This window comes from Curtobacterium citri, assembly GCF_030362955.1.
Classification (GTDB): Bacteria; Actinomycetota; Actinomycetes; order Actinomycetales; family Microbacteriaceae; genus Curtobacterium; species Curtobacterium citri.
This window is the reverse complement of the sequence record NZ_JAUCML010000001.1, coordinates 1-115087: the sequence shown is the minus strand read 5'-3', so window position 1 is coordinate 115087 and position 115087 is coordinate 1. Positions and strand designations below refer to the sequence as shown.

Here is a 115087-nt window from a genome sequence, read left to right as displayed (position 1 = left end):
GAGGACTTCGGCAAGCCGGACGCCACCGCGGTCTGGTCGGACGCCGGCGTCTGGGTGCCGTGGACCCTGTACCAGGCGTACGGCGACACGACCGTGCTCGCGGAGCAGTTCGACTCGATGGTCGCCCACGTCCGGCGGGTCCGCGACCACCTGTCCCCGCAGGACGTCTGGGACACGGTGTTCCAGTTCGGCGACTGGCTCGACCCGGACGCGCCGCCGGAGGCCCCGGCCGACGCGAAGGCGGACAAGGGCGTGGTCGCCACGATCTGCGCGTTCCGGTCGGCGTCGATCGTGGCCGAGGTGGCGGAGCTGCTCGGCCGGGACGCGAGCGAGTTCCGGGATCTGGCCGCGCGCCTCCAGGCCGGGTTCCGGACCACCTACCTGCAGGAGGACGGCAGGATCACGTCGGACGCGACCACCGTGTACACGCTCGCGATCGTGTTCGGGATCCTGACGCCGGAGCAGGAGGCCGTGGCCGGAGATCGTCTGGCGGAGCTCGCCGCGGCCGCCGGGTACCGGATCTCGACGGGCTTCGCGGGGACGCCGTTCATCACCGACGCGCTGACGCAGACCGGGCACCTCGAGGACGCCTACCGGCTCCTCCTGCAGACCGAGTGCCCGTCGTGGCTGTACCCGGTGACGATGGGCGCGACCACGGTGTGGGAGCGCTGGGACTCGATGCTGCCGGACGGGTCGATCAACCCCGGGCAGATGACGTCGTTCAACCACTACGCGCTCGGTGCCGTCGCGGACTGGATGCACCGCGTGGTCGGCGGCCTGACAGCGACCGCGCCGGGCTACGCGTCGGTGCGGATCGCACCGCAGCCGGGCGGCGGCCTGACCTGGGCGGCGACCGCGTACGAGAGCGTGCACGGGCGGATCGCGGTCCGGTGGGAGCTCGTCGACGGGGAGCTCGTCGTCGAGGCCACGGTGCCGGAGGGCGTCGACGCGGTGGTGGTGCTCCCGGGGGCCGAGGAGCGGCCGGTCGGTGCCGGCACGCACACGTTCCGGGCGCCGGCGGGCGTACCTGCGTAGCGGCGTCGCGGTGTGGCGGGGCACCGGCGGGGAGCCGGCGGGGAGCCGGCGGGGAGCCTGGCCTGTGACGAACCACGGAAGCGACGTCGAACCAGCTCCGGTGCCTGGTTCGACGTCGGATCCCTGGTTCGGATCACCAGGTTGCTCCGCCACCAGGCCGCACCGCTTGCGCGCCGACGCTGCGAGGCGTACCGTATGAAACGATTCAATCGACCACGAGGAAGTGCACGATGACATCAACCCCGAGCTTCGCGGGGATCGCCGGACAACTGGCGGCCCAGCAGATCGAACTCCCGAGCTGGGCCTTCGGCAACTCGGGCACCCGCTTCAAGGTGTTCTCCACGCCGGGCACGCCACGCGACCCGTACGAGAAGATCGCCGACGCCGCGCAGGTGCACCGGTACACGGGCCTCGCCCCGACCGTCGCGCTGCACATCCCCTGGGACCTCGTCGACGACTTCGCGGACCTCGAGCGGCACGCCGAGGAGCACGGCGTCCGGCTCGGCACGGTCAACTCGAACACGTTCCAGGACGACGACTACAAGTTCGGTGCCCTCACCCACGTGGACGAACGGATCCGGCAGAAGGCGATCGACCACCACCTGCAGTGCATCGACGTCATGCACGCCACCGGCAGCCGCGACCTGAAGATCTGGCTCGCGGAGGGGTCGAACTACCCGGGACAGGAGGACATGCGCTCCCGCCAGGACCGCCTGCACGAGTCCCTGAGCACGATCTACGACCGGCTCGGCGACGACCAGCGCCTGGTGCTCGAGTACAAGTTCTTCGAGCCGTCGTTCTACCACACGGACGTCCCGGACTGGGGCACGAGCTACGTGCAGACCGCGGCGCTCGGGCCGAAGGCGATGGTCTGCCTCGACACCGGCCACCACGCGCCGGGCACGAACATCGAGTTCATCGTGATGCAGCTCCTGCGCCTCGGGAAGCTCGGCAGCTTCGACTTCAACTCGCGCTTCTACGCCGACGACGACCTCATCGTGGGCGCCGCCGACCCGTTCCAGTTGTTCCGGATCCTGGTCGAGGTGATCCGCGGTGGCGGCTACGACGACCCGGACGTGGCGTTCATGCTCGACCAGTGCCACAACGTCGAGGACAAGATCCCCGGCCAGATCCGCTCGGTGCTCAACGTGCAGGAGATGACCGCCCGAGCACTGCTCCTCGACCGGGTCGCGCTGACCGCCGCGCAGGAGGCACACGACGTGCTCGGCGCGAACGAGCTGTTCATGGACGCCTTCCAGACCGACGTCCGAAAGGACCTCGCCGAGTGGCGGGAGTCCCGCGGTCTGCCCGCGGACCCGATGCGGGCCTACCTCGACTCCGGCTACCAGCGCCGGATCGCCGAGGACCGCGTCGGCGGCGTGCAGGCCGGTTGGGGCGCGTAGGCACATGACGATCGACAGCCTGGAGGCACGGGTGGACCCCGCAACGCACGACACCACCGCGGACGACACGGTCAGGGCCCTCGTCGCCCGTTCGAACGCGCTCGGCTCGGACCCACGGATCACGAACTACGCGGGCGGCAACACGTCCGCCAAGGGCACCGACACCGACCCGGTCACCGGCGAGCCCGTCGAGCTGCTCTGGGTGAAGGGTTCCGGGGGCGACCTCGGCACCCTGACTCCGTCGGGCCTCGCCGTGCTCCGAGTGGACCGGGTACGGGCCCTGCGGCACGTCTACCCGGGCGTCGAACGCGAGGACGAGATGGTCGCCGCGTTCGACCACACCCTGTTCGGCAAGGGCGGTGCGGCGCCGTCGATCGACACCGCCATGCACGCCCTCGTCGACGCCGCACACGTCGACCACCTGCACCCGGACGCCGGCATCGCGATCGCGACCGCCGCCGACGGCCCGGAGCTCACCGAGCGGATCTTCGGCGACCGGGTCGTCTGGGTGCCGTGGCGTCGTCCGGGGTTCCAGCTCGGGCTCGACATCGCCGCGATCGAGGACCAGCACCCCGAGGCGATCGGCACGGTCCTCGGCGGTCACGGCATCACCGCGTGGGGTGCCACCAGCGCCGAGGCCGAGGCCAACTCCCGGTGGATCATCGACACCGCCGAGCGGTACATCGCGGAGCACGGGAAGGACCAGCCGTTCGGCGCCGTGCGTCCCGGCTTCGAGGCGCTGCCCGAGTCCGACCGCCGTGCCCGGGCAGCCGCACTCGCGCCGACGATCCGCGGCATCGCCGGCCACGACGCGCCCGTCGTCGGCCACTTCACCGACAGCGACGTCGTCCTGGACTTCCTGGCGTCAGCGCGCGCCGAGGAGCTCGCGGCGCTCGGCACGAGCTGCCCGGACCACTTCCTCCGCACCAAGGTGCAGCCGCTCGTCCTCGACCTCCCCGTCACGGCGAGCGTCGAGGAGCAGCGCGCACGCCTCCGCGAACTGCACGAGCAGTACCGCGTCGACTACCAGGCCTACTACGACCGCCACGCGACGGCGGACAGCCCGGCCATCCGGGGCGCGGATCCGCTCATCGTGCTCGTCCCCGGCGTCGGCATGTTCTCCTACGGCAAGGACGCGCAGACCGCGCGCGTCGCCGGCGAGTTCTTCGTCAACGCGATCAACGTCATGCGCGGCGCCGAGGCACTCTCCACCTACGCCCCCATCGACGAGGCCGAGAAGTTCCGCATCGAGTACTGGACGCTGGAGGAGGCCAAGCTGCAGCGCATGCCGGCGCCGAAGCAGCTCGCGACGCGGATCGCCCTCGTGACCGGCGCCGCGAGCGGCATCGGCAAGGCGATCGCGAAGCGCCTCGCCGCCGAGGGTGCCGCCGTCGTCATCGCGGACCTCGACCTCGCCAAGGCGCAGGCGGCCGCGGCCGAGATCGGCGGCCCGGACCAGGCGATCGGCGTGGCTGCGAACGTCACGAGCGCCGTCGAGATCGAGCAGGCGATCCAGGCGACGCTGCTGCACTTCGGCGGCCTCGACCTCGTGGTGAACAACGCCGGACTCTCCCTCAGCAAGAGCCTGCTCGAGACCACCGAGCAGGACTGGGACCTGCAGCACGACGTCATGGCGAAGGGCTCGTTCCTGGTGTCGAAGGCCGCAGCGACGGTCCTCATCGAGCAGGGCCTCGGCGGCGACATCGTGTACATCTCGAGCAAGAACTCAGTGTTCGCTGGCCCGAACAACATCGCCTACTCCGCGACGAAGGCCGACCAGGCCCACCAGGTGCGACTGCTCGCGGCCGAGCTCGGCGAGCACGGCATCCGGGTCAACGGCATCAACCCTGACGGCGTCGTCCGCGGCTCCGGCATCTTCGCCTCCGGTTGGGGTGCGAGCCGGGCGAAGACCTACGGCGTCGACGAGGAGGACCTCGGGAAGTTCTACGCGCAGCGCACGATCCTGAAGCGCGAGGTCGTCCCCGAGAACGTCGCGAACGCGGTGTACGCGATCTGCACGTCGGACTTCTCGCACACGACCGGCCTGCACGTCCCGGTGGACGCCGGCGTCGCCGCGGCCTTCCTGCGGTAGCGCGATGCACACCGACGGCAGCGTCGCCGCGGTCGACCTCGGTGCCACGAGCGGCCGGGTCCTCCTCGCCCACGTGGACCGGGACGGCATCCGCACCGAGCAGGTCGCCCGCTTCCCGAACGGTCCCGTGGCGCTGTACGAGGACGGCCGCGAGGCCCTGCACTGGGACGTCGTCGGCCTGCTCGGGCAGGTCGTCGCCGGGCTCCGTGACACGCTCCGACGCGCCCCCGACCTGACGAGCATCGGCGTCGACTCGTGGGCGGTCGACTACGCGCTCCTGCGGGAGGGACGCCTGCTCGGGCTGCCGTGCCACTACCGCGACGCCCGACACGAGGCGGGTGTCGCCCCCGTGCACGAGCGGATCACCGCCGCTGCGCTGTACGCCCGGAACGGCCTGCAGCACCTACCGTTCAACACCGTGTTCCAGCTCGCCGCCGACCCGGACGCACACCTGGCGGACCGAGCGCTCCTCGTGCCGGACCTGCTCGGGTACTGGCTCACCGGCGTCACGGCGACGGAACGGACCAACGCGTCGACCACCGGGCTCGTCGACGCGACCACGCGCGGTTGGGACCCGACCCTGGTGGCCGCCACGGGCCTCCAGACCGGGCTGTTCCCCGACCTGCGCGATCCGGGCGACCGACTCGGCACGCTCCTGCCGTCCCTCGGCGGCGGCGTCCCGGTGACGCTCGTCGGGTCGCACGACACGGCGTCCGCGGTGGTCGCGGTCCCCGCGACCGACGACGACGTCGCCTACGTCTCGTCCGGCACCTGGTCGCTCGTCGGGGTCGAGCTCGACGCACCCGTCCTGACGGACGCGGCGCGCGCTGCGAACTGCACGAACGAGGGCGGGGTGGACGGCCGTGTCCGCTTCCTCAAGAACGTGTCGGGGCTGTGGCTGCTCTCCGAGAGCGTCCGCACCTGGGAGCGTGGCGGCGACCGCGTCGACCTGGAGGCGCTGCTCGCCGCCGCCGCGGAGGTCACCGAGCCGGTGGCCGTCTTCGACGTCGCCGACGACGTCTTCACCGCCCCCGGCGACCTCCCTGCACGCATCGCGACCTGGTGCACCGAGCGGGGCCTGGCGGTTCCGGGCTCGCGCGCCGAGGTCGTACGGTCGATCCTGGAGTCCCTCGCCGTCGCGTACGCCGAGACCCTGCGGACCATCACCGAGGTGACCGGCAAGGACGTCCGGGTCGTGCACGTCGTCGGCGGCGGGTCCCAGAACCGGCTGCTCTGCCAGCTCACCGCCGACCGGACCGGCCTGCCCGTCCTGGCCGGTCCGGTCGAGGCGACGGCCCTCGGCAACGTGCTCGTGCAGGCCCGCGCGAACGGGCTCGCCGGACTCGGAGGAGCATCGCTGGCAGCGCTGCGCGACCTCGTCGCCCGGACCGTCGAGCCGGTCCGCTACACCCCCGCTCCGGGCTCGGACGCCCGCGGCCACCGCACCACCATCAGGAGCCACGCATGACCACCACCGACGACCAGCACCGCGTCGACCCCGCGACCGGCGCGCCCGCCGCCGCGACCGGCCCGGCCTCGAACGCCCGCGTCCGGGTGCAGCGGCAGCTGCCGAGCGTCCGCGACCTCGCCCCGCTGATGCAGTTCAGGAAGCCGTCGCTGCCGGGTCGGCGGCAGCGGCTCGAGTCCGCGTTGACGATCTGGGACCTGCGTCGGATCGCTGCGCGCCGGACCCCGAAGGCGGCGTTCGACTACACCGAGGGTGCTGCGGAGGCGGAGATCTCACTCGCACGTGCCCGGCAGGCGTTCGAGGACATCGAGTTCTCGCCGGCGATCCTGCGCGACGTGTCGCAGGTGGACACCTCGCGCGAGGTGCTCGGCGCCCCGGTGTCCCGCCCGTTCGGCATCGCCCCGACCGGCTTCACCCGGATGATGCAGACCGAGGGCGAGCGCGCCGGGGCGAGGGCCGCCGGACGGGCGGGCATCCCGTTCTCGCTGTCGACGATGGGGACCACCGCGATCGAGGACGTCCGCGACGCCAACCCGCACGGGCGCAACTGGTTCCAGCTCTACATGTGGAAGGACCGCGACAAGAGCATGGCGTTGGTCGAGCGGGCCGCTCGGGCCGGGTTCGACACGCTGCTCGTCACCGTCGACGTCCCCGTCGCCGGTGCCCGGCTCCGCGACAAGCGCAACGGGTTCTCCATCCCCCCGCAGCTCGGCGTGAAGACCGTCGTGAACGCGATCCCGCGGCCGTGGTGGTGGTTCGACTTCCTCACCACCGAGCCGCTCGCGTTCGCGTCCCTCGACCGCTGGTCCGGCACGGTCGGCGAACTGCTCGACCACATGTTCGACCCGACCGTCACGTACGAGGACCTGGAGTGGATCCGCGACCAGTGGCCGGGCAGGGTCGTGGTGAAGGGCGTGCAGTCCCTGGCGGACGCGAAGCGCCTGGCGGACCTGGGCGTGGACGGCATCACGCTGTCGAACCACGGCGGCCGGCAGCTCGACCGCGCCCCCGTGCCGTTCCACCTGCTGCCCACCGTGGTGCGGGAGGTCGGGAAGGACACCGAGGTGCACCTCGACACCGGCATCATGTCCGGCGCGGACATCGTCGCCGCGGTGGCACTCGGCGCGCGGTTCACGATGGTCGGCCGCGCCTACCTGTACGGGTTGATGGCGGGCGGCGAGGCCGGGGTCGACCGGATGATCCAGATCCTGTCCGAGCAGATCGAGCGGACCATGCGGCTGCTCGGGGTCGCCTCCCTCGACGAGCTCGAACCCGGGCACGTCACCCAGCTGCAGCGCCTCGTGCCGGTCCCCCGGTAGCCCGCGTCGCTGGTCGACGGCAGCGGGACCGACGGTCAGGTCGCCAGGACGGGGGCCTCCGCGGGCAGCGGGAACGCCAGGGGGTCCGCGCGCACCACGTCGAGCGCCCGGGCGACGGCCCCGAGCGCGACGACGTCGCCGCCGAGGCGGGAGGCCACGACCTCGGGCGTCGGGTCGAGGTCCCACGCCGCCAGGTGCTCACGGGCACGGTCGATCACGGGGCCGGCCGCATCGGCGATCGCCCCGGCGACCACGACCCGGTCGATGTCGAGCAGGCTCGCGAGCAGCACGCACACCCGGGCGAGCCGGTCGCCGAGCCCGTCCACGACCTCGAGCGCGAGCGGTTCCCCGAGTGCCGCGGCGGCGAGGACCACGGCGGCGTCCGGTTCGTCGTCCCCGCCGAGCAGGGAGTCCACGGGGACCCGTCCCTCGGCGCGGGCCTGCCGCACGAGCGTCCGCGCCGTGCGCCCGATACCGTCCGACGACGAGACGCCGTCCACCAGGTCGAGCACGCGGAGCTCCCCCGCGCCACCACGGGCGCCACGGAGCAGCGCGCCGTCCACCACCAGACCGGCACCGAAGCGCTCGCCCGACAGCAGGGCGGCGAAGGAGGCGTCGCCGGAGGACGGGCGCTCGGCGAGGGCCGCCGCGTTCGCGTCGTTCTCCACGACGACGACGCCGTGCGGCACGACCGCCGCGAAGCCGGGGTTCATGCTGTCCCAGAACCCGCCGTCGTCGGGCGACTCCCCCGCCGCGTCCACGGGCGCCGGGATGCCGAGGACCGTCGCGAGCACGCGGTCCGGGGCCACCCCGGCCGCGGCGAGCGCCGACGCCACGGTCTCCTCGACGACGCGCAGACGGACGGGCACCTCGAGTCCCGACTCGCCGAGGGACCCCTCGGCGCGGGCCAGGACGGTGCCGCGGAGATCGGCGACGAGGGCCGTCACCCGGTGCTGTCCCGCGTCGACACCGACGACGACCCCGGCGGTCTCGTCGAGCTCGGAGCGCCGGGCGGGGCGCCCCTTGCGGTACTCGCCGGCGGCTCGGGCGTCGTCGAGGTCGCGGAGCCACCCGAGCCGCACGAGCTCGGTGCACGCGGCGAGCACGGTCGAGCGGGTGAGCCCGGTGGCGTCGATCGCCTCGGACGCGGTGAACGCCCCGGTGCCGAACGCCCAGGCCAGGACCGCTTCGGCGCTGGTCGCGCGGGTGGTCTCACGGCGCTGTGGCATGCACAGACCCTAGCGCGCGAAGATTTGGTTGCGCGATTAGATTTTCTGGGTACATTTAGTCCGGCGAGCCGACACCGACGTCGGGGCGCAGACCGGAACGGCAGGGCTGCCGGGTCCGGACGGACGGAGACGACGTGCAAGCACACGCCACCACCAGGGGCACGGCCGGGGTCACCCGCCGTGGCTTCCTGCTCGGTGCGGGCGGCATCGGCGCGGGCCTGGCTCTCGCCGGGTGCGCCCCGCTCGGAGGATCGAGCAGCCGCCCCGAGACGATCACGTTCTACGTGTCGAAGCCCGAGGTCATCGGGTACTTCGACGACGTCATCGCGAAGTTCCACGACAGCCAGTCGAAGATCCGGGTCGTCCGCGACTCGACGTCGAACATGTCCGCGAACTTCGTGCGGAACCGGCCGCCGGACCTCGGGTGCCTGAACTACAACTACGCGATGGTCTCGTTCGTCGAGCACGGCGCGCTGACCGACCTCTCGGACACGCGGGAGCGGGACACGATCAACCCGGACCTCTGGCCGCTCATGCAGCAGACCGCCGACTACCCGGGGCGCACGAGCGTCCTGCCCTACTCGGTCACCGCCGCGTCCGTGATCTACGACAAGGCGCTCTTCGCGCAGCAGGGCCTCGAGGTACCGACGACCTGGAGCGCGTTCACGGACGTGTGCGAGCGGCTCGTGCGGGCCGGCATCACGCCGATGTACGGCACGTACAAGGACAACTGGACGATCGCGCAGGGCATGTTCGACTACTCGGTCGGCGGCATGCTCGACGTGCCGGCGACCTTCGCGGCGCTCGACCGCGAGGGCACCTCGGTCGGCAAGGGGTCGGGGGTGTCGTTCGAGAAGGACTTCGCCGCTCCGGTCGGCCGCATGGTGGACCTGCTGCAGTGGCACCAGGCGGGTGCGGCCAGCCGGGGCTACGGCGACGGCAACCTGGCGTTCGCGCAGGGGAAGGCCGCGATGTACCTGCAGGGCCCGTGGGCACTCGGTGAGATCGCGAAGACGAACCCGGACATGGACCTCGGCACGTTCCCGTTCCCCGCGACCGACGACCCGGCCGACAACAAGGTGCGCGTCAACGTCGACCTCGGGCTCTGGATCCCGGAGGCATCCCGGAAGCAGGAGGCCGCCCGCGAGTTCCTGTCGTTCCTGATGAGCCCGGCGGTCAGCGACGAGTACAACGCCGACAACAACGGCTTCGGGGTCCGGAAGGACTCGCCGCCGGTGTCGAACCCCGCGCTCCGCGGCATGCAGGACTCGTACGACGACGCGCGCTTCTACCTCGGCGCCTCGCAGCTCATCCCCGCCGAGATCCCGGTGGCGAACTACCTGCAGTCCATCGCCTTCGGCGGTGCGCCCGAACCGCAACTCCGCACCCTCGACGGCGACTGGGCGCGGCTCGCGCTCCGGTCGGCCGCGTAAGGAGACGACCTTGGCCACCACGACCACCCGATCGATCACGACGGCGGACCGCCGCCGACGGGGCGGAGCCGCACCGCGCCTCCAGGCCGGCAGCCGCGGACGCGGGAAGCGCGTCGACCCGCTCTTCCTCGTGTTCCTCGTCCCCACGCTCGTGCTCTTCACGCTCGCGATCACGCTCCCGGCGGTGATGGGGATCGTGCTGAGCTTCACGAACTCCGTCGGCTTCGGCGAGTTCCGGTTCACCGGGCTCACGAACTACGTCGCCGTGTTCTCCGACCCCGCGATCCTGCAGGCGTACCTGTTCACCATCGGGTTCTCGCTCGTCACCGTGCTCGTCGTGAACGCGGTCGCGTTCCTGCTGGCGATCGCGCTGACGTCGAAGATCCGCGGCAAGATCGCGCTCCGCGGGGTCTTCGTCCTGCCGATGGTGATCTCGGGCATCGTCATCGCGTACGTGTTCTCGTTCCTGTTCGCGAACTCGCTGCCGGCGTTCGCGACCGCGCTCGGCTTCGCGCCGCTCGAGCAGAGCATCCTCGCGAACCCCGACCTCGCCTGGGTCGCGATCGTCGTGGTCACGGCCTGGCAGGCGATCCCGTCGACGCTCCTCATCTACATCGCCGGGGTCCTGTCGATCCCGGGCGAGGTGTACGAGGCCTCGGCGCTCGACGGTGCGAGCTCGTGGCGGCAGCTCGTCTCGATCACCGCCCCGCTGACGGCGGGCTACATCCTCATCAACCTCGTCATCGGGTTCAAGAACTTCCTGAACTCGTACGACATCATCGTCGGCCTGACCGACGGCGGCCCGGGCACCTCGACCACCAGCGTGGCGATGAGCATCTTCAAGGGCTTCAGCGGCGGCGACTACGCGTACCAGATGGCGAACGCGACGATCTTCTTCCTGATCGCCGTCGTGATCGCCGTGATCCAGCTGCGGGCCACCCGCGGGAAGGCAGCGCTCTGATGTCCCTGCAAGCTCCCCTCCGCCCCGGCACCACCGCGACCGGCAGCGTCCGGTCCGTCGACGCCGACCGCACCGCCGGCGGCCGCGGCGCCGGCCGACGCGACCGGGCGAACTGGCCCGTCACGATCGTCCTGGCCCTCTGCGCCCTGTCGGTCCTCGTCCCGCTCTACGTCACCGTCACGATGGCGTTCAAGACGACCGCGCAGGCCGTCGACGGCAACGCGTTCTCGCTGCCCGCGCCGTTCAGCGTTGACGGCTTCGTGCAGGCCTGGGAGCTGACGGACTTCCCCCGCGCCTTCGGGGTCTCGGTGTTCATCGCCGCGATCACCGTCGTCGGCACGATCCTGCTCGCCTCGTTCACCGCCTACGCGATCGCGCGCAACTGGGAGCGCCGGCTGTTCCGCTGGTCGTTCTTCTACCTGCTCGCGGCGATGTTCCTGCCGTTCCCCGTGCTCGCCCTGTCGCAGGTGAAGCTCACCGGGCTCGCGGGGCTCGACAACCCGATCGGTGTCGCGATCCTGCACGTCATGTTCCAGCTGTCCTTCAGCGTGCTGCTCTTCACCGCGTTCCTGCGGTCGATCCCGGCCGAGCTGGAGGAGAGTGCACGCATCGACGGTGCGAGCACGGGGCAGGTGTTCTGGCGACTGGTGTTCCCGCTCCTCGCACCGATGAGCGCCACCGTCGGCATCTTCGCGTTCCTCGCCTCGTGGAACGACTTCGTGATGCCCTCGCTGATCACCTCGAACCCGGCCCTGCAGACGCTGCCGGTGCTGCAGCAGATGTTCCAGACCCAGTTCAGCAACAACTACAACGTGTCCTTCGCCTCGTACCTGATGGCGATGGCGCCGGCGATCATCGTCTACCTGGTCACCCAGCGATGGGTGATGGCCGGTGTGACCCAGGGCGCGATCAAGTGACGACCGCGAACCCGACCACCACCCACAACGAGAGGCCAGTCGTGACCGACACCGCCGTCCAGCCCGCAGCGACCACCACCGACGAGACCTGGTGGCGTCAGGCGAGCGTCTACCAGGTCTACCCGCGCTCCTTCGCGGACGCGGACGGCGACGGGATCGGCGACCTGCCCGGCGTGACCGCGCGGGTCCCCTACCTGGCGTCGCTCGGCATCGAGGCGGTCTGGCTCAGCCCCTTCTACCCGTCCGCCCTCGCCGACGGCGGCTACGACGTCGACGACTACCGCGACGTCGACCCGCGGCTCGGCACGCTCGACGACTTCGACGAGATGGTCGCCGCCCTGCACGGCGCCGGCATCCGGGTGATCGTCGACGTCGTGCCCAACCACACGAGCGACCGGCACGCGTGGTTCCGCGAGGCACTCGCGTCGCCGGCGGGCAGCCCCGCACGCGACCGGTACGTGTTCCGCGACGGCAGCGGCCCCGACGGGTCGGAGGCGCCGGCCGACTGGGTGTCGATCTTCGGCGGCCCGGCGTGGACCGCCGTCGGCGACGGCCAGTGGTACCTGCACAACTTCGCGGCGGAGCAGCCCGACCTGAACTGGGCGAACCGCGAGGTCCGCGACGACTTCCTGCACACGCTGCGGTTCTGGTCCGACCGCGGGGTCGACGGCTTCCGCATCGACGTCGCACACGGCCTGGCGAAGGACCTGCCGTCCGGGCCCCTGCCGTCGTGGGCCGAGGTCCTCGCGGCACCGAAGGACGGTCAGCACATCCTCTGGGACCGTGACGACGTGCACGAGATCTACGCCGAGTGGCGGAAGGTCTTCGACGAGTACACGCCGGCGCGCACCGCGGTGGCCGAGGCCTGGGTCGCCGCCGACCGTCGTGCGCGGTACGCCAGCGCCGAGGGGCTCGGACAGGCGTTCAACTTCGACCTGCTCGAGGCCGACTTCGACGCGCAGCAGTTCCGCACGATCATCGAGTTCAACCTCGGGCTGGCCGAGCAGTCCGGCTCGTCGACCACGTGGGTGTTCTCGAACCACGACGTCGTCCGGCACGCCACCCGGTACGCGCTCCCCGCCCGCGACGGCTCCGAGCAGAAGCAGGGCGCCGCATGGCTGCTCGCCGGCGGGTCGCAGGCCGACCTCGACCGCGCGCTCGGGCTCCGTCGTGCGCAGGCGGCGACGCTGCTCGAGCTCGCGCTGCCCGGTTCGGCCTACCTGTACCAGGGCGAGGAGCTCGGGCTGCACGAGGTGGGCGACATCCCGGACGCCGAGCGACAGGACCCGGCGTTCTTCCGCAACCCCGGCGTCGACGTGGGCCGCGACGGATGCCGCGTGCCGATCCCGTGGACGCGACAGGGGTCGTCCTTCGGGTTCGGCGAGGGTGGCTCGCACCTGCCGCAGCCGGCGTGGTTCGCAGACGTCTCGGTCGAGGCCGAGGACGCCGACCCCGACTCGACGCTGAACCTGTACCGGAAGGCGCTGGGCCTGCGCGGCCAGCTGCAGTCCGAGGAGCACCTCGAGTGGCTCGAGACCGGTCGCGACGACGTGCTCGCCTTCCGCCGGCCGAACGGCTGGACGAGCGTCACGGTGTTCGGCGACGAGCCGTACGCGCTGCCCGCCGGCGAGCTCCTGCTCGCCTCCGCGCCGGTGGCGGACGGCGCACTGTCGGGCGTGGGGACCGCCTGGTTGCGGTCCTGACGGAACGGGTCGCGTCCGGGCCCTGAGCAGCAGCCGGACGCGACCAGGAGACGGCCGGGAGGCGCGGTGCCAACAGGCACCGCGCCTCCCGTCCGCCGTGTGGTCGCGGCTGTCGCCTGCCGGGCGCGGACGGGCGGGCGGAACTCGCGGCGTCCGTCGGTAGGGTCGGCCCCATGAGCGGTGCCAGCATCAGCGTGCGGGACTTCGTGATGCGCTTCGGCGACCGCGACGTCGTCGACGGCCTGTCCTTCGACGTCGCACCGGGCGAGACGTTCGGGCTCCTCGGCAGCAACGGGTCCGGCAAGACGACCACCATCCGGGCCCTGCTCGGCATCACGACACCGACCGCCGGCTCCCTGACGATCGACGGCGCTCCGTACCGACCGGCGACCGGCGGCATCGGGTACCTGCCCGAGGAGCGCGGGCTCTACCGCAAGGAGTCCGTCATCGACGTGATGACGTACTTCGGGATGCTCCGTGGACTCCGGCGTCCCGAGGCCGTGCGGTGGAGCACCGGGTACCTCGAGCGGATCGGGCTCGCCGACCGCGCGAAGCTCCGCGTCGACAAGCTCTCCGGCGGCCAGCAGCAGAAGGTGCAGCTCGGCATCACGATCATGGACCGGCCGCGCCTGCTCATCCTCGACGAGCCGACGAAGGGCCTCGACCCGGTGAACCGCCGGCTCCTGCTCGACCTGGTCGACGAACGGAAGGCCGACGGCGCGACGGTGATCCTGGTCACGCACCACATGGACGAGGTCGAACGGCTGTGCGACCGGATCCTCCTGCTCAAGGACGGTCGAGCGGCCGCCTACGGCACCATCCCGGACGTGCAGGACGCCTTCGGCGGTGCCGTCGCCCGGGTGCTGCTCGACGGGAGCGTGCCGCCCTCGCCCCTGTACCGGCTCGCCCGGCACGAGGGCCACGTCGCCTACCTGGTCCCCCGCGCCGCGGCGGCACCGGACGGGTCGGACATCCTCGCGTCGCTCGTGACCGCCGGCGTGCACGTCACCGGGTTCGAGATGCGACGCATCCCGCTCGACGAGATCTTCGTGCAGGTGTACGGCCACGACGCCGGTGCCGACGACGCACACCCGCCGGGCCGTGCGCCGCTCGGCACCCCGGCACGGACCGGGGCCGCCGCGTGAGCCGGCTCGGGACGGTCGTCCGCTTCGAGTTCGTCCGCGCCGTCAAGAAGCCCGCGTTCTGGATCGGCACCCTCGCCCTGCCGATCGTGGTCGTCGTCGTCTCGCTGCTCGTGGGGGTCGGCCAGGCCGCCGGCACCGACTCGGTGTCGTCGAGCAGCTCGGCGACGCGGACCCCGTTCCACTACGTCGACCACTCGGGTCTCGTGTCCGCCTCGGTCGCCGCGCAGTGGGGCGGCACACCGTCCGAGGACCCCGCCGCCGATCGGGCGGCCGTCCGCGCCGGGACGCTGGAGCTGTTCGTCGAGTACCCCGCGAAGCCTTCGACGGAGCCGATCCGGCTCGACGCGGCCGACCGCGGTCTGTTCGAGAACGGCGGGTACTCCTCGCTCGCGGAGCGGGTGCTCGAGCGCAGCGTCGCGACCTCGGTGGACGACGACGAGGCCGTCGCGCTCCTCCGCGCCCCGCCGGCCACCGAGCTCACCGCCTACGCCGACGGCCGCGTGGCACCCGGCTGGCTGTCGATCGTGCCGCCGTTCCTCTACGTGGCGGCGTTCTTCGGCATCGTCATCCTGCTCGCGACGCGGATGGTGACCGTGGTCGTCGAGGAGAAGGAGAACCGGATCTCCGAGATGATCCTGACGACCGTGACGGCGGGCGACCTCATCCGCGGCAAGGTCCTCGCGATGCTGCTCGTCGGGCTCGTGCAGGTCGGCGTCGTCCTGGTACCGGGACTCGTCGTCGCCCTGGCCGCGCTGCCGTTCGTGGCGTCGCGGCTCGGTGGTCTGAGCGTCGACCCGTGGCGGATGGTCGTGGGCGCGCTCCTGCTCGTGGGCGGCGTCCTGCTGGGGTGCGGGCTCTTCGTCGCGGTGGGTGCGGCGGTGCCGTCGATCAAGGACGCCTCGACGCTGCAGTCGGCGGCGATCTTCGCGCTGATCATCCCGCTGTACGCCGCGTTCTTCGTGATGACGACGCCGTCGTCGCCGGTGGCCGCGTTCTTCACGTACTTCCCGACGTTCACCCCGATCACCGCGATGGTGCGCAACGCCGTGGGCACCCTCAGCGTGGTGGAGTCCGTGGTGTGCATCGTCGAGGTCTTCGCCACCGCGGCGGTGCTGCTCTGGTTCGCCGAGTACCTGTTCCGGCACTCCGTCGCGCAGTACGGCTCGAAGGTCACCCTGCGGCAGATCGCCGGCTGGCGCCGCGGCCGACCCGGGACGCGCTGACCGCGGGCGGCCTGATCCGGCCCGGTCGTGGCCGACCTGGTCGTGGTCGGTCGGGTCGCGGCTCCGTCAGATGCTGGCGAGCGCGGAGTCGAGGTCCCACGCCACGGGCTCCGGCGCGCGCCACCCCTGGCGCAGCGTACGGACGGCGCGGTCGAACTCGACCAGTGCGTCGAGGTACGGCCGGACGAGCATCTGCACCTGCAGCCCCTCGTGGACGGCGAGCAGCTGCGTCGCAGCCTGGTGCGTCGGGATGCCGATGTGCTCGGCACCGGATGCGACGTCCCGCTCGAGCCCCGCGGTGAGCTGCTCGACGTGCTCCTCGAACCGCTTGCGGAAGAGCTCGGCGAAGTCGCGTTCCGACGCGGCGATGGACACGACTCCGGCCAGGAGCCTCACGAGTCCCGGGTCGGCGACGTCCTCGGCGAGGGTCAGGCGGACGTGGTCGACGGTCGAGGCCGGCTCGACCGAGCGCCGGGTCCCGCGCAACTGCGTCCAGCGGTCGTAGGTCACGAGCAGCAGCGCGTCCCAGATCGGGAAGACCCGTTCGACGACCGCGGTGTCGAGCCCGGACGTCTCGGCGACGACGCTCGCGTCGACGTCGTGGTACGGGTGCAGACGGAACGCACGGATCGCGCCACGCACGATGCGTTCGGCCAGGACCGCCTCGTCGTCGTACGTCACGTCGCAGGAGTCTGCCATCTCCACAGTCCACAGGATGCGCCGTCGCGTGTCTCCACCCCGTGTGGGGGGCACGGGGACGTCCGACGGTCGGCTCAACCGACGGTGACGGGCGCCGCGGAGGGCTTCCGTCCCTGCGACATCCACACGAAGAACCCGGTCAGCGTGAAGGCACCGTAGAAGACGTACATGAGCCCGGAGGCGTAGTACCCGGCCGAGAACAGCAGCGGGACACCGACCAGGTCGACGGCGACCCAGACGAGCCAGAACTCGACCCAGCCCTTCGCCATGCCGTAGGTCGCGAGCACCGACCCGACGAAGATCCAGGCGTCGCTCCACATCGGCTCGTAGGAGCCGAGCGCGCGGAACAGCGGGGTCAGCAGGGCGGTGCCGCCCACCATGACGAGGACCATCAGCCCGCGGGTCGGCCAGGAGGCCCACCTCGGCTCGACGACGGTCGTCGCCTCGTCCGCGCGGTGCGTCCACCGGTACCAGCCGTAGACGCTGACGACGATGAACATGACCTGTCGGCCGGCCTGCCCGAGCAGGTTGACCGGGTTCGGGGTGTCGAAGAGCGCGCCCATGAAGACGGTGAAGAGCAGGGCGTTGCCGAGGATGCCGACCGGCCAGGCCCACACCCGACGACGCATCCCGCCGAGCGCGCTGAGCAGTCCGAACACGTTGCCGATCACCTCACGCCAGAGCACGGTCTGGTCGCCGATGACGAGCTGCGCGTCGAACAACCACCTGACGATGCCCATCGACCCTCCTCGTTGCCGGGCCTCGCGACGGCCCGGACACTCCAACGGTAGGACCGACCTCGGCATTCCGCGGACTCCGCGACCCCGCGTGACACCGCGGTCTAGGCTCGGGGGTCGTGACGGACGAGGGCGCGGCGGACGCGGTGCGGCGCGCACGGGACCTGCTCGCCGACGCCGGCAACCGCCTGCGCGAGGCCGCCGTCCGCGACGAGGCGCTCGGCGAGTACGTCGAGCCACGTGCCGTCCTCGGCATCCGCCGCGAGCCGACGATCCGGTCGCTCGGGCGGGTGTGGCGCGTCGGCGCCCTGCTGCTCGGCTCCTCCCCCGAGACCGCGGGGCGGGTGTGGGCGACCGGACGGATCACCCGGGTCACGGACCCCGGTCGCCAGCAGTTCGTCTCGGTGTCCGCCGAGGTGCGGCGCGCGTACCGTGCGGCGGCGGCCAAGGGGCACTTCGCCGAGGGCGACACCGTCAACCACGGCGCGGTGCCGGTCCCGCTCGACGACACGCTCGTGGGTGCCGCGGGGGTCCTCGCGGTCGTCGACGACGAGCCGGTGGTCCGCTGGTCGGCGACCGCCGGTGCCGCGGTGCCACTCGCCGACTACCTGCGCGACCGCGTCGCCCTGCTGGTCGATCCGCCGCGGGGCGCGACCGACTGACGGCCGGTCAGGCGCCGCCGTCCGACGCGTCCGCTCCCCCGTCGGTCCCGTCGACCACGCGGTCGAGCCACTCCGCGAGGACGGCCCGCTCGGCCGGCGACAGCGCGTCGAGTCCGTCGACGCCGGCGCGCAGGGTGAGTGCGGCGGTGCGCAGCGCGCGGTCCGGTCCGGCCGGCACGTCGTCCTCGGCCACCAGGACCTGCGACGCGACCGCGGCCCACGCCCGGTCGGCGAGGTCGCTGCGCCGGTCGTCCTCGGCCTCCCCGGCCTCCTCGAGGATCGCGAGCACCGTCCCGGTCCCGGCCGCGTGGACGAGCCGCACGGCGTCGGCCTCGCGCACGAGCAACCGCCCGACCGCTGCGACGCGACGCAACCGTTCCTCGAGCGCCCGCAGTCCGGCGGCGACGGCGGGTGATCCCCGGCCGCGGCGCGGGTCGCTCATGATGACGAAGAGGTCGGGGTTCGCGAGGCCGAAGGCGATCGTCGCGTCCCACCCTGAGCGGAGTGCCGCGACGGGGTCGGTCCCCTCGGCAGCGCCGTCGGCGACGAGCGCGGCCTTCTCGGCGGCGAAGACCGTCATCGCGTGCTCGGCGACGGCGTCGAGCAGGCCGTCCTTGTCGCCGAACAGCCGGTAGATCGTGGGCGCCTGCACCCCGGCGCGTACGGCGACCGCACGTGTCGTGACCGCGTCGGCCCCGTCCTCGTGGAGCAGCTCGGCCGCAGCTGCGACGATCCGCTCGCGGACGTTCCGGCGCGGGTCGGCGTCGGGTGCGGGAACGGGGGCCGAGGTCGACGACATGGACCAACGCTAACAGGGTCTTGCTATCGCCGGAATCAGCGCGTACGGTCGTCGCTGTTACCACCGCTAACAGGAACGAGCATCCAATGATCACCATCACCGGAGCGACCGGCGCCCTCAACGGCGCGACCGCCGACCACCTCCTCCGTCATCTGCCGGCCTCCGACCTGACGGTCGTCACCCGCGACCCCGCGAAGGCGGCGGGGTTCGCCGACCGCGGCGTGGCGGTCCGACCGGGCGACTACGACGACCCCGCGACGCTCCGCACCGCCTTCGCGGGCGCGGACCGGCTGCTCCTCGTGTCGTCGAACGACCCGGCGGGCGACACCGTCGCGCAGCACCGCAACGCGGTCGACGCCGCGGTGGCAGCGGGCGTCGGGCACGTCTTCTACACGAGCCACCAGGGAGCGGGTGCGGACTCACCGTTCGTCCCCGCGCGGCACCACGCGGCGACCGAGGACCTGCTCGCGGCCTCCGGCCTCCGGTGGACCTCGCTCCGGAACGGCTTCTACGCGCACAGCCTGCAGTGGCTGCTCGGTCCCTGGGCCGCGACGGGGACGGTCTCCGTGCCCGCGGACGGTCCGGTCTCGTGGACCGCGCGCGAGGACGCCGCCGAGGCCGCCGCCGCGCTCCTGCTGCAGGACGCCCCCGCCGAGGGGCCCGTGACCATCACCGCGACCGGGGCGCCGACGTTCGCCGACCTCGCCCGGCGGCTGTCCGACCGCGTCGGTGACGAGGTCGGCTTCGAGCTCGTCGACCCCGAGCGGTGGGTCGAGCGCGCCGTGGCCGCCGGCCAGGACGAACGCATGGTCCGGTTCCTGCTCGGCATGTACGAGGCGGCGGGCGCGGGGTGGTTCGCCGGCACCGACCCGACCCTCCGGGCGCTCCTCGGGCGCGAACCGCGGTCCGCGGACGACGCGCTCGACGACGTGGTCGCCGCCGCCCGGTGACCCGGAGCGTCAGTCGGCGAGCCGATCCGTGACCGCCGCACGGGCCATGGCGTCCCGACCGTCGCCGAGCGCACCACGGCTGACGGACCACAGCGCCGACTCGACGGCCCGCGCCGTGCACCAGGCCGCGATCCGTCCGACGGGCTCCCCGGTCACGTCGGCGAGCAGCGCGGTGCGCGCACGCACGGTGGCGGTCGGGTCGGCGGTCCGGAACGGGTCGTCGACCTGCGCCAGGAGCGGCCCGAGGTCGTAGGCGGGGTCACCGACCATCGGCTTCGGGTCGATGACGAGCCACGGCGAGCGCCCGGCCGCGAGGACGTTCCCCGGGTTCGCGTCGCCGTGCACCACCACGGTGCGTCGTGCACCGACGGGCAGGGCGCGGAGGAGCTCGGCGCCGCGGCGGACGAGCCCGGGGTCGAACGGCGGGGCGACGGCCCGCATCCGCTCCTCGAGCAGGTCCGCCCACCCGGCGGCCGCGTCCGTCAGGCGTTCGAAGGGGTCGGTGTCCGGCACCCCGGCCGCCCACAGGCCGCCGAGCAGCTCGGCGGCGGTCCGCAGCCGTTCGGCCGCCGGCAGGTCGACGCGATCGGACAGGCGCGTCCCCGGATCGCAGCGCTCGAGCAGGAACACGAACGGGTCGTCGGGGTCCACCGCGAGGAGCCGCACCGCGCCGTCGCCGTCCCACCGGGCGAGGGCGGCCGCCTCGTGCTCGGCCTCGCGGTGCGGGAAGGAGAGCTTGAGGACCGCGTCGCGCCCGTCGGGGGTCGTGACGGGCAGCACGTGCGAGATGCTGCCGCCGCCGAAGGGTGCGCCGACCCGCAGGTCCCACCGCGCGACGGCGTCGCGGAGCAGCCGCGGGACGGACGCCCGCCAGTCCTGCTCGGTCGGCCACATGCGGTGAGCGTACCGACGACGGGCCGCGACGGGCGGGGCGGGGCAGCTCCGTGCCTCCCGGCCGACGTGACCCCCGTTCGGGGTACGCGCTTGTCCGCCGCAGCACCGACTGCCGCGCCCCGCGGGCGGGTCTACCGTCTGTTGCGGGCGGCAACGGGGCCGCCCGACGACGAATCGAGCATCATGCAACGACGGATGAGCACGCTCCTCGCGACGATCACGGCGGTCGGCCTGGTCGGCGCCCTGACGCCGGCCCTGCAGGCACAGGCAGCGGTCCCGACCAGCGACACCCCGGACTTCGGGAGCAACGTCAAGGTCTACAGCCCGTCGACACCGACCTCGACCATCCAGGCCGACGTGGACGCGGCGTTCAACGCGCAGCTGCGGAGCACCACCGCGCAGTTCGGGTCGCAGCGGTACGCGTTCCTGTTCAAGCCGGGCAGCTACGGCCGGGTCTGGGCGAACCTGGGCTTCTACACGTCCGTGGCGGGTCTCGGCAGGAACCCCGACGACGTCACGATCAACGGGGCGGTCAACGTCGACTCCGGGTGGAACGCCGGCGACGAGAAGAACGCCACGCAGAACTTCTGGCGGTCGGTCGAGAACCTGGCGATCGTGCCCGAGGGCGGCACCGACCGGTGGGCCGTGTCGCAGGCCGCGCCGATGCGCCGCGTGCACGTGAAGGGCAACCTGACGATGGGGCCGTCCAACCAGGACGGCGGCCAGGGCTACTCGTCCGGCGGGTACATCGCCGACTCGAAGGTCGACGGCACCGTGACGAGCGGCTCGCAGCAGCAGTGGTACACCCGCAACTCCACGCTCGGGTCGTGGCAGGGCGGCAACTGGAACATGACCTTCTCGGGTGTCCAGGGTGCGCCCGCGAACGACTTCGCGAAGAGCTACACCACCCTGGCGACGACGCCGGTCACCCGCGAGAAGCCGTACCTGTACGTCGACTCGTCGAACAAGTACCACGTGTTCGTGCCGTCGCTGCGGACGAACTCCTCCGGCGTCACGTGGCCGGACACCGCCGGGACCGACATCCCGATGCGGAACTTCTACGTCGCGCACCCGGGCGACTCCGCGGCGACGATCAACAGCGCGCTCGCGCAGGGGCTGAACCTGTTCTTCACCCCCGGCACGTACCAGCTGAACGCCGCACTGAACGTCACGCGTGCCGACACCGTCGTGACGGGCATCGGCTTCCCGACGCTCGTGCCGACGGCCGGCAACGCGGTCATCACCTCGAACGACGTCTCCGGCGTCAACGTCTCGAACCTCGTCGTCGACGCGGGCACGCAGAACAGCGCGCAGCTCGTCCGCCTCGGCACCAGCGGCTCGCACGTCGACCACGCCGCCGACCCGCAGAGCATCCAGGACGTCTTCTTCCGCGTCGGCTCGAGCATCCAGGGCAAGGCCACGACGACGCTGCAGGTCAACGCCGACGACACGCTGGTCGACCACATCTGGGCCTGGCGAGCCGACCACGGCGGCGCGGCCACCGGCTGGAACGTCAACACCGGCGCGACCGGCGTCGAGGTGAACGGCGACGACGTGCTCGCCACCGGGCTGTTCGTCGAGCACTACCAGAAGTACGAGGTGCTCTGGAACGGCAACCGCGGTCGCACGATCTTCTTCCAGAACGAGATGCCCTACGACGTGCCGGACAACGCCTCGTGGCAGAGCCCCACGGGCGCCGGGTACGCGGCCTACAAGGTCGCCTCCGGGGTGACGAACCACGAGATCTGGGGCGGCGGTGTGTACTGCTTCTTCAACACGAACCCGTCGGTGCACGCGGACCGCGCGTTCGAGACCCCGACCACCTCGGGCATCCGGGCGCACGGGCTCGTGACGGTCTCGCTCGGTGACACCGGGACGATCTCGAGCGTCATCAACGGCGTCGGTGGATCGGTGCCGACGCCCGCGGGCAACACCGCGCCGAACCGCGTCGCGTCGTACAACTGAGCCGAGGCACGGGCAAGCGACCACCACGGTCGAGCGGGGTCGTCGGCGCGAGCCGGCGGCCCCGCTGCCGTGCCGGACAGCACGCACGACCGCTCGACGGACGGGGCACACGCGCCGTCAGCCGGACGTCACACGTCGCCGGTAGCGTCCGGGCATGGCACCCGAGCGCGGCAGCACCGAAGCCGGCAGCACCGACCGCAGCAGCACCGATCGCCGTCGCCTCGTCCTGCCCGGGCAGTACGGACCCCTGTTCGACGACGGCGGCCCCGCCCTGGTCGTCGAGGCCCGCGAGTTCTTCACCGCGCGCCCGGTGCACCGCGCCAAGGCACACCTCTGGCTGAGCGCCCTGCGGCACCGCGTCCGCGAGCTCGGCGACCGCGCCGAGCACGTGCAGGTCGACACCCTCCGGGAGGCGCTGGTCGGCCGCGACGACCTCGACGTGGTCGACCCGCCCTCCCGGACCCTCCGCGCCCAGGTCCGGCACTGGGGCCGCGGGACCGAGGTCCTGCCGAGCCGCGGGTTCGTCACCGACGAGGCCGAGTTCGCCGAGTGGGCGGCGCAGGGCACCGGACGGTTCCGGATGGAGACCCACTACGAGCGGGTCCGCCGGCGCGAGGGCTGGCTGATGCAGTCCGACGGGCCGATCGGCGGGAAGTTCAGCCTCGACGACCAGAACCGCGAGCCGCCGCCCCGGGGCGCGACGACGCTCGGGCTGCCGGACCCCTGGTGGCCGACCGAGGACGACATCGACGACGAGGTCCGGCACGACCTCGACCGCTGGGAGCGCGACGGGGTGGCGAGGTTCGTCGGCCGCGACGACACCCGCCGCTTCGCCGTCACCGCGGACGAGGCCCGACAGGCCCTCGACGACTTCGTGCAGGTGCGCCTCGGTGACTTCGGCCCCTTCGAGGACGCCACGCTCACGAACGACTGGACGATGGCGCACTCGCTGCTCAGCGTCCCGATGAACCTCGGGGTGCTCGACCCGTTCGAGGTCGTCGAGGCCGCACTCGTCGCGCACCGCGACCACGACGCCCCGCTCGCGAGCGTGGAGGGCTTCGTCCGCCAGGTCGCCGGCTGGCGCGACTACGTCTGGCACCTCTACTGGTGGTTCGGCGACGACTACGGCGCCGAGGAGAACGCCCTCGGCGCGCACGAGCGGATCCCCCGCTGGTGGCAGGAGCTCGACGCGTCGGCGATCGACGCCGTCTGCCTGTCCACCGCGATGGAGGGCCTGCACGACCACGGCTGGCTCCACCACATCCAGCGGCTCATGGTGCTCGGCAACTGGGCCCTGCAGCGCGGGTACGACCCGGTGCACCTGACCGAGTGGTTCACCGACGTGTTCGTCGACGGCACCGACTGGGTGATGCCCGCGAACATCATCGGCATGTCACAGCACGCCGACGGCGGGATGGTCGCGACGAAGCCCTACGCGTCCGGCGGGCGGTACATCGACCGGATGTCGGACCACTGCGGCGGCTGCCGGTACGACCCCACGAAGCGGCTCGGCGAGGACGCCTGCCCGTTCACCGCCGGCTACTGGGCGTTCCTGTCGCGCACGGAACCGGCGCTGCAGGACAACCCGCGGATGATGCGGCCGCTCCAGCAGATGCGGCGACTCACGGACCTCGACGAGGTGGTGGCCCAGGAGACGCGACGCGGCACGCCCTGACCGGCTGTCCAGTCCGTCGGGACCGTGTGACGGACTGGAGGCGCGGTGCGGCGCCGCCCCGCGCCTCCCGTCCGACGTCCGCTCACCGCCCGGACGGGGCACACCGGTAGGGTCGGCTCGTGGCCAGCAACGACGCATTCGACGACCGCTACGACCTGCGCGAGTTCGCGCCGACGACCGACGACCAGGGGGCGCCGACGCCGGAGACCGAGGCGTGGATGCGCGCCGTCGGGCTCGGGTTCCACGAGCCGCACCCCGACGCCGAGGGCGCTGCCCGCATGGCGTCGCACTTCCTCGAGGACCAGGAGACCTTCCTCGGCGCGTACCTGCGGGACCCCCTCCCCGGGTCCGTCGACGAGACGTGGCCGGCCGGCACGTTCACGTGGTTCCGCAAGCGGCTCAGCTGGGGCGACGGCGCCTCGATCGACACGCAGGCGATCTCCGCCGTGACCGTCCGACCCACCGAGCGTCGGCGCGGGATCCTCCGCCGGATGATGACCCACGCCCTCGAGCGCGGCGTCGCCGAGGGGTACGCCGTCGCCTCGCTCACCGCGTCCGAGGGCACGATCTACCGCCGGTTCGGGTTCGGCAGCGCGATTCGCGAGCGCGCCGTCCGCGTCCGCCGCGAGCGCGCGCTCCCCCTGCTCGCCCCGACGACCGGCACCGTCGCCGTCGTCACGCCGGAGTGGCTCGCGGGCGGCGTCGGCCGCGCCGTCTTCGACCGGTTCGACGCCCGCACCCCGGGGTCCATGGTGCGCAACGCCGGCACGTGGCCGATCGTGTTCGGGCTGCGTGACGGCGAGGGCAAGCCCGCGACCGACGTCCGCGCCGCGGTGCACCGTCCCGCCGGCGCGACCGCCGCCTCGGACGTCGACGGCTACGTGACGTGGCGCGTCAAGGAGGGTCGCGGCGGCACCGACACCGTGCTCGAGGTCGTCGACCTGGTGTACGCCACCGACGCCGCGTACCTGTCGCTGTGGGAGTTCCTGCTGTCGATCGACCTCAACGACGTCGTCCGGTACACCCGCTCGCGGCTCGACGACCCGGTCGTCGCGGCGCTCGGGGACAACCGCGCCTACGACGTCGAGCACGAGGAGGACCACGTCTGGCTGCGGGTGCTCGACGTGCCCGCCGTGCTGACCTCGCGTCCGTACGCGGTCGACGGGTCGATCTCGCTCGCGGTGTCCGACGCGATGGGCTTCGCCGCCGGCACCTACCGTCTCGACGTCGTCGACGGACGGGGCACCGTGACCCGGACGGCCGACGACGACGGTGGCGAGGCGGACCTGCGGCTCGACGTGGCGGACCTCGGCGCGGTGCTCATCGGGTCGGTGTCGCCGGTGACGCTCGCGGCGGCGGGGCTCGTGCACGCGGACGACCCGGCGGCACCGGCGGTGTTCCGAGCGATGCTCGTGCCGCCGCGGGTGCCGCACGGGATCACGTACTTCTAGGCGCCCCGGGAGGCGCGAGGACTCCGCGGGAGCGGTCCTCGCGCCTCCGGCGACGTCACTCCAGCAACGACTGGACGGCGTTCCACAGGTCGAACTGCTTGCCGCCCGTGAAGAACGCTCCGGCGCGCTTGAACCGGTACTCCGTGGCCCCGGGCATGCCTGCGCCCTGCAGCCGGACGTGGCCGACCGGGCGACCGTCGTCGGCGCTCGTCACGGTCCAGTCGGACGGGGCACCGACCGGTGGGCCGTCGCAGGTCACGACGTACCGGTGCCCCGTGTCGGTCTCGACGTCGAACCGCGGTAGGTGGTCGAGGTCGGCGTCGCGGTCCTGGGGTCGACCCTGCACCGTGACCGTGCTGATGTTCGCCTGCACCACCCTGGTCTCCTCCTGATCGTTCGCCCTCGGCCGGTGTCAGGCCGGGTTCGCCTTGAGCAGCCGCTGCACGGCGATCATGGCGCCGCCCACCACCGCCGGGATGCCACCGCCGGGGTGCACCGACGCGCCGACGCGCCACAGCCAGGGCTTCCACGGGTTGTTGTACGACGGGCGGTGGAAGGGTCCGCTCAGCCACGGCGGCCGCGCTGCCCCGTAGAGCGCGCCGTGGGGTTCGCCCCCGCCGCCGTAGTACTGCGGGTCGAGCACGACCTGCTCGTCGAGCAGGTCGGTGAGGGGCCGGTCGAGGCCCATCGCGCTCGAGACCCGGTCGACCTCGCGTCGGACGAAGGGGTGCTCCACCGTATACCGCCCGCCGTCCGCGGGGGCGGTGAGCAGGATGCCGAGGGTGCTGCGCGGGTTCGGGTACACCTCGCCGGCGCGGTACTGGTTGACGAACACCATGGTGTCCGCCGGCTCGTCGCCCGCCTCGAGGCTCCGGTGGAGCGCAGCGGGCTTCGTGGGCAGCACGACGCTGTGCGTCGCGAGGGCGTCCGGCAGCTCCTCCCGCAGCACGCCGTACACCGCGACGGCCGAGCAGGACAGGGCGCGGGGGCGTCGACGGGGCAGGGTCGGGATCCGCGACGGACCCGTCAGCGTGGTCAGCCGGTCGGCGTCGAGTGCGCTGACGACCAGGTCGGCGCGGTGGTGCCCGACGTCGGTGGTGACGGAGCCGCGCTCGATGCGGGTGACGGCCTCGCCGGTGCGGACCTCGACCCCGGCCGCCTCGGCCAGCCGACCCAGCGCGAGCACGATCTCGTACACCCCGCCGCGCGGCACCCAGGCCCCGGTCTCCGCCATGATCGCGGGCATGCTCGCGTAGAGGGCGGGGGTGCGCGACGGCGAGACGCCCGCGTTGAGGGTGTGGATCGCGATGATCTCGCGCAGCCCGTCCGGCAGCCACGGCAGGCTGTCGAGGTAGGCGCGTGTGGTGAGCCGTGAACCGTACACGGCCAGCAGCCTGCGGAGCGCGGGCAGCGCGGCCCGGTCGAGCGGGTCGGCGAGCAGCAGCTCGGTCACGTCGTCGGCGAGCGGCGCATGCAGGTCGGCGAAGCGTCGCCAGGCGGGGTACCAGGGGTGGTCGGGTGCCACCGGCAGGGAGGTCTCCTCGCCGTCGTGGTAGTACCGGCCGACCTCGGGCATCCGCACCAGGTCGAGGCCGCCGACGTCACTCGTCCGGTCGGCGGGACGCCCGCCGTCGCCGAGTCGGCGCAGCAGCTCGTCCCACACCGCGGGGAAGGTCACCAGCGACGGCCCGGTGTCGATGCGGTCCGCCCCGAGCTGGATGCGGCGACTCTTGCCGCCGAGCTCGGCGGAGGCCTCGAGCAGGGTGACCCGGTGCCCCGCGTGCGCGAGCAACGCGGCGGCGGTCAGTCCGCCGATCCCGCCGCCGACCACGACGATCCGACTCATGCGCGGCCTCCCAGGACGATCGAGACCAGGAGCAGCACCCCGGCGAACGAACCCGCGATGTAGGGGAACGCGACCGACAGGCGGTAGAGGCGGTGCCCGGTCTCCGGCGTCGGGTCGCGCAGCAGGGACACCACGAGGATGCCGGCGATCAGGAGGTTGACGGCGGCCACGGGCATGCTCACCACGGCGAACAGCGCCGTGGAGACGAGCCACCACACCCCGCTCCAGACCGCGGTCCCGCGCGCGCCGAGCCGCACGGCGGTGGTGGTGATGCCCGCGTCACGGTCCTCGACGATGTCCTGGACCGCGTCGAAGGCGTGCTTCGCCACGCTCCACGCCATCAGCCCGAGGGCGGCGGGCCAGACCGGCGTCACCTCGAGGGCAGCGGGCACGATGACGAGCGGCAGCGCGTAGGCCGCGTTGCTCAGCGAGTCGAGGAAGGGCCGTGCCTTGAAGCGCAGCGGCGGTGCCGAGTAGAAGACGAAGACACCCACGTAGAGCAGGATCGCGACGTTCGCGAGCGGCGGCAGCGTGAGGGCGAAGAGGACGAGGAACGGGACGTTGACGGCCGCCACGGCCCAGGCGATGAGGCGGACCTCGGACTGACGGATCCGCGCACCCTCGATGGAGCCCTTGCGCGGGTTGGCCGCGTCGGTGTCCTGGTCGTAGATGTCGTTGACGCCGTAGATGAGCAGGTTGAACGGCAGGGTCAACCACAGGATCACCGGGAGTGCCCGGAGGTCGAACAGCGAGCCGGTCAGCCAGACGGCGACGAGCCCGGACCCGATCGTGTTGATCCAGAGCACCGGTCGCGAGATGTGGACGAGGCGGCGCACGGCGAGACCGAGCCCCGACGGTGCGGTACTCGACATCGTTCCACCACCGTCTGTCACGAGGTCGAGCGTACGCGCCGCCGGTCGGCACCGCGTGACGGTGCCCGGGCCACACTGGTCGGATGCGCATGATGCTGCTCACCGCAGGCACCCGAGGCGACGTGGAGCCGTTCACTGCGCTGGCACGGCACGCCGCCGCCCGCGGTCACGAGGTCCGGCTGGCACTGCCCGACGACGCCGTCGCACCCGCGGACGTGGACACCGTGCCCCTCGGTCTGGACGCCCGTCGGGTGCTCGCGCCCGCCGGACGCTCCCCGTTCGCGATCGCACACCACGTGCGCTCCGAGGTGCGGCCCGCGATGCGGCGCATGTTCGCCGCCGCGGTGCGGGAGACCGTCGCCTTCGACCCCGACGTGGTGGTGCACCACCCGCTGATCCTCAGTGCCCCGATGGTGGCGGACACGCTCGGCGTGCCCCGCGTGCTGGCGGAGTTCGCGCCCGTGGCGACCCCGAGCGCGCGCTTCCCCGCCGCCGGCGGTCCGACGGCCACCCGTGACCTCGGCTCGGGCAACCGGACCAGCTACGCCGTGCCGCGCGCCGCCGCACGCCTGTTCGACGCCGACGTCGCGCGTGCCGCCGACGGGTTGCCGGGAGGTCGTGGTCCCGCCCGGCGGTCGTCCTCGCGGGCGACCCTGATGGCGGTCAGCCCCGCGCTGCTGCCGCGTCCGGACGACTGGCCGGAGCGTGTCCACCAGACGGGTGCCTGGTACGAGGACGGACCGGCCGCCGACCCCGCCGTCGCCGCGTTCCTCGACGCCGGCCCGTTCGTCGTGGCGTCGCTCGGTTCGATGGCCTCGCTCGGTCCGTCGGGCGCGGAGGACGCATCTGCGCGCGGACGTGCGGTCGTCACGGCCGCCCGGTTCCACGGTCTCCGCGTGTTGCTCGTCACCGGGTGGGGCGGCCTCGCGCTGCCGCCGGAGTGCCGCGGTCCGGACGTGCTCGCGGTGCGGTCCGCACCGTTCGACGCGGTGTTGCCGGGTGCGGCCCTCGCGGTGCACCACGGCGGGGCCGGCACCTCCCACGCGGTCGCGCGGGCCGGCGTGCCCGCCGTCGTCGTGCCCGTGACGGCCGACCAGCCGTTCTGGGCCGCGCAGCTGCACCGGCAGGGGATCGCCGCGGCGGCGGTCCCGCTGCGGCGCCTGTCGGCCTGGACGCTCGCTTCGGCGATGGGCGATGCCCTGTCCCGCCGCGAGCGGGCGGCAGAGGTGGGTCGGCTCGTGCGGCGGGAGCACGGCGTGCGGCGGGCGGTCGACGTGCTCGAGTCCCTCTGAGACCCCGTCCCACCGTCCGTCCCCCGACAGCGGAGGGGTCAGCGGTCGAACAGGCCGCCGAGGAAGTCGTTGCCGATGTTCGACGCCTGCTCGCCCAGGCCGGATGCCTGCTCGCCCAGGCCGGATGCCTGCTCGCCCAGCCCGCTCGCCTGCTCGCCCAGGCCGCCGAGGAACTGCTCGCCCTCGGCCGCGAAGCCCTCGACCCCGCCGCCGAGATCGGCCAGGCCGAGGTCGCCGATCCCGGACGCGATGCCCTCGAAGTCGACGCCGAGGTCCGCAGCACCGGCGAGCACCGGCGCGGCGGCCGCACTGACGACGGCGCCACCGGCGACCGCCACGGCCAGGCCGCCGACCGCCATCGCACCGGCTCCGACCGCGGCGCCGCCGGCGAAGGCACCACCGCGCCCGCCCGTCGACCGGCCGGACCCGCCGAGCACGCGACGGATGAGCCCGGGGCGGGACATCTCCCCGCGGGTCATCGCGCGCGCCATGCCGCCCGACGAGTCGTCGCGCAGGTGCTCGTGCGGCGGCAGCTCGGAGTTGAGTCGGTCACGGACCTGCTGCCGCTGCGCCGGTGTGAGGCGTGCGAACGCGTCGTGGTGGACCTGCTCGAGCTGGTCGGGGTTCGACGTGCGCAGCAGGTAGTCGTACTTCGCCAGTGCCACCTTGTCGGGGTCGGCCTGGCCGTGCTGCTGCGGTCGGCCACCGTGCTGCGGCTGCCCGTACTGCTGCTGGCGGGGTTGCTGCTGGCCGTACTGCTGCTGCTGGGGCTGCCCGTACTGCTGCTGCTGCTGCTGTCCGTGCGGGCGCTGCTGCCGCGAGCGGTCGTCGCCCGTCAGCTTGTCCGCGGCCGTGCGGACGATGTCACGCCAGTCGCTCCCGCCCGAGGACGGCTGCTGGTTGCCAGCGGCGGCGTTCCCCTGACCGCGCTGCTTCTGCATCTGCTTGTCGATGACCTTCGAGGCCATGCCGAGGATCCGGTTGAGGTTCGCCATGCACCAACCTTTGTGATCACACATGTGAGCACTCAGCGACCCACCCGTGCCCGAGCCGTCGAACTCCTGCACATCTGCTGATCCCGCCCGCTCGTGGGTCAGGACAGCACGCGCGCCAGGAACGCGTTCCGGAAGCGCCCGGCCGGGTCGAGGTCGCGCGCGAGGGCCGCGAAGTCGTCGAGCCGCGGGTACACCTCGTGCAGCCGTTCCACGCCCGCCGCCGACACCTTGCCCCAGTGCGGCCGCGGGTCGAACGGCGCGAGGACCGCCTCGATCCGCTCGACCGCCGACGCGACTGCCGCCGGGTCGCGACGGAAGGTGAAGTGCAGTCCGACCGACTGCCGGCCGGTCGAGGGCGCGAGCCACGCGGTGTCCGCCGCGATCGTCCGGACCTCCGCGGCGATGAGCAGCGGGGCGAACACCGGCTCGAGCGGGCGGAGGGCGTCGAGCGCCGCGACGGCGTGCGCCGCGGGGATCAGGTACTCCGCCTGGATCTCCGCTCCGGTGGACGGCGTGAAGGTCGACCGGAAGTGCGGCAGCCGCTCGGCCCAGGAGCCGGGGACGCCGCCCTGCTCGGTGACGCTCGCGGCGTCGTTCTCACCCGGGTGCACCGGTCCGTCGGCGCGGCGGGCACCGAGGGCGACGAGGTCGACCGCGGGCCCGGGCTCGTCGACGCGGTGCTTCGTCCACACCTGCCGGGCGCCGCGGTCGTCGAACGAGGTGAACATCGACACTGAGTAGGCATCGGACATCACGTCGTCGAAGTGGGCCGACACGGCGTCCCAGGGCAGGTCGAGGTGCACGGTCGTGGCGACCTGGAACGTCGGCTCGATCGCGAGCTCGACCGCGGTGACGACACCGAGCGCCCCGAGGGCCACCCGGTGCGCGTCGAGGGTGTCGTCGGGCGACGAGGCGTCGACCCGGTCGACCGCGCCGGAGGCGCGGACGACGTCGAGGCCGACCACGGCCTGCGCGAGCGAGGGGTTGCGGACGCCCGAGCCGTGCGTGCCCGTCGCGACCGCACCGGCGACCGAGATGTGCGGCAGGGAGGCGAGGTTCGCGAGGGCCCAGCCACGGGCCTCCAGTCCGGACGCCACCTGGCTGTGCGTCATCCCGGCCGCGACGCGCACGACCCGGCGCGTCTCGTCGATCTCGAGCAGCGGCGGGAGCCCGGCGAGCGTGACCTGCACGGCGTCGGTGTCGGCGATCTCGTTGAACGAGTGCGTCGACCCGAGCGCCGTCAGGCGCGGCGTGGCCGCGACGAGCTGCTGGAGCTCCGCCACCGAGGTGGGGCGTTCCAGCGCGGAAGCACGGTAGGTGACGTTCCCCGCCCAGTTGGTGCGCGTCGTCGCGGCCACGGTCACGGTCCTAGAACCCGCGGTCGAGACGGTGCCACGCCTGCTGGAGGCGCAGCTCGTCGCGGAAGCCGCGGGCCGTGGTGTGCTCGTCGATGACGAGGAACTCGGTGCCGACCATGGTCGCGAGGTCCTCGACGACCTGCAGGCCGACGGCCGTCGTCATCACGGTGTGGTGCGCGGCGCCGGCGGTGAGCCAGGCCTCCGCGGCGACGGGGAACGACGGACGCGGTTCCCAGACGGCGCGGCCGACGGGGAGCTTCGGCAGCGCCTCGGTCGGGGGCACGACGTCGACGACGTTCGCGGTCAGGCGGAAGCCGTCGCGGGTGTCGGAGAGCGCGACCACCACGGCCTCGCCGGCGTCGGCCGTGAAGACCAGGCGCACCGGGTCGTCCTTGCCGCCGATGCCGAGCGGGTGGATCTCGAGCGTCGGCGTCGAGGTGGTGAGCGTCGGCGAGACCTCGAGCATGTGCGCGCCGAGGATCTTCTCGGCGCCCGGGGTGAGGTCGTACGTGTAGTCCTCCATCAGGGAGGCCCCACCGGGCAGACCCGCGCCGGCGACGTTCATCGCGCGGACGAGGACGGCGGTCTTCCAGTCGCCCTCGGCACCGAAGCCGTAGCCGTCGGCCATGAGCCGCTGGACCGCGAGGCCGGGCAGCTGCTTCAGCGTGCCGAGGTCCTCGAAGTTCGTGGTGAAGGCGGCAGAACCGTTCTGCGACAGGAGCGCGCGGAGGCCGAGCTCGATCGCCGCTCCGTCGCGGAGCGCCTGGCGACGAGCGCCACCGTCCTGCAGTTCGGGCACCAGGTCGTAGGAGGCGTCGTAGGTCGCGACCAGGGCGTCGATGTCCTGCTCGCTCGCTGCCTCGACCGCTGCCGCGAGCTCGTTCACGGCCCAGGTGTTCACCTGCACGCCGAGCTCGATCTCCGCCTCGGTCTTGTCGCCCTCGGTGACGGCGACGTAGCGCATGTTGTCACCGAAGCGCGTGAGCTTGAGCTCCCGGACGGCGGCCGCACCGGCCGCGGCGCGGGTCCAGTTCGCCACCCGCTGCTGCACGCGGGGGTCGGAGACGTGCCCGACGGCCGTGGCGTGCCGGACCCCGAGACGCGCCAGGGCGTACCCGAACTCGCGGTCGCCGTGCGCGGCCTGGTTGAGGTTCATGAAGTCGAAGTCGATGTCGCCCCACGGCAGCGCGACGTTCGCCTGCGTGTGCAGGTGCAGCAGCGGCTTCGTCAGCGCCTGCAGGCCACCGATCCACATCTTCGCCGGGCTGAACGTGTGCATCCACGTGGTGACGCCGATCACCCGGTCGTCCGCACTGGCCTCGATGAGGGCGCGGCGGATGCCGTCGGCGTCCTTGAGGACCGGCTTCCACACGAGCTTGACCGGCAGTGCGCCTGCGAGCTGCGCGTGCACGGCCTTGCTCTGCTCCTCGACCTGGCGGAGGGTCTCCTCGCCGTACAGGCCCTGGGAGCCGGTGAGGAACCAGACCTCGTAGCTGTCGAGGGTGGCCTGGGGGTTCACCTGCGTCATCGCATGGCTCCTTCGGGGTTCTGTCCGTAGACGTTCTGGTAGCGGTCGAAGAGTCGATCGACGTCGTTGGGCGCGATGGCCTTCGGTTCGCCGAGTTGGCGGGAGACGTGCACCGTCCGGGCGACGTCCTCGCACATCACGGCGGCCTTCACGGCGTCCTTCGCGTCCTTGCCGATCGTGAACACGCCGTGGTTCTGCATCAGCACCGCGCGGGAGCGGTGGCCGCTGAGCGTGTCGACGATGCCGCGGCCGATCGAGTCGTCGCCGATGATCGCGAAGGGGCCGACCGGGATCGGTCCGCCGAACTCGTCCGCCATCGCCGTGATGACGCACGGGATCTCCTCGGCGCGGGCCGCCCACGCCGTCGCGTAGGTCGAGTGCGTGTGCACGACGCCGCCGACCTCGGGCATGTTCCGGTACACGAAGGCGTGCGCGGCGGTGTCGGAGGACGGGCCGTGCGCGTTGCCCCAGCCGTCCGCCGGGACGCCGTCGAGGGTGCAGACCACCTGGTTCTCCGGGGTCAGGTCGTCGCTCGACACCCCGCTCGGCTTGATGACGAACAGGTCGGTCCCGGGCACGCGCTGCGAGACGTTCCCGCCGGTCCAGATCACCAGGCCGTAGCGGACGAGCTCGCCGTGCAGGGCGGCGACGCGCTCGCGGGCCGCGGCGACGGCCGCCTTCGTCTCGTCGGTGGGCGCTTCGGTCATCGGATCGGCTCCTTCTGCTCGGTCGCTGCTGTCTGCTCGGCCGGGAGGCGCGGCTCGGCCCCGTCGGTCGGCTCGCCCTGGTCGGCGGGCGCGTCCGGGTCGGTCGGCTCGCCCTGGTCCGTCGGTGCGCTGGTGCGGGTCGCCGCTGCCGCCACGTCCTGCACGGGCAGGGCCGCGCGGTACCGGCCGAGGTAGTCCTGGAACCCCTCGACGTCCCGCTGGTCGGGCTCGGCGACGTGGACGGCGTCCCCGCCGAACACCGTGTCGGCGAGGAAGTCCGCCAGCGACCGGTCGGTGTGCTCGAGGTACGCGGCCAGGACGGCGATGCCCCAGGCACCGCCCTCACCGGCGGTCTCCTCGAGGGCGACCGGCACGCGCAACGCCGCGGCGAGCAGGCGCTGCGGTGCCCCGGGCGTGCGGAAGAGACCGCCGTGCGCGGTCATCCGGTCGACGGCGACGTGCTCGCCGTGCAGGACCTCCATGCCGATCGCGAGGGTGGCGAAGGCGCCGTGGACCTCGGAGCGGACCAGGTTGCCGAGGGTGAACCGGGCGCCCGGTGTGCGGAGCAGCAGCGGTCGGCCGTCTTCGACACCGGTCACGGGCTCGCCGGCCAGGTAGTTGAACGACAGCAGACCACCGGCGTCGGGGTCGGCGTCGGCCGCCTCGGCCAGGAGCGTCGCGTAGACGTCGTCGATGCTCGGTGCCGTGGTGCCGGCGCGCTCCCCCGCCGCCTCGGCGAACCGACCGAACACGCGTGCCCACGCCGCGATCTCGCTCGCACCGTTGTTGCAGTGCACCATCGCGACGGCGTCACCCGTGGGGGTCGTGACGACGTCGAGCTCCTCGTGCGGGGTGGACAGCGCCCGCTCGAGCACGACCATCGCGAAGATGCTCGTCCCGACGCTGACGTTGCCGGTCCGGGGCGCCACCGCGTTCGTCGCGACCATGCCCGTGCCCGCGTCTCCCTCGGGCGGGCAGAACGCCACGCCGGGCTGCAGGGTTCCGGTCGGGTCGAGCCAGGCGGCACCCTCGGGGGTCAGCGCACCCGCGTCCTCGCCGGCGACGAGCACGTCGGGCAGCAGTGCGCGGAGGTCGGGGACGCGCTCGCCGAGCAGGTCCTGCGTGGTCGCGAGCATGCCGGCGTCGTAGTCGCGGCGGCCGGGCTCCCCCGGGGCGCTGTCGACCGGTCCGGACTCGATCGGGAACATCCCGCTCGCGTCGCCGACGCCCAGGACGTCCTGGCCGGTGAGCATCCGGTGCACGTACCCGGCGAGGGTCGTGATGCCGGCGAGCTGGGCGACGTGGGGCTCCTCGTCCAGCACCGCCTGCACCAGGTGTGCGATCGACCAGCGCTGCGGCACGTTGAAGTCGAGCGCGTCGCTGAGGCGCTCGGCCGCGGGGCCGGTCGAGGTGTTGCGCCAGGTCCGGAACGGGACGAGCAGCTCGCCGTCCTCGTCGAACGCCAGGTAGCCGTGCATCATCGCGGAGACACCGGCGGCGCGGAAGGTCGTGGGGCGGACGCGGAACTGCCGCTCGACGTCGGCGACCAGGTCGGCGTAGGCCGCGCGGACCCCGGTCTCGACGGCGACGAGGGGGTAGGTCCACCGGCCGTCGACGTACTCGTTCTCCCACTCGTGGGAGCCGCTCGCGATCGGCCGGAGGTCCTCGTCGACCAGGACCGCCTTGATCCGGGTGGAGCCGAGCTCGATGCCGAGGGTCGTGCGGCCGTGTTCGACCTGCTGTCGGCGGTCGTCGCTCATGTGTCCTCCCGAGACCTCGTCGTCCTGCGTGAGCGCTCACATCCTGGCACGTGAGCGCTCACGCCTGCAACGCGACGGCGCGCCGCCCTGCTCGCGCGCGCCGGACCCACCCGCCGCCCGCCCGCCGAACGCCCACCGCCCGCTCGCCGAACGCCCTCCGCCCGCCCGCCGGACGGGCCGTTCCCGTCACCCTCGACGCCGCCCGGCGACGCCCGCTCGACGATCCTCACGCGGCGTGTCCTGCCCGCTCGGCGCCGTCCCACTCCACCCGCCTCGCCCGCACACCCGCACCCGCCCGGAACCGTGGGGCGCCGGCCGCCCTCCCGCTGAGCGGGCCGTTCCCGTCACACCCGACGCCGCCCGGCGACCGATTTCGCCCGCTCGACGATCCACGCGCGGCATGTCCTGCCCGCTCGGTGCCGGACCCACTCCGGCCGACTCGTCCGTGCCGACCCGCCCGTGTCGTGCTCGCCGAGGTCCCACGACTCGCCGCTCGCGTGCCGTCGAGGTCCCGAGGAGCAGGGCGCACGCCGCCGAGATGCCGCAATCGCGGAACCCGGGGAACCAGCGCGACGCCGAGCGCGACGCCGGGCCGCCCGGCCTAGGCGCCGACCGTGCTCTCGCGCACCACCAGGGACGGCGTCACCGACACCGACGCGGGCCGGCCACCGGCGACGAGCTCGAGCAGCGACCGCCCGGCGATCCGCCCGAGCTCGTCCAGCCGCATGTCCACGGTCGTCAGCGGCGGACGGCTCGCCAGCGCCACCACGTCCCAGTCGTCGTAGCCGGTCACCGCGACGTCGCCGGGGACGCTCCGGCCGGTCTCGCGCAGCCGGTCGCACACCCCGCGGGCGATCTGGTCGTTGCCGCACACCACCGCGTCCACGTCGGCCTGGGCACGGTCGAGCAGGTCCACGGCCTGCCGCCCCCACCGCTCCGACCACTCGCCGTGCATCGGCTCCCCCACCATGCGGTCCCCGAGCACCGACCGGGCTCCGGCCGCGCGGCTGACGGCGGAACGGGCGTCGGCCGGGCCGGAGACCACGGCCACCCGGCGCCGCCCGAGTGCCAGCACGTGCGCCGCGGCGTCGGCCGCGCCCCCGGCGTCGTCGAGGGTGACCGACACGTCCGACGCCGAGGTGGACGGGGTCAGCGCGTAGACGACCGGCACGGGGACGGGGACGTCGATCGGGGGGCGGGCGTCGGCGGAGCGGCCGGTGACGATGATGCCGTCGACCCCGCGGGCGACGAGCGAGCGGAGGTAGTGGGCCTCGCGGACGTGGTCGTCGCGGGTGTCGGCGAGCAGGACCATGACCTCGCCGGCGGACAGGGCGTCCTCGGCCCCGAGCAGCACCGGCATCGTGAACCGTCCGAACGAGTCCGTCGTGACCATGCCCACGGTGTACGTGCGACCGGACGACAGCGCACGAGCCCGGGCGTCGCCGACGAACCCGAGCTTCTCGGCGGCGTCCTTCACCCGCGCTCGGGTCTCGTCGCGCAGCTGCCCCGTGTCGTTGAGGGCCTTCGAGGCGGTGCCGATCGACACCCCGGCGAGCGCGGCGACGTCGGTGATGCGGGCGGGGCGGCCACTGCGGTCCTGGGGCACGGCAACGTCCTTTCCGGTCGGTGGTCGCGGTCCGAGCATACGCACAGCGGGTCTTGTGCAGCCGCGCGGCCTGCCGTAGCGTCAGCTACGGAAAGCGCTTTCCGCTCGGATCGCCGCTCGCCGGACGCAAGGAGGCGCCATGACCACCACGACCGCGACCGCCAGTGGTGCGCACACCGCGACCCCGGCCCTCCCGACCGACGGCGCACACCTCGCACTCCGCCCGCTGCCCGCCGGGCAGGCCCGCATCACCGGCGGCTTCTGGGCACTCCGTCAGGAGCGCAACGGGCGGGACGCGATCCGCAGCGGGTACCGGCAGCTCGAGGCCGCGGGCAACTTCCGCAACCTCCGCATTGCCGCCGGCGACGAGCAGGGCGAGGCGGTCGGCCCGATCTTCATGGACTCGGACGTCACGAAGTGGCTCGAGGCGGTGGCGTGGGAGTACGGCCGCGCCCCGGCCGACGACCTGCTCGAGCTGCAGCGCGAGGTCACCGCCCTGTACGGCCGGGCACAGGCCGAGGACGGCTACCTCGACTCGGTGCAGCAGGTCCGCGGCGGGGGCGAGCGGTACACGGACCTCGAGTGGAGCCACGAGCTGTACTGTGCCGGGCACCTGTACCAGGCGGCCGTCGCCCAGCACCGGGCCACGGGCGACACCGGGCTGCTCGAGATCGCGACCGAGAACGCCGACCACCTGGTCCGCACGTTCGGCGACGGCACCGCACCGGACGGCACGCCGAAGCTGCACGACATCGACGGCCACCCCGTCGTCGAGACGGGACTCGTCGAGCTGTACCGCGAGACGGGCACCCGCGCCTACCTCGACCTCGCGCACTGGTTCGTCGACGCCCGCGGGCACGGCATCATCGAGCGCGCCGGCGGCGAGCCGACGTACTTCTCCGACCGGGTCCCGGCGCGCGAGGCGACCACCGTCGAGGGGCACGCCGTGCGCGCGGTGTACCTGGCGGCCGGCGCGGTGGACGTCGCGATCGAGACCGGCGACACCGAACTCCTCGCTGCGAGCGAGCGGCAGTTCGCCGACATGCAGGCGACGAAGGCGTTCATCACCGGCGGGCTCGGCGCGCGCTGGGACTGGGAGGCGTTCGGCGACCCGTACGAGCTCCCGACGGACCGCGGCTACGCGGAGACCTGCGCCGCGATCGGCGGGATCCAGTGGGCGTGGCGCCTGCTCCTCGCGACCGGGAAGCCCGTCTACGCCGACGCGATCGAGCGCCTGCTCTACAACGCGTTCCTGCCGGGCGTGAGCCTCGCCGGCACCGAGTACTTCTACGTGAACCCGCTGCAGCACCGCGACGCCGCCCACCGGGACGAGAACCGCTCCCCCGCGCACGGCCGCCGCGGCTGGTTCGACTGCGCGTGCTGCCCGCCGAACATCATGCGGACGTTCGCGAGCCTGGACGGCTACCTCGCGACGACGACCGACGGCGGACTGCAGGTCCACCAGTACGCCACCGCGGACCTCGGACCGGTGCGCGTCGAGACCGGCTACCCGCACGACGGCCGCGTGGTCGTCACGGTCACCGAGGACGGCCCCCTGGCCCTCGGCCTGCGCATCCCCGCGTGGTCGGACACCACGACGGTCACCGGCGCGGGCGGCGAAGCGGTCCCGGCCCCCGGCACGCTCCACGTCGTCGAGCGCGAGTGGACCGCCGGCGACACCGTCGAGCTCCGCTTCGACACGACCCCGCACCGGTACGTCGCCGATCCCCGCATCGACGCCGCACGCGGTCAGGTCGCGATCGAGCGCGGCCCGCTCGTCTACGCCGTCGAGCAGGCGGACCAGCAGGGCTTCACGGTCGACGACCTGACGGTCGACGCCACCGCGCCGATCACCGAGGAGCGCCGCGACGACCTGCTCGACGGCGTCGTCACGCTGCGCGTGTCCGGGTCCGCCCCGACGCAGCACGAGCAGCCAGCGTGGCCGTACCGACGGCTGGACGAGCCGGGAGGCGCTGGTCGCGCCGGGCACGCGACCAGCGTCGTCGACGCGGCCGGCCCCGGCGACGCGACCACGGACCTCCAGGCCGGGTCACCCGTCACCGCGACCGCCGTGCCGTACTACGCGTGGGCGAACCGCGGCGCAGCACCGATGCGCGTCTGGCTCCCGCTCCGGCGCTGAGCCGGGTGCACGAGCGCGGCATACCGCGCGCCGGGGTCACGCGCTCCGGCGCACCACCAGCTCCGGTCGCAGCAGCGCCTGGTCCATCGGCGCACCCTCGACGACCGCACGCACGGCGGTGAGCACCCGCTCGCCCATCGCCACGAAGTCCTGCCGCACCGTGGTCAGCGGCGGGGTGAAGTGCGCGGCCTCCGGGATGTCGTCGAAGCCCACGACGGCGATGTCGTCCGGCACGCGGAGCCCCTCGTCCGCGAAGGCGTGCAGGACCCCGAGCGCCATCTGGTCGTTCCCCGCGAACACCGCGTCGACCGCGTGCACGTCGATCGTCCGCGCCGCCGCGAAGCCGCTCGCCGGGGTCCAGTCGCCGTCGAGGACGACCGGCTCGAGGCCCGCCTCGCGCATGATCCGCTCGAAGGTGGCGCGGCGCACCTCGGACTCCTGCGACACCGCCGGTCCGGCGATGTGCACGATGCGCCGGTGCCCGCGGGCGAACAGGTGGTCCATCACGAGCGTCGTGCCGGCGGCCTGGTCGATCGCGACGGCGGCCACGCTCGGCGCCGCCGGGGTCAGGGCGTCCCGCTGCACGGCGTTGGCGACGACGACCGGCACGGAGACCGGGATGGTCAGGGACGCGAGGGCGTCGAGCACGCGGTTGTCGGCGGCGACGAGCACGATCGCGGCGACGTCCTGCGCCAGCAGCGTGGTGAGCGCCCCGGACAGGTCGATCGGGCGCGGCTCGTCCGGCAGCGTGGAGAGCAGGACGTGGTAGCCCGCCGACCGGGCCGCCCGCTCGAAGCCGATCGCCGTGCTCGACGGCCCGTACAGCGCGTCGCCGGCGGTGATGATGCCGAGCGCCCGGCTGCGTCCGCCGGCGAGTGCCCGGGCCGCGGCCCGCGGGCGGTACCCGAGGGCCGCGACGGCGTCCGTCACCTGGGACCGGTAGGCCTCGCGCACGGTCGGGTCGCCGTTGATCACCCGGGAGACGGTCTGGTGGGAGACGCCCGCGCGCTCGGCGACGTCGAAGATCGTCGGGGCCTTGCGGCGTCTGCCGCCGGGACCCCCGAGCGCGGTCGTGGTCGTCACCTGGCCGAGCGTAGCGCCCGGTCCGCCCCGCGCGGCAACATCTCGGATCGGTCACGACGAGTTGACACCCCGCCACGGAACCCTCAGTATGTGAGCGCTCACACGAGCACATCCCACGGGGCACAGCAGCCCCGGCACCCGAGTGCGTCGATGTCGACGCGCAGGAACAGAGGTACTTCGATGATGAAGCGCAGGATCGTCGCGGGCGTCGCAGCCTTCGGCATCGCCATCGCACTGGCCGGCTGCTCCGCAGGCGGACGCGGCGCCACCGGCAGCGGTGACGGCGGCGGCGACAACAAGGGCGCCCTGGTCGGCGTCGCCATGCCGACCAAGGTCTCCGAGCGGTGGATCAAGGACGGCGACGCCGTCAAGAGCGACCTCGAGAAGGCCGGCTACAAGGTCGACCTCGAGTACGGCGACAACAAGGTCCAGCAGCAGGCCCAGCAGGTCAGCAACATGATCACCAAGGGCGCGAAGGTGCTCATCATCGCGTCGATCGACGGTGGCGCGCTCTCCGACCAGCTCGACCAGGCGGCGAAGGCCGGCATCAAGGTCATCTCGTACGACCGCCTGCTCACCGGCAACAAGAACGTCGACTACTACGTGTCGTTCGACAACTACAAGGTCGGCGTCGACCAGGCCACGTCGCTGCTCACCGGCCTCGGCGTGGTCGACGCGGACGGCAAGAAGACCGGCAAGAAGGGCCCCTTCAACATCGAGGTCTTCGCCGGCTCGCTCGACGACAACAACGCGGGCTTCTTCTTCAACGGCGCGATGGACACCCTCAAGCCGTACCTCGAGGACGGCACGCTGAAGATCGGCTCCGGCCAGGACCAGCTCTCGCAGGCCGCCACGCAGCAGTGGGACCCGGCGACCGCCAAGGCCCGCATGCAGAACCTCGTCGCGTCGACCTACTCCGGCGGCACGAAGCTCGACGGCGTGCTCTCGCCCTACGACGGCATGTCGATCGGCATCATCTCGGCCCTGCAGGGCGCCGGCTACGGCTCGGGTGACCGTCCGCTGCCGATCGTGACCGGCCAGGACGCCGAGGCCGCCTCGGTCAAGTCGATCATCGCGGGCCAGCAGTACTCCACCATCTACAAGGACACGCGCAAGCTCGCGAAGCAGTCCGTGACGATGGCCGAGGACCTGCTCACCGGCAAGACCCCCGAGACGAACGACGACAAGAGCTACGACAACAAGGTCAAGGTCGTCCCGACCTACCTGTTCCAGCCGACCGTCGTCACGAAGGACAACTACAAGGAAGTCCTCGTCGACTCGGGCTACTACACCGAGGCCGACCTCAAGTAGTCGCAACCATCCACAGGACTGGAGGCGCGGTGCGGCCCCGCACCGCGCCTCCAGTCCGTCTCCACCCGCGCGCACGCGCGGATGACGGAAAGGCGGTCCACATGGCGGACACCATCCTCGAGATGCGGGACATCACGAAGACCTTCCCCGGTGTGAAGGCGCTGCAGGGCGTCTCGATCGAGGTCGAGCGCGGCCAGGTCCACGCGATCTGCGGCGAGAACGGCGCGGGCAAGTCGACCCTGATGAAGGTGCTGTCGGGCGTCTACCCGCACGGCTCCTTCGACGGCGAGATCCTGCTCGACGGCAAGCCGGTGCAGTTCGGTGACATCAACGACTCCGAGAAGGCGGGCGTGGTGATCATCCACCAGGAGCTCGCACTCAGCCCCTTCCTGTCGATCGCCGAGAACATCTTCCTCGGCAACGAGCGCGTCAAGGGCGGGCTCATCGACTGGAACAAGACGAACCTCGAGGCCGCGGCGCTGCTCAAGCGCGTCGGGCTCAAGGACAACCCGGTCACCAAGATCACCGACATCGGTGTGGGCAAGCAGCAGCTCGTCGAGATCGCGAAGGCGCTCTCGAAGGAGGTCCGGCTCCTCATCCTCGACGAGCCGACCGCCGCGCTGAACGACGACGACTCGGAGCACCTGCTCGAGCTCATCCGCTCGCTGCAGGCCGAGGGCATGACGGCGATCATCATCAGCCACAAGCTCAACGAGATCAAGGCGATCGCCGACAAGGTCACGATCATCCGCGACGGCAAGACGATCGAGACGCTCGACATGCACGGCGACGACGTCTCCGAGGACCGGATCATCCGGGGCATGGTCGGTCGCGACCTGTCGAGCCGCTACCCGGAGCGCGAGCCGAAGATCGGCGAGGAGCTCCTGCGCATCGAGGACTGGACCGTCCACCACCCGCTCGACGGCTCCCGCGAGATCATCCACCAGGTGAACCTCGACGTCCGCGCCGGCGAGGTCGTCGGCATCGCCGGCCTCATGGGCGCGGGCCGCACGGAACTCGCGATGAGCGTCTTCGGGCACTCGTACGGCACCGGCATCTCCGGCACGGTCTACAAGCGCGGCGTGCCGATCAAGACGAACACCGTGACGCGGGCGATCGACAACGGCATCGCCTACGCCACCGAGGACCGCAAGCGGTACGGCCTCAACCTCATCGACGACATCAAGCGGAACATCTCCGGCTCGGCGCTCGGCAAGCTCGCCGACTGGGGCTTCGTGAACGCGTCGAAGGAGACCACGGTGGCCGGCGGCTTCCTGAAGAGCATGAACATCAAGGCGCCGAACGTCGACGCCGTGACGGGCAAGCTCTCCGGCGGCAACCAGCAGAAGGTCGTCCTGTCGAAGTGGATGTACGCCGACCCCGACGTGCTCATCCTCGACGAACCGACCCGCGGCATCGACGTCGGCGCGAAGTACGAGATCTACACGCTCATCAACGCGCTCGCCGACCAGGGCAAGGGCGTGATCGTGATCTCGTCCGAGCTGCCCGAGCTGCTCGGCATCTGCGACCGCATCTACACACTCTCCGAGGGCACGATCACCGCTGACGTGCCCCGCTCCGAGGCCACACCCGAGGTCCTCATGCAGTACATGACCCAGGAACGGGAGACCCCAGTCAATGAACGCGCTTAAGTCCGCCGCCGGCTACCTGACCGGGCAGCTCCGACAGATCGGCCTGTTCATCGCGCTGATCGTCATCGTCATCTTCTTCCAGGTGGCGACGAGCGGCATCACGCTGGCCCCGATCAACGTCTCGAACATCATCGTCCAGAACAGCTACATCCTGATCCTGGCGATCGGCATGGTCATGGTGATCATCGCCGGCCACATCGACCTGTCGGTCGGGTCGGTCGTCGCCTTCAGCGGCGCGATGGCCGGCGTGATGATCACGCAGTGGGGCATCCCGTGGCCCGTGGCGGCACTCCTCTGCCTCGTCGTCGGTGCGCTCGTCGGCGCCTGGCAGGGCTTCTGGATCGCGTACTTCGGCATCCCGGCGTTCATCGTGACGCTCGCCGGCATGCTCGCCTTCCGCGGTGCCACCCAGATCGTGCTGCAGAACCAGCAGATCTCGCCGTTCCCGGAGGGCTTCCGCTCGCTCGGCTCCGGCTTCCTGCCGTCGTTCGGCACCACGGGCTACGAGCCGCTCACGATGATCCTCGGCATCGCGGCCGCCGCCGTCATGGTGATCTCCGCGTTCCGCGGGCGCATCACGCGCCGCAAGTACCAGCTCGAGAGCGAGCCGTTCGCCTGGTTCATCGTGAAGACGGCCTTCGGCGCCGCACTCGTGATCTACGTGGCGCTGCTGCTCGCCAGCTACAACGGCACCCCGATCGTGCTCGTCGTGCTCGGCCTGCTCGTGGTCGTCTACTCGGTGGTCATGCGCAGCTCGGTGTTCGGTCGCCACGTCTACGCGATCGGTGGCAACGCCCTCGCCGCGCAGCTGTCCGGCGTCAAGACCAAGCGCGTCACGTTCCTGCTCTTCGTGAACATGGGCGTCATCGCGGCCCTGGCGGGCGTGGTCTTCACGGGCCAGCTCAACCTGGCCGCCCCGGGTGCCGGCAACGGCTTCGAGCTCGACGCCATCGCGGCCGTGTTCATCGGTGGCGCCGCGGTCACCGGCGGCATCGGCACGGTGCCAGGAGCGATCGTCGGTGGTCTCATCATCGGCATCCTGAACAACGGCATGTCGATCCTCGGTGTCGGCACCGAGTACCAGTCGCTCATCAAGGGCCTGGTGCTGCTCGCCGCCGTCGCGTTCGACGTGTTCAACAAGCGCCGGGCGGCGTCCGCGCGCAAGTAGCGGTCGGTCCCCGGCCGCCGAGGCTCGGGTCGGCGGACGGTTTCGTGGTCGTGGGACCACGGGACCGTCCGCCGGCCCGAGTCTCGTTGTTTCAGGCGGCCAGGACGGCCCACCCGGCGGCCGGGAGGCGCAGGGTGCCGTCCCGCAGGTCGCCACCGCCCGCCTCGACCCGCGTCGCGTCGGCGGCGGGCAGCTCGACGGGGTCGTCCGCCAGGTTCAGGGCGGTCACCACCGCGGCGTCGGCCGTCGCGGTGCGCAGGACGACCGCGGTGTTGGTCAGGTGGACGACGTCGGTGTGGGCGCGGTGCAGCCACGGGTTGCGCCGCCGCAGGGCCACGAGCGCCTCGACCGCGTGGGTCAGGTCGGTCGGCTCGGGTACGGTCGACGGCAGCTCCGGTCGCACCGCGTCGTCGCCGCCCTCGCGCTCCTCCTTGACCGCGGTCCAGCCGTACTCGTCGCCGGCGTAGACGACGGGCGTGCCCGCGACGGTGAACAGCACCGCCGCCGCGTGCCCCGCGAACCGCTCCCCCACCGCGCTCGCGATGCGGGTGACGTCGTGGTTGCCGACGAAGGTCGTCGGGACGAACGTGCCCAGCAGGGCGTCGTGCCGTTCGACCGCGTGCGCGAGCTCGAAGCAGTTCCGGTCCGCGATGCCGTGCCAGACCGCCTGCCACAGCTCGTACTGCGTGGTCGAGTCCATCGTCGACTGTGCGACGACGGCCGCCGCGTCGCCGTGGATGACCTCGCCGCTGAACCACGCGTCGGGGAAGCGCTCCCGGACGCGCGGCAGCACCCGCGCCCAGAACGCCGGCGGCACCGCGTAGGCCGCGTCGAGCCGCCACCCGTCGATGCCGCGCCCCAGCCAGTACGTCATCACCTCGACCACCAGGTCCTCGGCGGCACGGCCCTCGTGGTCGAGCGCGACGAGGATGTCGTGCCCCTCGAAGTCCCGGACCGGCACGGGGTCCCCGGCCTGCCAACCGGACCGCTCGACGGCGAAGAGCTCCGCGGTCGGGGCGTCCGGGCCCTGCTCCTCGAGCGCACGGAAGGCGGGGTGCTCGCGCCCGACGTGGTTGAACACGCCGTCGAGCACGACCCGCACGCCGCGTTCGTGGGCTGCCCCGACGAGTGCGTCGAGGTCGGCGTCGTCGCCGAGCCGCGGGTCGACCCGGAAGTGGTCGACCGTGTCGTACCCGTGCGTCGAGCTCGCGAACACCGGGCCGAGCAGCAGCCCGTTCAGCCCGAGGTCGACCACGTGGTCGAGCCAGGGCACGAGCCGCTGGAGCCGGTGCTCGACGGCACGCTCGTCGACCGGGGTCCCCGGTCGGACGTCGGCACCGACGGCCCCGAGCGGGTAGACGTGCCACCACATCACGTGTTCGACCCAGGCGGGCTCGTGCGGGCGGAGGGGCTTCGGGTCCGGGTTCACCGCTCCGATGCTGCCAGCCGGGTCCGGGCTGTGCACAGGTCCGGACCCGGGGACGAGGATGGGCGCATGGGACGATCGATCAGGACCGCCGAGGACGCAGCGGCGTCGGAGCAGGCACACGCGGAGCGCACCTGCGCATCGTGCGGCCGACGGATGCCGTCGTCGGCCCCGCACGACGCGAAGTACTGCTCGGCGGCGTGCCGGAAGCACGGCCTCGACGACACCGACCGCGCGCTCGAGCAGCGGATCGACGAGCTCCTCGCCGCCCGTGCGCGGAGCGCGAGCATCTGCCCGTCCGAGGTCGCCCGGTCCGTCGCGCCGGACGACTGGCGTCCGCTCATGGAGCCGGCACGACGAGCGGCCCGGCGGATGGTGGCGCGGGGCGAGGTCGAGATCACGCAGCACGGCAGCGTGGTCGACCCGTCCACGGCGAAGGGCCCGATCCGGATCCGCCGCCCCCGGTAGGGAACACCTGTCGTCGGTGCGCGTTGCACCCGACGATGACGACCACCACAGAACCGATCCCCGCCCGCCCCGAAGCCCTCGTCGTGGGGGCCAGCGGCATCACCGGCTCCGCCCTCGTCGACCACCTGCTCGACCTCGGGTGGGCCGTGACCGCGCTCTCCCGCCGTCCGCTCCCCCGCGACGGCGTCCGGACCGTCCCCGCGGACCTGCGCGACCCGGACTCGCTCCGGGCGGCGCTGGCGGACGAACGCCCGACGCACGTGTTCTTCACCGCCTGGCAGCGACAGGACACCGAGGCCGAGAACATCCGGGTCAACGGCGGCATGGTCCGGGACCTGCTCGCCGCCCTCGCGCACGCGCCGCTCGAGCACGTCGCGCTCGTCACCGGCCTGAAGCACTACCTCGGCCCGTTCGAGGCGTACGCCGCCGGCGAGATGCCGGACACGCCCTTCCACGAGGAGGAGCCGCGCCTGGACACCCCGAACTTCTACTACGCGCAGGAGGACGAACTGTTCGCCGCCGCCGAGCGCCAGGGCTTCACGTGGTCCGTCCACCGCTCGCACACGGTGATCGGCCACGCGGTCGGCAACGCGATGAACATGGGCCTGACGATCGCGGTCCAGGCCACGCTCGCCAAGGAACTCGACCTCGACTTCGTCTTCCCCGGCAGCGAGGCGCAGTGGAACGGCCTGACGGACATGACCGACTCGGGCATCCTCGCCGAGCACATGGTGTGGGCGGCGACCAGTCCCGAGGGGGCGGACGAGGCGTTCAACGTGGTCAACGGCGACGTCTTCCGCTGGCGGTGGATGTGGCCGCGGCTCGCCGCGCACCTCGGCGTCGACCCGGCACGCGTCGTCGGGTACGCATACCGTCCGCGCCCGCTCGAGGAGCAGATGGCCCCGCACGAGTCGGCGTGGGCGGACATCGCTGAGCGGCACGGACTCGTCGAGTCCGACATCGCGCGCCTGGCGTCCTGGTGGCACACCGACGCCGACCTCGGCCGTGCAATGGAGGTCGTGACCGACATGGGCAAGAGCCGCGAGGCGGGCTTCACGGCCTTCCGCCGGACCGAGCGCGCCTTCACCGAGCTGTTCGACCGCTACCGCGCGGACCGGCTCGTCCCGTAGTCGTACCCCGCTGGTACAGGTCGGGGTACAGCAACCTCCGCCCCTGCCGCGAGCCGTCCACCGAAGGGTGGTTGTGTCGAGTGCACAGGCGCCGGGAACCCTCGGCGGTTCCCGGAGGAAGGAAGCACCATGTCGCTCGGAGACAAGGCCAAGGACGTCACGCAGAAGGTCGCCGGCAAGGTCGAGGAGGCTGTCGGCAAGAAGACCGACGACGCCGAACTCAAGCACCAGGGCCAGAAGGACCAGGTCATGGGCGAGGGTCGCCTCGACAAGGAGAAGGCCAAGGACGCGTTCGACGGCAAGTGATCGTCGATCACCCGTGATGCCCGCACCGCTCGACGGTGCGGGCGTTCGTCGTTCCGGGCCGTCGCCGACGTCGGCCTGGCCGTCGAGTCAGAACGCGTAGCGGATGGTGCAGGACGGCAGGTGCTCGGCGACGAGCTCCCGGAAGCGCTCCACGAGCTGCCCCTTCATCCCCGACCGGTAGCGCACGTTGACGGCGCCGTTCTGCGACACCTTCTGCTCCTGCAGGTCTGGACGCCAGAGGAGGTCCTCGGCCTTCGGGTGCCAGCCGAGGTTCACCTCGTGCAGGGGCTGGTTGTGCGTGAGGAAGATCACCTCGGCGGCGAGCTGCGCCTTCGCGGCCGGGGACAGCACGTCGTCGACCTGACGGAGCAGCTCGGCCCAGTCGGCCTCCCATGTCGGGGTGAGGATGACCGGCGAGAAGTTGAGGTGGACCTCGTACCCGGCGTCGACGAAGTCGTTGACCGCGGCGATGCGCTCGGCGATCGGGCTCGTGCGGATGTCCGTGACCTTCGCGGTCTCGTGCGGCATGAGGGAGAACCGGATGCGCGAGCGCCCCAGCGGGTCCCAGTCGAGCAGGTCGCGGTTGACGTACTTCGTGGCGAACGAGGCCTTCGCCGTCGGGGTCATCCGGAACAGGTCGCAGAGGTCGCGCACGTTGTCGCTGATCATCGCGTCGACCGAGCAGTCGCTGTTCTCGCCGATGTCGTAGACCCAGGCCTCGGGGTCGCACTGGTTCGGCTCGGTCTTCGGGCCCTGCTTGGCGATGTTCCGGGCGACGTGCTTCGTGATCTGCTCGATGTTCGCGAACACCGTCACCGGGTTCGAGTAGCCCTTGCGGCGCGGGACGTAGCAGTAGGCGCACGCCATCGCGCAGCCGTTCGCGGTCGACGGGGCGATGAAGTCCGCGGAGCGACCGTTCGGCCGGGTCACGAGCGACTTCTTGACGCCGAGCACGAGCGCCTCAGTCTTGATCCGCACCCAGCGCTGCACGTTCCGCTCGTCGCCGTGCACCTCGGGGATGTTCCAGTGCGAGGCGACGGGCACGATCTCGGCCTCGGGCCAGCGCCCGACCACCTCCTGCCCCCGCGGGAGCTGGAGGGCGGCGTCCTCGGCGTAGATCCGCTTGACGTCGAGCATCGGACGGGTGCGCGCTTCGGTCATCGACACCTGTCTACCGCCGACCACCGACGGTGCAGACTCGGGAGCATGACCGCCGAGCCCGACGACCACTTCTTCGTCGTGGACGGCCGCCGCTGGCGCCGGACCGACCCCGCGCTCCCGGAGGAGGTCGCCGCGGCCCTCCGCTCCCACCTCGGTCGCGGTCGCAACGCGGTGAAGCGGGCGAAGCAGGCCGGCGACGAGGACGCCCTCGCCGCCGCACGGCACCGGAACGGCCTGGCGAAGCACGGCCTCGGCGAGCGCGGCCCGGAGTGGTGGTCGCGCCCCGAGGCCGACCGGATCGCCGACGCCCGTCGTGCCCTGGCCGACCTCGACGCCCTCGACGCGGACTCACCGTGACGATCCTGACCCGGTAGCCCCGTCCGGACGGTCGTGTCGGTCCGGCTCCCCCGCGTCGCCGTCCGCCTGACCGAGGACCGACTCGAGTACGTCGGCTTCCTGCTCTCGTGGTCCGCACCGCGGGCCGGGATCGACACCGTGCTCGACGACGCCTTCGTCGAGTGGCGGGACGAGCGCGGTGTCGAGCACCGGCGGCAGATCGGGTTGCTGACCCGAGCATGGGAGGACGACGGCACGAGGTTCGCTCCGCGGTGGCGCTGGCGCCGCGAAGGGTTGCTCCGGGTGCGCCACTGGGCGGACGCCCGCGCCTGCTGATCCTTCCCAGGACGCCCGCGATGGGAAGCGAGAACGGGCGTACCCGGTCGGGCGTTCCCACCAGGGACGCCCGTTCCGACCAGCTCCGCCCGATCCTCCGCGGCGGTCAGCGCAACGCGGCGCGGAGCAGCGGCAGGAGGGCATCGCCGTCCGTGCCGCGGACGACCGGGACCCCGGCGAGCTCCGAGGTCCCTCCGGCGTCCCGGGCGTCCGGCGCCACCTGTCGCAGCGCGATGGCGTCGACCGACCCGGGGTGCGCGCGGGCGAACTCCTCGTAGAGGTCCGGATCGTGCTCGCCGTCGTCGCCGATCAGCACCCAGGACACCTCGGGCAGGTCCTCGTGCAACCGCACGAGCGAGGAACGCTTGTGCTCCGAGCCGTCGCGGAACCACCGCGTCGGCGTGATGCCCCAGTCGGTCATCAGGACGGCGCCCGCGGGGAACCCCTGCTTCCGGAGGAAGCGTGTGACGACACCGGCGAAGTTCCACGGCCCGTTGCTGAGGTACACCGTGGCCGCTCCCTCCTGTCGGCGAGCGGCCTCGCGGACGAGGGCCGCCATGCCGGGGACCACCCGGCGGGTCGAGCTCGTGCCGAGGAGCGTGCGTCGTGCCGCCTGCAACGGGTGCCCGATCCCGGTCACCCAGACCGTGTCGTCGATGTCGCAGACGACACCCCGTCGTGCGGTGACGACGTGGACCGGGACCCTGGCCGGGGGCCGGCCGTCCACGTGCAGCAGCGCCGTGGCCGGACCGTCGCCGAGCGGCTCGTCCAGCGGGACCGTCACGTCGACCAGCCCACCATCGTCGCTCGACACGGTGGTCGTCACACCGGCGAGCTCGACGCGCACCTCGGCCGCCGGGCACTCCAGGGTGAGGAGCCGCCGCCACGCAGCGACACCACGGCGGGCAGCGGGGTCGGCCGACGCCGGAGCGAGCACGACGCGCGCGAGGACCCGCGCCTGGTGCGTGCTCGCGTAGCCCGAGTACGGGAGCAGTGCGGGCCGCCACCCGACGCGCTCGGCGAGCGCCGACGCCCCTGCCCGGAGCCGGGTCCCCGTCGCGTACGCGACCGGGACGGCCCCCTGCTGAACGGCACGCAGGAGACGGGTCAGGGCAGCCATCGGCCCACCCTACCGACGCGTCCGTGAGCGGAGCCGGGTGGACGCCGGGCCCAGCACCGGGGTCCTCCACCGTGCATACGATGGCCGGATGACCGTGCCCGAGGACAGCCCGATCCGGTACGTCGCCGTCGGCGACAGCTTCTCCGAGGGCGTCGGCGACGAGGGGCCGGCGCCGTTCACCGGGTGGACGGGGCGGCTCGCGAGCGCCCTCGCGGCGACCACGAGCCAGCCGGTCTGGTTCGCGAACCTCGCGATCCGCGGACGGTTGCTCGACGGGGTGCTCGGCGAACAGGTGCACCAGGCACTCGCCCTCGACCCGCAGCCGACCCTCGTGACGTTCTGCGCGGGCGGCAACGACCTGCTGCGGCCCTCCTTCGACATCCCCGCGCTGATCGGGCGGCTCGGAGCGGCCGCCGAACGCTTCCGGGAACGCGGCATCCGCCTCGCGCTCGTGAGTCCGGCAGACCCGAGCGCGCGGCTCCCCCTCGGACGGTTGATCAACCGCCGTGGCGACGCGTGGGCCACCGCGTTGTCGGAGCTCGCTGCGGAGCGGGGACTGCCGTTCGTCGACGTCTCACGGGACGTCCAGCTCGGCCAGCCGGAGTTCTGGTCGACCGACCGCCTGCACATGAACGCGCTCGGGCACCAGCGCGTGGCGGAACTGGCGCTCCGCGCGATCGCCGACGGCCCCGGCCCGGTCGACGCGGCAGCACCCGAGGCCGTGGGGACCCGCCTGGCCGAGGAGCTGCGGTACTACCGCGAGTACGTGGTGCCCTGGCTCGGTCGGCGGATCAGGCGCCGGTCGTCCGGGGACGGCCGGACCGCGCCCCTCCCGACGTGGACGCCCGTGTCCTGATCCGCCCGGCCCGTCAGGCCTCGGTGTGCCCCAGGTCCGGCTCGGCGAGCAGGCAGACCGTACGGGACGCCGCCGCGTGCAGCTCCAGGACGACGACCTCGTTCCGACCGGCACGGAGCACCGGACCCGGCACGGCCAGTGTCTTCTGGGGTCCTCGCGACCAGTACCGGCCGAGGCAGAAGCCGTTGACCCAGGCGACCCCCTTGCGGAAGCCGTCGAGCGACAGGTACCGGTCGTCGGCCGTCGCCAGGTCGAACGACCCCGCCGCGACCACCGGACCGGCGAGCACGTCGCCACCCGTCGGCACGACGTCTGCCAGTGCCGACAGCGCTGCCGGGGCGATCGGGTCGAGGGCGAGCGGCGACGCGGACCACCGGGCGAGCGGCACGCCGTCGACGGCCACGCCGCCGATCAGGCCCTTCGGCTCGCCGATGCGGGGCCCGTAGTCGACGCGGCCCTGGTCCTCGACGAGGAGCTCGAGCGTGCCGACGACCGGCGGGAGGGCGATCGCCCGGTCGTGGTGCTCGCGTTCGAGGACGCCGACCACCACCCCGTCGACGGAGACGACCGCTCGGTCGCGGACCTCGGTGCCGACGGTCAGGACGCCCCCGGTGGGCAGGTCGACCTCGGTCCGGTACAGCACGAAGCCGCTCGCGGCGCCGAGGGCGTCGAAGGTCGGCGGCTCGTCGTGCGTCGACCAGTCGGTGAGCGTGGGCAGCAGGGAGCGGAGCGACGCGACGCGGTCCAGGCGGACGGCGAGGTCCGTGGCGGGGGTGACCCGTGCCTCCCGGCCGCTCCGATCGTCATACGTTTCGAGGCGACCCGAACCACCCTCCCGCATCGACTCGGGCAGCGGCGGGACGGGCGCGTAGCGCTCGATGACCGCGCGGAAGGCGTGGAACTTCGCCGTCGGGCGACCGGCCTCGTCGAGCGGGGCGTCGTAGTCGTACGAGGTCGCGATCGGACGGTACACGCCCTTGTCGTTCGCGCCGTTGGTGAAGCCGAAGTTCGTGCCGCCGTGGAACATGTAGATGTTGACGGAGCCGCCGGCGGCGAGCAGGTCGTCGAGGTCCGATGCCGACGCGGACGCCGGGGTGGTGTGGTGGTGCTCGCCCCAGCTGTCGAACCAGCCGTCCCAGAACTCCGAGCACATGAGCGGCCCGGTCGGCTGCGCCTGGCGGAGTCGCTCGAGCCGCGCGGTGGAGCGCGAGCCGAAGGAACCGGTCTTGTGGAGCGAGGGCAGCGACCCGTCCTCGAGCATCGAGTCCATCGGCTGGTCGACGCTCGTGAACGGGACGGTCAGGCCGACGGCCCGGTGCATCGCCTCGAGCTCACGCAGGTAGGACGCGTCCGAGCCGTAGGCGCCGTACTCGTTCTCGACCTGCACGAGCACGATCGGCCCGCCCTGGTCGATCTGGCGCGGGACGAGCACCGGCGCGAGGTGCTCGAGGTACTCCCGCACGGCGGCGAGGAAGCCCGGCTCGTTCCGGCGGACGCCGACGGTGCCGTCGGCGAAGAGCCAGTACGGCAGCCCGCCGTTGGTCCACTCGGCGCAGATGTAGGGCCCGGGGCGCACGATGGCGTGCATGCCCTCGGCGGCGACCAGGTCGAGGAACCGGCCGAGGTCGAGGCCGCCGGTCAGGTCGAACACACCGGGACGGGGCGCGTGGGCGTTCCAGGCGACGTAGGTCTCGACGGTGTTCAGGCCCATCAGCTTCGCCTTGCGGATCCGGTCCTGCCAGAGGTCCGGGTGCACGCGGAAGTAGTGGATCGCGCCGGACAGGACCCGGTGCGGCTCGCCGTCGAGCAGGAAGTCGGTCTCGCCGATGGCGAAGCGCATGAGGTGACTCGTTTCGTACGACGGGGCCGTGCGGACGGGAGTGTCCGCACGGCCCCGGTGGGGGTGTGACGGGGTGCTACTTGGAGGTGACCGTGAAGCCCTGGTCGTTGCCGTACTTCACGAGGGCCTTCTGCCAGGCCTGCAGCCCGCTCTCGAGCGAGGTGCCCTTCTCGTACGACTGCCCGACGGTGTCGGCGTAGACGCTGTTCGCGTACACCTGGTACGGCAGGTAGGTGAAGTCGTTGGCCGACGTCTTCGACGCGTCCACGAGCACCTCGTTGATCTGCTGGCCACCGAAGTACGACGGCTTCTCCTGCAGGAACGAGCTCGAGTCGAGGTCGGCGGTGGTCGACGGGAAGCCGCCGGACTCCATGAAGACCTTCGTCGACTCCTCGGAGGAGTTCAGCCACTTGAGGAAGCCCGCGGCGAGGGCCGGGTTCTTCGACTGCTTCATGACGACCTGGGAGCTGCCGCCGTTGCTCGCGGTCTGGGCCTGGCCGCCGTCGTAGGTCGGCATCGGGGCGACGCGCCAGTCACCGGCGGACTCCGGGACGCTCGCGATCAGGTTGCCGGGCATCCAGGCACCGGTCACCATCGTGGCGATCTGGCCGTTGCCGAGCTGCTTGTACCAGTCGTCGGTCCAGCCGGTGGTCTTCGAGAGCAGGCCCTGCTCGACGAGCTGGTCCCACGTGCTCGCCCACTTCTTGGTGCCGGCGTCCTCGAGGTTGATGGTGATCTTGTCGCCGTCGGTGGTGAAGGGCGTGCCACCGGCCTGGGCGATCATGCTCGTGGTGAAGCCGGCGTCGCCGGAGTCCGCGGCGATGTACGCCTCGGGGTCGGCGGCGTGCAGCTTCTTCGCGGCGGCGATGTACTCGTCCCACGTCTTCGGCACGGCGATGTCGTACTTCGAGAAGACCTTCTCGTTGTAGAACAGCGCCATGGGGCCGGAGTCCTGCGGCAGGCCGTAGACCTTGCCGTCCATCGCGACGTTGCTCCAGGTGCCCTTCGAGAACTTGCTCTCGAGGTCGCCGAAGCCGTACGACGACAGGTCGACGAGCGAGTCGGACAGCGCGAACTGCGGCAGCGCGTAGTACTCGACCTGCGCGACGTCGGGGGCGCCCGAGCCGGCCTTGATCGTGTTCTGCAGCTTCGTGTACTGGTCGGCGCCGGTGCCGGCGTTGACGAGGTTGACCTTGACCTTCGGGTACTGCTTCTCGAAGGCGGCGACCTGCGCCTTGGCCGAGGGGGTCCAGGACCAGTAGGTCAGCGTCCCGCCGTCCTTCAGGGCCTTCGCGATGTCGTCGGACGAACCGCCCGCGGACGAGCCGCCGGAGGCGCAGGCCGCGAGGGCGATCGCGGCGGTGACGCCGATGGCGAGGGCGCTGAGCCCGCGCCGGATGCGCTTGTGCATTCGGGTGCCTTTCACTTCTTCGTGAAGAAGGGACTTCTTCGTGGAGAGGGGGTGGTGCTGCTGCGTGTCGGTCGGGAGGCGCGGGGCGGGCTGCCGGCGTGCCTCCCGTCCGGCGGGTCAGGCCTTGACGGAGCCGGCCGCGAGGCCGGACTGCCAGAAGCGCTGGAGGAAGAGGAACGCGACCACGATCGGGATGATCGTGAGGAGCGAACCGGTGACGACGAGGTTGTAGATCGGCTGCGCGCCGGACCCGGTGGCCTGCGCGTTCCACTGGTTGAGGCCGACCGTGAGCGGGTACCACTTCGGGTCGCTCAGCATGATGAGCGGCAGGAAGTAGTTGTTCCAGGTGGCGACGACCGCGAAGAGCAGGACCGTGACGACACCGGGCGTGAGGAGCTTCAGCGCGATGGTGAAGAAGATCCGGAACTCGCCGGCGCCGTCCATGCGGGCGGCCTCGATGAGCTCGGTCGGGATCGCGTCGATCGCGTACGTCCAGATGAGGTACATGCCGAACGGGCTGATGAGCGACGGCAGGATGATCGCCCACGGGGTGTTCGTCAGGCCGAACTGCGAGAAGAGCAGGAACGTCGGGACCGCGAGGGCGGTACCCGGCACGGCGATGGCACCGAGGACCACGGCGAACACCACGCGGCGACCCGGGAACTGGAACTTCGCCATGCCGTAGCCGGCGACGGTCGCGAGGAGCGTCGCTCCCCCGGCGCCCACGACGACGTACAGCAGCGTGTTGCCGAGCCACTGCATGAAGATGCCGTCGTTGTACGTCAGCGTGTCGACGATGTTCTGCCAGAGGTTGAAGTCACCGCCGAACCAGAGCCCGAAGGTCGACAGGAGCGATGCCTGCGTCTTCGTGCTGTTCACGAGCAGGTAGAACAGCGGCGCGAACGAGTAGACGACGAAGACGACCATCACGGCGGTCAGCAGACCGGAGCGCTTGACCTTGCGTCCGGCGACCGGCGCGCGGCCCCGACCCGGACGGGAGGCACGGGTCGCCCGGTCGCGCGGGTCGCGCTGCGTCGTGGTCGCCTCGGTGACCGTGGCCGGCGTGGTCGCGCCGGCGGCGGGCTGCTGCAGGGTGCTCATCGGTTCTCCTGGCGGGTTCCGCGGACCTGGACGACGTACGCGATCACGGCGGTGATGACACCCATGACGATGGCGACGGTCGCGGAGTAGTTGAACTGCTGGCCGCTGAAGGACAGCGAGTAGGCGTACATGTTCGGGGTGAAGGAGCTACCGATGACGTTCGGGGCGAGCGTCTTCAGCAGGTTCGGCTCGTTGAAGAGCTGGAAGCTGCCGATGATCGAGAAGATCGTCGCGATGACCATCGGGCCGCGGAGGGCCGGCAGCTTGATCGAGAACACGGTCCGCATCGGGCCGGCGCCGTCGAGCTCGGCGGCCTCGTACAGCTCGCCCGGCACGACCCGGAGGGCGGCGTAGAAGATCAGCATGTTGTAGCCGAGGAACTCCCACGTGACCACGTTGCCGATCGACGTGAGGACCCAGCTCGCGCTGAACGGCTGGAGCAGGTCGATGCCGATGAGGTCGTTCGCCGCACCGGTCAGGCCGAACTGGTTGCCGTAGATGAAGCCCCAGATGAGCGCCGCGACGACACCGGGGACGGCGTAGGGCAGGAACACCGCGATGCGGAAGAACCCGGTTCCCCACAGGCGGGCGCTGTCGAGGGCGAGGGCGGCGACGAGGGCCAGCCCGAGCATGATCGGCACCTGCACGAGCAGGAACAGCGTGACGCGGCCGAGGCCCTGCCAGAACGCGCTGTCCTGGAAGAGCTGCACGTAGTTGGCGAACCAGACGAACTGGTTGCCGCCGACGAGCTGGTCGCGGAACAGGCTGAGCCAGAGCGCGTACCCGATCGGGACGATCAGCATGGCCACGAGCACCACGACGAAGGGGCCGACGAAGAGCCAGCCGGTGTACCGCCCCCGGGGCTTCGGGCGGCGGCGAGCGGACGGCCGCGGGGCGGAGGCCGCCTCGGCCGGGCGCGCTGCGAGCGTGCTCATGTGACTCCCTTGTCTGCTGCGTCCGGGTCCTCCGGGTCGAGCGGCTGCGCTCGTCCGCGCGGTGGCGGCGATCCGGAGGGACGTCGATGTTGACGTCAACATCGAACGACGTCACCGTAGCATGGCAACGTCAACATGCGCTAGCGTGCGGGCATCCCGGTCGTCGTCCCTGCGACCGGCGGACCGGGGAGGAGCGTGCGTTGAGCACCGAGCTGACCGCTGCGCGACGCGCCCCGTCGATGGCCGCCGTCGCCGATGCCGCCGGCGTCTCCATGCAGACCGTCTCGCGGGTCGCGCGCGGCTTCGACAACGTCAGCCCGGAGACGCGCGAGCGGGTGCAGCGCGCCATGGACGAACTCGGCTACCGACCGAACCGGGCCGCGCGGGCCCTGCGGTCCGGACGATTCCGGACCATCGGCGTGGTCATGTTCACGCTCGCGTCCTTCGGCAACATGCGCACGCTCGAGGCCATCTCCGCCGCAGCGGCCGCCGCGGACTTCACCATCACGCTGCTCCCGATGGCGTCGCGTACCGGCGAGGGTGTCCGGTCAGCGCTGTCCCGGCTGCACGAGCAGGCCGTCGACGGTGTCGTGATCGTGATCGAGTCGCACATCATCGACACCGCCGAGGTCGCGCTGCCCGACGGCGTCCCCCTGGTCGTCGTCGACTCGACGGGCACCACCGACCGGCCGTCCATCGACATCGACCAGGCCGAGGGTGCCCGGCTCGCGACCCAGCACCTGCTCGACCTGGGCCACGAGACCGTCTGGCACGTCGCCGGCCCGGACGGGTCGTACTCCGCGGACCGACGGCTCGCCGCCTGGCGCGACACCCTCGAGCACGCCGGACGAGCGGTCCCCCCGGTCTTCACCGGCGGGTGGGCGAGCTCGGACGGGTACCGGGCAGGGCAGGAGATCGCGGCGCGACCGGAGGTGACGGCCGTCTTCGCGGTGAACGACCAGACGGCGCTCGGGGTGCTCCGCGCCGCGCACGAGGCCGGTCGGTCCGTGCCGGGCTCGCTCAGCGTGGTCGGCTTCGACGACTTCCCCGAGTCGGAGTCCTTCTGGCCGCCGCTCACCACCGTGCACCAGTCGTTCGACGAGGTGGGCCGCCGTGCCGTCGCGACGCTCCTGGCGCAGATCGAGGGTGCGCCGGCCGGACCGTCGACCGACCTCGTGCCGGTGCGCCTGGTGGAGCGCGCGAGCACGGCGCCGCCCGCCTGACCCTCCCCCGCTCCCGGCCGGGCACCGACCACCGCGGAGCAGACTGACGGCATGACCACGTTCACCTCCGTCACCGTGCTCGGCGCCGGCGTCCTCGGCACGCAGATCGCCCTCCAGACCGCTCGGCACGGCGTCCCCGTCGTCGTGTACGACATCAGCGACGACGCCGTCGCGGCCGGCCGGGAGCGTCTCGCCGGCATCGTCGAGCAGTACCTCGGCGACGTCGGCGAGGACGCCCGCCCCGACGCCGACGCCGCCGTCGCGCGGATCGACTTCGCCACCGACCTCGCGCAGGCCGTCGCCGCCGCCGACCTCGTGATCGAGGCGGTCCCCGAGCGGCTCGACCTGAAGCGCGACGTGTACGCGCGGCTCGCCGAGGTCGCACCGGCCGACACCGTCTTCGCCACGAACTCCTCGACCCTGCTGCCGAGTGCGATCGCCGACGCGACCGGCCGCCCGGACCGCTTCCTCGCGCTGCACTTCGCGAACCACGTCTGGCGGCAGAACACCGCCGAGGTGATGGGCACCGAGCAGACCGATCCGGCCGTGTTCGAGCGGGTCGCCACCTTCGCCGAGGAGATCGGGATGGTGCCGATCCGCCTGCACAAGGAGCAGCCCGGCTACGTGCTCAACTCGCTGCTCGTGCCGCTGCTCGACGCCGCCGCCGGCCTGGTCCTCCGCGGGGTCGCGGACCCCGAGACGGTCGACACCACGTGGCGCATCGGCACCGGCGCCCCGATGGGTCCGTTCCAGGTCTACGACGTCATCGGCCTCCGGACGGCGTACGCGGTCGCCAGCGCGTCGCCGGAGCCGGGCGCGCAGGCGTGGGCGGAGCACCTGCGCACCGAGTACCTCGACCAGGGCAGGTACGGCGTCGAGTCCGGCGAGGGCTTCTACCGCTACCGCTGACGACGGACCCGCGCACGCGGCGCGATCGCGCCGGGACGGACGGGAGGCGCGTGGCGGCCCTGCCACCCGCCTCCCGTCCGTCCTAGGCTCGCCGGGTGGAACTCGTCGCACCGTCTCCCCGGTACTTCCCGTCCTTCGTCCGGTCCCTCCGCGAGTGGGGCGACGCCCACCAGGACGGCGCCGGGATCCGTCACGCCGCGACCCTCACCGACCGGGTGGGCTTCGAGCGGTGGGTCGACCAGATCCTCGCGGAGGAGACCGTCCCGGCCTCGCCGGCCCACGTCACCTGCACCTACCGGTGGATGGTCGACGGCGACGAGTACCTCGGCAGCATCGCCCTCCGGCACGAGCTGAACGACTGGCTCCGCGAGTACGGCGGCCACGTCGGGTACGGCGTCCGGCCCTCGGCACGCGGTCGGGGCCTGGCGTCCGCGGCGCTCGCCGGGACGGTCCGCCTGGCAGCCGAACGCGGCATGCCCGAGGTGATGCTGACGCACGACGCGACGAACCCGGCGTCCGGACGCGTCATCGAGCACAACGGCGGCCGGTACGAGCGGACCGTGGTCGACGACGAGGGCCACCGCCTGCTGCACCACTGGATCCGCACCGGTGCACACGCGGCCGCGGACGTCGTCGACGTCGACATCGTCGGCGGGCCGGAGCCCCTGCGCGTCGGCCTGCACGACCACGACCCGGCGTGGGCGACCCGCTTCGCGGAGCACCGGGCACGCATCACCGCCGCGCTCCCCGGACTGCACGTCACGATCGAGCACATCGGGTCGACCTCCGTCCCGGGCCTGGCGGCGAAGCCGATCGTCGACGTCGCGGTCTCGGTCCCCGACGTGACCGACGAGGCCGCGTACCTCGAGCCGCTGCTCGCCGCCGGGTACGTCCTGCGCGTCCGGGAGCCCGGGCACCGTCTCGTCCGGACGCCCGAGCGCGACGCGCACGTCCACGTGTACGAGCACGGCGCCCGCGAGGTGGACGACTACCTGCTGCTCCGCGACCACCTGCGGCGCGACGACGCCGACCGGCAGCGCTACGAGGACGTCAAGCGCGGGCTCATGACCCGGTCGTGGGACGACTCGAACGCCTACGCCGACGCGAAGACCACCGTCATCGACGCGATCAAGGAGCGGGCTCGCGCCGCGGACCACCCGTCCTGACCGTTCGGATCACCGCCCAGCGTCCGCCGGTGCCGGCCCCGGGATGGCGAGTCGGCGCTCGACGACGGCCAGCGCCACCTCCCGCAGCGGCCGTCCCGCCGAGCGGGCGTGCCCCCGCAGCATCGTGAACGCCTGGTCGGGGTCCACCTGGTGGGTGTGGGCGAGGAACCCCTTCGCCTGCTCGATCACGATCCTGCTGTCCAACGCGCGCTGCAGCTGGTCCCGGGTGCGAGCGGCCTGGTCCGCGCTGCGCTGCTGCAGGATGCTGATCGACGCCACGTCGGTGAGCGCCCGCGCCGCCGTCGCGTCCTGGTCGTCCAACCGGCCCGGCGCCCGCCGGAACAGGTTCATCGACCCCAGGACGGCCGTGTGGCTCCGCAACGGGATCGAGTGGACCGAGGCGAACCCGGCGCGTTCGGACTCCTCCGCGAAGTGCGTCCAGCGACGCCGCATCTCCTGCCGGTCCGCGACCGACACCGTGCGGCCCGTCTCGTACGACTCGATGCAGGGCCCCTCGCCGGCCTCGAGCTGGAGGAGCCCGAGGAACGCGCTCGCCTCGCTCGTCGACGCCGCGACCTCGAGCCGTCGCTGCGGGTCGGCGAGCAGGATCCCGACCGCGTCGACGGCGAAGATCCCGGCGACGTCGTCGACGAGGGTCTGCAGCATCTCCACCACGTCGTAGTCGCCGACGACCATGCCGGTCGCGGCGAGGAACGCGTCGACGAGCCGACGCTCTCGGGTGTCGGTCACGGGGCTCCTTCCCGGTGCGTGCGCGGGTGCGCGCCCGGTCGGGAACGGCACCGCCTCGAGTCGCCTGCCGACGGTCGGCGTGGACGACTGCAGCACACTCTGCTCGTCCGGTGGGCGCACCGCCCGACCGCGATCGGCGGTTCGTCCGCACGGTCCGGTTCCGGCTCGTCGTCCGCGCAGATCGGATGGTCGGCGGGTCCGGGCTGTTGTCACGTCCGCCCGCCTGCCCTACCGTGACGGCAGCAGGCCCAGACCCAGGCAGCGGAACGTCAGAACACGTCCTCGGAACCGTTCAGGGTGGTCCAGATGATGCACGTCACAGGTACCCGGACACTCGGTCACCACCGGGTGCTCCGCACCACGTCCTCGCCGGCCGTCCGGCCCGACCCGACGTCCGCCGACTCCTTCCCGGGGTCCTGATGACGACCACCGCATCGCACCCACGGCTGTCCCGTCCCGAGAGCCCGGGGACGGGACGGTCCGACCAGGACGGTCCCACCACCGGCCGGCACGCCGTCCGGCTGGAGGCGTCCGGGGACCACCCGGACGCCGTCATCGACGAGGTCGGCGGCCTCTACGACGGTCACGGCTGGGCGGCGCACGCGACCGACCAGCCGTTCACCTACCGGTACACCGCCGTCGGCGACGCCGCGGTGACGCTGCGTCGGTCCCGCATCACCGGGTACATCCGTGGTGCGATCCCGTGCACCGACGACTACATCGTCCAGTGGCTGACCGAGGGCACCGGCGTGCCGGACGTCCGGCGTGACCGGGTCCCGATGCAGATCGGCGTCCCGATGCTGTTCCCCACCGACCGCGAGTTCGTCTTCGAGTACCAGGACTACGACCAACGGCTCGTGCACCTCTCCCGCGAGCTCGTCGACGACGTCGCCGCCGAGCGCCACCGGACCGGCGCCGTCGGCAGCCTGCAGCTCGACCACCTCCACACGCTGGACCCGGCGGCCGTGGCGAGGTGGCGGAACCAGATGACGCTCCTCGCCCGTGAGCTCCGGAACGGCGTCGGGACGCTCCTCTGGCACACCCTCACTCGGGACGCGGCCGCGGCCTTCCTCGACCTCTACCCGCCGGCGGCACCCGAGCTCCCGGCGGTGGTGTTGCTGCCGCGCCGGGCGCGGCTCCGTGCCGCCGTCGAGTTCGTGCACGAGCACCTCGACCAGCCGCTCACCGTCGCGGAGATCGCGCAGGCGGCCGGCCTGAGCATCCGTGCCGTGCAGGAGTCGTTCCAGCGGGACCTCGGCACGACGCCGATGGCGTACCTCCGTCGGGTGCGACTGGAGTGCGTCCGCCTCGAGCTCCAACGCGGTGACCCGTCGAACGCCAGCGTGCAGGAGATCGCGCGGCGCTGGGGGTTCTCGCACCTCGGGCGCTTCTCGGGCGAGTACCTGCGCCAGCACGGTGAGTACCCGCGCCAGACGCTCCGACGCTGAGCCGCTGTACCCCCGCACCCCGCGTCAGCCGCTGTGGTCGCGCGCCCGCTCCGTCCCGGCGGGTGCGTCCACGCGGTCGCTGTCGTCCGCCGTCCGCCGGGGGTCCACGGCGGGCCAACCGTCCATCGACGCGAGGAAGTCGTCGACGAACCCGCCCAGTGCGCCCGCACCGACCGCCCCGTCCGCATCGCTCGTCCCGGTCATGCGCAGCACTGTAGGCAGCACCCGTCGCCGTCACACGGTGAGTGCGGAGACCGGACACCGGGAGGGTGGCCCTACGATCGGGTCGTGACCGTCCTCGTCCGTCCCGTGGCCGCCCACGACGAAGCACAGTGGTGCGCGCTCTACGCCGGCTACCGCGCGTTCTACCGACTGCCGGACGACCCCGCCGCGGTCCGCACCACGTGGCAGTGGGTCTCCGGAGGCGCGCACGGCCTGCTCGGCCTGGTCGCCGAGGACGCCGACGGTCGACTCCTCGGGCTCGCCGACCTCCGACGGTTCGCCCGACCGTCGTCGGCGACCACCGGGCTGTACCTCGACGACCTCTTCACCGCGCCGGGATCGCGCCACCGGGGCGTCGCGACGGCCCTCCTGCACGAGGCCGCGGCGGTCGCTGCTGCCGAGGGTGCGAGCGTCGTCCGCTGGATCACCGCCGAGGACAACACCGCCGCGCGTGCGGTCTACGACCGCGTCGCCGCCGCGACACCGTGGGTCACCTACGACATGCGCCCGTCGGCGGTCTGACGCCGAGGCGGACGGGAGGCGCGTGGCGGCCCCGCACCGCGCCTCCCGTCCGACGCGTCCGCACCGTCGGGCCGGGCCGCCCACGGCCGGGCAGCCGTCCGCCGGCCGGGCACGAGCGAAGGGCGCCGGTCCGCTCGCGCGGACCGACGCCCTCCGTGCTCACTCGACGCTCACCGGAGCGCGCGCCGAGGCGTCTGCACGCCGACCGTGGTCGGCGGTCGGTTCAGCCGATCGACACCGCGGTCCAGGAGACCGGCGGCAGCTCGATGGTGATCGTGTCGCCCTCGCGGCGGACGGTCTCGTTCGTCCGGAGCGCCACCCGCTCGCGGTTCCCGAGGTCGTTGACCGCGTGGAGGTCGTCGTCCCAGACGCCCTCGGCACGGACGTCGCCGTCGACCTGCAGGCCGGCGAGGTCGATCGTGACGGAGGTCGTCTCGGTCTGGTGACGGTTCACGAGGAACACCGCCGCCTTGCCGTCCTCGACGGTGGCGGCCGAGTCGACCACCGGGACCTCGCCGTGCTTGCCGCCGTCGACGGTGTCGCCGGATGCCTTGACCTGCAGCGACGTGCCGTTCGCCAGGCGCGACGTCAGCGAGAACGGGAAGAACGTGGTCTGGCGCCACGCCGGACCGCCGGGCTCGGTCATGATCGGGCCGATGACGTTGACGAGCTGCGCGATGCTGGCCGAGGCCACGCGGTCCGCGTGCCGGAGCAGCGAGATGAGCAGGCCACCGACGACGACCGCGTCGGCGACGGTGTAGACGTCCTCGAGCAGACGCGGCGCGACCGGCCAGTCCTGCAGCTCGAAGGTCTTCTGCTGCTCCTCCCACTTGCTGATCGACCAGACGTTCCACTCGTCGAAGGAGATGTCGATGCGCTTGTCCGACTTCTTCTGCGCCTGCACGTGGTCGGCCGCCGTCGTGACCGTCTTGATGAAGTGGTCCATGTTGACGCCGGAGGCGAGGAACGACGTCAGGTCGTCACCCTCCTCGTAGTAGGCGTGCGCGGAGATGTAGTCGACGTCGTCGTAGGTGTGCTCGAGGACGGTCCGCTCCCACTCGCCGAACGTCGGCATCGACGCACCGGAGGACCCGCAGGCCACGAGCTCGAGGTCGGGCTGGATCTGCCGCATCGCCTTGGCGGTCATCGCCGCGAGCTTGCCGTAGTCCTCGGCGTTCTTGTGGCCGAGCTGCCACGGGCCGTCCATCTCGTTGCCGAGGCACCACATCTGGATGGCGAAGGGCTCCTGGCGGCCGTTCGAACGGCGGTACTCGCTCAGGGCGGTGCCGGCGTCGATGTTCGCGTACTCGAGGAGCTCGATGGCCTCCTGCGTGCCACGGGTGCCGAGGTTGACGGCGAGCATCATCTCGGAGCCGACCGCGTCGAGCCAGTGCTGGAACTCGTGCAGGCCGACCTCGTTGGTCTCGGTGGAGTGCCAGGCCAGGTCGAGACGGCGCGGACGCTGCTCGACGGGGCCGACGCCGTCCTCCCACTTGTAGCCGGAGACGAAGTTGCCACCCGGGTAGCGGATCGCGGAGACGCCCAGCTCCTTGACGAGCTCGACGACGTCCTTCCGGAAGCCGTGCTCGTCGGCGGTCTCGTGGGCCGGCTCGTGGATGCCGTCGTAGACGTGGCGGCCGAGGTGCTCGACGAAGCCGCCGAAGAGCCGACGTCGCACCGGCCCCACGGTGAACGCGCTGTCGAGGACGAGGTGTGTGCGAGGCATGGATCTCCTTCGATCTGCTGGGGGCTCGTGCGGACGTGATCGGCCCGGTACGAAAGTGAGCGCTCACGTCTCCCTGAACGCTAGCGGGTTTCCACCGTGCGCGGAAGCCGGGACGCAGCCCGGCCGTGACGTTCACGAAAGGGGTGGCGGACCCCCGGGTCCGGCGCTACTGTGAGCGCTCACGGAGCAATGACCGCTCCGCTCGGCCCGTCCCGATGGAGTGATGCCATGCCGATCCGATCCGTTGTACCCACCCCGCAGTCCCGCGGCAGCGCGTTCACCCGGCGGACCCTGCTCGCCGGCGCAGCCGCCGGTGCCGCGGTCCTGCCGCTCGCCGCGTGCTCCAGCCCGATCGCCGCCGGCATCGCCGGAGCCCCGCTGAACCCGGAGACGCTCGTCTTCTGGAACCTGTTCGGCGGTGGCGACGGCCTCCGCATGCAGTCGATGGAGGCCGGGTACGCGAAGCAGCACGGTGGTTCCTCGTCCCTGCAGGCGACGACCTTCGCGTGGGGCAACCCGTACTACTCGAAGGTCACACTGGCCACCGTCGGGAACAAGCCGCCGGACGTCGCGATCGCCCACCTCACCCGCGCCAAGCCGCTGTGGGACGGCGACCTGCTCGACCCGATCACCGAGGACGACCTGGCGAGCGTCGGCCTGAGCGCCAGCGACTTCAACCAGAAGGCGTGGACCGCGCAGAAGACCGACGGCAAGAACATCTGCATCCCGCTCGACACGCACCCGTTCGTGCTCTTCTACAACGTCGACGTCTGCCAGAAGGCGGGCCTGATCGACGGTGACGGCAAGCTCAAGGACCTGAACGGGCTGGAGAACTTCGAGGCCGCGATGGCCGCCGTCGCGAAGGTGACCGGCGGCACCGCGCTGAACGTGGCGAACGTCGTGCCGGAGACCGCGACCCCGTGGCGCTTCTTCTGGACGATGTACAACCAGATCGAGGGCGCGACACCGTTCATCAGCGACGGCGGGGCGAAGCTCACCGTGAACGAGGACGCGTACAACAAGGTCACCGACATGACCCAGAAGTGGGTGGGGAACGGCTGGCTGAACAAGGCGCTCGACTACGCGACCGCCCAGTCGCTCATGTTCGACGGCAAGGCCGGCTTCTTCATGCAGGGCGAGTGGGAGATCAGCACCGCCCAGTCGATCAAGGGCCTGAAGTTCGGCATGGTGCCGATCCCCCAGCTCTTCGACAAGCCCGCCACCCAGGCCGACTCGCACACGTTCATCCTGCCGAAGAAGGACCGGACGCCCGAGCAGCGCAAGGCGCACATGCTCTTCATCAAGCAGATGCTCGAGCAGAGCCTGACCTGGGCCGAGGGCGGACACGTCCCCGCGTACATGCCGACCTTCGACAGCCAGCAGTACAAGGACCTCACCCCGCAGTCGAACTACGCGTCCGCCGCCGAGTCCGCCGTCTTCGACGACCCCGCCTGGTACGGCGGATCCGGGTCGACGTTCGAGGGCATCGTCGGCGCCCAGCTCGCCCTCGTCCAGCAGGGCAGCAGCTCCCCCGCACAGGCGCTCTCCGCCATCAAGGGCCAGCTCGCCACCTACCTGAACACCCCGAGCCCGCTGTGATCGCGCGCTCGCTCCCTGTGGACCCCGCACGAGAGGCACGATGACGTGACCGCTGCACCAGTTCTCACCCGACCCACGGACGCCGCGACCGTCACCCGGCGCGAACGTCCCCGCGTGAACTCGACGAACCGCGGACAGGGCCGCACCGGGTGGCTGTTCCTCGCCCCGTTCGGCCTGTTCTACGCGGCCTTCCTGCTCGGCCCGACGGTGTGGATGCTCATCACGAGCTTCTTCAACACCTCGACCGTCCGCACCGGACTCGGCACCTTCGCCGGCTTCGCGAACTACGCCGAGATGCTCGGACGCAGCGACTTCTGGTCGTCGCTCTGGCACACGCTGCAGTTCACGCTGTACACGACCCCGCCGCTCGTGATCCTGGCGTTCGTGTTCGCCGTGCTGACGAACCGGATGAACCGCGGACAGTGGTTCTTCCGCCTGGCGTTCTTCCTGCCGTTCATCCTGCCGTCGGCGACGATCTCCCTCATCTGGGTGTTCATCTTCACGCCGGCGACCGGCCTCTGGGCGAGCCTGCAGACCGCGCTCGGCATGACGCCCGGCTCGGGCATGCTCTCCAGCCCGAACACCGCGATGATCGGCGTCGCGATCGCAACCGTCTGGTGGACCCTCGGGTTCAACTTCGTGCTCTACCTGGCCGGCCTGCAGGAGATCCCCCGTGAGCTCTACGAGGCCGCTGCGGTCGACGGCGCGTCGAACTGGCAGCAGATCAAGTCGATCACGCTCCCGCTGCTCGGCCGCACGACGACGCTGGTCATCCTGCTGCAGATCATCGCCAGCCTGAAGATCTTCGACCAGGTCTACCTGATGACGAACGGCGGCCCGGGCATCTCGACCCAGGTCTCGCTGCAGCTCATCACCGGCGTCGGCTTCACCGACAACCGCCTCGGTGCGGCGTCCGCCGCGTCGGTGCTCCTGTTCATCGTGATCGTCGCGATCGCGGTCATCCGGCAGCTCGTCGAACGCGCCGCCGCCAAGCGAGAGATCGGTGCCTGACGTGACCGCCACCGAGAGCATCACGACGTCCCGTCCGCGGAAGCTCCGCTCCGGGGTGTCCGCCGCCGCGCCCGCCAACGCCGCGAAGATCGGCGTCTCCGGCAAGGGCTTCAACATCGCGGCCGCGATCATCCTGACGGTGTTCGCGATCATCTGGCTCATCCCGAGCCTGTTCGCCCTGAAGACGTCGCTGTCCGACAACGGCGTCGCCGCGCTCGGCGCCAACTCGATCCTGTCGGACTGGAACCCGACGCTGCACTCCTACGCGTCGCTGTTCCAGGCCGGCGACATCTGGAACTGGTACCTCGCAAGCGGCATCACGAGCCTGATCACCGCGGCCCTGACGGTGCTGTTCGCGTCCATGGCCGCGTTCGCGCTGTCCCGCCTGGTGTTCCGCGGCCGGAACGTCGCGTTCCTGCTCATCATCCTCGGCATCATGATCCCGACGCAGGTCCTGATCATCCCGATCTTCCAGGAGCTCAACGCCGTCGGCCTGCTGAACACCTACTGGTCGGTGATCTTCCCGCAGGTGCCCGCCGTCATCGCGGTGTTCATCTTCAAGCAGTTCTTCGACGGGATCCCGAAGGAGCTCGAGGAGGCCGCGCGCATCGACGGTGCGGGCATGTGGAAGATCTACTGGTCGGTCATCCTGCCGCTGTCGCGTCCGGTGATCGCCGCGGTGACGATCCTGACCTTCGTCGGCGTCTGGAACAACCTGCTCCTGCCGCTGTTCGTGCTGTCGAACCCGGACCTCATGACGATCCCGGTCGGGCTCGCCACGGTCCAGGGCAGCTTCGGCCAGCGCTACGCCGACATCCAGGCCGGGGCGATCCTGGCGGCGCTGCCGCTGATCATCCTCTACCTGATCTTCCAGCGGCAGATCGTGGAGGGCGTGACGGGCTCGGGCCTCAAGGGCTGACGCCTCCACACGACGGACGGGAGGCGCGGTGCCGGCTGGCACCGCGCCTCCCGTCCGTCGTGTGGCCTGGCCGGCCTGCTCCTCTCGGGTGCACCAGGTCGCACCGGGCGAGCGCGGGTCAGAGCGGGTCGAGGCGTGTGCGGAGCAGGCAGAACTCGTTGCCCTCCGGGTCCTGCAGCACGTGCCAGGACTCCTCACCGGTCTGCCCGACGTCGGCCGGACGCGCGCCGAGGGCCAGCAGCCGCTCGAGCTCGGCGTCCTGGTCCTGGTCGACCGGCGACAGGTCGATGTGCAGCCGCAGCGGCTGTGCCTCCGCGTGCTCCACCCGGTTCAGGATGATCGTCGGCGTCGCACCGCCGAAGCCCGACGCGGGCCCGATCTCGATGCCGTCGTCGTCCTTCCCGAGTTCGACGTAGTCGAGCACCGCGCACCAGAACCGGGAGAGTTCCTCGGGGTCGCGGCAGTTCAGCACCAGTTCGCTCAGTCGGCTGCTCATGCCCGCACGCTACCCGGACGGGGTCAGGCCGGGACGGCCTCGCGCGCGTCGTGCTTCCAGAAGCCGGAGAAGGTGATCCGCGACTTCGGCAGGCCCGCACGGTGCAGGTGCCGGCGGCCCTCGGTGGCCAGCGTCGACTCCCCCACGACGAAGGCGTACCCGCGGTCGTCGACCGGCACGTACCGCTGGAGTTCGGCGAGCGCCGCGCGTCCCGGCACGGCGTGCTCGGTGTCCTCGCGCACGAGCCACGTCACCTGCACGCCGGCCGGGGCGTCGAGGACCCGGACGTCGGCCGCGGTCGGGACCTCCTGGATGATCCGGCCGACGGCGTCCCGCGGGAGCGATGCGGCGATCCCCACGACGCCGGGGAGCCCGGTCTCCTCGGCGACCACGACGACCTCGCTGGCGTCGTCGGGGCAGTCGAAGATGCAGCCCTGGTCGAGCATCGCGAGCTGGTCGCCGGGCCGGGCGCCGCACGCCCAGATCGCCGCACGGCCCTCGGGCTCGCCGTCGGAGCCGCAGTGCACGACGAAGTCGACGTCGAGTTCACCGACCTCGGGACGGAAGGCGGCGACGGTGTAGTTCGCGCAGTGCGGCCGGACGTCCTCGGGGATCGCGAGGAACGAGGGCCACCAGCGACGACCGTCGAGCTCCGGCATGCGGAAGCCGTCCTGGTCGGGACGCGGGAGGAACAGGCGGAACCAGTGGTCGAACCCGAGGAACGGGAACTCGTGCAGGTCGGCCCCGGTGACGGTCACGCGCTGGATCGACGGGCTGTGCCGCACGGAGCGGAGCACCCGGGCACGGAACAGCCGGGGCGCCTCGGGCATGAGCCGCGGGATCTTCGCCATGAGGGAAGGCTAACCTAATATGGCTTCCGTGCCACTCCCCGAACCCGTCCTGACGCCCGCACGGGCTGCCCGGACCGACACCGCCCCGCGTGCCGACGGCGTGCACCGGACCGCGGTCCGCCGTCGCCTGCTGGTCGTCGCGGTCCTGGTGGTCGCACTGGTCGCCGCCGCGGTCGCGAGCATGCTGTTCGGCAGCAACCGCCTCGGCGTGGACCAGGTGGTCGCGGGGCTGACCCGGACGGGGTCGAGCACCGCCGAGGCCGTGGTCTGGGGGTCGCGCATCCCGCGCACGCTCATCGGAGCGGCGGTGGGTGCGGCGCTCGGGATCGCGGGGCTGCTCATGCAGGGGCACACGCGGAACCCGCTCGCCGACCCCGGCCTGTTCGGGGTCTCCTCGGGCGCCGGGCTGGCCGTCGTGCTCGGCGTGTACGTCTTCGGCGTGACGAGCACCGGTGCGACGGTCTGGTTCGCCCTGGCCGGCGCGGTCGTCGCGAGCGTCGTCGTCTTCTCCGTCACGGTGGCCGGCAGCGGGACCGCGAGCCCGGTGCCGCTCGCCCTGGCCGGCGCGGCGGTGTCCGCGCTCCTCGGTGCCGTGACGTCGTTCATCGTGCTGACCGACCAGGACTCCCTCGACGCCTACCGCCTGTGGGTCGTCGGCTCGCTCGCGGCCCGGCAGCTCGACGTCCTCGTCGCGGCCGCACCCTTCCTGCTCGTCGGTGCCGTGCTGGCGGTGTGGAACGTCCGGGCGCTCGACGCGCTGGGGCTCGGCGCGGAGCTCGCGCGGGGGCTCGGCGAGAACGTGCTCGTCGCGCGGCTCGTCGGCCTCGGCGGCATCACGCTCCTGGCGGCCGGCGCCACCGCGGCCGCCGGCCCGATCGGCTTCGTCGGTCTGACCGTGCCGCACGTCGCCCGGGCCCTGGTCGGCACGGGTCACCGCTGGACCCTCCCCGTGTCGGCGCTGGTGGGCGCCGCCCTCGTGCTCGTGGCCGACGTGGTCGGACGGCTCGTCGGCGGGTTCTCCGAGGTCGAGGTCGGCATCGTGCTCGCCGTGCTGGGCGGCCCGGTCTTCGTCGCCGTCGCCCGCCGCCGATCGCTGGTGTCCCTGTGAGCGCGGCGACCGACACCCCGCGCACGGCGGGGCAGCGCGACACGGCAGCCGACCACACCGCCCCCGGGCGCCGCGGGGTCCGTCTCGGTCCGATCGGCCTGGCCTGGCGTCCCCGCGTGCTCGGCTACACCGTCGGGGCGGTCGCCCTCGCGCTGGTCCTCGTGGTGCTCGGCGTCGCCGTCGGCAGCACCTGGATCGCGCCCGGGACCGTCGTGCGCGCGCTCGTCGGCGCGGAGGGCGGACCCGACGGCTTCATCGTCACGACGCTGCGACTCCCCCGGGTCCTCACCGGCGCCCTCGTCGGCCTCGTGCTCGGCACCGCCGGCGCACTGACCCAGACCGTCACCCGGAACCCGCTCGGCACCCCGGACATCATCGGCGTCACCTCGGGCGCGAGCGTCGGTGCCGTCGCCGCGATCGTGGTCGGTGGCGGCACGTACTCGGTCTCGTCGGCCGTGCTGAGCGGCGGCATCCCGGTCGCTGCGACCATCGGCGCCCTCGTCGCCGCGGCCGCCGTGTACGGCCTCGGCTGGCGCGGCGGCGTGCAGAGCTACCGGCTCGTCCTCGTCGGCATCGGCGTGAGCGCGACGCTCGACGCCGTCACGAGCTACCTGCTCGTCCGCGCGAAGATCACCGTGGCGACCGCGGCGTCGCAGTGGCTCGTCGGCAGCCTGTCGAGCACGTCGTGGTCGACCGTGTGGCCGCTGGTCGTGGTCGCCGCCGTCTGCGTCCCGATCGCCCTCGCCACGAGCGCCGCGCTCGGCATCGGCCAGCTCGGCGACGAGGTCGCGACGGGTGTCGGCCTCGGCGTCCAGCGGCACCGGCTGCTCGTCATCGCCCTCGCCGTCGTGCTCACCGCCGCCGCCGTCGCGGCCGCCGGTCCGATCGGCTTCGTCGCCTTCGTCGTCCCGCAGGTCGCCCTGCGCCTGGCCGGGACGAACCGGCCGCCGCTGCTGCTCGCCGGCGCCCTCGGGACCGTCCTCGTCCTGGTCGCGGACCTGCTCGCCCGCTCGGCCTTCCCCTGGCAGGTCCCCGTCGGGATCGTGACCACGGTCGTCGGCGCCCCGTACCTGATCTGGCTCCTCGTCCGCCACCGCAAGGAGATGTCCCGATGACCGCCGCCACCACGAACCGACGCGATACGCGCGTCCCGGGCGCCGACGCGACCACCCGCCGGACCGCCGGCGACGACGCGTCCGGCACGGTGCCTCCCGTCCTCGAAGCCCGCGGCCTGTCCGTCGGCTACGACCGCGAGCCGGTCCTCCGCGACCTGGACCTGCGCATCGAGCGCGGCAGCGTGACGACGTTCCTCGGGGCGAACGGGTGCGGCAAGTCGACGCTCCTCAAGGCCTTCGGCCGTGTCCTCAGGCCACAGGCCGGCGAGGTCCTGCTCGACGGCGTCCCCATCCGCAGGGAGCCGAACCGCGCCGTCGCCCGCCGCCTCGCGATCCTGCCGCAGACGCCCGTCGCCCCGGCGGGCACGAGCGTGCTCGACCTGGTGATGCGCGGGCGGAACCCGCACCAGTCGTGGGCGAAGCCGTGGACCGCCGAGGACGCCGACGTCGCCGAGCAGGCCATCGCGGCGACCGGGCTGACGGCCGTCGCCCACCGCGACGTCGCGAGCCTGTCCGGCGGTCAGCGGCAGCGCGCCTGGATCGCCCTCGTCGTGGCGCAGCAGGCCGAGACCCTGCTGCTCGACGAGCCGACCACCTACCTCGACCTCGCGCACCAGCTCGACGTGCTCCGCCTGGTCCGGCGGCGCAACCGCGAGCAGGGGTCGACGGTCGTCATGGTGCTCCACGACCTGTCGCTCGCGGCGCGGTACTCCGACCGGCTCGTGGTCCTGCACGACGGCGGCGTGGTCGCGGACGGCACGCCGCACGAGGTCCTGACGCCGGCGCTGCTCGCGACCGCGTTCGGGCTGCACGCCCGGGTGGTCGCGGACCCCGTGACGGGTGCGCCGATGATCGTGCCCGAGGCCGACGAGCACGACTGAGTCCGAAGGCTGCCGACGCCGGGGCTGGTCGAACACACAGACTTAGGTTAGGCTCTCCTAACGTGAAGATCCCCCGCCGCGGCTCCCTGCGCGCCGCCCTCGTGACCTCCGTGGCCGTCTCGGCCCTCCTCCTCACCGGTTGCTCCGGAGCGAACGGCTCCGACGACGCCCGGACCGGAGACGGCGCCGGCAACAGCTCGGCCGCCGCAGGACCCTGGTCCTACGAGGACGCCACCGGCAAGAAGGTCGAGCTGGACAGCACGCCGAAGCGCGTCGTCGTCCTCAACGACCTCGCCATCTCGTTCATCGAGTACGGGCTCCGACCGGTCGGCACCTTCGGACAGCTGACCATGGCGAAGGACGCCCGGTTCGAGGGGCTCGACACCGACGGCATCACGCAGCTCGGCGAGGCGTACGGCGACATCGACCTCGAGGAACTCGCGGCGCTCAAGCCCGACCTCGTCGTCACGTCGGTGTACCCGAAGGACGAGCAGGGCACCCTCGACGACACCCAGCCCGGCTACGGCTTCAAGGACAAGGAGCAGGAGCGGCAGATCCAGGCGATCGCGCCCGTCGTGCAGGTCGAGTGGGGCGGCAAGGGCGAGGACGTGATCGAGGAGATCGCCGACCTCGCCGAGTCCCTCGGTGCCCCGGAGTCGAAGGTCGAGGCCGCCGAGCAGCGCTTCGACGAGGCCGAGGACACCCTCGAGCAGGCCGCGAAGCGGAGCGACGTGTCCGTCGTCTCGATGTACGCGGACGGCTCCGGCGCGTACGTGACCCGTCCGGCCGACGAGCCGACCCTGCAGATGTACTCGTCCTTCGGGGTCGACTTCGTCCAGCCGAAGCCGAAGGGCTTCTACTGGGGCATCTACTCGTGGGAGAACGCGGGTCAGATCACCGGTGACGTCCTCCTGCTCTCGCAGCAGGGCTACCAGGTCGCGGAGCTCGAGAAGCAGCCGACGTTCGCCGACAACCCGGCGCTCGATGCGGGTCAGGTCCACAGCTGGACCTTCCCGGCGCTCGACTACGCGTCGCAGGCCGACTACATGACGAAGCTCGCCGGCTGGCTCGAGGACAGCAAGAAGGTCTCGTAGCGATCCGAGGACGGACGGGAGACGCGGTGCCAGCTGGCACCGCGCCTCCCGTCCGTCAGCCGACCGGCAGCGCCGCGTTCACCGCCGTCTGCGCCTGCCGCCAGACGTCGGCACGCGACCCGGCGTACGTGCCGCCCTGGCCGCTGCCCAGGTACCGGAGGTTCGTCTTCCCACCGTCCGTGTTGCCCTGCCAGTAGGCGGTGACCGCCCGCGACGTCCCGCCCACGAGCCAGACCTGGTCGGCCGCGTCGGTCGTGCCGGTCTTGCCGAACAGCGTGGCGCCGTCGAGGGTCTGCCCGCCGGTCGCCGTCCCGCCGCGGAACGCCCCCTGCATGACCGCGACGGCCTGCGCGGCGACGGGTGCCGACACCGCCTGCGTGCAGGACCGGGGCTGCCCGCCGAGCGCGGTGCCGTCCGGACCCGTCAGCTGGTCGACGACGACGGGCGCGCAGTACACACCGCCGTTCGCGATCCCGGCGTAGGCGGCCGCCATCGTCAGCGGTGCGATGCTCGTCGTGCCGAGGATCGCCGCCGGGTTGGCGGGCAGCTCGCCGCCCGTCGCCGGGTGCACCCCCAGTCGGGCTGCGGTGTCGCGGATGTCGCAGAGGTCGAGCTGCGACGCCATGTCCGCGTAGGCCGCGTTCACCGACTGCGCCGTCGCCGAGCGCACCGAGTACGGACCGGTCTGGCCCGGCGAGTCGTTCTTCGGGTCGTACGGTTCGTCGAGCGTGATCCGCTCCCCGCACTGCGTCCACGTGCTGCGTGCCTTCCTCGTGCCGTCGACGACCGCGTCCGCGCTCCGACCCGACTCGAGCCACTGCAGCAGGGTGAACATCTTGTAGGTCGACCCGACCTGGAACCCCGTGGACCCGCCGTTCGACTCGTCCGTCGCGTAGTTGAGCGAGGTGGCGGTCGCCGGGGCCGCGGCGGAGCGGTCGTAGTCCTTGTTCTGGGCCATGGTGAGGACACGGCCGGTGCCCGCCTCGACGGTGTTCAGCGTCGCACCGAGGGCGAGACGGCTCTCCGTGGCCGGGTCGCTCCGGTCGAGCAGCTCCCGCTGCTGCGTGTTCAGGTCGAGGTCGAGCGTCGTCTGCACCCGGTACCCGCCCGTCCGCCACGCGGCAGCGCGTGCGTCGGGGTCGGCGCCGAGCTGGGGCAGGTCCCGGGCGACCTGCTCGGCGTACGCACAGGCGAACTCGGCGCCGCGGATCGCCGACTCGCAGCCCTGCTGCGGCGCGGTGAGCCGGACGTAGTCGGCGGGTCGGGACGCGAGCGCCGACGCGAGGTCCGCATCGCTGAGGTGACCCTGCTCGTGCATCGAGCGGAGGATGACGTCCCGGCGGGCCTGGTTGTCGGCGTGGTGCGCGGGCGTCGACAGGTCACGCCGCTCCGGCCACTGCACGATGGCGACGAGGGACGCGGCCTCGGCGGGGCTCAGGTCGGTGGCGTCCTTGCCGTAGTAGCGCTGCGAGGCGGCCTGCACGCCGTAGGTCTGGTCGCCGAAGTACGCGATGTTCAGGTACGCCGCCAGGATCTCGTCCTTCGAGTACGCCTTCGCGAGTCCGATGGCGAGCTTGATCTCCGCGAGCTTCCGGTCCGGGCTCTTCCGGATCGCCTCGCGGTAGCCGGCGTCGCGCTCCTCCGCGGTGGGGAGCTCGCTCGCCCGTTGGATCTTGATGTTCCGCACGAGCTGCATCGTGATCGTCGAGCCGCCCGAGCCGCCCTTCCCGCCCGAGGCGATGACGCTCGCGACCGACCGCACGAGGCTCGTCGCGTCGACGCCGCCGGTCTCGCGGAAGCGCTTGTCCTCGCCGTCGATCGCGGCGTGCTCGAGCGTGTCGCTGATCTGGTCGAGCGTCAGCTCCTGCCGGTTCTGGTCCCACACGTCGACCAGGTGCACCGGCTGGCCCCCCTGGTACGCCCAGATCTCGTTCCGCTCGGGCAGGTCGCCGATCTCGATGTACTCCGGCATCGAGTCGAAGACGTCGATCGCCGACGTCGTCCCCACGCCGGCGACCGCGAGCACCGGGGTCACCCCGACCCCCACCAGCAGTCCGGCGAGCACGCTGCCGCCCACGAAGCCGAGTGCGGCCCCCGTCACCCGTCGCATCGCCATGTCGTCCCCCTCGTCGTCGCGCCCCCGGTCGTCCGGCGGCGTCCCGGCGACCCTCCCAACGCTCCTCGGGCGTCCGCCCGGGGTTCCCCGGGGAGGACCGGCGTGCGGGCTGGGAGACGACCGAGTCGGCACGGATCGTTACCGACGCAGCTGCCGTCGTCACCGCCCCGTGACCGACTCGTGACCGGGTCGTGACCGTGGGCTGACCGTCGGGGCACCCGGCGGTGCCCGGTGGTACCCGGCGGTGCCCGGCGGTACGACTAGCCCAGCCGCTCGAGCGCCACCCGGGTCGCCGCCGCGACGAGGGCGTCCGAGGGCTCGGCGGCCGCGCGGTCGTGCGACGTGAACACCACGAGCACGATCGGGTCGCGTCCCGCCGGCCGCACGACGGCGATGTCGTTCCGCACGCCGTACGAGGCGGTGCCGGTCTTGTCCGCGACGGACCACCCGCCGGGGACCCCGGCCCGGATCGTGCCGTCGCCGGTGGTCGTGCCCGCCATCGACGACAGCAGGAGCGCACGGTCGTCGGCGTCGAGCGCGTCGCCGACGAGGACGGCGCGCAGGTCCGCCGCCGACCGAGCGGGCGTCGTCGTGTCGCGCTCGTCGCCCGGCACCGCGGTGTTGAGCTCCGGCTCGACCCGGTCGACGCGGGTCACGTCGTCGCCGATGCCGCGGAGCCACCGCGAGACCCCGTCCACACCGCCCGACCGTTCGACGAGCAGGTTCGCCGCGGTGTTGTCGCTCTCCCGCACAGCGGCGTCGACGAGTGCTCGGACCGTCATGCCCTCGTCGACGTGCCGACTCGTGACCGGGGCGTACTCGAGCAGGTCGTCGCGGCCGTAGTGCACGACCTCGTCGAGTCCCGCGGCGCTCGTGGCGTCGAGCACCGCGGCCGCGATGAACGCCTTGTTCGTCGACGCGAACGCGAACCGCTCGTCGGCGCGGTACCCGATCGAGCTGCCGTCGGCGGTGTCGACCGCCACGACGCCGAGGCGCGCGTCGGACCGCTGCTCGAGGGCCGCGAAGGCGCGGGTCGTCGCGGCGTCGGTGGTCGGAACGTCAGTCGTCGGGGCTGCCGGGGTCGGGCTCCCCTCGGCCGTCGCCGCGGCGCTCGCCCGGTCGGTGCTCGGTGCGTCCCCGGGCCCGCCGGCGCTGCAGCCGGCCAGCACGAGCGTCATCGACACTGCGATCGCCGCCAGGACCGTCCTCGTCGTCCGCACGCCGCCAGCATGCCGGACCGTCGGGGGACGAACCTGAAGATGCTCTCGAAGAAGGTGCACCGAGTGCATCGATGCACCTAGTGTTGTCAGACGTGACCACCACGACCGACCGCCGCACCGCCCTCAAGGCGAAGCACCGCGCGGCGATCCTGCAGGCCGCCCGCGACCTCATCGACGACCGCGGTGGCCGCGGGTTCAGCGTCGACGACCTCGCCGCCCGCGCGGACATCGCCCGGCGGACGGTCTTCAACCACTTCGCGTCCCTCGACGAGGTCCTGCTGGCCGTGTGTGAGGAGGAGCTGTCCGTCATCATCGACCGGTTCCTGGCCGACATGGCACGCACGCCCGTCGGCGACGGCAGCCGGGCGTCGATGTTCGAGGAACTCGAGTCCGCGGCGCGCGGCGCCGACCTGGCCCCGGCGATCTCCGGCATGTACCGGATCATCGGCGAACCGGGCAAGGAGGACCCGAAGGCCGCCGTGCTCACCCAGACGGCGTTCTCCCGGGTCACCGACCGGCTCCGCGACGAGGTCGCCCGACGCCACCCCGGTGCCGATCCGCTCGACACCGCGCTGCTCGTCGACTCGCTCATGAGCGGCATCGTCGTCATCGCCGACCACTGGCTCACGCACGACGGACCCGACCTCACCCCGGACGCACTACGCGCGTGGGACGACCTGCTCGGTCGGCTCGTGCACAGCGTCCGCTCCGGCTACATGCCGTCCCACTGACACCACCGACACTCTCCCGCGGGGTCCACCGGCGCACCCCGCACCGCACCAGCACCACCCACGAAAGGACGGGGCACCCGCAATGGCCGGTCTCCTCTACCGTCTCGGACGGTTCTCCGCACGACGAGCCTGGTCGGTGGTGATCGCCTGGATCGTCATCATCGGCATCGCGGGCCTCACGTACGGCCTCTTCGCCGGCACGATCTCGTCGGCGATCTCCATCCCGAACACCAAGACGAGCCAGGTGCAGGACCAGCTCGCCGACAAGTTCCCGTCGGCGAACGGCGGCAACGGGTCGATCGTGTTCGAGACCACGGACGGCGGGGCCTTCACCGACGCGCAGAAGACCGAGGTCACCTCGTTCCTCGACGGGCTGAAGGACCTCGACGGCGTCAAGGACGTCCGCGACGGCTTCGCGACGCAGGACCAGCTCGACGAGCAGCGGCAGAAGATCACCGACGGCCGCGAGCAGATCGCCGACGGCCGGAAGCAGATCGAGGACGGTCAGGCGCAGCTCGACGCGCAGAAGGCCCAGCTCGAGTCCGGCAAGCAGCAGATCGCGGACGCCCAGGCGCAGCTCGACGCGCAGAAGGCACAGGCACAGGCACAGGCACAGGCCGCCGGAGCCGCCGCGTCGAGCGCTGCGGCGCAGGCGCAGGCACAGGCCGGCCAACAGCAGCTCGCCCAGGCGCAGGCGCAGATCGACGCGCAGCAGCAGCAGATCACCTCGGGTGAGCAGCAGATCCAGGCCGCCCAGCAGGAGATCGACGCCAACACGACGAAGCTCGACGACAGCGAGCGCGAGCTCGAGCAGGGCTCCGATCTGCTCGCACTGTCGAAGGGCATCCGCTTCGTCTCGACGAACGAGTCCGCCGCGATCGGCACCGTGCAGTTCACCACGTCGACGAACGAGGTCCCGGCGGAGACCAAGGACGCCATCACGAGCAAGGCCGACGACGCGGGCATCGACGGCGTCGACGTGTACGTCTCGCAGGACATCGCCCAGGGGGTCCCCTCGATCCTCGGACCCGGCGAGGTCATCGGCCTCGTCGTCGCCGCGATCGTGCTCTTCCTCATGCTCCGCACGGTGATCGGTGCAGCCGTCCCGCTGCTCTCCGCGGTGCTCGGCGTCGGCGTCGCCTCGCTCGCCGCCCTGTCCTTCTCGAGCCTCGTCGAGTTCATCTCGGTCACGCCGGTGCTGGGGGTGATGCTCGGCCTGGCGGTCGGCATCGACTACTCGCTGTTCATCATGAACCGGCACCGCACGCAGCTGAAGGCCGGCATGGGCGTGCACGAGTCGATCGGGCTCGCGAACGGCACCTCCGGCAACGCCGTCGTGTTCGCCGGTGCGACCGTGATCGTCGCCCTGCTCGCGCTCAACATCACCGGGATCCCGTTCCTCGGCCTGATGGGCACGGTCGGCGCGGTCGCGGTCCTGTTCGCCATCCTCATCGCGACCTCGTTCACGCCGGCGCTCATGTCGCTGCTCGGCATGCGCCTGCTCCGGAAGAAGGAACGCGCGCGCATCGGCGACACGGGGTCGATCCGGGTGCCGAACAAGCCGATGTCGACCTGGCGCGCGGTGATCACCCTCGTCGCCGGTGTCGCCGTGCTCGGGACGATCGCGCTCCCCGCGACGCAGATGCGCCTCGGGCTGCCGACCGGCGCATCCGAGGCGACCGACTCGTCGCAGTACAAGGCGTACAAGGCGCTCGAGCGCGAGTTCGGTGCCGGTCAGAACGGGCCCCTGCTCGTGGTGGCCGACCTGCCGAAGGCGATCGCGGAGGACGACGTCACCGCGACCGAGGTCACGATCGGCAAGGCGCTCGTGCAGAACGACGACGTCGACGCCGTCCTGCCTATCGGCGCGTCGAAGGACCGCGACATCATCGCCTTCCAGGTGAAGCCCGCCGGCGGCCCGGACAGCATCTCGACCGAGGAGCTCGTCAAGGACCTCCGCGAGCAGACCGTGTCGAGCGACGACGGGCGGATCACGCTGGGCGTCGCCGGCAACGCGAGCGCGAACATCGACGTGTCCGAGAAGCTCGCGGACGTCCTGCCGCTCTACCTCGTGGTGGTCGTCGGCCTGTCGCTGATCATCCTGATCCTGGTGTTCCGGTCGATCCTCGTCCCGATCACCGCGACGGCGGGCTTCATCCTCTCGATCCTCGCCTCGTTCGGTGGTCTGACCGCGATCTACCAGTTCGGCTGGCTCAGCTCCGTGTTCGGCACCCACGACCCGGGGCCCATCCTGAGCTTCCTGCCGATCATCGAGATCGGCATCCTGTTCGGGCTCGCGATGGACTACCAGCTGTTCCTGGTGTCGGGCATGCGCGAGGCGTACGCCCACGGGGCGAGCGCGAAGGTGGCGGTCCAGCGAGGCCTGCACGCGGGACGCGCGGTGGTCACGGCGGCCGCGATCATCATGATCTCGGTGTTCTCGGGCTTCATCTTCTCGGAGTCCTCGACCATCAAGCCGATCGGCTTCGGGCTGGCCTTCGGCGTCCTCGTCGACGCCTTCGTGGTCCGCATGCTCCTCATCCCGGCGGTCATGCACCTGCTCGGTCGGAGCGCCTGGTGGATCCCGAAGTGGCTCGACCGGATCCTGCCGGACGTCGACGTCGAGGGTGCCAAGCTCGAGCGGTCGCACCCGTCCGACGCGCGCGGCCACGACGACGGCGCCGCGCACCGCGGTTCGCACGCCGCGGACGTCGAGCCGGACGCCAACGCGCACGAGGGGCACACGCCGACGCACCGCGCGTAGGCGACCCGCGTCACGACGCACCAGCCTGGAGGCCCGGTGCCGGTCCACGAGACCGGCACCGGGCCTCCAGGCCGTCGTGCGGCACGCAGTCGCGACCGTTCGTGCACGAAGGTATCGTGGGCGCATGGATGCGACCGACGTCGACCCGCTCGCCCTCGACCGCCAGCTCTGCTTCGCCCTGGCCGCCACGAGCCGCAGCGTCGTCGGCCTGTACCGCGACCTCCTCGAGCCGATGGGCCTGACCCACCCGCAGTACCTCGTGATGCTCGCCCTGTGGGAGCAGGACCCGCGGTCGGTGCGCGGGATCGCCCGGGAGCTCCGGCTCGACTCCGCGACGCTCAGCCCGCTGCTCAAGCGCCTGGAGGCGTCCGGGTACGTCCGCCGCACGCGCAGCACGGTCGACGAACGCCAGCTCGAGGTGTCGCTCACCACGGCCGGTCGTGCCCTCCGGGATCGCGCCCGAGCCGTCCCCGTCGCCGTCGCCGACCGACTGGGGTGGCCCGTCGAGCGGCTCGAGCGCTTGAAGGACGACCTCACCGAGCTGCTCGGTCGGGTCGACACGCTCGACTGACGACGGCGGGCGTGGCAGAATGGTTCGTGCACGAACGAAAGGGTGGATCGTGGGTCGCTTCGGCAAGTGGTACGACCGCTGGAACCGCACGCTCATCGAGAAGATGGGTCCGTCGCAGATCGGTGCCGGCCGCGTCGAGGGCGTCGACGACCGCACCGTCGACCGTCCCTGCCCGATCTGCCACCAGCCGCTCTCGCAGCACACCGTGATCCGCCCCGAGGGCCAGGTCCGCTCGAGCACGCTGGTGTGCCCCGGTCGCTGAGGATCCGCCGTGCCGGGGGAATTGCCCCGCGCAACACGTGGTTGAACGGACACGTGAAGCTCTTCGAAGCCGCCGACCTCGGCGCACTCCACCTCCGCAACCGCATCGTCATGGCACCCCTCACCCGGACGCGCGCCGGTGAGCAGGGCATCCCGAACGACCTGCTGGTCGAGCACTACGCGCAGCGCGCGAGCCTCGGCATGATCATCACCGAGGGCACCTGGCCCGTGCAGGAGGGCCGCTCGTACCCGGGTCAGCCCGGCATCGAGACCGACGAGCAGGTCGCCGGCTGGCGTCGTGTGACCGACGCGGTGCACGAGCGGGGCGGCACCATCGTCATGCAGCTCATGCACGGCGGTCGCGTCTCGCACACCGACATCTCGCAGACCCCGCGGATCGTCGGCCCCTCGGCCGTCGCTGCCCCGGGCCAGACCCACCTCGCCGACGGCTCGAAGGCGGACATGCCCGTGCCGCACGAGCTCACCACCGACGAGGTCCGCGAGGCCGTCCAGGGCTTCGCCCGTGCCGCCCGCAACGCCATCGCCGCCGGACTCGACGGCGTCGAGGTGCACGGCGCGAACGGGTACCTCGTGCACGAGTTCCTCTCCCCCGTCTCGAACACCCGCACCGACGAGTACGGCGGCTCCCCCGAGAACCGCGCACGCTTCGCCGTCGAGGTCACCACGGCCGTCGCCGAGGCGATCGGCGCGGACCGCGTCGGCATCCGCCTCTCGCCGCAGCACAACATCCAGGGCGTCCTGGAGGAGGACGACGCGGACGTCCGCGCGACCTACACGGCCGTCGCCGAGGGCCTCGCGCCGCTCGGGCTCGCCTTCGTCGACGTCCTGCACGCCGAGCCGGGCAGCGACCTCGTGCAGCACGTCCGCCGCACCGCCGGCGCGCCGTTCATCGCGAACTCCGGCTTCTCGTCGATGACGACCCGCGACGAGGCGATCGCGCTGCTCGACGGGGACCTCGCCGACGCCGTGGCCGTGGGCCGCGCGGCGATCGCGAACCCGGACCTCGCCGAGCGCTGGGAGCAGGAGGCGGAGCTCAACGAGCCGCGCCCGGAGCTCTTCTACGGCGCGACGGCCGAGGGCTACACGGACTACCCGACGATGGCCGAGGTGTCGGAGCGCGTCGCGTAGTCGACGCGACCAGCGACGGACGGGAGGCGCGGTGCCGGCTGGCACCGCGCCTCCCGTCCGTCTCCGGTCCGGTCCGCTGCTACCGGGTCGCCTCGTGCGGCCGGTCCCGGTCGGTGCCGTCCCACAGGTCGGCGCAGTCGACTCCGGTGACGCCCGCTCGACCGAGCCACGCTCCCGCGGACCGGTCGGCCGGGTCGGCCGTCACCGCGGCGATCAGTGCTGCACGGTGGTCCGGACCGACGAGGACGGGGTGGCCCGGCCGATCGCCGAACACCGCGCGCCGCAGGACGTCGCGGTCCGACCCGGGTCCGAGCACGCGCCGGACGACCGCGGCGGGCAGCGTCGGCAGGTCGACGAGGGTGATGCAGGCGGTGTCCTCGTCGCCGAGGACCTGCAGCCCCGCGGCGAGCGACGCCCCCGGCCCGGTCGCCCAGTCGGCGGCGATGACGACCCGCACGTCGGGAGCGATCGGGACGTGCGTCCGTGCGCGGTCGGCGGCGGCTCCGAGCACCACGACGACCTCGGCGCAGCCGCCGGCGCGCAGGGCGTCCACCGCCAGCGTCGGCCAGGGCACGCCGTCCGGGCTCCGCACGAGCGCCTTCGGGGTGCCCATCCGGGTGCCGGCACCCGCGGCGAGCACGACCCCGACCACGCGGCGCCGATCCCGCACGGCGGCCGGGCTCACACGAACGCGGGCACCGACGTCCACGCCGCCGGGGCCTCGGCGACGCCGTCGCGGACGACCGTGCCGGAGATGAGGCCGTAGGGGCGGTCCGCGGCGAAGAACACCTCGCCGGGGTTCTCGAGCCCGAACGGTGCGAGGTCGACGAGGAAGTGGTGCTTGTTCGGCATCGAGAAGCGGACCTCGGCGATCTCGGGGAACGCCTCGATCGCCGTGCGGCCCATCGCGAAGAGGGTCTGCTGGAGCGCCAGCGAGTGCAGCTCGGCGAAGGTCGCGAGCATCCGGTCGAGCACGCCGGCGTACACCGCGTCGTAGTCGATGCCCGCGGCGACGGCCTCGGGCGTGTAGCGCCAGCGCGCGGTCACCGAGGTCGCGAGGATCCGGTCGTCGGTCTCCGCGAGCGTCGTGTAGCCGTCGCGGGGGAAGCCGTGGAACTCGCTGCCGGTGCTCTTCAGGACGGTGAGGTCGGTCACGCCGGCGAGCACGTGCACGTCGTCGCCGTCGACCTGCACGACGGCCGTCCGCGTGCCCCGACCCGAGCGGACGAACGAGTGGTCGTGCTCCCGCCCGTCCACGGCGATGCGCTCCCAGGCGTGCTGCTCGGCCGAGAGGGTCGAGCCGTCGTACCAGTCGAACGCCGTCGCGAAGTGCCGGCCGAGGCGAAGCAGGAACTCCTCCGGGCTGCCGACCCCGTGCTCCTTCGCGAACGCGTACACGGTGTTCTTCTGCGTGTCGGTGGCCACGACCTTGGCGTTGTCGCCCTCGGTGTACGACTCGGCGAGCGCCGCACCCCGGAGCTGCGTCGTGACGGTGAGGTCCTCGATCTCGTGCCGGTCCGTGTCGCGGGTGACCCGGACGAGCCGGACCTCGGCCTTGCCGTACTGGTTCGCGCCGAGACGGACGGACGTGGTGGTGGGGGCGGACGTGGCCTCGGTGATCTCCATGACGGCGACGATGGCACCCGTGTGTTTCGGTGGTGCGTCGATCAGGTCACGGGTTCGGGCACCGGCCGTGATGCCGGCGTCGCTCCCCCGTAACGACGCTGAAACACCCGTTCCCTACCGTTGCCGCAACGACCCGATCCGACCCGATCCGACAGAGGAGGCCCCGTGGCGCGCACGACCGCACCCCGAGCTGGGTCCCGACGTGCTCGCGGGGCCTGGAACCGCGGGATGATCGCGCACGGCCGACGGCCGCAGGTGTCCCCCGACCCCTCGCCCGTCATCCCGATCGGACCCTCGCATGGACCTCGTCACCGTCCGCACCGTGCGGACACCGTCGCACCGCGACGACCTCGCCCTCGCCCCCGGTGAGCAGCCGCTCGCCGGCGGGACCTGGCTGTACTCCGAGGAGCAGCCGGGCACGACCGGCCTCGTCGACCTGACGACGCTCGGCTGGCCCGACGCGGAACGGACGCCCGACGGTCTGCGCCTCGGCGCCACCTGCACGCTCGCGGCACTGCTGCGCGTGCGACCGGAGCCGGACTGGCGTGCCTGGCCGCTCGTCGACCGGTGCGTGAACGCACTGCTGGCGTCGTTCAAGGTCTGGAACGCGGCGACCCTCGGCGGCAACGTCGCCACCGCGCTGCCGGCCGGCGCGGTCACGGCGCTGCTCGTCACCCTCGACGCGACCGCCGTGGTGTGGACGACGGACGGCGGGGAGCGTCGACTGCCGGTCGCGGACCTCGTGACCGGACCGCGCACCACCGCACTGAACCCGGGCGAGGTCGTCCGGGCCTTCGACGTGCCCACGGCGGCGCTCCGCGGGACGACCGGCTTCCGCCGGGTGTCGCTCAGCCCGCACGGGCGGACCGGGACCCTCGTCACGGCTCGACGGGACGCCGACGGCTTCGTGCTCGTCGTCACCGGCGGGGCCCCGCGCCCACTCGTGCTGCGGTGGGACACGATCCCGGCGACGGCCGAGGTGGACGCCGCCCTCGCAGCCCACGACGACTGGTACGACGACCCGCACGGCTCCCCCGACTGGCGACGAGCGGTGTCCCGACGCTTCGCCGCCGAACTCGTCGCCGAGGCGGCCGGCCCCGCGACCGCCGCGACCGACGCTGCCGACGGGGGTGCCCGATGAGGCTCACGGTCGACGGCACCGAGCTCGACACGAGCCCGCAGCCCGGACAGGTGCTCCGGACGCTCCTCCGCGAGCACGGCGTCACCGCGGTGAAGAAGGGCTGCGACGCAGGCGACTGCGGTGCGTGCTCGGTGCTGCTCGACGGCGTGCCCGTGCACTCCTGCATCACGCCCGCGCACCGGCTCGAGGGCCGCACGGTGACCACCGCCGCGGGCCTCGGCACCCCGGAGGACCCGCACCCGGTGCAGCGAGCGTTCGCCGAGGCGCCGGGCTTCCAGTGCGGCTTCTGCACGGCCGGGTACGTCGTCACCGCCTCGGCGCTCGACGACGACCAGCTCGCCGACCGGCACCGGGCGCTCAAGGGCAACGTCTGCCGGTGCACCGGCTACCGCGCGATCGAGGACGCCCTGGACGGGGTGCGCAACACCGCGTGCGCCTCCGCCGGGGACGCCGCCGGCACGTCGGTCGCGGCACCGGCGGCGATGCGCATCGTCACGGGCCAGGAGGAGTACACGCTCGACGTCCGGCGGACCGAAGCGCTCCTCCACCTCGCGGTCCTCGGCAGCCCGCACGCGCACGCCCGCGTCACCGCGATCGACACGAGCGCGGCCGAGGCGCTGCCGGGGGTGCACGCCGTGCTCACCCACCGCGACGACCCGGGCGTGCTGTTCTCGACCGGGCGCCACGAGTCGCGGCTCGACGACCCCGACGACACCCGCGTGTTCGACACCGTGCTGCGCTTCCGCGGGCAGCGGGTCGCGGCCGTCGTCGCCGACAGCGTCCGCACCGCCGAGCAGGCCCGCGCCCTGCTCCGGGTCGAGTACGAGGTGCTGCCGAGCGTGCACGACGTCGACGCCGCCCGGCTCCTCGGCGCACCGCTCCTGCACGGCGACAAGACCACCGAGGAGCACCGGATCGCCGACCCGGGCCGGAACGTGGTGGCCGCCCTGCACGGCGGGACCGGCGACCTCGAGGCCGCCCTCGCCGCGTCCGCGGCGACGGTCGAGGGCACCTGGTCGACGGGCCGCGTCTCCCACGCCGCGCTCGAGACGCACGCCACCCGCGGATCGCTGGACCGGGACGGGAGGCTCGTGCTCCGGACCGCCACGCAGGTCCCGTTCCTGGTCCGCGACGAGGTCGCCCACGTCTTCGGTCTCGACCCCTCGCGTGTGCGCGTGGTCGCCAAGCGGGTCGGCGGTGGGTTCGGCGGCAAGCAGGAGATGCTCACCGAGGACCTCGTCACGCTCGCCGTCCTCCGCACCGGACGCGCGGTGCAGTACGAGTTCAGCCGCCGCGACGAGTTCACGATCGCGCCGACGCGGCACCCGATGCGCGTCCGCGTCCGTCTCGGTGCGGACGCGTCGGGACGACTGACCGCGATGCACGTCGACCAGACGATGGACACCGGCGCGTACGGCAACCACGGCGTCGGCGTCATGTTCCACTCGGTGAGCGAGTCGGTCGCCGTGTACCGCTGCCCGGTCAAGCGCGTGGACGCGGAGTCCGTGTACACGAACAACCTGCCGTCGGGCGCGTTCCGCGGGTACGGCCTCGGCCAGGTCGTGTTCGCGATCGAGTCCGCGATGGACGAGCTCGCCCGGCGCCTCGGCCTCGACCCGCTCGAGTTCCGTCGGCGCAACGTCGTCGTCCCCGGCGACCCGCTCGTCGTCACCGACCCGGACGAGCAGGACGACCTGCGCTGGGAGGGCAGCTACGGCCTCGACCAGTGCATCGACCTGGTCGAGGACGCGCTCCGTGCTCCCCTGCCCGAGGTCCCCGCGATGGACGGGCCGCCGCTCGACGACTCGGCCGTCGACGGGACGGGGGACTGGGCGTTCGGCACCGGCGTCGCCCTCGCGGCGATCGCCACCATGCCGCCCCGCGGGCACCACGCCCACGCCTCGGTCGAGGCCACCGAGGACGGCCGCTACCGCATCGGCGTCGGCACGGCCGAGTTCGGCAACGGCACCACGACGGTGCACACGCAGCTCGTCGCCACGGCGCTCGGCACCACGCCCGACCGGGTCGACGTCCACCAGTCCGACACCGACGCCGCGCGGTACGACACCGGGGCGTTCGGTTCGGCCGGGGTCGTCGTCGCGGGCAAGGCGCTGTACGCCGCGGCGCTGGACCTGCACGACCAGATGACGGCGCGCGCGCTGACGATCGTGGCCGCCCGGACCCCGAGGAGTGCCGTCGGCCCACTCGGCCCCGCGGTCGCGGTGCTGCCCGACGGCGTCCGCATCGGCGACGAGCTGGTCGGGCACGCCGAGCTCCTGGCCGACGGTCCCCTCGTCGCGCACGGCAGCCACGACGGGACCCCGCGGTCACTGGCCTTCACGGTGCACGGTGCCCGGGTCGCGGTGCACCGGCCGACGGGCGAGGTCCGGGTGCTCCACAGCGTCCAGGCGGTGGACGCGGGCACGGTCCTCAACCCCGAGCAGCTCCGCGGTCAGGTGGAGGGCGGCGCCGCGCAGGCGATCGGTTCGACGCTGTACGAGGAGGTCGTGGTCGACCCCGAGGGCCGGGTCACCACCGACGCGTTCCGCTCGTACCGGGTGCCGAAGATCTCCGACGTGCCGCGCACCGAGGTCCGGTTCGCCGTCACGTCCGACCCGCTCGGACCGCTCGGTGCGAAGTCGATGAGCGAGGCGCCGTACAACCCGGTCGCCCCGGCCGTCGCGAACGCGGTGCGCGACGCGGTCGGGGTCCGCCCGTACCGCCTGCCGATGACGCGCGACCGCGTGTGGGCGATGCTGCAGGACGCGGCAGCGGACGCGGCAGCGACGGCGACCGTCGCGACCGACGCCGGAGGTGCGTGATGTTCGAACTGGCACCGCGCCTCCTGGCCGTCCTCGAGACCGGCGACCCCGTCGTCGTCGCGACGGCCGTCGCGATGTCCGGCAGTGCGCCGAGCGGCTTGGGCACGTCGATGGCGGTCCTGCCCCGCGGTCAGGTCGTCGGCACGATCTCCGGCGGCTGCGTCGAGGGGTCGTTGTTCGTGACCGCCGAGCAGGTCCTCGAGGACGGCGTCCCCGTGCTCGAGCGGTTCGGCTTCGACGAGGACCCGGACGACCCGGACGCGGTGTGGGCGCCGGCGCTCCGCTGCGGAGGGCGGATCGAGGTCCTGGTCCGCCGGATCGCACCCGGCGACCCCGTGGTCGACGCACTCCGCCGGGCGACGTCCGGCGTCCCGACGTCGCTCGCGCTCTCGCTCGACCCGGGCACACTCGGCGAGGTCGTCACCGCTCCGGACGGCTGCCGGGGCCGGGTCTTCGTCGAACGTGCCGACGCCCGACCGCGCTGCATCGTGGTCGGTGCCGTGGAGTCCGCCGTCGCGGTGACGAACGCCGCGGCGGTGCTCGGCCACGCGGTGACCGTGGTGGACCCGCGGCCGGTGTTCCTGACCGACGAGCGGTTCCCCGCCGCGGACGAGCGCATCGTCGGATGGCCGACACGGGTGCTCGAAGGGCTGCCGATCGACGCGTCGACCACCGTCGTGGTGCTCTCGCACGACGACCGGTTCGACGCCGCGGTGATCGACCTCGCGCTCCGACGGGGCGCCGGCTACGTCGGGGCGATGGGCTCCCGGGCGACGCACGATCGGCGACTCGCGGCGCTGCACGCGCTCGGGACGCCGGACCTGGAGCGCCTGCGGTCGCCGATCGGCCTCGACATCGGCGCGGAGACCCCCGCAGAGCTGGCCGTCGCGATCATGGCCGAGGTCATCGCGGTGCGTCGGGGCGCTCCCGGTGGCGCGCTCGCCGACGGCTCCGGCCCGATCCACCGGCGCGCGGTCCGCGTCTGACGCCGGGCACCCTCCGAACCACGGATCCGACGTCGAACCGCCCGCGGCGGGTCGTTCGACGTCGGGATCCTGGTTCGATCCGGCGGGGACCGAGGACCGGGGGCGCGGTCGGGTGCGCGGACGGTGTGCGGACGCTCCGATCGTATGATCATTGGAGGCGCCGAGACGCCGTGCTCGCCTGACGCTCAGCTCACGGGCGTGCGCGCGAGCCGCTCGCCGAGCCGAGCGGCGATCTCGCGCTCGTCGCCCGTCACGAGCCGGTAGTCACGCACCACCACGCGCCCACCGACGACCACGTGCCGCGGTCGACGGCCCGGGGACGCCCAGAGCAGCCCCGCGACCGGGTCCGCCACGCCCGCGTCCGCCACCCCGGAGACGTCCCACACGCACAGGTCGCCGGCGGTCCCCTCCCCGAGGTGCCCGAGCTCGGGCCGTCCGAGCCCCGCGGCCGACCCCTCGGTCATCATCCCGAGCACCTGGCGCGCGGGCAGCTGCGGCCCGACGAGCGCCGACACCTGCATCGCGAGCCGGCCGTCCGCGAGCAGGTGCCCCGCGTCGTTGCTGCCCCCGCCGCTCGTCCCGAGTCCGACCGGGATCCCGGCCGCCGCGAGCGCTGCGACGGGGGCGATCCCCCACCCCATCGGCACGTCGCACCCGGGTGCGTGCGTCGCGGTCACGCCGGCCGCCGCGAGCCGACCGATCTCGTCGTCCGTCACGTCGCAGAGGTGCGCGATCGTGACGTCCGGCGCCAGCCATCCCCACTCCTCGAGCAGGTCCAGCGGTCGGCGGCCGTACCGCTCGAGGGCGATGGCGGTGTCGACCTGCTCGTTCGCCTGCGTCCGACGCCGGAGCCCGTGCCGTGCAGCGACCTCGCCGAGTGCCCGGAAGGTCGCCTCGCCGTCGGAGTGCACGCCCGCCGGTCCCACCGCCACCTGCAGTCCGCCGTCGGGGTCCACCCCGCCCGCCGCCCGCTCGTGCAGCAGCCCCGTCGCGATCGCGTCCGCCGACGCCGCAGCGCGGTCGGCGTCGTCCCGCGCCGACCCGCGCACGAAGACGAGCCGGCCGCCGAGTCCCCGGACGGCGTCGACCGTCGCCGCGGCGAGCGCGACGGTGTCGTCGGTCGTCGCGTCCGCGGGCCAGTTCAGGTGGTGGTCCGCGATCGTCGTGACGCCGGACAGGAGGCCCTCCGCGGCCCCGGCAGACGCCGCCAGTCCGTAGAGCTCGGGATCGTGCCCCGCCCGGCCGTACGCCGCGGCCATCGTCGGCAGCCACTCGGCCATCGGCACACCCCGGGTGCCGGGCAGGGTGCGGAACGCCGTCTGCAGCAGGTGGTGGTGCGCGTTCACCAGGCCGGGCGTGACCACGCATCCCGACGCGTCGAGCGTGGTCGCCAGGTCGCTGCCGTCGTCGAGGACCACGTCGCCCTCCCGTTCGGTCCGGGGGTCGACGAGCACGCGCAGGGCACCGGTGACGGTCAGCATGGGTGCGTTTGTAGCAGCGTCCTGTTTCCGGGTTGTGTCGGGCGGTCGACGCCGAACGGCCGGGCCTGGGTAGCCTCGGCCGGGTGCCGACGGCGTCACGTGTTCCGCACGACGACCCGGAAGGCCCCCACCATGTTCCGACGCAGCTCCCCCGGCAGCGCACCCACCACGAGCGTCTGGGCCGACTCGTTCGGACGGCTCGCGACGCGCTGCTCCCAGGTCGTCCTCGTCGTGACCGTCGCCCTCGGGGTCGTGTACGCGGTCGCGCAGGTCGGGCTCGTCACGATCCCGGTCCTCGTCGCCCTCATCATCGCCTCGGCCCTGCACCCGGTCGTCGCGTGGCTCCGCCGGCACGGGGTCCCGTCGGTGCTCGCGACGGCGCTCGTGTTCGTCGCGGTGCTGGCGCTGCTCGCCGGCATCCTGTGGCTCCTCGTCGCGGCCGTCGCGAGCCAGTGGTCGACGCTCCGGTCCTCCGCCGTCGACGGCCTGCAGCAGGTGCAGGACCTCCTGCACGAACTGCCGTTCCGGATCACGGACGGCCAGATCGAGGACGCCGTGGACGGGGTCGTCGACTTCGTCACGAGTGCGCGGTTCGGCGCCGGAGCGCTGGCCGGCATCTCCGCCGTGACGAACGTCGTCACCGGCGCGGTGCTCATGGCCGTGATCCTGTTCTTCTTCCTCAAGGACGGGCCGGCGCTCTGGGAGTTCCTGCTCCGACCCTTCACCGGCGGCTCCTACGACCGCGCTCGACGCATCGGAGACCGCGTCGTGACGACGCTCGGCGGGTACGTCCGCGGGACCGCCGCGGTGGCCGCGTTCGACGCCGTCGCCATCGGCGCCGGGCTGGCCGTGCTCGGCGTCCCGCTCACGATCCCGCTCGCGGTCGTCGCCTTCGTGACCTCGTTCATCCCGATGATCGGGGCGCCGATCGCCGGGACGCTCGCCGCACTCGTCACCCTCGTCGGGGTCGGGCCGGTACAGGCGGTGGTCGTCGTGGCGATCGTCGTGCTCGTCAACCAGATCGAGGGCAACTTCCTGCAACCCGTGCTGATGGGCAAGACCCTCCGGCTGCACGGGCTGGTCATCCTGGTCGGTCTGACCGCGGGCACCGTGCTCGGCGGGGTCACCGGGGCCCTGCTCGCGGTGCCCCTGATCGCCGCCGCGTGGGGCGTCGTGCAGGTCTGGAACGGCGACGAACGGCCCGCCGAGGCCTGGCGGCAGAAGCGCCGCGAGACGGTGCCGGTCGGCTGAGGGCTACGGACGGCTGGACGGGACGGTCGCGCGGAGCCCGCTGCTCCGCCGCTCGATCTCGGCCAGCGCGAGCACCGTCTCCGGGTCCCGCTGCCGCCACCGGTCCACGACGTCGGCACCGAGCCTCCCGACCGCGTCCCGCGTCGTCAGCGCCCGGACGGCGAGCAGTTCCGTGCCGTCGGGCTGCTGCGCCAGTCGTCGGGTCGCGGACGCCCGGCGGATGAAGCCGCCCCGGTACCGGAGCCAGACCGCGACCAGCACGACGACGAGCACCACCGCCAGCGAGGTGCCGAGCAAGTGCGCGAGGTGCAGCGTCTCCTCCTGCTGCTGCGACCCCGCCGCCGCGATGTCGCCCGCACTCCGGCTCGCGTCACGCAGGGGCCGGCTCACCGAGCTGCCGACGAGCGGGACGTCGCCCAGAGCATCGGCGGTCCGGCGGAGCTGCTGTTCGAACGCCGACCCCTGCTCGTCCACGCGTCCCCCGATGGCGGCGAGCGCACTGATCGACGCCGAGACCGCGCGTCCCAGGAGCACGGCGACCACGATGCCGCCGAGCACGACGACGTCGAGCAACACCTGCGCCGCGGTCCGGACGAGTCGGGCGTCGTAGATCACCATGCTCCGGTCCTACCAGGCGCCCGTTCGGCCGCTCGGAGCGGTCCGCGCCTCAGCCTCCGATCGGCAGAGCGCGGGCAGCCGCAACGGGGTCGGTTGCCAGCCGTGCGTGCGTCTCGACGTCGAAGCGCTCATCGCCGTACCGCAGCTTCTGCCGCTCGGTTCCCTCCACCGCGAAGCCCGCCGCCGTCGCGACCCGACACGAGGCAGGGTTGTCGAGACGGTGTCCGAGCTCCAGACGGAACAGCCCGGCGGCGAAGGCCCACCGCGCCACCGCCCGCAGCCCCTCCGCGGCGAGACCACGGCCACGCACGTGATCCGTGAGCCAGTAGTGCGCCCAGGCCGTCCCGTGCCGGTACTCGATCGCCGCCAGCCCGACGTTCCCGACGGCGACATCGTCCTCGACGACGGCCCAGTTCCTCGTGGACGAGTCGGACCGCAGGACGGTCGCGATGTGGTCAACTGCCTGTGCCTCGTCGGCGATCTCGACGCCGCTGAACTGCCGCGACAGGTCGGGGGTCGACCGACACGCGGCGAGCAGGGCCGGCGCATCGGCGGGCGACCACGGACGGAGCTGGACTGTCACCGCACCATCCTGCCCCGCTTCCGAGCGATGTCGCAGGAGGAACGGCCCCGCCGTCGGGTGTGACGCAGTAGGGTCCTGCGGATGCGGCACCTCGACTGGGACGGGTACCCGAACGCGCGTGACCTCGGCGGTCTCCCCACCCCCGACTCCCCGACCGGCGCCACGATCCACGGTCGCGTGGCTCGAGGACCGCGCCGGGAGCGACTCACCGAGGCCGGCTGGCGCGACGCGCACGACTGGGGGCTCGCCACGGTCGTCGACCTCCGCTGCCCGGACGAGGTCGGTGTCCGCGACGGCGACCCGGACGTGCCGCCCGCAACCCGCGCGTCCGTCCCGGTGGTGCTCGCCCCGACCGAGGACCAGGACGATCCCGAGTTCCGGGCGGTGTGCTTCCCGATCCTCGACTCGCCCGAGTACTGGCGGCACAACTGGCGGATCCTGCCCGACCTCGTGCTCGGTGCCCTCCGGGCCGTCGCCGACGCCCCGACCGGCGTGCTCGTGCACTGCAGCGCGGGACGCGACCGCACGGGCATGATCAGTGCGCTCCTCCTGGCGAACGCCGGGGTGGCACCGGCGATCGTCGCCGAGGACCACGCCGCATCGGTCCGCGCCATGGCGGGCACGGCGATCCACGCACCGACGCACGACCGACAGGCATCGTGGGGACCGGAGCAGGTGGAGGCGTGGATCGCGACCACGGGACCCGTCGTCGCGGAGGTCGCCGCGGACGTCGACGGTGCGTTCGCGACCATCGGCGTGGACGACGTGCTGCGCGACCGGCTGCGTGCCCTGCTGACCCGGCCCTGCTGACCCGGCCCTGAGCACCGGACGTTCCGACGGGTACGGCGCGCACCACGGGGAAACCCGACGGTGACACCCGCGAAACACGGGCACCCTAGGTTCGCCACATGTCACAGACCCTGATCCGCGCCGGCTGGGTGCTGACCGCCGCGCCCGACGACTCCGCCACCCCCGCCGCGATCCGCGACGGCGCCGTGCTGCTCGACGGGGACCGCATCGCCGCCGTGGGCACCTTCGCCGAGCTGTCGGCCGCGCACCCCGACGCTCCCGTCCGCGGCGGTGCGTACGACGTCGTGACGCCGGGGTTCGTCAACACGCACGGGCACTTCAGCGAGGGCCTCATCACGGGCATCGGCTCGCAGTACACGCTGTGGGAGTGGCTCACGGCGCTGATCGGCCGCGTCAACCCGGTGATGACCCGCGAGAAGGCCTACGCCGGGACGGTCCTGCAGGGCATCCAGCTGCTCCGGAGCGGTGTCACGACGGCGAACGACATGTTCTGCGCGGACCCGATGCCGGACGAGCCGGCGACGCCGGGCGTCGTGCAGGCGCTCGAGGACCTCGGGCTCCGCGGTGTCGTGTCCTTCGGCTCGGGCGACGTCGACCGCGACTTCGGTGCGACACCGATCCTCGAGGAGTTCGAGGCGCTGCGCGAGGCCGCGGACGCCAGCCGGTACAGCACGTTCCGGGTCGGCGTCTCGTCGATCGGCCGCTACACCGACGACACCTGGCAGGAGCACGTCGACTACGCGGTCGCGGGCGGCCACGGCGTGCACGTGCACTTCCACGAGGTGCGCGAGGAGGTCACCGCCGCGCGCCAGCGCACCGGCCGGACGGCCATCGGGCACGCCGAGGCCACGGGGATGTTCCAGGTGCCGGTCATCGCGGCGCACAGCGTGTGGGTCGACCGCGAGGACCGGGAGCGCTACGCCACGAACGGCGTCGGCGTGGCCCACAACCCGGTCGCGAACGGCATCCTGGCCAGTGGCATCGCCCCGGTCGCGGAGCTCCGTGCCCTCGGGGTCCCGGTCGGCATCGGCGTGGACGGGCCGGCGTCGAACGACTCGCAGGACTTCCTGCAGGCGATGAAGACCGCTGCGCTCCTCGCCCGGGTCCGCGACCTGCAGGCCACCGCGATGAGCGCCCGGGAGGCGTTCGAGATGGGCACGATCGGCGGCGCCCGTGCGCTGCGGATGGAGCACGAGATCGGCTCGCTCGAACCCGGCAAGCGCGCGGACCTGGTCGTGTTCGACGGCGACTCCCCCACCCTGGCGAACGTCCACGACCCCTACCAGGCGGTCGTCTTCGTCGCGGGCAGCCGCGAGGTCCGTGACGTCTGGGTCGACGGCGACCTGAGCGTCGCCGACTTCGACGTCACGAGGGTCGACGTCCGCGAGGCGGTGGACCGGGCACGCCCGCTCGCCCGCCAGCTGGTCGCCGAGGCGGGCCTGGAGCGTCTGTCGGCGCTCACCGGCGGCGCGCTCGACGACACCGAGCGTCCGTAGGAGACGCCGAGCGTCCGCAGGGCGTCAGAGTTCGAGCACCAGGCGCGGGCATCCGCGCCGGGCGCGCGACACGCAGACCATCATCGTGCGGTCGTCGGCCTGCTCCTCCGGGCTGAGCACGGTGTCGCGGTGCTCCACCTGCCCCTCGAGGACGGGCGTCTCGCAGGTCCCGCACGTGCCCTCGCGGCAGGAGGAGAGCACGAAGGCGCCGGCCTCCTCGGCGACCTCGAGCAGGGTGCGGTCGGCCGGGACCGTCACCGTCACGCCGGTGACGGCGAGCTCGACCTCGAACGCCTCACCGGGAGCGTCCACGTCGGCGGCGGGCTCGAACCGCTCGACCCGGACGCTGCCCGCCGGCCAGTGTGCGGCTGCCGACTCGACGGCGTCCATGAGCCCGCGTGGGCCGCAGCAGTAGACGACCGCGTCGCGCGGTTCGGCGAGGAGTCCGATGACGTTCAACCGGGGGTGCTCGTCCGCGGACGCGACGACGACCCGCTCCGGGTGCGCCGCGACGAGGTCGTCGACGAAGGCCATCCGACTGCGACTGCGTCCGGCGTAGTGGAGCTCCCACGGGGTCCCGGCACGCTCGGCCGCCTCGATCATCGCGGTGAGGGGCGTGATCCCGATGCCGCCCGCGACGAACACGGCCGGTCGGGTCGGGTCGAAGCCGAAGTGGTTCCGGGGTCCGGCGACCACGACCTCGTCGCCGACCGCGAGGTCGTCGTGCACGGCGACGGAACCCCCGCGGCCGTCCGGCTCCCGGAGCACCGCGATGCGCCAGTGTCCCTCGGCCGTCGTCGTGACGAGCGAGTACTGGCGCTCGGTGCCCGGCGCCACCTCGAGGTCGACGTGCGCGCCCGGCTCCCACTCGGGAAGGGCTGACCCGTCGAGGGGTGCGAGGTCGAGCGCGACGACGTCGGTCGCGACGGTCCGGCGTGCGGCGACGCGCACGCGGCGACGCTCCGGCACGGCGGTCACGAGGCCGCTCCGGCGTGCGGGGTCTCCTTGACCACGATCATGTGGAAGCGACCGCCGTCCGCGCTGCACCACCGGTGGCCGGTGCCGCCGCGGTAGTACGCCGAGTCACCCGGTCCCAGGCGGAGCGGCTCCTGTCCGCGCAGGTCGAGCAGGACGTCGCCGGTGAGCACGGTGACGAACTCGTCCTCGCGGTGCTCGAAGTACTCGCCGAGGTCGGTGTTCTCGCCCGTCCACTCGAGCGGCTCGAAGGCGTGCGGGCCGGCGTGCACGAGGAGCCGGGCCTCCCCGCTCGAGAACGGACCCCGCGCGCCCTCGTCCGCGCGGAGCACCTCGGGTGCCCGCACGTCGTGGTCCGGCCGATCCGGCGCCCCCGCGGCGAGCAGCTCGACCTGCGTGGTCCCGAGCGCGGCGGCGATCTTCTCGAGCGACACCATGCTCGCGCGGGAGTGCCCGCGCTCGACCTGGCTGAGGAACGGGTGCGACAGGCCGGTCTGCTCGGCGACCTGCACGAGGGTCAGCCGGGCGGCGCGGCGGCGGGCGCGGATGTGCTCGCCGATCCGCTGGGTCTGGTCGTCGACGACGCGGTCGGTCTCGGTGGTGGTGCCGGTGCTCACGGCGCACTCCTCTCGGCCTGGACGGGGTCCTCCGACGACCTCGCGGACGCCCTCGACGGAACGCTCGTTCCGGCTCCCCGGTCGGACCGGGACGGGTGTCACACACGGCAACCGCCTCGAAACGAGAGGGAAACACGGCCGCCCTAGCATCGGAGATGTTGATGCGATCAACATTGTCACACACGATCGAGAGGCTCCGGATGGACGCGACAGCACCCCGCACGATCGGGCTCCTGCGGTCCGCTCTGCTGCCGGACGGTCGCCTGGTCGACGTCACGATCGAGGACGGCACCGTCACGGCCGTCGCCCCGGCGGGCACCCTGTCGGCACCGACATCGACCCCGGCGGACGCGACGCTCGACCTCGAGGGGCGCCTGCTCCTCACCGCTCCGGCCGAGCCGCACGCCCACCTCGACAAGGCCCTCAGCGCGGACGCCATCCGCCCGCCGCTCGGCGACCTCGGCGCCGCGATCGCCTCGTGGTCCGCACACGCCGCCACCATGACGGTCGAGGACATCGCCGACCGCGCCCGGACGGCTGCCCTCGCGCTCCTCGCCGCCGGCACCACCTCGGTCCGCAGCCACGTCGACGTGCTGAGCGGCCGCCGCTCCCCCGCGGACGCCCCCGCCTCCGCCGAGTCCGCGACCCGCGGTGCCCGCGCCCTGGTGCAGGTCCGCGAGGAGCTCGCGGGGCTGATGGACCTCGAGCTCGTCGCCCTCGCCGGACCGCTGGCGCCCGACGCCCACGTCGAGGCCGTCCTCGACTGCGGCGTCGACCTGGTCGGCGGTGCGCCGCACCTCGCCGAGGACCCCCTCGCCGACGTCGACCGGCTGCTCGCCCTCGCCGAGCGGTACGGCGTCGGCGTCGACCTGCACACCGACGAGAGCCTCGACGGGCCGGTCACCCTCGACCACTACGCCCGTGCCGTCAGCCGCCTGCGCCGTGACCGCGGTGACGCACGCCAGTACTCCGCCGGGCACTGCGTCCGGCTCGGCACCCTCGGCCCGGAGCGCCTGGCCGAGGTCGTCGCCGACGTCGCCGCCGCGGACCTCGGCATCATCACGCTGCCGATCACGAACCTCTACCTGCAGGGCTGGCAGCACCCCGTGTCGACGCCCCGCGGGCTCACCGCGATCCGGGCGCTCACCGACGCCGGCGTGCGGGTCGCCGCCGGGGCGGACAACGTCCGCGACCCGTTCAACCCTGTGGGCCGGAGCGACGCCCTCGAGACCGCGAGCCTGCTCGTGTCGGCCGGCCACGTGACGCCGGACCAGGCGTACGCGATGGTGAGCGACACCGCACGGAGCGTGATGGGCCTCCCGGCCGCCGGTCCCGTCCCCGGGCGGCGCGCCGACCTGCTCGCGATGGCCGCGACGAGCGTCACCGACGCCGTCGCGAACGCACCCGCCGACCGGATCGTCCTGTCCCGCGGACGACTCGTCGCCCGCACCGAGGTGCGGCGGAACATCGCCGCCCCCGAGCGGACGCGAACCGGCGTCCCGCCCCGACCCCAGCCCGTCCCCGTTCCCTGACCGCGCACCACCCGTGCACGAGAACACGAGGTACCCGTGACCACCACCGCACCACCGCCCGTCACCGCGACGGACACCCTGCTCGACTTCCGCGACGTCGAGATGACCTTCCCGAACGGGACGGTCGCCCTGCAGGGTGTCGACCTGACCGTCGACCGCGGGCAGTTCGTCTCGGTCGTCGGCCCCTCCGGCTGCGGCAAGTCGACCCTCCTCCGGATCGCCTCGGGCCTCGAGTCCGCGTCCCACGGAACCGCCGGGGTCGCCACCGACCGCATCGGCTACGTCTTCCAGGACGCCACGCTCCTGCCGTGGCGCTCGGTCCAGGGCAACGTCGAGCTGCTCGCCGAGCTCGGGAAGGTGCCGAAGGCGGAGCGGGCGGCGAAGGCCGCGCACGCCATCGACCTGGTCGGCCTGGGCGGGTTCGAGGCGAACCTGCCGAAGCAGCTCTCCGGTGGCATGCGGATGCGCGTCTCGCTCGCCCGGTCCCTCACGCTCGACCCGGAGCTGTTCCTGTTCGACGAGCCGTTCGGCGCGCTCGACGAGATCACCCGCGAACGCCTCAACGACGAACTGCTCCGGCTGTTCGTCGAGCAGCAGTTCGCCGGGCTCTTCATCACGCACTCGGTGTCCGAGGCCGTGTACCTCTCCACCGAGGTCATCGTGATGTCCGGCCGCCCGGGCAGCATCGTCGGCCGCTTCGACGTGCCGTTCCCGATGCCGCGCGACCCCGACATCCGCTTCACCCCCGAGTTCGCCGAGCTGGTCGGCGAGGTCTCGCACGCACTCCGGGAAGGACACCGCTGATGGTCACCCTGCAGGAGGTCGCCGAGACCCGCACCGTCCGCGCCGCCGCCCGTCGCACCACCGGCCGCTCGCGTCCGCGGGTGGCGTGGTGGCAGCCCCTCGTGGTCCTCGCCGTGCTCGTCGGCATCTGGTACGCCGCGGCCGCGTACTACGACCACGTCCGCGGCCTCGCCTTCCTGGTGCCCTACCCGCACCTCGTGGCGAAGGCGATCGTCGCCCCGACCATGCCGGACGGCTCCCCGTCGACGTTCGGCACCGACCTGTGGTCCGCGCTCGGCCGCACCACCGTCGTGTCGCTCGTGGGCCTGGCCTTCGCGATCGTGATCGGCGTCGTCTGGGCGATGGCCATGGCGCAGGCGAAGTGGCTGGAGCGCTCGCTCTACCCGTACGCGGTCGTGCTGCAGTGCGTGCCGATCCTCGCGCTCGTCCCGCTCATCGGCGCCCTGTTCGGCTACGAGTTCGCCAGCCGGGTCATCGTCACGGTGATGATCGCCCTGTTCCCGATGGTGTCGAACACCCTGTTCGGCCTGCAGTCCGCCGACCGGGCGCAGCGCGAGCTGTTCCGCCTGCAGCGGTCGAGCCGGTTCGCACAGCTCGTCAAGCTGCAGTTCCCCGCGGCCCTGCCGTCGATCTTCGTCGGGCTGCGCACCTCGGCCGGGCTGAGCGTCATCGGCGCGATCGTCGGCGACCAGTTCTTCCAGCGCGGCAACCCGGGCCTCGGCGTGCTCATCCAGGTGACCGCCTCGCGCCTGATGGGCCCGGAGCTCTACGCGACGATCATCATCGCCTCGCTCTACGGCGTCGCCGTCTTCCTCGTGTTCGGACTGCTCGGCCGCCTGGCGGTCGGTCGGTGGCACGACTTCAGCTGAACCACTCCTCCCCTCCCACCCGACCCCTGTTCCCACAGCACCACGAGACCCGCACCACGAACGGAGCCTCCATGCGCACCACCACCCGACTCGGCGTCGCGACCGCCGCCATCGCCGCGACCGCCATCGCCCTCACCGGATGCGCCGCCGGCTCGTCCGGGGACACCGCGAGCAGCGCCCCCGCCAAGGCGGCGTCCGGCCCCGCGATCGACCTGTCCGACGTCTGCCCCGCGACCGTCGTCGTGCAGACCGACTGGAACCCCGAGGGCGAGCACGGCCACCTGTACGAGATGCTCGGCCCGAACCCGTCCATCGACGCCTCGGGCAAGACCGTCACCGGCGACCTGTACGCCAACGGCAAGAGCACCGGCGTGAAGCTCGAGATCCGTGCCGGTGGCCCGGCCATCGGCTACACGAAGGTCGCGTCGCAGATGTACCAGGACAAGGACATCACCCTCGGCTACATGTCGACCGACGAGCAGGTCCAGTTCTCCGGGAACCTGCCGACCACGGCCGTCTTCGCCGAGAACGACTCGTCGCCGATGTCGATCATGTGGGACCCGAAGACCTACCCGGACGTCGACAGCATCGAGGACCTCGGCAAGGAGCTCGAGAAGAACGGCGGCGTCGTCCGCTACTTCAACGGTGCCGCGTACATGACGTACCTCGAGCAGTCCGGCATCCTGCCGAAGAAGGTCCTCGACGGCAGCTACGACGGCACCCCGGCGAAGTTCGTCTCCGCCGGCGGCAAGGACGCGCAGCAGGGCTTCGCCACCGCCGAGCCGTACATCTACCAGAACCAGGTCGCGGCCTGGGGCAAGAAGGTCGCGTACAAGCCGGTGTCGAGCACGGGCTGGAACCCGTACCCCGAGGCCATGTCGGTCCGCACCGGCGACCTGGCGAAGCTCGAGCCCTGCCTGCAGAAGCTCGTCCCCGTCATGCAGCAGGCCGACGTCGACTACCTGAAGGCCCCGCAGGCGACGAACGACCTCATCACGCAGCTCGTGCAGCAGTACAACAACGGCTGGACCTACGACTCGAAGGTCGGCGCGTTCGCCGCGTCGCAGATGGTGAAGCTCGGTCTCGCGAAGGACACCGACGGCTACATCGGCTCGATGGACGAGCAGCGCATGCAGGACTTCATCGACAAGGCGAAGCCCGTCTTCGCCGGGACCGGTGACGTCAAGAGCGACCTGAAGCCCTCGGACCTGTTCACGAACGAGTTCCTCGACAAGTCCATCGGTCTGGGCAACTGACCCGACCACCCACCGGACGGGAGGCGCGGGGCACGCCCGCCCCGCGCCTCCCGTCCGTCGTTGCAGCACCACCCACCCCACAGGAGTGAGCATGACCACCGTCACCCCCGCCTCGACCACCGGTCTCGAGGCGCTGCGCGCCGAGCTCGTCGACCTGCTCGGCGAGCGCGGCGTGAGCGCCGACGAGCGCACCCGCGCCCGCGCCTCCGTCGACGAGGCGACCATGAGCCCGATCCTCAGCGAGCAGCTGCCGCTGGGCCTCGCCGACCTCGTCGCGTACCCGGCGTCCGCCGACGACGTGGCCGCCACCCTGCGCGCCGCCGTCCGGCACGGCGTCCCCGTCACCACGCGCGGCAAGGGCACCGGCAACTACGGCCAGGGCATCCCGCTGCACGGCGGCCTCGTCCTCGACACCTCGCGCGCCCGCGCCGTCGTCGAGGTCGGGGACGGCTGGATCACGGCCGAGGCCGGCGCGTCGATGGTCGCGATGGAGCAGGCCGCCGCGGCCACCGGGCAGCAGCTCTGGATGTACCCGTCCACCGCGCAGTCCACCATCGGCGGCTTCCTGTCCGGCGGCTCCGGCGGCACTGGGTCGATCGCGCACGGCTCGAACTGGCAGGGGTTCGTCACCGCGCTCGACGTCGCGCTCCCCGGCGAGGACGGACTGCTGCACGTCGAGGGCGACGAGGCACAGCCCTTCGTGCACACCTACGGCACCGCCGGGGTCATCGCGCGTGCCACCGTCCGGCTCGAACCCCTGCAGGAGTGGCGCGCCGTGTACGCGGCGTTCCCGACCTTCGAGGACGCCCTCGTCGCCGTGCGGACGCTCCGCGGACTCGACCCGGTGCCGCGACTCGTCAGCGCCGACCGGCCGGCGATCGCCGCGACCCTGCCGTCGGACACCGCGATCCCGGACGACCGCGCCAGCCTGCGTGCGATCATCGACGACGTCGTCCTCGACGAGGCCCGCGCGCTCATCGAGCAGGCCGGTGGCGAGGTGTCCGACGTCCGCGAGGGGCTGCAGCAGACCACGAAGGTGTCGATGCTGTCGTACAACCACCCGATCTGGTGGCTCAAGCGGAACACCCCGGACACCGAGTGGTTCCACGTCGAGGTCGGGGGCGAGGCGCTCATCGACCGCATCGCCGAGGTCGAGGCCGTCTACCCGGGCGGGATGCTCCACATCGAGGCGGCGCACGTCGGGCCGATCGGCATGCTCACCGCGCCGTACACCGGCGCCGAGGACGTCTACGCCGGGTACCCGCTGCTCCGCGACCTGGGCGTCCGCGTGCACAGTCCGCACCAGTACTACGTCGACCACGGCGTCGAGGAGCTCGTCGCGCTCAAGCAGCGGACCGATCCCGACGGCCTGCTCAACCCCGGGCACGTGATCGACCCGGCGCTCGTCGTCAGCGGGGGCTCCACCGCCTCCGCGCAGCCCGTCGTGCCGGGGTTCGGCAAGTGAGCGGCGGGGCGCGCTCCCGCCTGCTGGCCGAGCTGTCGGGCCCGGCGGTCGCCGCCGGGCTCGGTCCCGACTCGATCGTCGTGCAGCCCACCGGTGCCGTCGAGCACCACGGTCCGCACCTGCCGCTCGTCACCGACTTCCTGCTCGCCGACCACATCGGCGGCGCTGCCGTCGAACGCGCGGCGGCCGAGGGCCTGGACGTCTGGCAGCTGCCGACCCTCGCGTTCACGAAGTCCGACGAGCACAGCTGGGCACCGGGCACCGTGTGGCTCGACGAGTCGACCATGTTCGACACGGCCGTGCAGATCGGCCGGGCCGTCGCACTGATGGGTGCCGGGTCGCTCGTCTTCGCGAACGGCCACGGCGGGAACGTCGCCCTGCTGCAGGTCGCCCTGCGGGAGATCCGGAAGCGCTACGGGCTGAAGACGTTCCTCATGCCGACGCTCGCCCGGACGCCCGGGCCCTCCGGCGAGGACGCGGACGAGCGCGGGCTCGGCATCCACGGTGGCGCGGCGGAGACGTCGATGATCCTGCACCTCCGCCCGGACCTCGTCGACATGACGAAGGCCGAGCGGTGGGTGCCGGACCACCTGGCCGAGTTCGAGAAGATCCGGTTCAACGGTGGTCCGGTGTCCTTCGGGTGGCTGTCGAACGACTTCGGCACCCCAGGGGTCGTCGGCGATGCGAGCCGGGCGACCGCCTCGTACGGGCAGGCGCTGTGGGACCGGTCGCTCGACGAAGCGGTGGCGTCCCTGCACGAGATCGCCCGGTTCGACCCGGCGGTCGCGAAGCCCGGTGCTGCCGGTGCCGCTCCGCTCGCGTCCGACGTGGTGGCGGTGTCGTGACCGTGCTGCCGGGGCGGGCGGCCGAGGACCCCGACGCCGCCGCCCCGGCCGACCCGCTCGTCCTCGCCGCGGCCTGGCTGCCCGGGGTCGACGCCGGGCTCGGTCCGACGATGACGCTCTCGACGGTCGGCCTCGACGGCTACCCGTCCGCCCGGACCGTGCTGCTCTCGCGCTTCGACGGGGAGCGCCTGCACTTCCACACGGACAGCCGCAGCCGGAAGGCCGCCGAGCTCGCCGCACTCCCCCGCGCGGCGGTCACGGTGGTCTGGCCCGAGGCCGCCCGACAGCTCGTGGTGGTCGGGGACGTCGCACCCGTCACCGCCGACGAGGCCCGCGCCGCGTACGCCACCCGCACCCGCTACCTGCAGGTGCTCGCGTGGGTGAACGACCTCGAGGCCGCGGCCGACACCGCCTCGCGTCGGCGGGAGCTGTGGGCGGCGTTCGAGCGGGATCGACCGGAGCTCGAGCCGCCGGACACGTGGGCCGGCTTCGCGCTCACGCCGCGGCGGATGCTCTTCTGGCGCGGGGCGACCGACGCCGCGAGCAACCGGCTCGTCTACGAGCGCTGTCCGGACGGCTCGTGGTCACGGGACTCCTGGCCCGGCTGACGGCAGCGCGCGGCGCCAGCGGCTCCTGCTCCGGGGGTCGAACCACGTTCCCGACGTCGAACCACGTTCCCGACGTCGAACTACCCACCCGGCCTGGTTCGACGTCGTGTTCGTGGTTCGACGCCAACCGGTCCGCGGCCACGACGTCAGCGGAACCCGATCTCCAGGACGGACGCCGACACGGTCGAGGGATCGTCGACCGTGGTCCGCGCGGAGCACGACCACCGCAACCGGTCCGTCGCGCTCCCTCGCTCCTCACGCTGCACCGCGGACTCACCCGAGACGGAGAACACGGTCGTCCCGCTCGGCTGCCCGGACCGCTGCTCGATGCCCGTCGTGTGCGTGTCGACGACCTTCCACGGGGTCTGGGCGTACTGGTCCCGCCACCAGACGACGACCGCCGGCCCGACCTTCTTCTCGCAGGCCGCCCGCGCGACGCCCTGGAACGGGGACGGCGGCGTGCACCCGCTGAGCGCGACGAGGACGATCGCTGCAGCCGCGGCGGCAGCGGCGGTGCGGGTCCACATGCCCTCATGGTGCCGGAACTGCCGCGTGACCGACAGCCCCGGGGGAACGACGAGACGCCGAGTCCCTCGCGAGACGCCGGGCCCCTCCCGAGACGCCGCCGGATCCGGGGCCGTCTCGGCACGACCACGGCGTCTCGGCGGGACGACTGCGCCGAAGACCGCGCCGGACCTCACGCCCCACCGAGCGCCCGCGTCGCGAGGTGCAGCGCCAGACGCGTCTCGGGGTCGCCGAGGTCGACGCCGAGCAACCGCTGCACCCGGTCGATCCGGTCCGCGACGGTGTTGCGGTGGACGCCGAGCACCGCGGCGGTCTCCGCGACCGACGACTCGGTGTCGAGGTAGGTCGCGAGTGTCGTCCGCAGTGCCCCTCCTCCGCGCTCCAGCGGTGCGAGCAGCTGCTCCGCGGCCGGCAGGAAGGTGTCCGTCTGCGTCCACGCGAGCAACAGCTGCGCGAGCCCGAGACGGTCGACGTGGACGAACCAGCCCGACTCCGGACGGGCGGCGGCCAGGCGGACGGCGTCGCCGGCCTCGCCGAGGGTCCGGACGAGTCCGGCCGGTCCGGCGTGCACGCTCCCGACACCGGCGTTCGTGTCGACCGCGGAGCGCAGGGCGTGCTGCGCGGTCCGGACCGAGGTGGCGACGGCGGCGACGACGGACCGGTCCGGCTCGTCCGGCGTCGACGTCCACAGCGCCCACCCGTCGGTCTGCTCGACCACGACGACGTCGAGGCCCTCGGCGTCGAACGCCGCCTCGACCTCGCGCCGGAGCGCGACGGCGTCCACGGGTCCCCGCGCGACGAGCCGGACCCCGACGTGCCACGCGTCGAGCTCCCACCCGGCGGCGATCGTCCGCTGCACGAGCGGTGGGGCGGGCGCACCGTCCGCGGCGCGGAGGTCGTCGAGCATGGCCATCCGGTACCGGGCGTCGCGCTCGTCGTCGAGCCGGGTGAGCACGAGCCGGTGCCCGGCGGCGACCGCGGCCACGCGCAGCGCCGTCGCGAGCGTGGCCCGTTCCGCCCGCAGGGGCGACCGCAGCCCGACGGCCAGCCAGGCCCGCGGACCGATCCCGGTCGGGACGGGGACCGCGACGACGGTCTCCCGGTCGTCGCTCGCCCACACCGGCTCGCTCGTGCCGACCGTCCTGGCGAGGAGCGCGGCGGTCGCTGCAGCCACGCCCGCTCCCCGCAGGGGTCGTCCGGACGCGTCGAGGAACCGGAGCGCGTGTCCGAGCTCGGCCTCGAGCCGCGCGAACAACTCCTCGAGCGCGGGCCCGGCGTCCAGCCCGATGCGTGCGACGGCGACGGCCGCCCGGGCAGCGGGCGCGTCGCCCGACCCGATCAGCTCGTGCAGGCGCACCGACGCGGCCCACGGGTCGGGTGTCGACACGACGGCGACGCCGAGCCGGTCGGCGAGCGCGGCGGTCCCCGGTCCGGGCGGCGGCGTGGCGTCCCCGGGGCCGACGACGAGCAGCGGTACCCCGGCGGTGGCAGCCCGACGGAGCAGCACGTCGAAGCGCGCGTCGAACCGTTCCACGGGGGTGAGCAGCACGACCGCGCCGTCGGCGGGCCGGAGCGCGCGGCCGACGTGCTCGGGCGGGCCGACGATCCCGCGGACGGACGCGACGGTGCCGGTCCCGGGTCCGACCAGCAGCTCGGTCCCCTCGGGCAGCAGCGGGAGGAACTCGGACACCGGGATCACGAGAGGACCTCCGGCACGGTGTCGGCGTCGATGCCGAAGGCCCGCGGCGCCACACGGGCGGTCCGGTGCGGCGCCGCCCACCACCAGGGCGCTCCGGGCAGCACGAGGACGGCGAGCTCGTCGCCGACCCGTGCCCGTTCGGTCGTCACGGGTCGGAGCGAGCGCGCGTCGACGACGACGATGCAGCTCGGGGTGCTCGCGACGGGCTCGCCGTCGACCAGGCAGTGCACCCACTCGCTCCCGGCCTCGATCCGGGCGATCGCGCCGGTCGCGGCGTCACGCACGGCCATCGAGCCGTGCACGAACGCCACGGCGTCGCCGGTGCGCTGGACGTCGAGCACCCGACCACGGGCGACGGTGCGTGCTCCCGCCAGCGAAGCGACGAACCCCTCGACGTCGCTCGCGGCGGTGGCCGCCCGCCCGGTCCGCACCGCCCGCGTCACACTTCCGGGTATGCACCGTGCGGCGAGCACGTCGGCGTCCACCGGTCCGATCGCGAAGGCTGCCCATCCACCGCTGTGCGACACCGCTTCGCGCCACACGGTCTCCAGGTCGCGCGGGTCCGGGGCGTCCACGACGATCCGGAGCCCGCTCGACGTGACGGCGGCCGCCGTGACCGCTGGCAGCGGGTCGACGAACAGCGACAGCTGGTCGATCCGCGGGGTCGCCCGGCCCACCAGGTCGGCGTCGAGCAACGGCAGACCCGCCGCGTGTGCCGTGAGCGCGGCAGCGGGTCCGGTGACGCCGCCGATCTGCGCCGCGACGACCGCGTCCGCCCGACGTCCCGTCCACCGTTCGACCGCGGCGAGCGCGTCCGGCAGCTCCCGTCCGCTCGGGGTCTTCTCCTCGAGCACGGTGGTCGACCCGACGAGCCCGACGGCGATCACCGCGCGCGTCCCGCCGGCGACGGGCACGACCGGCACGCCGCCGGCACCGAGCGCGCGCCGGAGCGCGGACGCCATGTGGTCGACCTGGCCGCCACCGCCGCACCCGAGGAGCGCGGTGCCGCGTGCGAAGTCGTCGACGTCGCCGGCCTGGAGGCTCGTCACGGCTCCGTCACGCTGCTCACCCTGGTGCACACCAGCGATCCTCGCGCATCGGCGTGCCTCAGCGCGCCCCCGCCGGCACCCGCTCGTGCAGGTCCTCGACCGGCACGAAGTCGTCGTCGAGGCCGAAGCAGGACGGTCCGAACACGGCGAGTGCCTCCGGGGTGCGCATGAGGTCGGGCGTCGAGACGCCGATCACCCGCACCCGCTGTCCGTAGCGCAGGCGCTCGGTGGTGATCGGTTCGGCCGTCTCCGCGTCGAGCACGCAGACGAGGTCCGGGACCACCGCCACGAGCCGGCCGTCCCGGCGGGCCACCAGGTTCTCGTTCTGGAACGCGATCTCGAGCTCGGACCCGTCCGCACCCTGCACGACCGCCCGGCCCTTCGCGAAGCCGTCCACCGTCCGGCGCTCGACGTCGACGACCTTGCCGTCGAACAGCTCGCGCAGGTGCGTGTAGATGGTCCGGCCGAACGCCTCGGCGAGCGCCTCGACCGGGTCGCGGTGGTCCTCGCGGGCGCGACGGATCGCACGGCCGACCGACAGGGCGAGCGAGAGCGTCCGCGGCACGGCGGTCTCGCGGACCTGGCGGCCCGTCATCGCGTACTCGGCGATGTAGGCGACACCGCCGAGCCGGATCGTGACCCCGCGGGCGAGCCACTCCATCTGCCGGTTGTCGTGCCCGGTGTCGATGACCACGCCGTGACCGTTCTCGTCACTGATCGCGAGGGGCGATCCCGGCACCCCGTACACCGAGAAGGTCTCCATCTGGAGCTCGGGGAACGCGCGGCCCATGCCGTCGGCGTCGACCACGGGCAGGCCGCCGGTGGCGCCCACGAGCAGCGGGATCATCGAGTTGATCCCGCCGCACTCGATCGGCATCGTGGCGCTCGCCGTCCGGCCGAGGTGCTGCTCGAGCCGACGCAGTGCTCCGAGCGGCTCCGGGCCGGCGGGGATCCGCTCGAGCACCACCGTGGGGGCTCCCATCTGCGCGGTCGGGATCACGAGGGCGTCGTCGTCGACCTCGGACGGGTCGAGGATCGTGACCGGGCCGTGCTCCTCGATGGCCGCCTTGACGAGCAGCATGCCGATGGTGGGGTCGCCGCCACCGCCGGTGCCGAGCAGGGCGGCGCCACGCGCGAGGTCGGCCAGGTCGTCGACGTCGATGGTCCAGCTCATGCGTGTTCTCCCTCGCTGACGGTGCCGTCGTGGCGGACCGCCCGTGTGTCGTAGCCGAAGTACCGGGGTCCCGCGAGCGCGAGCCCGGCTGGTGTGTGCCACCGTTCGTCGGCCGGCGCCGTGACGACCCGGACCCGCGCACCGAAGCGCAGCCCCTCGGTGGTGATCGGTTCGCCGGTCTCGGCGTCCAGGGTGACGATGAGGTCGGGTGCCGTGGTGCGGACCGACCCGGCCACCTCGGCCAGCAGGTGCTCGTTCTGGAACCGGAGCACCGCCTCCAGGCCGGTGTCGCTCCCGGAACCGGTGATGCGGGCGGTGCCACGCGCGAACCCGGTGACCGTCTTCCGTTCGACGTCGGCGACCTTCCCCTCGAACACGATCGTCCCGCCGAGCACGGCGGTGACGGCGGCGACCGGGTCCTCGTTGGCGGCCCGGGCCGCGACGAGTGCCTCGCCGAGCGCGACGGACAGCGACAGGCTGCCGCGGACGTACGACTCCTTGATCTCGGCACCGGACATCGCGTACTGCGCGGTGATGGCGGAGCAGCCCATCTCGACGGTGGCGGTGCGGGCGAGGCGTTCCGCCCAGCGGTTGTCGACCGTCGAGAACACGGCCGTGTTGCCCTTCTCGTCGGCGAGCGCCATCGGCGTCGCGGAGATGCCGGACAGCGTCGGCAGGACCATCTGCACCTCGGGGAAGGCACGGCCCATCCCGTCACCGTCGATCAGCGGCAGGCCGAGCTCGGCTGCGGCGACGATCGGACTCGTCGAGTTGACGCCGCCGACCTCGATGCAGGCGACGTGCGTCGGGGTGACCCCGAGGTGCGTGGCGAGACTGCGGATCGCCTCGGCGAACTGCGCTCCCGACGGCAGCTTCTCGACCATGACGGTCGGCGCCCCGATCATGGCGACGTTGAGCACGACGGCGTCGTCGGGCAGGTCCTCGACCTGGACGACCGACACCGGACCGTGCGCGCGGACCGCGGCCTCGGCGAGCAGGCGACCGATGTAGGGGTCACCACCGCCGCCGGTGCCGAGGATCGCGGCACCCCGTGCGAGGGCGGAGCAGTCGGCGCCGATCTCGGTGATCGGGCGGACGGTGCGCGGGACCGCCTCCGTGGTCGTCATCGGACCAGCGCCCCGAGTGCCAGGTCACCGACCGCCTTGGCGCGGATGCGCGTGGCGTTGCCGGGCAGGTACGGGATGGGGACCTCGTCGAAGTCGACGATCGCGACGCTCGACGGGTCCGCGCCGGCTGCGACGGCACGGTCGACCGCCTCCTGCCGGGCCTCGTCGACGACGGCGGAGCGCCGGCCGTCGCTGATCGCGTAGACCTTGTCGACCTCGCCGGAGACCTGGGCGATCGCGGCACCGATCGCGTTCGCGACCGAGTAGTGCTCGGGGCGGTGCACGGTGCCCAGGCCGGGCAGCGTGTCCGGCAGCAGGACGGAGCCGCCGCCGACCGCCACGACGGGCAGCGGTGCCGACGAGGTCCGCATGCGCTCGACGACGTCGGCGACCCGTTCGGCGATCACCGCGAGGGCGCGTTCGGCGACCGCCGCGGGCACGCCGGCGACGCGGGACGCGTCCCCGATCGTGCCGCGACCGCCGCGCACGGCCACGTCGGTGGCGGTGAGGGTGTCGCCACCGAACACCAGGCCCTCCTCGGTGAGCCGGTAGCCGACCGAGTCCGGCCCGACCAGGGCGCCGTCCTCGCGGATGCGGGACCCGCCGCCGATCCCGATCGAGAGCACGTCGGGCATCCGGAAGTTGGTCCGGATCCCGGCGACGGCGACCTCGCCGGTGGCTTCGCGCGGGAACCCGCCGGTGAGCACACCCACGTCGCTCGTGGTGCCGCCGACGTCCACGACCGCGCACGTGTCGAAGCCGGACAGCACCGCCGCGCCGCGCATCGAGTTCGTCGGGCCGGAGGCGAAGGTGGCGACCGGGTAGCGCCGGGCGTACTCGACGTCCATGAGGGTGCCGTCGTTCTGGCTGAGGAAGAGGGGTGCGTCGATCCCGCTGCCCGCGACCGAGCCGGAGAGCCCGTCGAGGATGCGGTCGGCGAGCTCGCGCAGGGCCGCGTTGATGATCGTGGCGTTCTCGCGCTCGAGCAGTCCGATGCGGCCGATCTCGCTCGACAGCGAGAAGGCGACGTCGGGGCCGAGCTCGGCGGCGATGATCGCCTGCGCGCGCTGCTCGAACTCGTCGTTGATCGGCGAGAAGACCGACGAGATCGCCACCGAGCGGATCCCGGCGGCACCGATGGCCTCGGCGTGCCGCTTCAGCTCGTCCGTGTCGAGCTCGGAGATCACGCGACCGTCGAACTCGTGGCCGCCGTGTGCCAGGAACGCACGACCCTGCACGGCACCGACCAGGTGCTCGGGCCAGTCCGTGAAGGGCGGGAGGGACGCGGTGGCGGGTAGACCGAGCCGGACCGCGGCGGTCGGGGCGAGTCCGCGCGCCTCGATGAGCGCGTTGATGAAGTGCGTGGTGCCGATCATCACGCCGTCGATGTCGGCCGAGGTGAAGTCGCGCTGCTCCCGCAGGCCGGCGAGTGCGGCCACGATGCCGGACGTGACGTCCTGGCTCGTGGACCGCTTCACGGCCGCGGCGACCGTGCTGCCGTCCATCAGGACGGCGTCCGTGTTCGTGCCGCCGACGTCGATGCCGATGCGCATGGGGTTCCTCTCGGGTGGTGCCGATGGTGGTGCTGGTGCTGGTGCTGGTGTCGTCGGGCCGGCCGTGCCGCGCGCGGGCACGGCCGGCGACGAGGCGGCGGTCGGCGAAGGGGGTGCCGACCGCCGGCTTCAGGGCGCCGGTGCCGGGGCGGGGGCCTCGGCGCTGGCGACGCTCGTCGCGGTGACCGGGGCCTCCTCGGTGCGGCTCACGCCGACGCCGCGGACCCAGCCGGCCTTGCCCGCCACCACGTACAGGACGAAGGCGATGACGACCGAGTTGATGGACGGGATCCCGACGGCGACGAAGTACCCGACCAGGGCCGCGACCGCCCAGATGACGAGCGTCGCCGGGACCCACGTCGGGCTCGTCGCCGGCAGACCCTCGCTGTCGCTGAGCTCACGGCGCCAGCGCTTGACGACGAAGTACTCGGCGACCATGATCCCGGCGATCGGCGGGAAGACGACGCCCAGCACGATGAGGAACGGGGTGAAGGCGTCGAGGAAGCCGACGGCCGCGAGCACCGAGCCGACGACCCCGAGCACGATCGTCACGACGCCGCGGTTGACCTTCCGGCCGAACACCACGTCGATGAAGTTCGTGACACCGAGGCTCGAGCTGTAGATGTTCCAGTCGTTGATCTTGAACGTGCCGAGCAGGATCACGAGGATGCCGACCCAGCCGACGCTCGACGTGATCACGCGGGTGATGTCCGACGAGCCCACGGCGTGCGCGAGCAGGACGCCGGCCAGTCCGATGACGTACTCGCCGAGGGTCACGCCGAGCGCGGTCTGCTTGATGACGTCGCCGACGGAGCGGTTGAAGCGCGTCATGTCGGGAGTGATCACGGCGCCGACGATGAAGCCGCCGGCGACGAGGGTCGTGCCGGCGACGAAGCTGAGCTCCGGCCCGGCCGGGGCCTTCGCGGCGAGTTCGGCGATCGAGTGCTTGCTCAGTTCGACCACGACCGCCCAGCCGACCAGGATCAGGAAGAGCGGCACCGTGACGTTCGCGAGCCACTGCATCGAGTGGAAGCCGCGGAGCACGATCGCGGTGACGAGCAGGCCGAACACGAGCGACCAGGCCCATGCGGGCAGCACGGGCAGGATCGCCACGAGGCCGGCGGCGGAGACGCCCGACTGGATGCCGAACCACCCGATCAGGCTCAGGCCGATCGCGAGGCCGACGAGCGCGGAACCGGCCTTGCCGAACCCGGTCCACCGCGCGATCACCGATGTGTTGAGGCCCTCGCGCATGCCGATGATGCCGACGAAGACCGAGACGATCTCGAGGATGACGGCGCCGAGGGTGATCGCCCAGAAGGCCTGCCAGAAGCCCATGCCGAAGCCGAGCGTCGCACCGAGCAGGAACTGGGACAGGGCGGAGATCTGCCCGAACCGCTGCACCGCCACCTGGAACCAGCCGTAGCGGGCGGACGCGGGGACACGGGACAGGGAGTGGTCGTCGACGACGACGGACGGGGCTGGTGGTGCTGACGCTGCACTGGCCATCGGGATGCTCCTGGGGGAAGGGGTGCCGACCGGGGCGGTCGGGTTGGAGCAACCGTAGTGAGCGAGTGGGAGGGCGTACACGTGCAGGGTGTCGTTACGAGCGCGTGAATCCGTGCACGCTGCACAGTCCGTTCCCTGGGTGCACATCGGCGCGGCTGTACCGCCCCGCGTCCCGGGAACGACGAAGGCCCCGTCGCAGTGCAACGGGGCCTTCTCAGATGTGCGCTCGAAGGGACTCGAACCCCCAACCTTCTGATCCGTAGTCAGATGCTCTATCCATTGAGCTACGAGCGCATCCGGCCCTGGGGCCGATACCGGCCTTGCGGCCGTGGAAGACTCTACAACAGGTGCGGCACCGAACGCCAATCGAGCCGCTCCCGCCGAGCCCTCGGCGTGTCGCCAGGATCAGGCGACGGTCGGTTCCTCGTCGAACACCTCGGCCAGGAACACCTGCAGCGCCTGCCACGATCGACGGTCCGCGCGCTCCTGGTACTGCGCCCCGTGGTCCGGCGCATCGGTGCCCGGCACGGCGAACGCGTGCATCGCCCCGGCGTACGTCACGACCTGCCAGTCGACGGACGGCACGGCGCGCATCTCGTCCTGCCACTCGGCGATCTTGGTGTCCGGCACCATCGGGTCCGCGCCCCCGGTGAGCACGAGGAGCTTCGCCCGGATCGCGGAGGCGTCGGAGTCCTCGTGGACGATCAGCCCGCCGTGGAACGAGACGGCTCCGGCCAGGTCGGCACCCGTGCGCGCGAGCTCGAGCGCCCCGGAACCGCCGAAGCAGTACCCCATCACGACGATGCGCGAGTGGTCGACGTCCGGGTCGGCGCGGAGCTGCTCGAGCCCGGCGGTCAGGCGCGCGCGGAACAGCGGCAGGTCCTGGTAGTACGAGCCCGCGACCTGGCCGGCGGTGTCGTCGCCGGGGCGGACGCCCTCGCCGTAGACGTCGGCGCCGAAGGCCACGTAGCCGAGGCGGGCGAGCATCGTGACGCGGGCCTCGACGTGCTCGTTGACGCCGTGCCAGTCGTGGATGACGAGCACGCCGGGCCGCGGGCCGGACGCGGCGTGGTCCTTCGCGAGGACGCCGAGCAGCGCGGTGCCCTCGTGGTCGTAGCGGACGGGCTCGACGCGGACGTCGGAGCCGGCGGGAGCGGGGACGGTGGACAGGACGTCGTCGGTGGTCTTCACGTCACCGGACGCTACGCCCGGTGACCAGGAGACGGACGGGAGGCGCGGTGGCCGCTGGCACCGCGCCTCCCGTGCGTCTCCGCAGGAGCGTGGGGGGGTGTCCGCAGTCGGGGGACCGG

General features: G+C 72.6%; 101 protein-coding genes and 1 tRNA gene (1 of these 102 cut by a window edge). 57 read left to right on the top strand and 45 right to left on the bottom strand.

Annotated elements, in window-relative coordinates; all coding sequences use genetic code 11:
• From QUG92_RS00510 to QUG92_RS00490, 5 genes are all read left to right on the top strand, one after another.
• Positions 1–1035, top strand: the final stretch of a protein-coding gene (locus QUG92_RS00510; protein ID WP_289457178.1) for a family 78 glycoside hydrolase catalytic domain. The gene continues 1236 nt to the left of window position 1, outside the view; 1035 of the gene's 2271 nt are visible here — the last part of the coding sequence; the start codon falls outside the window, past its left edge; the stop codon is at positions 1033–1035.
• 230 nt (positions 1036–1265) lie between these two features.
• The gene (gene rhaI / locus QUG92_RS00505; RefSeq protein ID WP_289457176.1) at positions 1266–2438 is read left to right on the top strand and encodes an L-rhamnose isomerase; all 1173 of its coding nucleotides are present in this window, start codon (positions 1266–1268) and stop codon (positions 2436–2438) included.
• 4 nt (positions 2439–2442) lie between these two features.
• Positions 2443–4530 carry a bifunctional aldolase/short-chain dehydrogenase gene (locus QUG92_RS00500; RefSeq protein ID WP_289457174.1) on the top strand — a complete coding sequence of 696 codons (2088 nt, stop codon included), beginning with the start codon at positions 2443–2445 and terminating at the stop codon, positions 4528–4530.
• Positions 4531–4534: 4 nt separating this feature from the next.
• On the top strand, positions 4535–5998 hold the full coding sequence (locus QUG92_RS00495) for a rhamnulokinase (RefSeq protein WP_289457173.1): 1464 nt from the start codon (positions 4535–4537) through the stop codon (positions 5996–5998).
• Between the two features lie 128 nt (positions 5999–6126).
• Complete coding sequence (locus QUG92_RS00490) at positions 6127–7317, top strand: alpha-hydroxy acid oxidase (RefSeq protein WP_259346052.1); 1191 nt, start codon at positions 6127–6129, stop codon at positions 7315–7317.
• A gap of 35 nt (positions 7318–7352) precedes the next feature.
• On the opposite strand, the gene QUG92_RS00485 is transcribed toward QUG92_RS00490, so the two are convergent.
• Complete coding sequence (locus QUG92_RS00485) at positions 7353–8546, bottom strand: ROK family protein (RefSeq protein WP_289457172.1); 1194 nt, start codon at positions 8544–8546, stop codon at positions 7353–7355.
• A 134-nt stretch (positions 8547–8680) separates the two neighbouring features.
• Here QUG92_RS00485 and QUG92_RS00480 point away from each other — a divergent pair, with 134 nt between their 5' ends.
• The 6 genes from QUG92_RS00480 (at position 8681) to QUG92_RS00455 (ending at position 15928) form a co-directional block, all read left to right on the top strand.
• Positions 8681–9979 carry an ABC transporter substrate-binding protein gene (locus QUG92_RS00480; protein WP_289457170.1) on the top strand — a complete coding sequence of 433 codons (1299 nt, stop codon included), beginning with the start codon at positions 8681–8683 and terminating at the stop codon, positions 9977–9979.
• Between the two features lie 10 nt (positions 9980–9989).
• Positions 9990–10940, top strand: a complete 951-nt coding sequence (locus QUG92_RS00475) for a carbohydrate ABC transporter permease (RefSeq protein ID WP_259346045.1) — start codon at positions 9990–9992, stop codon at positions 10938–10940.
• Entirely contained in the window at positions 10940–11857 is a 918-nt protein-coding gene (locus QUG92_RS00470) for a carbohydrate ABC transporter permease (RefSeq protein WP_069713415.1), read from the top strand. Before QUG92_RS00475 ends, QUG92_RS00470 begins: the two co-directional genes overlap by 1 nt.
• Positions 11818–13560, top strand: coding sequence for a glycoside hydrolase family 13 protein (locus tag QUG92_RS00465; RefSeq protein ID WP_434533028.1), 1743 nt, complete (start codon positions 11818–11820; stop codon positions 13558–13560). Before QUG92_RS00470 ends, QUG92_RS00465 begins: the two co-directional genes overlap by 40 nt.
• Positions 13561–13733: 173 nt before the next feature.
• Positions 13734–14705 (top strand): ABC transporter ATP-binding protein, encoded by a 972-nt coding sequence (locus QUG92_RS00460; RefSeq protein ID WP_289457166.1) that lies wholly within the window; start codon positions 13734–13736, stop codon positions 14703–14705.
• Complete coding sequence (locus QUG92_RS00455; protein WP_182045617.1) at positions 14702–15928, top strand: ABC transporter permease; 1227 nt, start codon at positions 14702–14704, stop codon at positions 15926–15928. The genes QUG92_RS00460 and QUG92_RS00455 overlap by 4 nt, the downstream gene beginning before the upstream one ends.
• A 66-nt stretch (positions 15929–15994) precedes the next feature.
• Here the strand turns inward: QUG92_RS00455 and QUG92_RS00450 are convergent, their stop codons facing one another.
• Together QUG92_RS00450 and pnuC are read right to left on the bottom strand one after the other, a co-directional pair.
• Positions 15995–16633 (bottom strand): TetR family transcriptional regulator C-terminal domain-containing protein, encoded by a 639-nt coding sequence (locus QUG92_RS00450; protein ID WP_289457165.1) that lies wholly within the window; start codon positions 16631–16633, stop codon positions 15995–15997.
• A gap of 68 nt (positions 16634–16701) precedes the next feature.
• Positions 16702–17367, bottom strand: a complete 666-nt coding sequence (gene pnuC, locus QUG92_RS00445) for a nicotinamide riboside transporter PnuC (RefSeq protein WP_289457164.1) — start codon at positions 17365–17367, stop codon at positions 16702–16704.
• A gap of 116 nt (positions 17368–17483) precedes the next feature.
• On the opposite strand from pnuC, the gene QUG92_RS00440 reads away from it, so the two are divergent.
• Positions 17484–18026, top strand: a complete 543-nt coding sequence (locus tag QUG92_RS00440; protein WP_289457163.1) for a hypothetical protein — start codon at positions 17484–17486, stop codon at positions 18024–18026.
• Between the two features lie 7 nt (positions 18027–18033).
• Here QUG92_RS00440 and QUG92_RS00435 read toward each other — a convergent pair whose 3' ends face one another.
• Positions 18034–18825 (bottom strand): TetR/AcrR family transcriptional regulator, encoded by a 792-nt coding sequence (locus tag QUG92_RS00435; protein ID WP_289457162.1) that lies wholly within the window; start codon positions 18823–18825, stop codon positions 18034–18036.
• A gap of 86 nt (positions 18826–18911) precedes the next feature.
• Here QUG92_RS00435 and QUG92_RS00430 point away from each other — a divergent pair, with 86 nt between their 5' ends.
• On the top strand, positions 18912–19775 hold the full coding sequence (locus tag QUG92_RS00430; RefSeq protein WP_289457160.1) for an NmrA family NAD(P)-binding protein: 864 nt from the start codon (positions 18912–18914) through the stop codon (positions 19773–19775).
• Positions 19776–19784: 9 nt separating this feature from the next.
• Here QUG92_RS00430 and QUG92_RS00425 read toward each other — a convergent pair whose 3' ends face one another.
• A complete protein-coding gene (locus tag QUG92_RS00425) occupies positions 19785–20669 on the bottom strand; it encodes an aminoglycoside phosphotransferase family protein (protein ID WP_289457159.1) in 885 nt (294 codons plus the stop codon).
• A 195-nt stretch (positions 20670–20864) separates the two neighbouring features.
• On the opposite strand from QUG92_RS00425, the gene QUG92_RS00420 reads away from it, so the two are divergent.
• The 3 genes from QUG92_RS00420 to QUG92_RS00410 all read left to right on the top strand — a co-directional run bounded on the left by QUG92_RS00420 (position 20865) and on the right by QUG92_RS00410 (position 25760).
• A complete protein-coding gene (locus QUG92_RS00420; protein ID WP_289457158.1) occupies positions 20865–22634 on the top strand; it encodes a pectate lyase-like domain-containing protein in 1770 nt (589 codons plus the stop codon).
• Positions 22635–22788: 154 nt separating this feature from the next.
• Positions 22789–24309 carry a cryptochrome/photolyase family protein gene (locus QUG92_RS00415; RefSeq protein ID WP_289457156.1) on the top strand — a complete coding sequence of 507 codons (1521 nt, stop codon included), beginning with the start codon at positions 22789–22791 and terminating at the stop codon, positions 24307–24309.
• 119 nt (positions 24310–24428) lie between these two features.
• Positions 24429–25760 carry a GNAT family N-acetyltransferase gene (locus QUG92_RS00410; RefSeq protein ID WP_182045608.1) on the top strand — a complete coding sequence of 444 codons (1332 nt, stop codon included), beginning with the start codon at positions 24429–24431 and terminating at the stop codon, positions 25758–25760.
• 55 nt (positions 25761–25815) lie between these two features.
• Here QUG92_RS00410 and QUG92_RS00405 read toward each other — a convergent pair whose 3' ends face one another.
• Genes QUG92_RS00405 through QUG92_RS00395 form a run of 3 tightly spaced genes read right to left on the bottom strand, consistent with a single transcriptional unit; the run spans position 25816 to position 28478 of the window.
• Positions 25816–26136 (bottom strand): hypothetical protein, encoded by a 321-nt coding sequence (locus QUG92_RS00405; RefSeq protein ID WP_289457153.1) that lies wholly within the window; start codon positions 26134–26136, stop codon positions 25816–25818.
• 36 nt (positions 26137–26172) lie between these two features.
• Positions 26173–27606: a phytoene desaturase family protein gene (locus QUG92_RS00400; RefSeq protein ID WP_289457151.1), complete on the bottom strand. Its 1434-nt coding sequence runs from the start codon at positions 27604–27606 to the stop codon at positions 26173–26175.
• On the bottom strand, positions 27603–28478 hold the full coding sequence (locus QUG92_RS00395) for a UbiA family prenyltransferase (protein WP_182045605.1): 876 nt from the start codon (positions 28476–28478) through the stop codon (positions 27603–27605). The genes QUG92_RS00400 and QUG92_RS00395 overlap by 4 nt, the downstream gene beginning before the upstream one ends.
• An 83-nt stretch (positions 28479–28561) precedes the next feature.
• On the opposite strand from QUG92_RS00395, the gene QUG92_RS00390 reads away from it, so the two are divergent.
• Positions 28562–29770, top strand: a complete 1209-nt coding sequence (locus QUG92_RS00390; protein ID WP_289457150.1) for a glycosyltransferase — start codon at positions 28562–28564, stop codon at positions 29768–29770.
• Positions 29771–29808: 38 nt separating this feature from the next.
• Here the strand turns inward: QUG92_RS00390 and QUG92_RS00385 are convergent, their stop codons facing one another.
• The 6 genes from QUG92_RS00385 to QUG92_RS00360 form a co-directional block, all read right to left on the bottom strand.
• Positions 29809–30765 carry a hypothetical protein gene (locus QUG92_RS00385; RefSeq protein ID WP_289457148.1) on the bottom strand — a complete coding sequence of 319 codons (957 nt, stop codon included), beginning with the start codon at positions 30763–30765 and terminating at the stop codon, positions 29809–29811.
• A 98-nt stretch (positions 30766–30863) separates the two neighbouring features.
• Positions 30864–32123, bottom strand: a complete 1260-nt coding sequence (locus tag QUG92_RS00380; RefSeq protein ID WP_289457146.1) for an FAD-binding protein — start codon at positions 32121–32123, stop codon at positions 30864–30866.
• Positions 32124–32133: 10 nt separating this feature from the next.
• A complete protein-coding gene (gene araA / locus QUG92_RS00375) occupies positions 32134–33651 on the bottom strand; it encodes an L-arabinose isomerase (RefSeq protein WP_289457144.1) in 1518 nt (505 codons plus the stop codon).
• Positions 33648–34358, bottom strand: a complete 711-nt coding sequence (locus QUG92_RS00370) for an L-ribulose-5-phosphate 4-epimerase (protein ID WP_289457142.1) — start codon at positions 34356–34358, stop codon at positions 33648–33650. Before QUG92_RS00370 ends, araA begins: the two co-directional genes overlap by 4 nt.
• On the bottom strand, positions 34355–36118 hold the full coding sequence (locus QUG92_RS00365) for a xylulokinase (protein ID WP_289457140.1): 1764 nt from the start codon (positions 36116–36118) through the stop codon (positions 34355–34357). The genes QUG92_RS00370 and QUG92_RS00365 overlap by 4 nt, the downstream gene beginning before the upstream one ends.
• Positions 36119–36719: 601 nt before the next feature.
• Complete coding sequence (locus tag QUG92_RS00360; protein ID WP_220456179.1) at positions 36720–37724, bottom strand: LacI family DNA-binding transcriptional regulator; 1005 nt, start codon at positions 37722–37724, stop codon at positions 36720–36722.
• A gap of 139 nt (positions 37725–37863) precedes the next feature.
• Here QUG92_RS00360 and QUG92_RS00355 point away from each other — a divergent pair, with 139 nt between their 5' ends.
• Positions 37864–39864, top strand: a complete 2001-nt coding sequence (locus tag QUG92_RS00355; protein ID WP_289457137.1) for a glycoside hydrolase family 127 protein — start codon at positions 37864–37866, stop codon at positions 39862–39864.
• A 36-nt stretch (positions 39865–39900) separates the two neighbouring features.
• Here QUG92_RS00355 and QUG92_RS00350 read toward each other — a convergent pair whose 3' ends face one another.
• Positions 39901–40947 carry a LacI family DNA-binding transcriptional regulator gene (locus QUG92_RS00350; RefSeq protein WP_182045596.1) on the bottom strand — a complete coding sequence of 349 codons (1047 nt, stop codon included), beginning with the start codon at positions 40945–40947 and terminating at the stop codon, positions 39901–39903.
• 180 nt (positions 40948–41127) lie between these two features.
• Here QUG92_RS00350 and chvE point away from each other — a divergent pair, with 180 nt between their 5' ends.
• From chvE to mmsB, 3 genes are all read left to right on the top strand, one after another.
• Entirely contained in the window at positions 41128–42258 is a 1131-nt protein-coding gene (chvE, locus tag QUG92_RS00345; protein WP_069713111.1) for a multiple monosaccharide ABC transporter substrate-binding protein, read from the top strand.
• 101 nt (positions 42259–42359) lie between these two features.
• Complete coding sequence (gene mmsA / locus QUG92_RS00340; RefSeq protein ID WP_289457134.1) at positions 42360–43910, top strand: multiple monosaccharide ABC transporter ATP-binding protein; 1551 nt, start codon at positions 42360–42362, stop codon at positions 43908–43910.
• Complete coding sequence (mmsB, locus tag QUG92_RS00335) at positions 43897–45078, top strand: multiple monosaccharide ABC transporter permease (protein ID WP_069713109.1); 1182 nt, start codon at positions 43897–43899, stop codon at positions 45076–45078. Before mmsA ends, mmsB begins: the two co-directional genes overlap by 14 nt.
• 91 nt (positions 45079–45169) lie before the next feature.
• On the opposite strand, the gene QUG92_RS00330 is transcribed toward mmsB, so the two are convergent.
• Positions 45170–46507, bottom strand: a complete 1338-nt coding sequence (locus QUG92_RS00330; protein ID WP_289457132.1) for an alpha-amylase family glycosyl hydrolase — start codon at positions 46505–46507, stop codon at positions 45170–45172.
• Between the two features lie 66 nt (positions 46508–46573).
• On the opposite strand from QUG92_RS00330, the gene QUG92_RS00325 reads away from it, so the two are divergent.
• The 3 genes from QUG92_RS00325 to QUG92_RS00315 all read left to right on the top strand — a co-directional run bounded on the left by QUG92_RS00325 (position 46574) and on the right by QUG92_RS00315 (position 48408).
• Positions 46574–46972 carry a DUF3253 domain-containing protein gene (locus QUG92_RS00325; RefSeq protein ID WP_182045593.1) on the top strand — a complete coding sequence of 133 codons (399 nt, stop codon included), beginning with the start codon at positions 46574–46576 and terminating at the stop codon, positions 46970–46972.
• A gap of 35 nt (positions 46973–47007) precedes the next feature.
• Positions 47008–48102 (top strand): SDR family oxidoreductase, encoded by a 1095-nt coding sequence (locus QUG92_RS00320; RefSeq protein ID WP_289457129.1) that lies wholly within the window; start codon positions 47008–47010, stop codon positions 48100–48102.
• A 129-nt stretch (positions 48103–48231) separates the two neighbouring features.
• The gene (locus QUG92_RS00315; RefSeq protein WP_182045591.1) at positions 48232–48408 is read left to right on the top strand and encodes a CsbD family protein; all 177 of its coding nucleotides are present in this window, start codon (positions 48232–48234) and stop codon (positions 48406–48408) included.
• A gap of 87 nt (positions 48409–48495) precedes the next feature.
• Here QUG92_RS00315 and QUG92_RS00310 read toward each other — a convergent pair whose 3' ends face one another.
• A complete protein-coding gene (locus QUG92_RS00310) occupies positions 48496–49569 on the bottom strand; it encodes a spore photoproduct lyase family protein (RefSeq protein ID WP_289457128.1) in 1074 nt (357 codons plus the stop codon).
• 45 nt (positions 49570–49614) lie between these two features.
• Here QUG92_RS00310 and QUG92_RS00305 point away from each other — a divergent pair, with 45 nt between their 5' ends.
• Positions 49615–49926, top strand: a complete 312-nt coding sequence (locus tag QUG92_RS00305) for a biopolymer transporter Tol (protein WP_289457127.1) — start codon at positions 49615–49617, stop codon at positions 49924–49926.
• A 33-nt stretch (positions 49927–49959) separates the two neighbouring features.
• Positions 49960–50241 (top strand): hypothetical protein, encoded by a 282-nt coding sequence (locus QUG92_RS00300; RefSeq protein WP_289457125.1) that lies wholly within the window; start codon positions 49960–49962, stop codon positions 50239–50241.
• A gap of 106 nt (positions 50242–50347) precedes the next feature.
• Here the strand turns inward: QUG92_RS00300 and QUG92_RS00295 are convergent, their stop codons facing one another.
• Complete coding sequence (locus tag QUG92_RS00295) at positions 50348–51361, bottom strand: App1 family protein phosphatidate phosphatase (protein WP_289457124.1); 1014 nt, start codon at positions 51359–51361, stop codon at positions 50348–50350.
• 88 nt (positions 51362–51449) lie between these two features.
• Between QUG92_RS00295 and QUG92_RS00290 the strand changes: the two genes are divergently transcribed.
• A complete protein-coding gene (locus QUG92_RS00290) occupies positions 51450–52217 on the top strand; it encodes an SGNH/GDSL hydrolase family protein (RefSeq protein WP_289457123.1) in 768 nt (255 codons plus the stop codon).
• A gap of 13 nt (positions 52218–52230) precedes the next feature.
• Here QUG92_RS00290 and QUG92_RS00285 read toward each other — a convergent pair whose 3' ends face one another.
• The 4 genes from QUG92_RS00285 to QUG92_RS00270 all read right to left on the bottom strand — a co-directional run bounded on the left by QUG92_RS00285 (position 52231) and on the right by QUG92_RS00270 (position 57504).
• On the bottom strand, positions 52231–54057 hold the full coding sequence (locus tag QUG92_RS00285; RefSeq protein WP_289457122.1) for a glycoside hydrolase family 35 protein: 1827 nt from the start codon (positions 54055–54057) through the stop codon (positions 52231–52233).
• Between the two features lie 76 nt (positions 54058–54133).
• Complete coding sequence (locus QUG92_RS00280) at positions 54134–55468, bottom strand: ABC transporter substrate-binding protein (protein WP_141718986.1); 1335 nt, start codon at positions 55466–55468, stop codon at positions 54134–54136.
• Positions 55469–55585: 117 nt separating this feature from the next.
• Positions 55586–56569, bottom strand: a complete 984-nt coding sequence (locus QUG92_RS00275) for a carbohydrate ABC transporter permease (protein WP_289457119.1) — start codon at positions 56567–56569, stop codon at positions 55586–55588.
• Positions 56566–57504 (bottom strand): carbohydrate ABC transporter permease, encoded by a 939-nt coding sequence (locus QUG92_RS00270; RefSeq protein WP_182045584.1) that lies wholly within the window; start codon positions 57502–57504, stop codon positions 56566–56568. The genes QUG92_RS00275 and QUG92_RS00270 overlap by 4 nt, the downstream gene beginning before the upstream one ends.
• A gap of 239 nt (positions 57505–57743) precedes the next feature.
• Here QUG92_RS00270 and QUG92_RS00265 point away from each other — a divergent pair, with 239 nt between their 5' ends.
• The 3 genes from QUG92_RS00265 (at position 57744) to QUG92_RS00255 (ending at position 60802) form a co-directional block, all read left to right on the top strand.
• Positions 57744–58727, top strand: a complete 984-nt coding sequence (locus tag QUG92_RS00265; RefSeq protein ID WP_182045678.1) for a LacI family DNA-binding transcriptional regulator — start codon at positions 57744–57746, stop codon at positions 58725–58727.
• Between the two features lie 51 nt (positions 58728–58778).
• Positions 58779–59636 carry a 3-hydroxyacyl-CoA dehydrogenase gene (locus QUG92_RS00260; RefSeq protein WP_289457116.1) on the top strand — a complete coding sequence of 286 codons (858 nt, stop codon included), beginning with the start codon at positions 58779–58781 and terminating at the stop codon, positions 59634–59636.
• Positions 59637–59731: 95 nt separating this feature from the next.
• Complete coding sequence (locus QUG92_RS00255) at positions 59732–60802, top strand: GNAT family N-acetyltransferase (RefSeq protein ID WP_289457114.1); 1071 nt, start codon at positions 59732–59734, stop codon at positions 60800–60802.
• Positions 60803–60811: 9 nt separating this feature from the next.
• Here QUG92_RS00255 and QUG92_RS00250 read toward each other — a convergent pair whose 3' ends face one another.
• Entirely contained in the window at positions 60812–61552 is a 741-nt protein-coding gene (locus tag QUG92_RS00250) for a GAF and ANTAR domain-containing protein (protein ID WP_289457113.1), read from the bottom strand.
• A gap of 419 nt (positions 61553–61971) precedes the next feature.
• Here QUG92_RS00250 and QUG92_RS00245 point away from each other — a divergent pair, with 419 nt between their 5' ends.
• Positions 61972–63000, top strand: coding sequence for a helix-turn-helix transcriptional regulator (locus QUG92_RS00245; RefSeq protein WP_289457112.1), 1029 nt, complete (start codon positions 61972–61974; stop codon positions 62998–63000).
• A gap of 24 nt (positions 63001–63024) precedes the next feature.
• Here the strand turns inward: QUG92_RS00245 and QUG92_RS00240 are convergent, their stop codons facing one another.
• Positions 63025–63204, bottom strand: a complete 180-nt coding sequence (locus QUG92_RS00240; protein WP_182045580.1) for a hypothetical protein — start codon at positions 63202–63204, stop codon at positions 63025–63027.
• An 84-nt stretch (positions 63205–63288) separates the two neighbouring features.
• Between QUG92_RS00240 and QUG92_RS00235 the strand changes: the two genes are divergently transcribed.
• Positions 63289–63744, top strand: coding sequence for a GNAT family N-acetyltransferase (locus QUG92_RS00235; RefSeq protein ID WP_289457111.1), 456 nt, complete (start codon positions 63289–63291; stop codon positions 63742–63744).
• Between the two features lie 223 nt (positions 63745–63967).
• Here the strand turns inward: QUG92_RS00235 and arfA are convergent, their stop codons facing one another.
• Positions 63968–65470 (bottom strand): arabinosylfuranosidase ArfA, encoded by a 1503-nt coding sequence (gene arfA / locus QUG92_RS00230; protein ID WP_289457110.1) that lies wholly within the window; start codon positions 65468–65470, stop codon positions 63968–63970.
• Between the two features lie 228 nt (positions 65471–65698).
• Between arfA and QUG92_RS00225 the strand changes: the two genes are divergently transcribed.
• From QUG92_RS00225 to QUG92_RS00215, 3 genes are all read left to right on the top strand, one after another.
• Positions 65699–67069: an extracellular solute-binding protein gene (locus QUG92_RS00225; protein ID WP_182045577.1), complete on the top strand. Its 1371-nt coding sequence runs from the start codon at positions 65699–65701 to the stop codon at positions 67067–67069.
• A gap of 114 nt (positions 67070–67183) precedes the next feature.
• Entirely contained in the window at positions 67184–68080 is an 897-nt protein-coding gene (locus tag QUG92_RS00220) for a carbohydrate ABC transporter permease (protein ID WP_259346038.1), read from the top strand.
• A 1-nt stretch (position 68081) separates the two neighbouring features.
• Complete coding sequence (locus QUG92_RS00215) at positions 68082–68999, top strand: carbohydrate ABC transporter permease (RefSeq protein WP_289457107.1); 918 nt, start codon at positions 68082–68084, stop codon at positions 68997–68999.
• A gap of 118 nt (positions 69000–69117) precedes the next feature.
• On the opposite strand, the gene QUG92_RS00210 is transcribed toward QUG92_RS00215, so the two are convergent.
• Both QUG92_RS00210 and QUG92_RS00205 read right to left on the bottom strand, forming a co-directional pair.
• Positions 69118–69495 (bottom strand): VOC family protein, encoded by a 378-nt coding sequence (locus QUG92_RS00210; RefSeq protein WP_289457105.1) that lies wholly within the window; start codon positions 69493–69495, stop codon positions 69118–69120.
• Between the two features lie 23 nt (positions 69496–69518).
• Positions 69519–70346, bottom strand: coding sequence for a siderophore-interacting protein (locus QUG92_RS00205; RefSeq protein WP_289457103.1), 828 nt, complete (start codon positions 70344–70346; stop codon positions 69519–69521).
• Positions 70347–70374: 28 nt separating this feature from the next.
• On the opposite strand from QUG92_RS00205, the gene QUG92_RS00200 reads away from it, so the two are divergent.
• From QUG92_RS00200 to QUG92_RS00185, 4 genes are all read left to right on the top strand, one after another.
• Positions 70375–71454, top strand: a complete 1080-nt coding sequence (locus QUG92_RS00200; protein ID WP_289457102.1) for a FecCD family ABC transporter permease — start codon at positions 70375–70377, stop codon at positions 71452–71454.
• Complete coding sequence (locus QUG92_RS00195) at positions 71451–72569, top strand: FecCD family ABC transporter permease (protein ID WP_289457101.1); 1119 nt, start codon at positions 71451–71453, stop codon at positions 72567–72569. Before QUG92_RS00200 ends, QUG92_RS00195 begins: the two co-directional genes overlap by 4 nt.
• Complete coding sequence (locus QUG92_RS00190) at positions 72566–73450, top strand: ABC transporter ATP-binding protein (protein ID WP_289457100.1); 885 nt, start codon at positions 72566–72568, stop codon at positions 73448–73450. The genes QUG92_RS00195 and QUG92_RS00190 overlap by 4 nt, the downstream gene beginning before the upstream one ends.
• Positions 73451–73512: 62 nt before the next feature.
• A complete protein-coding gene (locus QUG92_RS00185; RefSeq protein ID WP_289457099.1) occupies positions 73513–74544 on the top strand; it encodes an ABC transporter substrate-binding protein in 1032 nt (343 codons plus the stop codon).
• 55 nt (positions 74545–74599) lie between these two features.
• Here QUG92_RS00185 and QUG92_RS00180 read toward each other — a convergent pair whose 3' ends face one another.
• Positions 74600–76660 carry a transglycosylase domain-containing protein gene (locus QUG92_RS00180; protein ID WP_289457098.1) on the bottom strand — a complete coding sequence of 687 codons (2061 nt, stop codon included), beginning with the start codon at positions 76658–76660 and terminating at the stop codon, positions 74600–74602.
• A 260-nt stretch (positions 76661–76920) separates the two neighbouring features.
• The gene (bla, locus tag QUG92_RS00175; protein ID WP_434533032.1) at positions 76921–77838 is read right to left on the bottom strand and encodes a class A beta-lactamase; all 918 of its coding nucleotides are present in this window, start codon (positions 77836–77838) and stop codon (positions 76921–76923) included.
• 134 nt (positions 77839–77972) lie between these two features.
• Between bla and QUG92_RS00170 the strand changes: the two genes are divergently transcribed.
• From QUG92_RS00170 to QUG92_RS00150, 5 genes are all read left to right on the top strand, one after another.
• Positions 77973–78611 carry a TetR/AcrR family transcriptional regulator gene (locus QUG92_RS00170; protein ID WP_289457094.1) on the top strand — a complete coding sequence of 213 codons (639 nt, stop codon included), beginning with the start codon at positions 77973–77975 and terminating at the stop codon, positions 78609–78611.
• Between the two features lie 82 nt (positions 78612–78693).
• Positions 78694–81375, top strand: coding sequence for an MMPL family transporter (locus QUG92_RS00165; RefSeq protein ID WP_289457093.1), 2682 nt, complete (start codon positions 78694–78696; stop codon positions 81373–81375).
• A gap of 124 nt (positions 81376–81499) precedes the next feature.
• Entirely contained in the window at positions 81500–81946 is a 447-nt protein-coding gene (locus QUG92_RS00160; protein WP_069713085.1) for a MarR family winged helix-turn-helix transcriptional regulator, read from the top strand.
• Positions 81947–81995: 49 nt separating this feature from the next.
• Positions 81996–82208 (top strand): hypothetical protein, encoded by a 213-nt coding sequence (locus tag QUG92_RS00155; protein ID WP_182047365.1) that lies wholly within the window; start codon positions 81996–81998, stop codon positions 82206–82208.
• A gap of 53 nt (positions 82209–82261) precedes the next feature.
• Positions 82262–83356: an alkene reductase gene (locus QUG92_RS00150; protein ID WP_289457091.1), complete on the top strand. Its 1095-nt coding sequence runs from the start codon at positions 82262–82264 to the stop codon at positions 83354–83356.
• Positions 83357–83435: 79 nt separating this feature from the next.
• On the opposite strand, the gene QUG92_RS00145 is transcribed toward QUG92_RS00150, so the two are convergent.
• On the bottom strand, positions 83436–84026 hold the full coding sequence (locus tag QUG92_RS00145; protein ID WP_289457090.1) for a nucleotidyltransferase family protein: 591 nt from the start codon (positions 84024–84026) through the stop codon (positions 83436–83438).
• An 11-nt stretch (positions 84027–84037) separates the two neighbouring features.
• A complete protein-coding gene (pucL, locus tag QUG92_RS00140; RefSeq protein ID WP_289457089.1) occupies positions 84038–84982 on the bottom strand; it encodes a factor-independent urate hydroxylase in 945 nt (314 codons plus the stop codon).
• Positions 84983–85280: 298 nt separating this feature from the next.
• Between pucL and QUG92_RS00135 the strand changes: the two genes are divergently transcribed.
• From QUG92_RS00135 to QUG92_RS00125, 3 genes are read left to right on the top strand one after another with little or no spacing between them, the layout of a single operon-like run.
• On the top strand, positions 85281–86123 hold the full coding sequence (locus QUG92_RS00135) for an FAD binding domain-containing protein (protein ID WP_289457088.1): 843 nt from the start codon (positions 85281–85283) through the stop codon (positions 86121–86123).
• Positions 86120–88945 carry a molybdopterin-dependent oxidoreductase gene (locus QUG92_RS00130; RefSeq protein WP_289457087.1) on the top strand — a complete coding sequence of 942 codons (2826 nt, stop codon included), beginning with the start codon at positions 86120–86122 and terminating at the stop codon, positions 88943–88945. The genes QUG92_RS00135 and QUG92_RS00130 overlap by 4 nt, the downstream gene beginning before the upstream one ends.
• A complete protein-coding gene (locus QUG92_RS00125) occupies positions 88945–89931 on the top strand; it encodes an XdhC family protein (RefSeq protein WP_289457086.1) in 987 nt (328 codons plus the stop codon). The genes QUG92_RS00130 and QUG92_RS00125 overlap by 1 nt, the downstream gene beginning before the upstream one ends.
• A gap of 185 nt (positions 89932–90116) precedes the next feature.
• Here the strand turns inward: QUG92_RS00125 and QUG92_RS00120 are convergent, their stop codons facing one another.
• On the bottom strand, positions 90117–91412 hold the full coding sequence (locus QUG92_RS00120; RefSeq protein WP_289457085.1) for an amidohydrolase family protein: 1296 nt from the start codon (positions 91410–91412) through the stop codon (positions 90117–90119).
• Between the two features lie 132 nt (positions 91413–91544).
• Here QUG92_RS00120 and QUG92_RS00115 point away from each other — a divergent pair, with 132 nt between their 5' ends.
• Positions 91545–92663: an AI-2E family transporter gene (locus QUG92_RS00115; protein WP_289457084.1), complete on the top strand. Its 1119-nt coding sequence runs from the start codon at positions 91545–91547 to the stop codon at positions 92661–92663.
• A 3-nt stretch (positions 92664–92666) separates the two neighbouring features.
• On the opposite strand, the gene QUG92_RS00110 is transcribed toward QUG92_RS00115, so the two are convergent.
• On the bottom strand, positions 92667–93281 hold the full coding sequence (locus QUG92_RS00110; protein ID WP_289457083.1) for a hypothetical protein: 615 nt from the start codon (positions 93279–93281) through the stop codon (positions 92667–92669).
• 49 nt (positions 93282–93330) lie between these two features.
• The gene (locus QUG92_RS00105; RefSeq protein ID WP_289457082.1) at positions 93331–93864 is read right to left on the bottom strand and encodes a GNAT family N-acetyltransferase; all 534 of its coding nucleotides are present in this window, start codon (positions 93862–93864) and stop codon (positions 93331–93333) included.
• 81 nt (positions 93865–93945) lie between these two features.
• Between QUG92_RS00105 and QUG92_RS00100 the strand changes: the two genes are divergently transcribed.
• Both QUG92_RS00100 and QUG92_RS00095 read left to right on the top strand, forming a co-directional pair.
• A complete protein-coding gene (locus tag QUG92_RS00100) occupies positions 93946–94674 on the top strand; it encodes a tyrosine-protein phosphatase (protein WP_289457080.1) in 729 nt (242 codons plus the stop codon).
• A 98-nt stretch (positions 94675–94772) separates the two neighbouring features.
• Entirely contained in the window at positions 94773–96170 is a 1398-nt protein-coding gene (locus tag QUG92_RS00095; protein ID WP_289457079.1) for an amidohydrolase family protein, read from the top strand.
• A gap of 24 nt (positions 96171–96194) precedes the next feature.
• Here the strand turns inward: QUG92_RS00095 and QUG92_RS00090 are convergent, their stop codons facing one another.
• A complete protein-coding gene (locus QUG92_RS00090) occupies positions 96195–97148 on the bottom strand; it encodes a PDR/VanB family oxidoreductase (RefSeq protein ID WP_289457078.1) in 954 nt (317 codons plus the stop codon).
• Positions 97145–97762, bottom strand: a complete 618-nt coding sequence (locus QUG92_RS00085) for a helix-turn-helix domain-containing protein (protein ID WP_289457077.1) — start codon at positions 97760–97762, stop codon at positions 97145–97147. Before QUG92_RS00085 ends, QUG92_RS00090 begins: the two co-directional genes overlap by 4 nt.
• A 200-nt stretch (positions 97763–97962) precedes the next feature.
• Here QUG92_RS00085 and QUG92_RS00080 point away from each other — a divergent pair, with 200 nt between their 5' ends.
• The 7 genes from QUG92_RS00080 to QUG92_RS00050 all read left to right on the top strand — a co-directional run bounded on the left by QUG92_RS00080 (position 97963) and on the right by QUG92_RS00050 (position 105141).
• Positions 97963–99294 carry an amidohydrolase family protein gene (locus QUG92_RS00080; protein WP_289457075.1) on the top strand — a complete coding sequence of 444 codons (1332 nt, stop codon included), beginning with the start codon at positions 97963–97965 and terminating at the stop codon, positions 99292–99294.
• Positions 99295–99330: 36 nt separating this feature from the next.
• Positions 99331–100098 (top strand): ABC transporter ATP-binding protein, encoded by a 768-nt coding sequence (locus tag QUG92_RS00075; RefSeq protein ID WP_069713069.1) that lies wholly within the window; start codon positions 99331–99333, stop codon positions 100096–100098.
• The gene (locus QUG92_RS00070) at positions 100098–100967 is read left to right on the top strand and encodes an ABC transporter permease (protein ID WP_069713068.1); all 870 of its coding nucleotides are present in this window, start codon (positions 100098–100100) and stop codon (positions 100965–100967) included. Before QUG92_RS00075 ends, QUG92_RS00070 begins: the two co-directional genes overlap by 1 nt.
• A gap of 71 nt (positions 100968–101038) precedes the next feature.
• A complete protein-coding gene (locus QUG92_RS00065) occupies positions 101039–102223 on the top strand; it encodes an ABC transporter substrate-binding protein (RefSeq protein WP_182047404.1) in 1185 nt (394 codons plus the stop codon).
• A gap of 91 nt (positions 102224–102314) precedes the next feature.
• The gene (locus QUG92_RS00060) at positions 102315–103688 is read left to right on the top strand and encodes an FAD-binding oxidoreductase (RefSeq protein WP_182047403.1); all 1374 of its coding nucleotides are present in this window, start codon (positions 102315–102317) and stop codon (positions 103686–103688) included.
• Positions 103685–104533, top strand: a complete 849-nt coding sequence (locus tag QUG92_RS00055) for a creatininase family protein (RefSeq protein ID WP_289457073.1) — start codon at positions 103685–103687, stop codon at positions 104531–104533. Before QUG92_RS00060 ends, QUG92_RS00055 begins: the two co-directional genes overlap by 4 nt.
• Positions 104530–105141 (top strand): pyridoxine/pyridoxamine 5'-phosphate oxidase, encoded by a 612-nt coding sequence (locus QUG92_RS00050; protein WP_289457072.1) that lies wholly within the window; start codon positions 104530–104532, stop codon positions 105139–105141. The genes QUG92_RS00055 and QUG92_RS00050 overlap by 4 nt, the downstream gene beginning before the upstream one ends.
• 146 nt (positions 105142–105287) lie before the next feature.
• Here the strand turns inward: QUG92_RS00050 and QUG92_RS00045 are convergent, their stop codons facing one another.
• From QUG92_RS00045 to QUG92_RS00005, 9 genes are all read right to left on the bottom strand, one after another.
• Entirely contained in the window at positions 105288–105668 is a 381-nt protein-coding gene (locus QUG92_RS00045; RefSeq protein ID WP_289457071.1) for a hypothetical protein, read from the bottom strand.
• Positions 105669–105838: 170 nt separating this feature from the next.
• A complete protein-coding gene (locus QUG92_RS00040) occupies positions 105839–107356 on the bottom strand; it encodes a PucR family transcriptional regulator (protein WP_289457070.1) in 1518 nt (505 codons plus the stop codon).
• Positions 107357–107361: 5 nt separating this feature from the next.
• Positions 107362–108444 (bottom strand): DUF917 domain-containing protein, encoded by a 1083-nt coding sequence (locus QUG92_RS00035; RefSeq protein WP_289457069.1) that lies wholly within the window; start codon positions 108442–108444, stop codon positions 107362–107364.
• Positions 108445–108472: 28 nt separating this feature from the next.
• Positions 108473–109588, bottom strand: coding sequence for an S-methyl thiohydantoin desulfurase family protein (locus QUG92_RS00030; protein WP_289457068.1), 1116 nt, complete (start codon positions 109586–109588; stop codon positions 108473–108475).
• Positions 109585–110715, bottom strand: a complete 1131-nt coding sequence (locus QUG92_RS00025; protein WP_289457067.1) for an S-methyl thiohydantoin desulfurase family protein — start codon at positions 110713–110715, stop codon at positions 109585–109587. Before QUG92_RS00025 ends, QUG92_RS00030 begins: the two co-directional genes overlap by 4 nt.
• Entirely contained in the window at positions 110712–112268 is a 1557-nt protein-coding gene (locus QUG92_RS00020) for a hydantoinase/oxoprolinase N-terminal domain-containing protein (RefSeq protein WP_289457066.1), read from the bottom strand. Before QUG92_RS00020 ends, QUG92_RS00025 begins: the two co-directional genes overlap by 4 nt.
• Before the next feature lie 129 nt (positions 112269–112397).
• Positions 112398–113777 carry a purine-cytosine permease family protein gene (locus tag QUG92_RS00015; protein ID WP_182047393.1) on the bottom strand — a complete coding sequence of 460 codons (1380 nt, stop codon included), beginning with the start codon at positions 113775–113777 and terminating at the stop codon, positions 112398–112400.
• Between the two features lie 221 nt (positions 113778–113998).
• Positions 113999–114071: transfer RNA gene (locus QUG92_RS00010), tRNA-Arg, on the bottom strand.
• Positions 114072–114182: 111 nt separating this feature from the next.
• Positions 114183–114968 (bottom strand): dienelactone hydrolase family protein, encoded by a 786-nt coding sequence (locus QUG92_RS00005; RefSeq protein WP_182047392.1) that lies wholly within the window; start codon positions 114966–114968, stop codon positions 114183–114185.
• Positions 114969–115087: the final 119 nt, after the last annotated feature.

Excerpts from the sequence above, each read along its gene's own strand:
- QUG92_RS00500 (WP_289457174.1), top strand. The coding sequence starts at position 2,443 with ATGACGATCGACAGCCTGGAGGCACGGGTGGACCCCGCAACGCACGAC.
- QUG92_RS00020 (WP_289457066.1), bottom strand. The coding sequence starts at position 112,268 with ATGCGCATCGGCATCGACGTCGGCGGCACGAACACGGACGCCGTCCTG.
- QUG92_RS00245 (WP_289457112.1), top strand. The coding sequence starts at position 61,972 with ATGACGACCACCGCATCGCACCCACGGCTGTCCCGTCCCGAGAGCCCG.
- QUG92_RS00270 (WP_182045584.1), bottom strand. The coding sequence starts at position 57,504 with ATGAGCACGCTCGCAGCGCGCCCGGCCGAGGCGGCCTCCGCCCCGCGG.
- QUG92_RS00470 (WP_069713415.1), top strand. The coding sequence starts at position 10,940 with ATGTCCCTGCAAGCTCCCCTCCGCCCCGGCACCACCGCGACCGGCAGC.
- QUG92_RS00390 (WP_289457150.1), top strand. The coding sequence starts at position 28,562 with ATGCGCATGATGCTGCTCACCGCAGGCACCCGAGGCGACGTGGAGCCG.
- QUG92_RS00070 (WP_069713068.1), top strand. The coding sequence starts at position 100,098 with ATGGTCACCCTGCAGGAGGTCGCCGAGACCCGCACCGTCCGCGCCGCC.
- pnuC (WP_289457164.1), bottom strand. The coding sequence starts at position 17,367 with ATGGGCATCGTCAGGTGGTTGTTCGACGCGCAGCTCGTCATCGGCGAC.
- QUG92_RS00305 (WP_289457127.1), top strand. The coding sequence starts at position 49,615 with ATGACCGCCGAGCCCGACGACCACTTCTTCGTCGTGGACGGCCGCCGC.
- QUG92_RS00355 (WP_289457137.1), top strand. The coding sequence starts at position 37,864 with ATGACCACCACGACCGCGACCGCCAGTGGTGCGCACACCGCGACCCCG.
- QUG92_RS00260 (WP_289457116.1), top strand. The coding sequence starts at position 58,779 with ATGACCACGTTCACCTCCGTCACCGTGCTCGGCGCCGGCGTCCTCGGC.
- QUG92_RS00030 (WP_289457068.1), bottom strand. The coding sequence starts at position 109,588 with ATGAGCTGGACCATCGACGTCGACGACCTGGCCGACCTCGCGCGTGGC.
- arfA (WP_289457110.1), bottom strand. The coding sequence starts at position 65,470 with ATGCCTCGCACACACCTCGTCCTCGACAGCGCGTTCACCGTGGGGCCG.
- QUG92_RS00115 (WP_289457084.1), top strand. The coding sequence starts at position 91,545 with ATGTTCCGACGCAGCTCCCCCGGCAGCGCACCCACCACGAGCGTCTGG.
- QUG92_RS00190 (WP_289457100.1), top strand. The coding sequence starts at position 72,566 with ATGACCGCCGCCACCACGAACCGACGCGATACGCGCGTCCCGGGCGCC.
- QUG92_RS00460 (WP_289457166.1), top strand. The coding sequence starts at position 13,734 with ATGAGCGGTGCCAGCATCAGCGTGCGGGACTTCGTGATGCGCTTCGGC.
- QUG92_RS00060 (WP_182047403.1), top strand. The coding sequence starts at position 102,315 with ATGACCACCGTCACCCCCGCCTCGACCACCGGTCTCGAGGCGCTGCGC.
- QUG92_RS00295 (WP_289457124.1), bottom strand. The coding sequence starts at position 51,361 with ATGGCTGCCCTGACCCGTCTCCTGCGTGCCGTTCAGCAGGGGGCCGTC.
- QUG92_RS00130 (WP_289457087.1), top strand. The coding sequence starts at position 86,120 with ATGAGGCTCACGGTCGACGGCACCGAGCTCGACACGAGCCCGCAGCCC.
- rhaI (WP_289457176.1), top strand. The coding sequence starts at position 1,266 with ATGACATCAACCCCGAGCTTCGCGGGGATCGCCGGACAACTGGCGGCC.
- QUG92_RS00425 (WP_289457159.1), bottom strand. The coding sequence starts at position 20,669 with ATGTGGCCGACCGAGCAGGACTGGCGGGCGTCCGTCCCGCGGCTGCTC.
- QUG92_RS00310 (WP_289457128.1), bottom strand. The coding sequence starts at position 49,569 with ATGACCGAAGCGCGCACCCGTCCGATGCTCGACGTCAAGCGGATCTAC.
- QUG92_RS00285 (WP_289457122.1), bottom strand. The coding sequence starts at position 54,057 with ATGCGCTTCGCCATCGGCGAGACCGACTTCCTGCTCGACGGCGAGCCG.
- QUG92_RS00110 (WP_289457083.1), bottom strand. The coding sequence starts at position 93,281 with ATGGTGATCTACGACGCCCGACTCGTCCGGACCGCGGCGCAGGTGTTG.
- QUG92_RS00280 (WP_141718986.1), bottom strand. The coding sequence starts at position 55,468 with ATGCACAAGCGCATCCGGCGCGGGCTCAGCGCCCTCGCCATCGGCGTC.
- QUG92_RS00180 (WP_289457098.1), bottom strand. The coding sequence starts at position 76,660 with ATGGCGATGCGACGGGTGACGGGGGCCGCACTCGGCTTCGTGGGCGGC.
- chvE (WP_069713111.1), top strand. The coding sequence starts at position 41,128 with ATGATGAAGCGCAGGATCGTCGCGGGCGTCGCAGCCTTCGGCATCGCC.
- QUG92_RS00385 (WP_289457148.1), bottom strand. The coding sequence starts at position 30,765 with ATGGCGAACCTCAACCGGATCCTCGGCATGGCCTCGAAGGTCATCGAC.
- QUG92_RS00435 (WP_289457162.1), bottom strand. The coding sequence starts at position 18,825 with ATGTCGTCGACCTCGGCCCCCGTTCCCGCACCCGACGCCGACCCGCGC.
- QUG92_RS00325 (WP_182045593.1), top strand. The coding sequence starts at position 46,574 with ATGGGACGATCGATCAGGACCGCCGAGGACGCAGCGGCGTCGGAGCAG.
- QUG92_RS00430 (WP_289457160.1), top strand. The coding sequence starts at position 18,912 with ATGATCACCATCACCGGAGCGACCGGCGCCCTCAACGGCGCGACCGCC.
- QUG92_RS00265 (WP_182045678.1), top strand. The coding sequence starts at position 57,744 with ATGGCCGCCGTCGCCGATGCCGCCGGCGTCTCCATGCAGACCGTCTCG.
- pucL (WP_289457089.1), bottom strand. The coding sequence starts at position 84,982 with ATGGAGATCACCGAGGCCACGTCCGCCCCCACCACCACGTCCGTCCGT.
- QUG92_RS00065 (WP_182047404.1), top strand. The coding sequence starts at position 101,039 with ATGCGCACCACCACCCGACTCGGCGTCGCGACCGCCGCCATCGCCGCG.
- QUG92_RS00080 (WP_289457075.1), top strand. The coding sequence starts at position 97,963 with ATGGACGCGACAGCACCCCGCACGATCGGGCTCCTGCGGTCCGCTCTG.
- QUG92_RS00210 (WP_289457105.1), bottom strand. The coding sequence starts at position 69,495 with ATGAGCAGCCGACTGAGCGAACTGGTGCTGAACTGCCGCGACCCCGAG.
- QUG92_RS00485 (WP_289457172.1), bottom strand. The coding sequence starts at position 8,546 with ATGCCACAGCGCCGTGAGACCACCCGCGCGACCAGCGCCGAAGCGGTC.
- QUG92_RS00045 (WP_289457071.1), bottom strand. The coding sequence starts at position 105,668 with ATGTGGACCCGCACCGCCGCTGCCGCCGCGGCTGCAGCGATCGTCCTC.
- QUG92_RS00315 (WP_182045591.1), top strand. The coding sequence starts at position 48,232 with ATGTCGCTCGGAGACAAGGCCAAGGACGTCACGCAGAAGGTCGCCGGC.
- QUG92_RS00490 (WP_259346052.1), top strand. The coding sequence starts at position 6,127 with ATGCAGTTCAGGAAGCCGTCGCTGCCGGGTCGGCGGCAGCGGCTCGAG.
- bla (WP_434533032.1), bottom strand. The coding sequence starts at position 77,838 with ATGACGCTCGTGCTGGCCGGCTGCAGCGCCGGCGGGCCCGGGGACGCA.
- QUG92_RS00135 (WP_289457088.1), top strand. The coding sequence starts at position 85,281 with ATGGACCTCGTCACCGTCCGCACCGTGCGGACACCGTCGCACCGCGAC.
- QUG92_RS00320 (WP_289457129.1), top strand. The coding sequence starts at position 47,008 with ATGACGACCACCACAGAACCGATCCCCGCCCGCCCCGAAGCCCTCGTC.
- QUG92_RS00415 (WP_289457156.1), top strand. The coding sequence starts at position 22,789 with ATGGCACCCGAGCGCGGCAGCACCGAAGCCGGCAGCACCGACCGCAGC.
- QUG92_RS00125 (WP_289457086.1), top strand. The coding sequence starts at position 88,945 with ATGTTCGAACTGGCACCGCGCCTCCTGGCCGTCCTCGAGACCGGCGAC.
- QUG92_RS00225 (WP_182045577.1), top strand. The coding sequence starts at position 65,699 with ATGCCGATCCGATCCGTTGTACCCACCCCGCAGTCCCGCGGCAGCGCG.
- QUG92_RS00465 (WP_434533028.1), top strand. The coding sequence starts at position 11,818 with ATGGGTGATGGCCGGTGTGACCCAGGGCGCGATCAAGTGACGACCGCG.
- QUG92_RS00275 (WP_289457119.1), bottom strand. The coding sequence starts at position 56,569 with ATGAGCACCCTGCAGCAGCCCGCCGCCGGCGCGACCACGCCGGCCACG.
- QUG92_RS00370 (WP_289457142.1), bottom strand. The coding sequence starts at position 34,358 with ATGACCGAAGCGCCCACCGACGAGACGAAGGCGGCCGTCGCCGCGGCC.
- QUG92_RS00025 (WP_289457067.1), bottom strand. The coding sequence starts at position 110,715 with ATGACGACCACGGAGGCGGTCCCGCGCACCGTCCGCCCGATCACCGAG.
- QUG92_RS00240 (WP_182045580.1), bottom strand. The coding sequence starts at position 63,204 with ATGACCGGGACGAGCGATGCGGACGGGGCGGTCGGTGCGGGCGCACTG.
- QUG92_RS00395 (WP_182045605.1), bottom strand. The coding sequence starts at position 28,478 with ATGTCGAGTACCGCACCGTCGGGGCTCGGTCTCGCCGTGCGCCGCCTC.
- QUG92_RS00100 (WP_289457080.1), top strand. The coding sequence starts at position 93,946 with ATGCGGCACCTCGACTGGGACGGGTACCCGAACGCGCGTGACCTCGGC.
- QUG92_RS00160 (WP_069713085.1), top strand. The coding sequence starts at position 81,500 with ATGGATGCGACCGACGTCGACCCGCTCGCCCTCGACCGCCAGCTCTGC.
- QUG92_RS00205 (WP_289457103.1), bottom strand. The coding sequence starts at position 70,346 with ATGGCGAAGATCCCGCGGCTCATGCCCGAGGCGCCCCGGCTGTTCCGT.
- QUG92_RS00420 (WP_289457158.1), top strand. The coding sequence starts at position 20,865 with ATGAGCACGCTCCTCGCGACGATCACGGCGGTCGGCCTGGTCGGCGCC.
- QUG92_RS00495 (WP_289457173.1), top strand. The coding sequence starts at position 4,535 with ATGCACACCGACGGCAGCGTCGCCGCGGTCGACCTCGGTGCCACGAGC.
- QUG92_RS00400 (WP_289457151.1), bottom strand. The coding sequence starts at position 27,606 with ATGAGTCGGATCGTCGTGGTCGGCGGCGGGATCGGCGGACTGACCGCC.
- mmsA (WP_289457134.1), top strand. The coding sequence starts at position 42,360 with ATGGCGGACACCATCCTCGAGATGCGGGACATCACGAAGACCTTCCCC.
- QUG92_RS00095 (WP_289457079.1), top strand. The coding sequence starts at position 94,773 with ATGTCACAGACCCTGATCCGCGCCGGCTGGGTGCTGACCGCCGCGCCC.
- QUG92_RS00165 (WP_289457093.1), top strand. The coding sequence starts at position 78,694 with ATGGCCGGTCTCCTCTACCGTCTCGGACGGTTCTCCGCACGACGAGCC.
- QUG92_RS00015 (WP_182047393.1), bottom strand. The coding sequence starts at position 113,777 with ATGGCCAGTGCAGCGTCAGCACCACCAGCCCCGTCCGTCGTCGTCGAC.
- QUG92_RS00120 (WP_289457085.1), bottom strand. The coding sequence starts at position 91,412 with ATGCTGACCGTCACCGGTGCCCTGCGCGTGCTCGTCGACCCCCGGACC.
- araA (WP_289457144.1), bottom strand. The coding sequence starts at position 33,651 with ATGACGCAGGTGAACCCCCAGGCCACCCTCGACAGCTACGAGGTCTGG.
- QUG92_RS00365 (WP_289457140.1), bottom strand. The coding sequence starts at position 36,118 with ATGAGCGACGACCGCCGACAGCAGGTCGAACACGGCCGCACGACCCTC.
- QUG92_RS00290 (WP_289457123.1), top strand. The coding sequence starts at position 51,450 with ATGACCGTGCCCGAGGACAGCCCGATCCGGTACGTCGCCGTCGGCGAC.
- mmsB (WP_069713109.1), top strand. The coding sequence starts at position 43,897 with ATGAACGCGCTTAAGTCCGCCGCCGGCTACCTGACCGGGCAGCTCCGA.